A 114,989-nucleotide genomic window follows, 5' to 3' on the forward strand; every position below is an offset into this window, starting at 1 on the left:
GGCCGAACTCGGCCAGCACATCAGCGGCGACGAGGCCAAGCTGTCGCTGTTGCGCGAGTCGGTGGACATCGCCGGACCGCAGCTGGAGCAGTTGCAGGAAGACAACGAATACAAGCAGGAAGCCCTGCGCGACGCCGAGGCCAAACTGGCCGACTGGCAGCAGCGTTGGGAAACCCACCAGCGCTACACCGCCGAGGCCTCGCGCGCCGGCGAAGTCGAGCGCACCCGCGTCGATTACCTGGACCGGCAATCGCTGGAAGCCGAGCGCCGCCGCGAAGCGCTGGCCGCCGAGCGCGCCGGGCTGGACCTGGACGCGCTGGCCGCCGCCTTCGAGCAGGTGGAACTGCAGCACGAGACGCAGCGCGCCGCGCTGGACGGGCTCAACGAGCAGGTCGAAACCCGCAAGCAGGCGCTGACCGCGCTGCAGGAACAGCAGCGCGGCGCGCAGGCCGAGCTGGCCGAGGTGCGCAAGCAGGCGCAGGCCGCGCGCGGCCGGCTGTCGTCGCTGGAAACCCTGCAGCAGGCCGCGCTCGGCCAGGAGCAGGGCGCCGCGGTGGCCTGGCTGAAGGCGCGCGGGCTGGATTCGGCGGCGCGCGTGGGCGAGCGCATCAGCGTCGAGAGCGGCTGGGAAAACGCGGTCGAAGGCGCGCTCGGGCAATTGATCGAAGGCGTGCTGGTCGATGCGCCAGAGACCCTGGTCGATGCGCTGGGCGAACTCGGCGAAGGCCGCATTGCGCTGGTCAGCAGCGACGAAGAGGCCGGCAACTTCGCGCCGACCTCGCTTGCCGCCAAGGTGCAGGGCCCGATCGCGATCCGCCGCCTGCTGTCGCGGCTGCACGCGGCCGAGGACCTTGCCGCCGCACGCGCCTTGCTGCCGCAGCTGGGCGAGGGCGACTCGATCATCACCCGCGACGGCGCGCGCCTGGGCGAGGGCTGGCTGCGCGTGTCGCGCTCCGGCGCGGCCAAGCAGGGCGCCTTGCTGCGCGAGCGCGAGATCCAGGCGCTGCGCGGCCAGATCGACGCGCTGCAGGACCGCGAAGCCGAGCTGGACCAGCGCCTGGCGAGCCTGCGCGAGCAGTCGCTGGCCGCCGAGCAGCAGCGCGAGGAAGCGCAGCGCCAGCTGTACCAGGCGCACCGCAGCGTGTCCGAACTGGCCGGGCAACTGCAGAGCCAGCAGGGCAAGGTGGACGCCGCGCGCACCCGCATCGAGCGCATCGAGACGGAGATCGCGCAGCTGCTGGAAACCCTGGACGGCAGCCGCGAGCAGGCGCGCGAGGCGCGTTCCAAGCTGGAAGACGCGGTCACCAGCATGGGCGACCTGGAAAGCACCCGGCACATGCTGGAGAGCGAGCGCCGCCAGCTCACCGAAGCGCGCGACCTGGCCCGCGATGCCGCGCGCCGGGTGCGCGAGGCCGCGCATGCGCTGGCCCTGACCCTGGAATCGCAACGCACCCAGATCGCCTCGCTGAGCCAGGCGCTGGAGCGCATGGGCAACCAGCGCGGGCAACTGGATTCGCGCCTGGGCGAACTCAGCGCGCAGCTCAGCGAAGGCGATTCGCCGGTGCATGCGCTGGAAGCCGAGCACCAGGCCGCGCTCAGCGAACGCGTGCGCACCGACCGCGCGCTGGGCGAGGCGCGCGCGCTGCTGGACGGCATCGACAACGAATTGCGCGGCCTGGAACAGACCCGCCAGCAGCGCGACGAACAGGCATTGGCGCAGCGCGAGCGCATCGCCCAGCGCCGTCTCGACCAGCAGGCGCTGGTACTCAGCGCCGAGCAGCTGTCGGCGGCGGTGGTCAAGGCCGGTTTCGTGCTCGAGGACGTGATCAACGGCCTGCCCGAACAGGCCGATCCGGCCGAATGGGAGCAGGCGGTGCAACAGATCGACGGACGCATGCGTCGCCTGGAGCCGGTCAACCTGGCCGCGATCAGCGAATACGGCGAGGCCGCGCAGCGCTCCGAGTATCTGGAAGCGCAGGACATCGATCTGAACACCGCGCTGGAAACCCTGGAGGACGCGATCCGCAAGATCGACCGCGAAACCCGCGGCCGCTTCAAGGACACCTTCGACCGGGTCAATTCCGGCGTGCAGGCGCTGTATCCGCGCCTGTTCGGCGGCGGCCACGCCTATCTGGAACTGACCGGCGAAGACCTGCTCGACACCGGCGTGGCGATCATGGCGCGCCCGCCCGGCAAGCGCGTGTCCAGTATCTCGCTGCTGTCCGGCGGCGAGAAGGCGATGACCGCGGTGGCGCTGGTGTTCGCGATCTTCCAGCTCAACCCGGCGCCGTTCTGCCTGCTCGACGAGGTCGACGCGCCGCTGGACGAAGCCAACGTCGGCCGCCTGGCGGCGATGGTCAAGGAAATGAGCGAGAAAGTGCAGTTCCTGTTCGTCAGCCACAACAAGGCCACGATGGAAGCGGCGCACCAGCTCAGCGGCGTCACCATGCGCGAGCCGGGCGTCAGCCGCCTGGTCAGCGTGGACCTCGAGGAAGCCGCGCGTTTGGCGGGCGCGGCCTGACGTGACATGCTAAATACCTTGTCTTCCCCCTACGCACCCCTGCCGGAGTAACCCCCGAATGTCCGACATGGCAATGCTGCGCATCGGCATCCTCGCCGCCGGTCTGTTGTTGATCGCGGCGATCTTCCTGTTCGGCCGCCCGAAGAAACCGACCCAGGGCCGGCGCGTCGAACCGGCCGACCCGGCCGCGCCGCGGCGCGAGCCCTCGCTCGGCGATGCCGCGGTTGCCGCCGACGGCGACGCGATCGCCGCGCCCGATCAGGACGGCGCGCTCGGCCAGCCCGAACTGGGCCTGTCCGCCGCCGAGGCGGCCAATGCCGACCTCGGCAAGCGGCCGAGCCAGGACTTCGACAAGATCGTCTCGCTGTACGTCGCTGCGCGCGCTGGTCAGGTGCTGCGCGGCGAGGACATCGTCGTCGCTGCCGAGAAGACCGGGCTGGTGTTCGGCCACATGAGCGTGTTCCACCGCCTGGTCGAAGGCCATCCCGAGCGCGGCCCGATCTTCAGCATGGCCAGCATCATGAAGCCAGGCAGCTTCGACATGGCCCACATCCGCGAGATGGAGACCCCGGCGATCGCGTTCTTCCTGACCCTGCCGGCGCCGCTGACCGCGCTCGACGCCTGGGAAAAGATGCTGCCGACCGTGCAGCGCATGGGCGAACTGCTCGACGGCGTGGTCCTGGACGACAGCCGCAACGCCCTCGGCCGCCAGCGCATCGCCCACATCCGCGACGAACTGCGCGCCTACGACCGCCAGCATCAGGCGCCGCCGTTGACGAAGGCCCCACGCTGGTAAGTGTGGGGCCGGGATTGGGGAGTCGGGATTCGTAAAAGCGATTCGCTAGCGCCCCCTTCTCCCGGCGGGACTCACGGCCCCCTTTTTGGGGGAAGGTGCCCCGAAGGGGCGGATGAGGGTACGGGCGAAGCCTAGCGCGCCATAGCCCGGCTTTTACGAATCCCCAATCCCGACTCCCCAATCCCGAAGCGCGCGCGCTACTTGCGCGCTTTCAACACCGCCTCACGAAACCGCAGCATCTCCGCCTCGGTGCCGACGGTCACCCGCACCAGCTTCGGCCAGATCGGCCAGCTGCGGCCGATCATCACCCCTTGCTTGGCCATCGCCGCGGCGAACGCCTTGCTGTCGCGCTTGACGTCGACCATGAAGCAGTTGGCCTGCGACGGCAGGCACTTGTAGCCCTTGCTCTGCAGCCAGGCGATGGTCTCGTTGCGGATCCGCGCGTTCTCCGCGCGCCGCGCCGGCACCAGTTGCACGTCGCGCAGGCTGGCGACGCCGGCGGCCACCGCCGTGATCGCCACCGGGTTCTCGCCGAACGCGGCCAGCTTGGTCAGCAGCCCCGGCGAGGCCACCGCCAGGCCCAGGCGCAGCCCGGCCATGCCGTACAGCTTGGAGAAGGTGCGCAGCACCAGCAGGTCCTGGCGCTGGCCGATCAGGTCGATCACCGAGGGCTGCTCGCTGTAGTGGATATAGGCCTCGTCGACCAGCAGCACGCTGGAGGCGGGCTTGTTGGCCAGCAGCCATTCGATGTCGGCGCGCGCGGTGATCGAGCCGGTCGGATTGTTCGGGTTGCACAGATAGATCAGCCCGGCGTTCGGATCGGCGCTGGCCATCGCCTTGACGTCGTGCCCGCCGTCGGCGCGCAGCGGCACCCGCCGCACCGGCGCGCCGTGCGCGGCGGCGACATCGGCCACCGCTTCGAAGGTCGGATCGGCCACCACCACGCCGGCGCGGGCCGAGGTGAACGCGCGCGCGGCACGGTTGAGCGGGTCGCTGGAGCCGGGATACACCGCGACGTGGTCGCTGGGCAGCTGATGCTCGCCGGCGAACAGCGCGATCAGGTCGTTCTGCAGGTCGAACAGGTAGCGCCCGGCGCGCGGCAGGATCGCCTGCGCCGCGTCCAGCGCAGCCGGCGCCGGACCCAGCGGACATTCGTTGAAGTTCAGATAGACCGGGCCGGCCGCAGGGGCCACGCCGGGCGTCGCGACCGCCGCCGCCTTGCGCTTTGCCGCCTCCGCAGCGGGCGCCAGGCCCAGTGCACCGACCGCCAGGCCCGAGGTGGCGAGGGAAAGGAAGGAACGGCGCGAAACCGGTAGCGACACGGGCACTCTCCAGCGAAACGTCAGGGCAGGGAGGCAAACCTAATGTTTCCTTAACGTTTCGGCAAGTTTTCTGAATCGGGTTCGAACAGGGGAGTGGGGAAAGGAGAATGGGGAATCGGAAAAGCGCGGCGCCGCGCTCGGCGCGTCCGCTTGAGCCCCTCTCCCCTCGGGAGAGGGGTTGGGGTGAGGGTACGGCGCGCGCCACAGCCTCGATCGCCGTTCGCCATGTTCCATTGCCGCCGCACCTGGCGCGCCAAGGACACCGCCACCGCCGCAAACCTCGCCCGCATTTCCCCTTGCCAGACACCCAGTTACTATCGCCCCCTTTCCGTCACCGGACTCTGGCTGCCGCGCATGACCGCTCCATCCGATCCCCAGCAGCGCGCCGCCGAACTGCGCCAGCGAATCGAAGACGCCAACGACCGCTACTACGTGCACGACGATCCGTCGATCACCGATGCCGAGTACGACGCGTTGATGCGCGAACTGGAGGCGCTGGAAGCCGAGCACCCGCAGCTGGCGCGCGACGACTCGCCGACCCGCACCGTCGGCGCGCGGCCCGACGGCGGCTTCCCGGAAGTGCGGCACGCGATCCCGATGCTGTCGCTGGCCAACGCGTTCGAGACGCCGGGCGTGGCCGAGGATGCCGACGACCGCGAACGCTTCGCCGAAGTCGCCGATTTCGAGCGGCGCATCGAGCGCGCGCTGGACCTGGCCGCGCCGGTGTTCTCGGTCGAGCCGAAGCTGGACGGCCTGGCGATCAGCCTGCGCTACGAGGACGGCGTGTTCGCGCAGGGCGCCACCCGCGGCGACGGCAGCACCGGCGAGGACGTCACCGCCAACCTGCGCCAGGTGCGCTCGGTGCCGCTGAAGCTGCGCGACCTGGGTACGCCGTTTCCGGCCGTGCTCGAAGTACGCGGCGAGATCTACATGCCGCGCGCGGCCTTCGCCGACTGGAACGCCAAGGCGCTGGAACGCAACGAGAAACTGCTCGCCAATCCGCGCAACGGTGCCGCCGGTTCGCTGCGCCAGCTCGATCCGGCGGTCACCCGGCGGCGGCCGCTGGCGTTCTTCGCCTATTCGGTCGGCGAGGTGCGTGGCCTGGAGTTGCCCGAGACCCATTCGCAGACCTTGGCCCTGCTGCGCCGCTACGGCTTCCCGGTGGCGTCGGAAGTTGCGACGGCGACCGGCTTCGACGGCCTGATCGCGTATTTCCGCCGCATCGGCGCCAGGCGCGACGCGCTGCCGTACGACATCGACGGCGTGGTCTACAAGCTCGACGACTACGACCAGCAGGCGGCGATGGGGTTCGTCTCGCGCGCGCCGCGCTGGGCGCTGGCGCACAAGTTCCCGGCGCAGGAGCAGTCCACCGTGCTGCGCGCGATCGAAGTGCAGATCGGCCGCACCGGTGCGGTCACGCCGGTGGCGCGGCTGGAGCCGGTGCAGGTCGCCGGCGTCACCGTCACCAACGCGACCTTGCACAACGCCGACCAGATCGCGCGGCTGGACGCGCGCGAAGGCGACACCGTGATCGTGCGCCGCGCCGGCGATGTGATTCCCGAAGTGGTGCGGGTCATCGAAGAGCGCCGCCCGGCCGGCACGCGGCCGTGGACGATGCCGGCCACGTGCCCGGTGTGCGGTTCGGACATCGTGCGCGAAGAGGACGCGGTGGCCTGGCGCTGCAGCGGTGGTCTGGCCTGCGCGGCGCAGCGCAAGGAGGCCGTGCGCCATTTCGCTTCGCGCCGGGCCATGGACATCGAGGGCCTGGGCGATCGCCAGGCCGATGCCCTGGTCGAATTCGGTTTCGTGCATTCGCTGGCCGATCTGTACGCGCTAAGCGTCGAAGACCTGGTGCGGATGAAGGCGGCGCTGGACGCGGCCACGGCCGCCGACCTAGTGCAGGCCGTCAACGACAGCAAGGGCGCGCTGACGCTCGATGCGCAGGCGCAGCCGCTGCTGGCGCAGGAATCCCCGGACTGGAAGCGCGCCGACTTCCTGCGCGCGCATCTGGCCGTGGATCTGGGCGGCAAGCTGGCGACGAAATGGGCGGAGAACCTGGTCGCCGGCATCGCCGCCAGCCGCAACACCACCTTGCCGCGGTTCCTGTTCGCGCTCGGCATTCCGCACCTGGGCGAAACCACCGCCAAGGCGCTCGCGCACTGGCTGGGAGCGCTGGACTTCGTGCGCAGCACGCCGGCGGTGCTGCTGCAGGCCTTGCCCGATATCGGCGGCGAAGTCGCGCGTTCGATCGCGACCTTCTTCGAACAACCCGGCAACGCCGCGGTGGTCGATGCGCTGATCGAGGCGGGCATCCGTTTCGCAGACGAGGGTAGGCCGCCGGCGGAACTGCGCGAGCGGCTCGACCTGGCGCACCTGCTGACCACGCTGCCGGTGGACAAGCTCGGCGGCAAGAGCGCGCAACGGCTGGCCGCGACCTACGGCACGCTCGATGCGCTGTTGCGCGCCAACGAAAGCGGCTGGACCGGCGCCGGGCTGTCGGCGGCGGGCGCGGCCAATCTCGCCGCCTATCTGGCCGATGACGCGCGGCTGCAGGCCTTGCGCGCCGCCGACGCGGCGATGCGGCGCCTGCTCGATGCGGCGCCGGCGCAGGCCGAGCGCCGCGCCGCGCCGCTGGACGGGCAGACCGTGGTGCTGACCGGCACGTTGCAGCAACTCAGCCGCGATGCGGCCAAGGCGCGCTTGGAAGCGCTGGGCGCGAAGGTCGCCGGCAGCGTGTCGAAGAAGACCAGCTTCGTCGTCGCCGGCGCCGAGGCCGGTTCCAAGCTGGACAAGGCACAGGAGCTAGGCGTTGCGGTGTGGGACGAGGCGCAATTGCTGGCCTTGCTCGGCGAGCACGAGGGGAAGGGGTGAGCCGGCTTCCAGACGCGACGCACCCGATCGGATCGCGGCGATGAGCGAGGCCGTGGACCTCGCGGCGCTGCGCCTGCGCGCCGCACTCAATGCGCGCATCCGTGCCTTCTTCGCCGCGCGCGACGTGCTCGAGGTGGAGACGCCGATGCTGTCGGCGGCTGGCAACACCGAGCCCAACATCGACAGTTTCCAGACCCGCTTCAGCGGCCACGTCGATGCTGGCCCGGCGCTGCGCTGGCTGCGCACCTCGCCCGAGTACCCGCTGAAACGGCTGCTGGCCGCCGGCGTCGGCGATTGCTACGAACTCGGCCGGGTGTTCCGCAACGGCGAGGCCGGCGGCCGCCACAATCCCGAATTCACCATGCTCGAGTGGTACCGGGTCGGCTGGAATCACCTGCGACTGGTCGACGAGACCGTGGCGCTGGTGCGCGAGGCGCTGGCGCTGGTCGCGCGCACGGCGACGCTGCAGGTCGTCACCTATCGGCAACTGTTCCTGGATACGCTGGGCATCGATCCATTGCTGGCGCCGCTGGATACGTTGCAGCAGCCATTGCGCGATATCCGCATCGACGCTGCAGGGCTGACCCGCGACGACTGGCTCGACCTGCTGATGACCCATCGCCTGCAATCCGCATTCCCGGCCGATCGCATCACCGTGGTCCACGACTGGCCGGCTTCGCAGTGCGCGCTGGCGCGCATCCGCGACGTGCAGCCGCCGGTGGCCGAGCGCTTCGAGCTGTACCTGGGCAGCTACGAGCTGGCCAACGGCTACCACGAACTCAACGATGCGGCCGAGCAGCGGCGCCGCTTCCTGCGCGATCACGCGCTGCGCCGCGAGCGCGGCGCGCAACTGCCGCCGCTGGACGAGCGTTTGCTGCAGGCCTTGCCGGCGCTGCCCGATTGCGCAGGCGTGGCGGTCGGCGTGGATCGCTTGCTGATGGCAATGCGCGGCACCGTGTCGATCGGCGATGTGCTCGCCTACGATTTCGCGCGAGCCTGAACCGTGCGCCGTTCATGTAGCATCTTCTTGCTTTGTCGACATCGATGATGGTTTGATCCAGCCCTGCATGCGGTCGATGCGCGATATCGGTGGAGTGGTCTTCGTTGTTCAGGTTCCACGCATAGGGGCAGAGCCAAGCATGAAGTGGTCGTACGGGCTCGGGAGCTGGTGTTGGTTGGGGTTGGCGGTATCCGCGTGTCCGGCGAAAGCGTTTGCGCAGGCGCCGGACGGCTATGACGCCGCGGTGGTGCGTTGCGAATCGCGCGATATGAGCTGGGTGCATTGCCCGATGCCGACCGAACAGGGCGTGGAATTGATCCGCCAATTGTCCGACAACGACTGCATCCGCGGCAGCGAGTGGGGCTCGGACGGCACCGGGGTGTGGGTGACGCTGGGTTGCCGCGCCGAGTTCCGCTCCAATCCGCCGCAGCCCACGCGCAGCGCGATGCGCCGCGTGTTGCGCTGCGAATCCGACGGCCGGGTCGAGAGCTGCCCGGTGATGCTGCGCGGCGCGCCGGTACGGCTGATGCGCCAGCTGTCCTCGGTGCCGTGCCGCGAGGAGCGCAGCTGGGGCGTGCGCCGCAACGAGATCTGGGTGTCGCGCGGTTGCCGCGGCGAGTTCGAGATCGGTGCCAGCGACGGGTCCGGCTTTCCGGTCGGCGCGCGTCCGGTGCTGTGCGAGTCCAAGGGCCGCTCGCGGCGCCGCTGCGGGGTCAGCATCCACAGCAGCGTGCAGCTGCGCCGGCAGCTGTCCGGCACCGCCTGCGTGCAGGACGACAGCTGGGGCTGGGACCGCGACGGCATCTGGGTGGACAAGGGCTGCCGCGCCGAATTCAGCGTCAACTGAGCGGCCCCGTCGCTGCGCACACGCCAGGCCGCGCGCCCATGGCCACCGCCGCGCCGCTTTTGCGAATCCCTAATCCCCACTCCCCAATCCCCGCCGTTAAAATATCCGGATGAACGCCGACCTCGATATCGATTACGCCCGCTACGACCATATCCGTCCGATCCTGTGGACCGGCGAAGCGCTGGAACTGCTCGACCAGCGCAAGCTGCCGTTCGTGGTCGAGCACGTGCAATGCACCGACAGCGACCAGGTCGCCGATGCGATCCACACCCTGGCGGTGCGCGGTGCGCCGGCGATCGGCATCGCCGCCGGCTGGGGCGTGGTGCTGGCTGCGCGCGACGTGCAGGCCGACGACGGCGCCCAGGCGCTGGCCAAGCTGGAACCGGCGCTGCAACGGCTCAATGCGGCGCGGCCGACCGCGGTGAACCTGGCCTGGGCGCTGATGCGCATGCGCACCGCGCTGGCCGCGGCCGGCGCCGACTGGCGCGAGGTGATCGCGCGGCAGGCGCAGGCCATCGCCGAGGAAGACCTGGCCGCCAATCGTCACATGGGCGCGCTCGGCGCGGGCCTGATCGCGCCCGGCAGCGGCGTGCTGACCCACTGCAATACCGGGTCGCTGGCCACTGCCGGCTTCGGTACCGCGCTGGGCGTGATCCGCGCCGGCGTGGCCCAGGGCCGGATCGCCAAGGTGTTCGCCGGCGAGACCCGGCCGTGGCTGCAGGGCGCGCGGCTGACCGTGTGGGAACTGCAGCAGGACGGCATCGACGCGACCCTGATCGCCGATTCGGCGGCGGCGCATCTTATGAAGACCGGCGCGGTGCAATGGGTGATCGTCGGCGCCGACCGCATCTGCGCCAATGGCGACACCGCCAACAAGATCGGCACCTACCAGTTGGCCATTGCCGCACGCCACCACGGCGTCAGGTTCATGGTGGTGGCGCCGTGGTCCACCGTGGACATGGACACCGCCGACGGCGTGCAGATCGAGATCGAGCAGCGCGACCCGGGCGAGCTGTTCGGGGTAGGCGGGGTGCGTACCGTCGCCGAGGGCATCGCTGCTTGGAACCCGGTGTTCGACGTGACCCCGGCCGAGTTGATCGATGCCATCGTCACCGAACGCGGGGTGATCGAACGGCCGGATCCCGAGCGCATGCGCGCCGCGTTCGGCGGCTGAGCCGCGGCAACCGCGCCAGACCCCCTGCACGGCCCCGCAAATCCACGCAAGTGCTTGTTCGGGCCGGCAAAAACCGGGCATTCGCGCGCCTGTCATGATAGAATCCGGCGGTTCGATCGACCGCTGCGCGCCGTAGATTTTCGGTGCCGGCAGGCCCGCTTGCCGCGGGCCGGCGTCCTGGTCGATTAGCCACCAGACTTACGGAACCCGAATGGCAGAATCCGCCAAGGAAATCATCCAGGTCAACCTGGAAGACGAGATGCGCAAGAGCTACCTCGATTACGCGATGAGCGTGATTGTGGGGCGTGCCCTCCCGGACGCGCGCGACGGCCTCAAGCCGGTGCATCGCCGCGTGTTGTTCGCGATGAACGAGCTGGGCGCGCATAGCAACAAGCCCTACTACAAGTCGGCGCGTATCGTCGGCGACGTCATCGGCAAGTACCACCCGCACGGCGACCAGTCGGTGTACGACACGCTGGTGCGCATGGCGCAGCCGTTCTCGCTGCGCTACCTGATGGTGGACGGGCAGGGCAACTTCGGCTCGGTCGACGGCGACTCCGCGGCGGCGATGCGCTACACCGAGGCGCGCATGTCGCGCCTGGCCCATGAAATGATGGCCGACATCGACAAGGAAACCGTCGATTTCCAGCCCAACTACGACGAGAAGGAACTGGAGCCGACGGTCATGCCGACCCGGTTCCCGAGCCTGCTGGTCAACGGGTCGGCCGGCATCGCGGTGGGCATGGCGACCAACATCCCGCCGCACAACCTGACCGAATCGATCAATGCCTGCCTGGCGCTGATCGACAATCCGCAGATCGACGTCGACGGGCTGATGGAATACATCCCCGGCCCGGATTTCCCCACCGCCGGCATCGTCAACGGCACCAGCGGCATCGTCGCCGGCTACCGCACCGGCCGCGGCCGCGTGCGCATGCGCGCCAAGGCCGAGATCGAGATCCAGGACAACGGCCGCGAAGCGATCGTGGTCAACGAGATCCCGTACCAGGTCAACAAGGCGCGGCTGATCGAGAAGATCGCCGAGTTGGTCAAGGAAAAGAAGCTCGAAGGCATCAGCGAACTGCGCGACGAGTCCGACAAGGACGGCATGCGCATCTACATCGAGATCAAGCGCGGCGAAGCCGCCGATGTGGTGCTGAACAACCTGTACCAGCAGACCCAGATGGAGTCGGTGTTCGGCATCAACATGGTGGCGCTGGTCGATGGCCGTCCGCAGCTGATGAACCTCAAGCAGATGCTGGAGGCGTTCATCCGCCACCGCCGCGAAGTGGTCACCCGCCGCACCATCTTCGAACTGCGCAAGGCGCGCGCCCGCGCGCACATCCTCGAAGGCCTGACCGTCGCGCTCGCCAACATCGACGAGATGATCGAGCTGATCAAGACCTCGGCCAACCCGACCGAGGCGCGCGAGCGCATGCTGGCCAGGCGCTGGGACGCGGGCCTGGTCGGCGCGCTGCTCGGCGCCGCCGGCGCCGATGCCTCGCAGCCGGAAGACCTGCCGGCCGGCGTCGGCCTGCTCGCCGACGGCTACCAGCTGACCGAAGTGCAGGCCTCGCAGATCCTGGAAATGCGCCTGCACCGCCTGACCGGGCTGGAACAGGAGCGCCTGACCGAGGAATACAAGCAACTGCTGGAAGCGATCGCCGGGCTGATCCGGATCCTGGAAAACCCCGACGTGCTGCTGCAGGTGATCCGCGAGGAGCTGATCAGCATCCGCGAGGAATACGGCGATGCGCGCCGCACCGAGATCCGCCACAGCGAGGAAGACCTCGACATCCTCGACCTGATCGCGCCGGAAGACGTGGTGGTGACGCTGTCGCATGCCGGCTATGCCAAGCGCCAGCCGGTCAGCGCCTACCGTGCGCAGCGCCGCGGCGGCCGCGGCCGCAGCGCGGCGGCGACCAAGGAAGAGGATTTCATCGACCAGCTGTGGCTGGTCAACACCCACGACACGCTGCTGACCTTCACCAGCAGCGGCAAGGTGTTCGCGCTGCCGGTGTACCAGTTGCCGGAGGCCGGCCCGAACGCGCGCGGCCGACCGATCATCAACTGGATCCCGCTGGAGAACGGCGAGCGCGTGCAGGCGGTGTTGCCGGTGCGCGACTATGCCGGCGGCCGCTACGTGTTCTTCGCCACCCGCAACGGCATGGTCAAGAAGACCCCGCTCAGCGACTTCGCGTTCCAGCGCAAGGCCGGCAAGATCGCGATCAACCTCGACGAGGGCGACGCCCTGGTCGGCGTGGGCCTGACCGACGGCGAGCGCGATGTGCTGCTGTTCGCCTCCAACGGCAAGACCGTGCGCTTCTCCGAACGGCCCAAGGACGACGAGGCCGAGGACGGCGCCATCGACGAGGGCACGGGCGAGGACAACGGCGACGATGAGGTCGCGCTGGCCGAGGCGGTCGAGGACGGCGACGACGCGCGCAGCCCGCGCCGCAAGAGCCGCGGCGGGGTCAAGCCGACCGGCCGCAGCAGCCGCGGCGTGCGCGGCATCCGCCTGGCCAAGAGCGAGTACGTGGTCAGCCTGATCGTGGCCGAGCCGGCCGAGGGCCAGGACGAGGATGCCGAGGACATCGAGACGGCGCCGGAGACGGATGCCGACGTCGATGCCGAGGCCGTGGTGCGCAACGGCGACGAGCCCGATGCCTACATCCTCACCGCCACCGAGAACGGCTACGGCAAGCGCACCCCGCTGGCCGAATACCCGCGCAAGGGCCGCGGCACGCAGGGCGTGATTGGCATCCAGACCAGCGAGCGCAACGGCAAGCTGGTCGGCGCGGTGCTGCTGAGCACCAAGGACGAGGTGCTGTTGATCTCCGATGGCGGCACCCTGGTGCGCACCCGCGCCTCGGAAATCTCCCGCGTCGGCCGCAACACCCAGGGCGTGACCCTGATCCGCCTGTCCAAGGGCGAGAAGCTGCAGGCGGTGGAGCGCCTGGACGGTTCGCTGGTCGAGGAAGAGCCGGTGGAGCCGATCGTGGGCGAGGACGGCAGCGCCGAGATCGCCAGCGAGCTGCCGCCGGAAAGCTGATCGCGCGAGCGAGCGGCATACGACGACGCCGGCGCAATGCCGGCGTCGTCGTTTCTGCAGGTGGCGCTGCCGCCGGGCGCTGCCGCAGCATCGTGCAGGAGCATCATGCAGGAGCATCGTGCAGAAGCAGCCGCATCGCGGCCTGACGCGTGTGTGCCGGCATATCCCTGATGGAACGCAGCATGTCGCCTTCTGTGCCGCGATAGAACGCGCAGCGTTCACTTCCCGCTTGGGATAACGGTCCGCGGCGCGATCGCGCCCCATGCCGCGGCGGATGTTCCGCGCGGTGCTTTCCTGCGAGGAATTTTTCCATGAACGATCTTGATCAAACGCAGCGCCGCGGCGGTTGGCCGCTGCTGCTGCTGGGCGGCGCATGCGCGCTGATCGGCCTGGTGCTGGCGGCCGGCGGCGCGTGGCTGCTGGCGCTGGGCGGCTCCTGGTACTACCTGTTCGGCGGCTTGGGCCTGCTGTTGTCGGGCGTGCTGCTGGCGCGCGGACGGCGCAGCGGTGCGCTGTGGTTTGCGGCGACCTTCGCGCTGTCGCTGCTATGGGCGGCGTGGGAGTCCGGCGCCGATTACTGGCGCTGGGTGCCGCGCATGGGCCTGATGGTGTTCCTGGGCCTGCTGCTGGCGCTGGCGTTGCCGCGCCTGGACCGTCCGTTCTCGCGCGGCGTGTCGCGCGGCCTGGCCGGCGCACTGGCGCTGGTGTTCGTGGGCGCCTTCGCGCTGGCCTTCGTGCCGTACGGCGTGACCGAGGCCGACGGCATGCTCGCACACGCCGCCGGTATGGCGGCGGCGATGACCGTGCCGCGTGCCGGTGCGCAGCCGGCCGAGGCGCCGGCCGACGCCGACTGGGCCGCTTACGGCCGCGATAACGCCGGCAGCCGCTACAGTCCGCTGCGCCAGATCACCCCCGGCAACGTGGCGCAGTTGCGGACCGCATGGACCTTCCGCACCGGCGACCTGCCGGCCAAGCGCTGGGGCGCGGAGACCACGCCGCTGAAGATCGGCGACAGCCTGTACCTGTGCACCGCGCGCAACCAGCTGATCGCACTGGACGCCGCCACCGGCAAGCAGCGCTGGCGCTACGATCCCAAGGTCGCGGACAAGGCGATCCCGTACACCGCCGCCTGTCGCGGGGTCAGCTACTACGAGGTCCCAGTGGCGACGAATGCGCCGCCGACGCCTGCGCCGGGCGGCGGCGTGGCGCCGGTCGCGCTGGCAGACCAGCCGCGCGCCTGCCGCAGCCGCATCATCGAGGGCACCCTGGACGGCCGCCTGATCGCGGTCGACGCCGCCAGCGGCAAGCCCTGCGAGGACTTCGGCACGCATGGCCAGGTCGACATCACCGTCGGCATGGGCGATACGCCGCCGGGCTATGTGTCGATCAATTCGCCGCCGACCATCGTGCGCGGCGTGCTCGTCACCGGCCACCAGGTGCTGGACGGGCAGCAGCGCTACGAGCCGTCGGGCGTGATCCAGGGCTTCGATGCGGTGACCGGTGAGCTGCGCTGGGCCTGGGACATGACCCACCCGGAATGGAACGGCGCACCGCCGCCGGGCCAGAGCTGGACCCGCGGCACGCCGAACATGTGGACGTCCGCGGCCGGCGACGAGCAACTCGGCTATGTCTACCTGCCGATGGGCAACTCCGCCGCCGACTACTGGAGCAGCTCGCGCACCGCGCCCGAGGACCAGTACGCGACCTCGCTGGTGGCGCTGGACGTGACCACCGGCAAGCCGGTGTGGAACTTCCAGACCACGCATATCGACGTCTGGGACTACGACCTGGGGTCGCAGCCGACGCTGGTGGATTTTCCGCACGACGGCGGCAAGGTGCCGGCGGTGATCCTGCCGAGCAAGCAGGGCGAAATCTACGTGCTGGATCGGCGCAGCGGCAAGCCGTTGGTCGGCGTCGAGCAACGCACGGTGCCCGGCGGCGGGGTGGAGCCGCAGCGCCGCGCCAAGACTCAGCCGTTCTCGCTGTACCACACGCTGCGCAAGCCGGACCTGACCGAACGCGACATGTGGGGCATCACCCCGATCGACCAACTGGTGTGCCGCATCCAGTTCCGCAGCGCCAGCTACAAGGGCATCTACACGCCGCCCGAGGCCGACCGCCATTCGATCGAATATCCGGGCTACAACGGCGGCTCGGACTGGGGCAGCGTGGCGGTGGATCCGCAGCGCGGGGTGATCGTCGCCAACTACAACGACATGCCCAATTACAACCGACTGGTGCCGCGGGCCAAGGCCGACAAGCTGGGCTGGGCGCCGCGCGACCAGGTGCGCGGCGACGCCGGCGGCGCCGAAGGCGCGGGCGATCCGCAGGCGGGCACGCCGTACGCGATCAACGTCAACGCCGGCTGGCGCCTGCCGTTCACTGGCCTGCTGTGCAAGCAACCGCCGTACGGCGGCATCCGCGCGATCGACCTGGCCAGCGGCAAGACCCTGTGGGACCGCCCGCTGGGCAGCGCCCGCGGCAACGGCCCGTTCGGCATCCACTCCGGCCTGCCGATCGAGATCGGCACGCCCAACAACGGCGGCGCGGTGGTCAGCGCCAGCGGCCTGATCTTCATCGCCGCGACCACAGACGACATGATCCGTGCGATCGACCTGGCCACCGGCAAGCGCGTCTGGGAGGCCAAGCTGCCGGCCGGCGGTCAGGCCACGCCGATGCTCTACGCGGTCGGCGGCCGCGAGTACCTGGTGATCGTGGCCGGCGGCCATCACTTCATGGAGACCAAGAAGGGCGACTACGTGATCGCCTATGCGCTGCCGGCGTCATAGCCTGCGCCAAGGCGGCGTTGTGCGGCGTGCGGGATCCGTCCCGCCGTCGCCAAGCTGCTGCGGCGATGTGCGGTGCGCCATGTGCGGCAGAGACGTTGCCGCGCATGGTGCGCGTCGCATGCGGGCGCGGCAAAACGAAGGGACGGCAAAACCGTGTCGATGCCGCAGGGGGAGCGCGAGTCAGCGTGCGCCGTGGCAGCGTCTCGATCGGAGAGTCACGGTAAGCGACAGCGTTGTGGGAGCGACTTCAGTCGCGACGGGCTCTACCGGTAGCGCCTGTCGCGACTGAAGTCGCTCCCATAGGTCTGCCTGCACGCGAACTGCGGCGATCCCTCTCTGGCGGCCAGCTACTCCAACTGCTCGCGCGCGAACGCCGCGTCCAGCGCTTCCATCGCGTCGCGCGGCTTGAGCTTGGCCGCTTTTTCGAACGCGCCGGCGGCCGCGTCCTCGCGCTTGTCGCCGTGCAGCAGCAACAGCACGTTGGCGTATTCGACATGTGCGATCGGCGCATCCGGGGTCAGCTTCAGCGCTTGCTGGATATGCTGCTCGGCGGTCGCGGCCTTGGCGCCGTAGGTGAGTCCGCCGATCATCGCGCCGACCTTGCCGATGATCTCGGCGTGGTACAGCGCCAGCGCCATGTGCGCCTCGGCGTGCTTGGGCTCCAGTTCCAGCGCGGCCTCCAGCGATTGCCGCACCTTGCCGGCGATGCCTTGCTTGAGCGCCTTGACGATGCTCAGCCCCTGGCTGTAACGGCCCAGCGCGAACGCGTGGCGATAGTGGCTGTTGGCCTCGTCCGGCAGCGCGGCGATCGCCGCTTCGGCCAGCGTCGCGGCCTGCTGCAGGCGCTGCAGTTTTTCCTTGTCGTCGTCGACCAGGTAGCCGGCGTGGATGCCCAGCGCCTTGACCGCGACCGAAGCGCCGAACACGCCCAAGGCCTGTCCGGCGCTGTAGGCCTGCTGGAACTGGCCCTGGTGGAAGGCGCGCCAGGCCTCGATCAGCGCCGCCGACAGCGTCTGCGCATCGTGGCCCTTGCCGGCCTTGCCGGCGGCGGCGAGCAGCGCCTGCGCGCGCGCCAGGTCCGGGTACGGCTCGCGGTCGCCGGCGTGCAGCTTGGGCCAGGCTTTCTTCAGCGCCTCGCCCGCGTAGGCGTAGGCGGTGGCGTCGTACGGAAACGGCGCCCATGCGGTCGGTTTTGCTGCCATGCCTGGCCTCCCTGGAGTTCGCGCCGAGCATGGCGCCGCGGTGGCTGGCTGGCAAGCTGCACTGCGGATAGTGTGTTTGCTCAAGCCGCTGCCGCCAGCATGCGTCGCATCGGTGCCGCTGTCGGCACCCAAGGAGAGCTGCGATGGCGACCAAGAAGCGTTCCACCTCCGCGCCCCGGCCCGAGACCCTGGCGCCGCGGCACCTGTGGCTGGCCGGCCTGGGCCTGGTGTCGTTGACCCGCAAGCGTGCGCTGGCCGCGGCCGCCGATGCCGCCAGCGGCGCGAACACGTTGAAGGCGCTGGTGGCGCAACTGGCCGACGACGCCGAAAGCAGCGTGCGCGAAGGCGCCGCGGCGCTGCGCGGCCAGGTGCAACCGTTGAGCGCCGAGGTCGAGGCGCGGCTGCAGCCGGTGTTGGTCAAGCTCGGCCTGCAGCCCAAGCCGCGCGCCACGCCACGCAAGCGGCCGGCGGCGACCAAGACCGCCAAGCGGACGACGAAGAAGACCGCTGCGCCGCGCCGCGCGGCGAAGCGCAGCGCACGCTCGCAGTAACAGCGAACGGCGTCGTCGCCGGATGTGGAGCGCTTCGGGTGCGGGCACGGCGATCCGCGTGCCGCGTTCTGGATTCTGTCGCGGCTGAAGCCGCTCCTACAGGGGCTTGCGGCAAGCCTGCCGGTGCGCTGTGGGAGGGGCCTCAGTTCCGACTGTGACCGGAAAGGTGTTCGTCATCAAAGGTGTTCGTCATCGCGACGGAAACTCCGCAGGCGCTGGCAGACAGGCAGCTGTTCCCTTCTCCCATCGGGAGAAGGTGGCCCGCAGGGCCGGATGAGGGTACGGGCGCAGCCTCGTGCATTCAATTGAACATCGCGCCGCTGCGCTGGCCGCGGCTAACGTCGCGTTTGAAAAGACGGTTGCCTGCAGGGTAGAAGACGATATCTACAGATGAGTTGCCGCGAGCTTGCCGGACGCGTTGCGGAGGGATATGACTACTCGGTCGATCCGCCAACGCGCCGATGAAGGCTCGCTACAACGTCGACGAGCTAGCGCGGCGTCCTGACCATGCGTTCGAGCAGATGCTCGACCACGCGCTCGGGCTGGGTGGTGCGACCGACGTGCGCCGAGGACATCTGGATGATGGAGCTGCGCCGCGCGGTCAGCCAGTGGAAGCGCGCGCGCGGCGGCAGCAGCGCGATCGGGCCGGCATCGGCGTCGCCGCGGCAGATCGCCGGGATCGCGTCCAGGTAGGGACGCAGGCGTTCGATGTCCAGGGTCGGGTCCAGCGCGTGCAGCCGTGCCGGCTGCAGTTCGATCGCCGCATGCAGCAGCTTGGAGGTCGGGCACGACACGATCACCCCGACGTTGACGAACTCCTCGCGCTCCACCCGCGGCACCACGCGGATGACCGCGTAGTCATACGTGTGCAGCGTGGGCACGGAGCGCCTCCTCGACGAATGCGGCGCGCAGCGCCAGCCGCCGTTTCAGGTAGTCGGCATAGGCCTGGCGGTGCGCATCCACGTGCTCGAAGCTGGCCTCGGCCTGCAGCCACGCGTCCGGAATCTGCGCCACGATGGCGTCGATGACCGCATCGGTCAGCCGCGGCGCCAGCGCCGCGTCGGCCTCGGCGATGGCGCTGGCGTAGGGCAGCAGCACGTGGTCGCGGATGCGCGCGAACGGCGAGGCGCAGGCGCTGCCGGCGTGCTCCCAGTCGTGATGGAAATACAGCGCCGCGCCGTGGTCGATCAGCATCAGTTTGCCGTGCCAGACCATCAGGTTGGTGTTGCGTGCGGTGCGATCGACATTGGTGACGAAGGCGTCGAACCAGACGATCGCCGAGGCCAGCGCCGGGTCCGGACGCAACGCGGCCGGGTCGTAGTTGATCGCGCCGGGCAGGTAGTCCAGCGCCAGGTTCAGGCCCTCGCTGGCGCGGATCAGATCCTGGATTTCCGGATCCGGCTCGGTGCGCGCGAACTCGCGGTCGAGCAGCACGAACACCAGTTCCGGCATCGGCAGGCCCAGCGCGCGCGCCAGTTCGCCGCCCAGCAGTTCGGCGATCAACGCCTTCGGGCCTTGTCCGGCGCCGCGGAACTTCAGCACGTACATGCCGTCGTCGTCGGCCTCGACCACCGCGGGCAGCGAGCCGCCTTCGCGCAGCGGGGTCACGTAGCGGGTGGCGACGACGGTTCTCACGCGGATTCCGGGCGGCGAGGGCAGGGCGGCAAGCCTAGCCGATGCCGGCGGCGCTTGGCGAATCGATACGTACGGCGCACTAGGCATCCAGCGTCGTTGCCTACCGGGGACGCGTCCCCGCGCTCAGTCCAGATAGGCCTGCATCAGCGTGGCCAGGTGCGTGCGCTCGGCCTCGCGCAGGAACGGGCTGATCAGCAGCATCACCTGCACGATGCCGTGGCGGATCGCCAGTTGTTCGTCCTTCTCGCCGCGCGCGGCGGCGTAGTTGAGCCAGAACGTGGCCACCACCAGCACGTTGGTGGCGATGCCGCCCAGCTCCTGTGCGGTGGCGCGCATCGCTCCGGCCTGCGCCAGCCCCTGGAACACCGCCTGGGTGCTGTCGTCGGCGCGGCGCAGGATGCGCGCGAAACGCAGGCGCAGGCGCCGGCTGCGGCTGAGGATCTCGATCAGGTCGCGGTACAGGAAGCGGTAGTCCCAGATGCACTCGAACACCAGGTGCAGCTGCAGCCAGATGTCCTCCAGCCCGGGCAGGCGCGCGCTCGGCAACTCCAGCGCCGCGTCCATGCGCTCCTCGTAGCGCGCGAACAGGTGCTCGATGATGTCGTCCTTGTTGCGGAAGTGGTAGTACAGATTGCCCGGGCTGATCTCCAGCTCGTCGGCGATATGGTTGGTGGTGACGTGCGGCTCGCCCTGCGCGTTGAACATCGCCAGGGCCGTGTCGAGAATGCGCCGGCGGGTGTCGCGCGCCATCAGGCCAGCAGCTTCTTCACCAGGTCCACGTACTTCTTCTGCGCCTCGGCCTGCGGCATGCCCTTGAGCTTGGCCCAGGCCTCGTACTTGGCGGTGCCGACGAAGTCGAAGAACCCCGGCTTGGCGCCGGCGACGTCGCCTTCCGCGCCCTGTTTGTACAGCGCGTACAGGCGCAGCAAGGTGTCGTTGTCGGGACGCTCCTCGCGCTGCTTGATGTCCTTGGCCGCTTTTTCGAAGGCCGCCTTGATGTCTGCCATGTCGCTGCTCCCGCCCTGATCGGGACGCATCACAGCACGCGCGACCGGTCCGGTCAACGCGGGCGCCGGGCTCGCCAGCCCGCCCGAGCGTGGTGTTTCAGGCGACCGGCGCCGCCTGCAGCTGCGCGCTGGCCTGCGTCTGCGTCTGCGCCTGTCGCGCCAGCGAGGCCTTGGCGGCGATCGAGCGGATGGCGTCGGTCACATCGGCGAGCGGGACGTGGCTGCTCAGCCGCTGGAACGTGTCGCGGCTGTTGTAGCCGGATCCGTCCTTCAGATATTGCTCGTACATCGACAGCAGCTCGGTGCAGGCGGCGGTCAGGGTGTCCACGTTGCCCCTGGCCAGGGCGTGGCCGATCTGATCCAGGCTGTGCAGGCAGTCGGAGAGCCAATGCAGGTCGTAGCGCGCGCTGCTCAGCTCCGGCGCGTTGTGGCCGCGGCTGTAGGCGCTGTAGCGGCGGATGCTCCTGGCCACCCGCGCCACGTGCGCGAGCAGCGTGCCGATCTCCGCGGAAATGTCCAGGCGTTCCATCACCAGGATCGGCACCGGTGGCCGCTCCACCGCCTGCTCGGCCGGCAAGGCTTCCTGCGTCTGCAGGTCCAGCGTCTGCCGCAGGCTGGCGTAGGCCTGTTGCAGCGCCTCCAACTCCCGCGCGCTGACGACTGCACGCGCCTTCATCTGCGACAGCGCGGCCTGGTGGCGGGCGAGGCTGTCCTGCACGCTCGCCTGTTGCCCTTGCTCGCGGCGCATGCGGCCGAAGAAGATCCAGGCGAGAACGGTGGCGGTGATCGCCCAGAGCACGACGGCGGGAGTCAGGTAGATCAGGATGCCCATGAAGGCTCCTCGAAACGTTGCATCTCTTGTCGGCGTCGGTTCGACGATCTTGAGCCCGAGTGTCGCGATGCGTGACGTCGGTCCGGCTACGCGCCAGTCGGCGCGCGTTTCATTGCGTTTGTGCTCGCTCGAACGCGTGGACCTGCATGCAACGCATTCGGCGCGGATCTGGTTCGTGGCGGGCGGCTGTCGAGCAAGCTCGACGCTACGGAACAGGCTTCGACAGCGCCTTCGACTTCGCGTACAGCGCCTTGGCGATCTCGGCATCGCCAAGCGCAGCGTGGCATTCGGCCAGGCTGTCCCAGGCGTTGGCCGAGTCCGGATACAGTTCGGCGTTGAGGGTGAACACTTTCAGCGCCCTGCCTGCACCGAGACTCTCGCGGATGGCGTAGCCGCTGGCATTGATCGCGCGTTCCCGTTCATTGGCGGGGACGCCGTCGCCGTCGCGCAGCCATGCACGCATCGCGTCCGCAGCTCCGGCGCTTGCGTCCATCGCATAGGCGATCAGGCGTTCGGCGAGAACCGCATGCGGGAACGCCTTCGGTGCGACCTGCGCCATCGTGCTTTCCACCAGCGTGCTGGACCAGACATTGCGGGCGCTGCCGTTGGTGAAGTACACGAATACCCAGTAGCCGCTGGCCAGGCTGCCCTTGTAGGCCAGTCTCGCCCGCACGCGGGTGCCGCCATCGTGGCCGACCTGGGTATAGCCATCGCTGCGGGTGGTATCCCAACCGGTGGAGAAGAAGTTGCTGCCGCCGCCGGTCAGCGTCTGCGCTTGCCACAGTCTTTCCAGGGTTGCCGTACGCACCAGCTTGCCGTTGGCCAGCGCCTGCAGGAAGCGGTTGATGTCGCCGACGGTGGTCTGCAGATCGGCGTGGCCCCAGCCGTAGTTCGGCCAGGGATCTTCATTGGCCGGCTGCAGCGTGCCGTCCTTGCCAATGTACGGCACGGCCGCGCGATCCGGCGGGACGCTGGCCAGACCCCACGACGTGCTGCGCATCTTCAGTGGCTGCAGGATGCGTTCGCGTGCGATGGCGGGGTAGGGCTTGCGATAATGCGCTTCCAGCAGTGCGGTCAGCACCAGGTAGTTGGCCTGCGTGTACTGCGCACGGCTGCCGGGAGCGAACTGCATCGGTGCCGCGCCGGCAACCTTCAGCGCAGCGGCAAGGTCGGGCGCCACGCCGGGGTAGCCCTTGCTCACCCAACGCTCGTCCACACGGGCGTAGTACTCGGCAATGCCGGAACTGTGATTGAGGAAATCGCGCACGTGGATCGCCTGCCACGCGGCCGGCAGGTCCGGCACGTAGCGGCTGGCTGGGGCATCCAGATCCACCTTGCCCTGATCCACCAGTTGCATCACCAGCGTGCTGGTCAACAGCTTGGCCATCGACTGCGCGGCGAAGATGGAATCGACGGTGGCTGGCGCGTGGGTGGCCGGATCGCGTTCGCCGCTGGCGCCCTGGTAGAGCACCTGGCCGTTGTGTGCGACCAGCACCGCCTGACCGGCGATGCCATAGCGTTCGCGGTTGGCCTGCAGTTGGGCGTCCAACTGCGAGGCGAGGTTGAGCGGCGTATCCCGGGCCGACGCAGGCAGGCTGCCAAGCAGGGTGCAGAGCAGTGTGGCAGCAAGGACGCGATACATCGCGGTGATCCGTCAGTGGCGATGGCGCATCATCTTCACGACAGGGGACAGGGTCAAGCGTGTGTAGCCGAGCCTTTGCTCGGCTGCTCTTGCATCAGATACCGTGCACCTGGACACATAGAGCCGAGCATGCTCGGCTCTACAGAAAGCAGGCGGTTGCCGGCCAGTGACCTGCAACCGCCCGGCGGCACGCGATCAGCCCAGAATCCCCGGCAGATCCAGTCCCTTCTCCTTCGCGCATTCCACCGCGATCTCATACCCCGCATCCGCATGGCGCATCACACCCGTCGCGGGGTCGTTCCACAACACGCGCGCGATGCGCTTGGCCGCCGCCTCGCTGCCGTCGCAGACGATGACCATGCCGGCGTGCTGGGAGAAGCCCATGCCGACGCCGCCGCCGTGGTGCAGCGAGACCCAGGTGGCGCCGCTGGCGGTGTTGAGCAGGGCATTGAGCAGCGGCCAGTCGGAAACCGCGTCTGAGCCGTCGGCCATGGCCTCGGTCTCGCGGTTGGGCGAGGCGACGCTGCCCGAATCCAGATGGTCGCGGCCGATCACCACCGGCGCCTTCAGCTCGCCGCTTGCCACCATTTCATTGAACGCCAGGCCGAGCCGGTCGCGATCGCCCAGGCCGACCCAGCAGATGCGCGCCGGCAGGCCCTGGAACTTGATCTTCTCGGCGGCCATGTCCAGCCAGCGGTGCAGGTGCGGGTTGTCCGGGATCAGCTCCTTGACCTTGGCGTCGGTCTTGGCGATGTCCTCAGGATCGCCGCTCAGCGCGGCCCAGCGGAACGGGCCGATGCCGCGGCAGAACAGCGGACGGATGTAGGCGGGCACGAAGCCGGGGAAGTCGAAGGCATTCTCCACCCCTTCTTCCAGCGCCATCTGCCGCAGGTTGTTGCCGTAGTCCACGGTCGGCACGCCGAGCGCGTGGAAGGCGAGCATGGCGCGGATGTGGTTGGCCATCGAGTCGCGCGCGGCCGCTTCCACTTCCTTCGGTGCGCTCGCGCGCTTTGCGTCCCACTGCTCGACGCTCCAGCCCTGCGGCAGGTAGCCGTTGACCGGGTCGTGCGCGGAGGTCTGGTCGGTCAGCAGATCCGGCTTGACCCCGCGGACCAGCAGTTCGTCCAGCACGTCGGCGACATTGCCGAGCAGGCCGACCGACAGCGGCTTCTTCGCCGTGCACGATTCCTCGATCAGGCGCAGCGCTTCGTCCAGGTCGTCGGTCCAGGTGTCGAGATAGCCGGTGCGCAGGCGCATGTCGATGCTGCTCTTGCGGCATTCCACCGCCAGGCACGAGGCGCCGGCCATCACCGCGGCCAGCGGCTGCGCACCGCCCATGCCGCCGAGGCCGCCGGTGAACAGCCACTTGCCGGCCAGGCTGCCGGCGTAGTGCTGGCGGCCCATCTCGACGAAGGTCTCGTAGGTACCCTGGACGATGCCTTGCGCGCCGATGTAGATCCAGCTGCCGGCGGTCATCTGGCCGTACATGGCTAGACCCTTTTTATCCAACTCGTTGAAGTGGTCCCAGGTGGCCCAGCGCGGCACCAGGTTGGAATTGGCGATCAGTACGCGCGGCGCATCGGCGTGGGTGCGGAACACGCCGACCGGCTTGCCGGACTGCACCAGCAGGGTCTGGTCGTCGTCCAGGCGCTTGAGCGCGGCCACGATCGCGTCGAAGGATTCCCAGTCGCGCGCGGCGCGGCCGATGCCGCCGTACACCACCAGTTCCTGTGGGCGTTCGGCCACGTCCGGGTGCAGGTTGTTCATCAGCATGCGCAGCGGCGCTTCGGTCAGCCAGCTCTTGCAGGTGAGGGTGCTGCCGGTGGGCGCTTGGATCGTGCGGGTGGGGTCGAGGCGGGTCATGCGGCGCTCCGGGAGTGGGCGAATTCAAGGCAGGATGCGAGTACCTGCTGCAGCGTGCGGCGCAGCGGTGCGGCGTGGTCGGGGTCCAGCGGCGTGGGCCAGTTGTGTTCGTCCACGCACTCGGGTTCGTGCATGTAGCCGCGGCAGGCCAGCTCCATCTGCAGCGTATGCACGCCGCCGGGAATGTCGCTGTAGTGGCGGGTGATGTAGCCGCCCTTGAAGCGTCCATTGCGTACGTGGCGCATGCCGCTCGCCGCGCATACGGTCTCGACCGCGTCGGTGAGCGCGTTGTCGCAACTGGTGTCGGGCGCACCGGATGCACCGGCGCTGCCGATGTTGAACTGCGGCAGCTCGCCCTCGAACAGGTGCGGGATGTGCGAGCGGATCGAGTGTGCGTCGTACACCACCACGGTGCCGTGGATCGCGTGCAGGCGGGCGATCTGCGCGGCCAGTGCGGCGTGGTAGGGCGCGAACCAGGTGTCGCGGCGGCGTGCGATCTCCTCCGCATCCGGACCATGTCCGTCGCGGTACAGCGGCTGGTTATCGAAGGTGGTCAGCGGACACAGGCCGGTGGTGTTCTGGCCCGGGTACAGCGAGGCGCCGCTCGGATCGCGGTTGAGATCGATCACCGAGCGCGACACCGCCGAGCGCAGCGTGGTGGCGCCCATGTCGCGCGCGAACGCGTACAGCTCATGCACCCACCAGTCGGCATCGCGCCGTGCCAGCCACGGAGAGACGAAGCGATCGGCCAGCGCTTCCGGCAACTCGGTGCCGGTGTGCGGAAAGCTGACGATCAGCGGCGCGTCGCCGCGGTGGAGGGTGAGCCAGTCGGGGAGGGTGGTCATGCGGGCCTCGCGTTTTTGTAGGAGCGGCTTCAGCCGCGACCGCGTTACCGGTAAGTCCCGGTCGCGGCTGAAGCCGCTCCTACTGGGGTCATGATCCGGAGGTTGCGTCGGGCAGGGACACATCGACCGCGCCCGCCAGCGCGCCATCGCGCACCAGCGCCGTGGCGGCCAGCATGTCCGGATGGAAATAGCGGTCGTCCTGCAGCGCCGGCACCTGTGCGCGCAGCAGCGCGCGCGCTGCTTCCAGCGCGGCGCTGGAGGTCAGCGGCGCATGGAAGTCGCAGCCCTGCGCGGCGGCGAGCAGTTCGATGCCGACCACGTTGGCCGCGTTCTCGGCCATCGCCAGCAGGCGGCGCGCGCCGTGCGCGGCCATCGACACGTGGTCTTCCTGGTTGGCCGAGGTCGGGATCGAATCGACGCTGGCCGGGTAGGCGCGCTGCTTGTTCTCCGACACCAGCGCCGCGGCGGTGACCTGCGGGATCATGAAGCCGGAGTTCAACCCCGGCTTGGGGGTCAGGAACGCCGGCAGCCCGGACAGCGCCGGATCCACCAGCATGGCGACGCGGCGCTCGCTGATCGAACCGATCTCGCACACCGCCAGCGCCAGCATGTCGGCGGCGAAGGCCACCGGCTCGGCGTGGAAGTTGCCGCCGGACAGTGCCTCGCCGGTATCGCTGAACACCAGCGGATTGTCGGACACGCCGTTGGCCTCGATCGCCAGCGTGGTCGCGGCCTGGCGCATCACGTCGAGCGCCGCGCCCATCACCTGCGGCTGGCAGCGCAGGCAGTAGGGATCCTGCACGCGCACGTCGTTGTCGCGGTGCGAGTCGCGGATCGCCGAACCGTGCATCAGCGCGCGCAGCGCGGCGGCGGTGGCGATCTGCCCATGTTGGCCGCGCAACGCGTGGATGCGCGGATCGAACGGGGTGTCCGAGCCCTTCGCCGCCTCGGTGGACAGCGCGCCGGCGACCAGCGCGGCATGGAACACGCGCTCGATCTCGAACAGCCCGGCCAACGCGTAGGCGGTGGAAAACTGGGTGCCGTTGAGCAGCGCCAGGCCTTCCTTCGCGCCCAGCGCCAGGGGCTGCAGCCCGGCCTGTGCCAGCGCCTGCGCGGCCGGCATGCGCTCGCCGTCGACGAAGGCCTCGCCGACGCCGATCATCACCGTGGCCAGATGCGCCAGCGGCGCCAGGTCGCCTGAGGCGCCGACCGAGCCCTGGCACGGCACCACCGGGATCACGTCGTGCTGCAGCAGCGCTTCCAGCAGCGCCAGCGTGGCTGGCCGTACACCGGAGGCGCCTTGCGCCAGGCTGGCCAGCTTCAGCGCCAGCATCAGCCGCACCACCGGCACCGGCATCGGCTCGCCGACCCCGGCCGCATGCGACAGCACGATATTGCGCTGCAAGGTGTCCAGGTCTTCGCGCTCGATGCGCACGCTGGCCAGCTTGCCGAAGCCGGTGTTGATGCCGTATACCGGCGCGCCCTTGGCGACGATCGCCTCCACCGTCTGCGCGCTGCGCAGCACCGCCTCGGCGCAGCCGGAATCCAGGCGCACGCCGGCGCCGCGGTACACGGCGCGCCACTGCGCCAGGTTCACTGCGCCCGGGCGCAGCACGATCTCGTTGCTCATTGTCCCCTCCAGATGCGCGCATGCAGCGGGTTGAAGCCCATGCGGTAGACCAGTTCGGCCGGTTGTTCGATGTCCCAGATCGCCAGGTCGCACTGCAGCCCGGCGCGCAACCGGCCGACCTGTTCATGGCGTCCGAGCGCGCATGCCGCCTCGCGGGTGAAGCCGGCGATGCATTCGGCCACGCTCATGCGGAACAGCGTCGCCGCCAGGTTCATCGCCAGCAGCGGGCTGGTCAGCGGCGAGGTGCCGGGATTGCAGTCGGTGGCCAGCGCGCGCGGCACACCGGCGGCGCGCAGCGCGGCGATCGGCGGCAATTGCGTGTCGCGGGTGAAGTAGAACGCGCCCGGAAGCAGCACCGCCACGGTGCCGGCGGCGGCCATCGCGGCGACGCCGGCATCGTCGAGGTATTCCACGTGGTCGGCCGAGCGCGCGCCGTAGCGCGCCGCCAGCGCTGCGCCGCCCTGGTTGGACAGCTGCTCGGCATGGATCTTCAGCGCCAGGCCATGCCGTTGCGCGGCCTGGAACACCTGCTCGGTCTGCGCCGGGGTGAAGGCCAGGTGCTCGCAGAACACGTCCACCGCCTCGGCCAGGCCTTGTGCGGCGACGGCGGGAATCATTTGCTCGCAGACTTCGTCGATGTAGGCCTGCGCCTCGGCGCCGGGTGGCACCGCGTGCGCGCCGAGGAAGGTGGGCGATACCGCGACCGGGCGCAGTTCGCCCAGCCGCCGCGCCACGCGTAGCATGCGCAGTTCGTCGTCCAGGGTCAGCCCGTAGCCCGACTTGATCTCCACCGTGGTCACGCCTTCGGCGAGCAGCGCGTCCAGCCGCGGCAGGCTGGCGGCGAGCAGCGCGGCTTCGTCGGCGGCGCGGGTCGCGCGCACGGTGGCGACGATGCCGCCGCCGGCACGGGCAATGTCGGCGTAGCTGGCGCCGAGCAGGCGCTGCTCGAATTCGCTGGCGCGGTTGCCGGCGTAGACCAGGTGGGTGTGGCAGTCGATCAGGCCTGGGCCGATCCAGCGCCCGCCGCAATCGACGCTATGCAGCGCGGCCAGTGGTGCCGGCAGCGCCGCGGCGGCGCCGGCATAGACGATGCGCCCGTCGCGGCAGGCGACCACGCCGTCGCGGACCAAGCCCAGCCCGCCGTCGTCGGCGTCCAGGGTCATCAGGTGAGCGTTGTGCCAGAGCGTGTCGCAGGGCATGGTCACGGGCGGGCTCGTCGGTTATTTTGTATATACAATATTGTGGTCGACGGAGGGTGTCCAGTGCAGACCCTGGCGCAGCAGCAGGTGGGCGGGAACGAGGCAACCAGCGCTTTCTGGTGCGCGCATGCGCTGCTGCCGGAGGGCTGGGCGCGCGACGTGCGGATCGAGGTCCGCAGCGGGCGCATCGCCGCGGTGCAGTCCGGCGTGGCCGCGGCGTTCGCCGATCGGACGCTGGCGATCGCGGTGCCCGGGCTGGGCAACCTGCACAGCCACGCCTTCCAGCGCGGCATGGCCGGGCTGACCGAGGTCGGCGGCCGCAGCGGCGACAGTTTCTGGAGCTGGCGCGAGCTGATGTACCGCTTCGTGCAGCGGCTGGACCCGGACAGCATGCAGGCCATCGCCGAACAGGCCTACGTGGAAATGCTCGAGGCCGGCTTCACCCGGGTCGGCGAATTCCATTACCTGCACCACGCCGCCGATGGCCGGCCGTATGCCGACCGCGCGGAGATGGCGCAGCGCCTGGCTGCTGCCGCCGATACCAGCGGCATCGGCCTGACCCTGCTGCCGGTGTTCTATGCGCACGCCGACTTCGGCGGCGCCGCGCCGAATCCGGCGCAGCAGCGGCTGATCCACGACCTGGACGGCTACGCCGAACTGCTGGACGGCAGCCGCCGCGCATTGCGCGGCCTCGACGATGCGGTGCTGGGCATCGCCCCGCACAGCCTGCGCGCGGTGACCCCGGACGAACTGGCCGCGCTGCTGCCGCTGTGCGACGGGCCGGTGCACATCCACATCGCCGAGCAGACCCGCGAGGTCGAGGCCTGTCTGGCCTGGAGCGGACAGCGGCCGGTGCAGTGGTTGCTGGCGCATGCGCCGGTGGATGCGCGTTGGTGCCTGGTCCATGCCACCCATGTCGATGCCGGCGAAGTGCAGGCGATCGCCGCCAGCGGCGCGGTGGTCGGTCTGTGCCCGATCACCGAGGCCAATCTGGGCGACGGGCTGTTCCCGATGCGCGCATTCGTCGAGGCCGGCGGGCGTTTCGGCGTCGGCTCCGATTCCAATGTGCTGATCGACGCGGCCGAGGAGTTGCGCCTGCTCGAATACGGCCAGCGCCTGCAATTGCGCGGGCGCAACGTGCTTGCCGGCGACGCCGCGCAATCCAGCGGCCGCTTCCTGTTCCAGTCCGCGGCGCAAGGCGCGGCGCAGGCGCTGGGCGTGACGCAGGGCCTTCAGGTGGGCGCGCCGGCCGATCTGGTCGAACTGGATCCCGCACATCCGGCGCTGTGCGCGCGCAACGGCGACGCCTTGCTCGACAGCTGGATCTTCGCCGCGCGGCGCGGCGCGGTGCGTTCGGTCTGGCGCAACGGCCGCGAGCTGGTACGCGACGGCCGCCATCACCGCCGCGAGGCGATCGCCGCGGCCTATGCGCGAGCGCTGACCGCGCTGTTGCACGCATGATCCGGCATCGTCTACGGAACGCTGCCGCGCAGGAGCGCCGATGAGCCAGTCCCCGCGCGCGGCGACGCTCAACCACCGCATCCGCAGCGACATCGAAGGCCGCATCCGCAGCGGCGAATGGCCGCCGGGCCACCGCATTCCGTTCGAGCACGAACTGATGGCCCAGTACGCCTGCTCGCGGATGACGGTCAATAAGGTGCTGGCGATGCTGGCCGACGCCGGCATGATCGAGCGCCGCCGCCGCGCCGGTTCGTTCGTGGCGCGGCCGCATCCGCACATGGAGCAGGTGGCGCTGGAGATCCCCGACATTCCGGTCGAGGTCGCCGCGCGCGGCCACGCCTATCGCTTCGAACTGCTGGAACGGCGCCAGCGCGCGCCGCGCGCCGAACTGCCGCAGGAGGCCGAGGTCGCCGCCGCCGGCACGCTGCTGTCGCTGCACTGCCTGCATTTCGCCGACGGGCGCCCGTTCGCGTTGGAGGAGCGGGTGATCAATCCGGTGGCGGTACCGGAAGCGCTGCAGATGGATTTCGCGGTTATCGTGCCCGGCAGCTGGCTGCTGCAGCACGTGCCGTGGACCCGCGCCGAGCATCGCATCAGCGCGGTCGGCGCCAACTCCGCGCAGGCGGCGCGGCTGCAGGTGGCGGCCGGCACCGCCTGCCTGCTGATCGACCGGCAGACCTGGCGCGGCGAACAGGCCGTCACCTTCGTGCGCCAGGTGTTTCTCGGCGACACCTACGACCTGGTCGCGCGTTTCTCGCCAGGCGTGCGTTGAGCACTGCGCGGCAGGCGAAAACCGCCGTGTCGCGGGCCGCCGATGCTGCGTTGCCGCACGCTGCGCGCACCCGCCGTACCCCAGCGTGCGTTTGTCCTGCCTGCCGCACTCTGGCAAGTTAGCGGCCAGGGACGGGGCGAGGGGCCGCGGCCGCAGCACGAGGAATGGTTCGGCATGACGTATTTCGTTACGGGCGCCACCGGTTTCATCGGCCGTTATCTGATGGCCAACCTGATGCGGCGCAAAGGCCTCATCCACGTCCTGGTGCGCAAGGAGTCGCAACGCAAGTTCGATGCGCTGGTGCGCGAGCAGGGCTGGGACGCCAAGCGCCTGGTCGTGCTGCACGGCGATGTCGGCGCCGACTGTTGCGGCCTGGACGAGGCGCAACGCAAGGCGCTGCACGGCAAGGTCAAGCACTTCTTCCATCTTGCCGCGCTGTACGACCTCACCGCCAAGGCCGAGGCGCAGCGCGTGGCCAATCTCGATGGCACCCGCAACGCGCTGGAGCTGGCGGCGCAGATCGGCGCCGGCATCTTCCACCACACCAGCTCGATCGCGGTGGCCGGGCTGTACCCGGGTATCTTCCGCGAGGACATGTTCGAAGAGGCCGAAGGCCTGGACGATCCCTACCTGCGCACCAAGCACGATGCCGAGGCGCTGGTGCGCGCGGAAACCCGGATCAAGTGGCGCATCTACCGCCCCGGCATGGTGGTCGGCGATTCGCGCACCGGCGCGATCGACAAGATCGACGGGCCGTACTACTTCTTCCCGCTGATCAAGAAGCTGCGCCAGCTGCTGCCGCCGTGGGCGCCGATGCTGGGCATCGAGGGCGGGCGCATCAACCTGGTGCCGGTGGATTTCGTCGCCGATGCGATGGACCACATCGCGCACAAGCCCAAGCTCGACGGCCACACCTTCCACCTCACCGACCCGGAACCGCTGCGCGTGGGCGAGGTGCTCAACGTGTTCTGCCGCGCCGGCCACGCGCCGGAGATGACCTTGCGGGTAGATGCGCGGATGTTCGCGTTCGTGCCGGCGGGCATCCGCGCCGCGGTCGGCGGGTTGCCGCCGATCCGCCGCTTCACCGGCATGCTGCTGCGCGATTTCCGCATCCCGCGCGAGGTGCTGAAGTTCATCACCTATCCCACGCGCTTCGACAGCCGCGAGACCGAGCGCGCGCTGAAGGGCAGCGGCATCGCCGTGCCGCGGCTGGAGGACTACGCCTGGCGCCTGTGGGACCACTGGGAACGGCACCTTGATCCGGATCTGTTCGTCGACCGCACGCTGAAGGGCAAGGTGCGCGGCAAGGTGGTGCTGATCACCGGGGGCTCCTCGGGCATCGGCCTGGCCACCGCGCAGCGCGTGGCCGAAGCCGGTGCCACCACCATCATCGTCGCCCGCGGCGAGCAGGAGCTGTTCGCCGCGCGCGATGCGATGAACGCCAAGGGCGGCAAGGTGTTCGCCTATACCGCCGACCTGTCCGACCTGGCCGGCTGCGATGCGCTGCTCAAGACCGTGCTCGACGCGCACAGCCACGTCGACGTGCTGATCAACAACGCCGGCCGCTCGATCCGCCGCTCGATCGAACTGAGCTACGACCGCTTCCACGATTTCGAGCGCACCATGCAGCTGAACTACTTCGGCAGCCTGCGCCTGATCATGGGTGTGCTGCCGGGCATGACCGGGCGGCGCAAGGGCCACATCATCAACGTCAGCTCGATCGGCGTGCTGGCCAATTCGCCGCGTTTCTCCGCCTACGTGGCCTCCAAGGCCGCGTTGGACGCTTGGAGCCGTTGCGCGCAGGGCGAGCTGTCCGGCAAGGGCATCAGCTTCACCACGGTCAACATGCCGCTGGTGAAGACGCCGATGATCGCGCCGACCAAGATGTACGACAGCGTGCCGACGCTGAGCGTGGAGGAAGCGGCCGACCTGATGGTCAAGGCGATCATCGAGCGCCCGAGCCGGGTGGCGACGCGGCTGGGCATCTTCGCCGCGCTGGTCAACGCGGTGGCGCCGAAGGCCTACGAGGTGGTGATGAACACCGCTTTCGAACTGTTCCCGGACTCGGCCGCGGCCAAGGGCGACCGCAAGGCGCTACGCGAGGCCAAGCCCAGCCAGGAGCAGATCGCGTTCGCGGCGTTGATGCGCGGAGTCCATTGGTGATGAGCCGGGATTGGGGATTCGGGATTGGGGATTCGTAAAAGCGGATTTGCCGCGCCGGATGCAAACAGCGGGACGATGGACTCGCAGCTGCCAACGCTCTTGCGAATCCCCAATCCCCAATCCCAAATCCCGGCTCAAAACGTCCTACATTGCCGCCAGCGCACCGGCTCGTCGTGGTCGGGGCGCGGGTTGAGCTGGATGCGCACGGTGCGCAGCGAGGGATAGCGTTCCACTTCCTTGCAGATCCGCGGCCACACCTGCGCATCGTCGCCGCTGCGGTCGATTACCAGCGTCAGCTGGGTCTGCCAGATGCCGCGGATCACGCCGGGCGTCTTGGCCAGGGCCTTGGACACCGACTGGCGATAGTCGGCTTCGGTGGCGGCGTCTGGCGCTGCGCTGGCCGGTTCGGCGTCGGCCACCGCCACGGTTGCCGGCGCTGTCGCGGCGGCGGGCGGGTTATTTAGCGCAGGCTGCGCCGCTGTCGGCTTGGGCTGGGCGGGGACGGGGAGCGCCGCGACGGATGTCGCGTCGGCGCTGCGCTGCTGCAGCGCCAGTCCGCCCAGTCCCACCAGCAGGCCCAGGGTCACTGCGGCCAACGCCGCGATCGCAGTATGCCGCTGCGCGCGCCGGCGGCTGGCGCCGATCACCCCATCTTCCAGTTCGCTGGGCAGGTAGCGCTTGAGCATCGGCCAGATGCGGCGGCCGTCGAGGATCTCCACCGACTGCTTGTCGGCCGCGGCGATGCCATCGCGCTGCACCTTGCCCTCGGTGACCAGGATGCCGCCCTGCGCGCCCATCAGTCGCGCCGCCGCGCCCAGTTCGTTGACCGCGGCCGAGCCGATCCGGTAGGCGCGGCCGTGCTTGCACGACAACAGCCAGCGCGCGTCGCCGCGGGTCATCACGAAATCGCTCTGCGGTTCCTGGGAAACGTCCTCGTCGGCCACCACGTCGTGCAGGTCGCGTTGCTCGCGCATCGCGCGCCGCACCATGCGCGAGAAATCGCGCCAATGCAGTCCGGCCAGGGCATGCAGCCCGGCGGTGGTCTCGTTCTCGCGGCGCCGGACCACCCACAGGTAGAGCGTGGCAGCGAGCCATGCTCCAACTGCCAAGACCGTTGCCGCTATCCAGGAAAACATGCTCGCACCCGCGTAACGCTATTCGATGACGCCAGTTTATCGCCAGCGTGTCACAGCGCCGGCAAGGCGACAGCGGGGAACGGCGGACAGGAGAAGACCCGCCAGTCCGAAGCCGAGAGGGGAGGGGAGCAAACGGTCTTCAGATGGACTGGCGGGTCCGTCCCGATTGTCGGAAAAAATCTGCTGCTTTGCAACAAAGCCTCATTCAGCCGATGCCGGCGCCGCTGCGCGCTTGCGGCTGGCGCGTTTCGGCGCGGGCGTGGCGCTGGCCACCACCGGACCGGCACGGCGCCGGGCCGGCGCTGCCTGCTTGGGCGGACGGGATTTGGGCGCGGCGGTCTTTGCCGCCTTCTTGACTGCCGGCGCCTTGGCCGGCGCCTGGCGTGCGCGGCGGCCGCTGCCCAGGTTACGCAGTTCGGCGTTCAAAGCGTCTACGCGATCGACCAGGGTGCCGAGGTCTTCGCGGCTGGGCACTTCCAGCCTGCGCAACGCGCGCTGCACCCGGTCCTCGAACACCTTCTCCAGCCGGTCCCAGGTATCGGCGGCGCGTTCGCGCGCCTGGCCGACCCGGTTCTCCACCACGTCGCGCACCGCATCGACGCCGCCGCCGGCCAGCTTGCGCGTGCTCTGCTCCAGGGTCAGGCCTTCCTTGACCAGGGTTTCGAACAGCTTGCCGCCTTCGGCTTGGGCGCGGCCGAACGCGCCGACCCCGGCCAGCCACACCTGCTGCGCGGATTCGCCCAGGCGCTTGGAAAGCTTTTCCGCCTGCGCCTGCAGGCCCTCGTCGGCGGCGGCAGTCTTCTTCTTGCGTGCGGATTTCTTCAGGGTGGCCATGACGGTGCGGTTCCTTCGGCGGTTGGGTGGCTGGATTCGAGACTCACGGCGTTGGTTAGAGTAATCACACCAGCGCCGGCGTCTCAGTCGGCGGAAAGCGGCGGCGCGCGCCGCGTGCGGCGGGTGGCGCGACGCCGGGCGATGACCTGGTCGACGTCGTCGAGCGCGCGGCGCAGGCGCGCGGTGGCTTCGGTGGTGCGCCCCGGCTGCACGTCCACGCCGTCGATGAAGGTGCGCTTGCGATCATTGAGGATCTGGTGACGCAGGGCGATGCCATGCGCGGCCAGCATCGGCTCCAGCACCTCGGCGTTGCGGCGCAGGTCGGCCAGGGTGTTGCGATAGGCCATCTGGCAGACGCGGTAGCGCGCGGCATAGCTGAACAGATTGGTGAAGAACAGCTCGCTGTTGTCGGCGTTGGGCTCGAACACCAGCTGGTCCACCCGCGGGTATTGCCGCGCGTACTTCTCCAGCCCGACCTGCATGCGCGACTGCAGCAGGGTGCGGAAGGTCTGCGACAGCACCGCCGGCAGGCCGCCGCTGAGCAGCCGCGCACGGTCGATCTGGCCATTGCGGCGTGGCGCGTGGGTGGCGTCGTAGGGCACCAGCGGGTTGATCCCGATCATCAGGTCGATGCCGCGCTCCAGCAGGGTGGAGGCGTGCATCGTGCGCCGCAGCGCGCCGTCGACGTAGTGGCGGCCGTCGATCTCCACCGGCGGATACAGCCCCGGCAGCGCGGCGCTGGCCTGCACCGCTAGCGAGATCGGCACCTGGTCCATGCCAGGTTCGCCGAAACGTACGGTGCGGCCGCTGTCCAGGTCCACCGCGACCACGAACAGATCGGTGTCCAGCGCGCGGAAATCGTTGCTGCGGCCGCGCCGGCTGAACACGTCCTGCATGAAGCGCTCGACCCCGGCGTTGTCGAACAGGCCGCTGGGCACCAGCCCGCCGAAGCGGGTGATCAGGTCCGACCAGCGGGTCTTGCGCGGCTCGGTCAGCAGGTCGTGCCACCAGCCATAGGCGAGCTTGGGCAGGGTCGCGGCGCGGCGCAGGTATTCGTAGACGTTGGGGCGCAGGAAATCCTCGGGCCGGAAGTGCGCATCGTCGCTGTTGCCGGTGACGAAGATCCGGCAGATCTCGGCGCTGCTGATGCGGTTGGCCAGGCCGGCGGTCAGGAACGCGCCGGAACTGACGCCGACGTAGCAATCCAGACGGGTCAGGTCGAGCCCGTCCAGGGCCTCGTCCAGCGCGCGCAGCGCGCCGAGTCCGTACATGCCGCCGATCGGGCCGCCGCCGGCGATGGCCAGGCCGATACGGCCGTGTGAACGGGGGCGTGGCGAGGCGCTGTGGAGGGAAAGCATGCGCGGTCCGCGAAGGGCGTTGGCCGGAGTGTAGCCGAGCGGCATGATGCTTGCGGTCACGCCCGCCGACCAGCATCATCGGCGCCCATGGCGCGCAGCAATCCCGTCCTGGAACGACTCGGCCGCCGACTGGCGTGGCATCAGGCCGTGCACGATCCGGCGCACGAGCCGCGCAATGCGCTGCGCTGGCTGCAGGAACTGCGGCGCTGGCAGACGCAGCGGCTGGAGCGCAGCTTCGAGCACTTCCTGGAGGACCCGCAGCGGCGCCCGGCGGCGATGTTCTTCCTGACCGACGTCTATGGCGACCGCGATTTCAGCCGGCGCGATGCCGACATCGTCAAGGTGCTGCCGATGATGCAGCGGCTGATGCCGGCCACGCTGCTGGACACGGTCGCCGACGGCATCGAACTGGGCGTGCTGACCCACGCGCTGGACCTGCGCATGGCCGAGGCGCTGCAGGCGCTGGCGCCGCGCCGCAAGCGCCTGGACGACGAGCTATACGCCGAGGCTTATCGGCACACCGGCCTGCGCCGCCTGCGCCTGCATCAGATCGACCTGATCGCCAGCGTCGGCCTGGGCCTGGCCGCCGCGGTGCACACCCCGGGCGTACGCATGCTGCTGCGCTTCGCGCGCGGCCCGGCCAAGGCGGCGGGGCTGTCGGAGCTGCAGGGCTTCCTGGAACGCGGCTTCGACGCGTTCTCCAAACTCGGCGACGCCGAAGGCTTCATCGGCGACATCGAGACCACGGAGCGCGAGGTCTCGCGGCGCCTCTTCGCCGGACACCCGCAGCCGTTCGCTTTCGACTGAGCGGGCCGCGGCTGTTCCTTCTCCCGCTGGGAGAAGTTGCCTCGCAGGGGCGGATGAGGGTACGGGCGGAGCCTCGCGCCCCCAAACTCCACGAGACGCTTTCGCGCCGTACCCTCACCCCCAACCCCTCTCCCGGTGGGAGAGGGGCTATTGCTGCTCAGGCCAGCTTTTCCGCCAGTACGCGGCGGATCTCGCTTTCCACCGTGCCCTTCAGTGCCGACAGCAGGAAGCCCAGTTCGGCGGTGACGTGCACCTGCTTGGGCAGCAGTTCGATGCGCCCGTCCACGCCGGAGCGCGAGAACAGCAGCGCATCGCCGTCCCAGCGCGATTCCAGGTCGAAACGTTCGGACAGTTTCTTGGCGGCGTCTTCGATCGCCTTGCGCGCCTGTGCGGGGGTCTTGCCGTGGTCGTGGCGGATGTCGATGCTGGACATGCTGGCTCCTGTGCGGGCGTGCGGCCCGCGGAAAAGATCAGGCATTGTGCGTATGCGCGGAGTGTTGTCCAGCCGCGGCGCGCTTCTTCAAGCGCGGGCAACCTGCTAGGCTCCCCGCCGTGCCCGACCTGCAAGTCCATTTCAGCAACCGCCAGCAACCCGACCGGCCCCTGCGCGCGGGCGTGCACCGCATCGTGCGGCAGGCGTCCGGGCATGTGCGCGTGGTCGAGGATACCCAGGGCGCCTTGCTGCTGGCGCAGTTCTGCCTGGACCGGCGCGGGCTGTGGCTGCAGGTGGCCAACGGCGCCCGCGGCATCCACGTGAACGGGCGTCCGGTGCGGCGCATGGCGCTGCTGCGCGCCGGCGATGCGGTCTATGCCGACGGTGTGGAAATGCTGGTGCTGGGCGTGTGCGAGCCCCTGCAGCGCCTGCCAGATGTGGCGGAAGGCGAGGGCGACGATCCGCGGCTGGTGCTGCGCGGCGTCGGCGGCCAGCACCATGGCCGCAGCTACACCCTGGACCGGGTGCGCAGCATCGGCCGCCTGCGCGACTGCGACATCTGCATCGACGACCCCGCCTTCGCCGAACGCCACGCGCGGCTGGAGCGGCATGGCGAACGCGTGCTGCTGCGCGGGCTCGGCGATGCGCAGACCCAGGTCAACGGCCATGCGGTACGCGATTGCTGGCTGCAGCCGGGCGACCAACTGGTGTTCGACACCCAGCACCGCTTCGTGCTGGAAGTGCCGCAGGCCGCGCCCGGCGAGCCGCTGAAGCACGATCCGGCCAGCGTCCCGCTGGCCGCCGCAGCGGAACCCACCCCGCGCCCGGCCACCGCGCTGCGCTGGCCATGGCTGCTGCTCAGCGCCTTGCTGCTGGCGGCTGCGCTCAGCGGGCTGCTGTGGTTCGGCGCGCGCTGAGCGCCCGCCAGCCGCGCCAGCCCAGCAGCAGCGCCAGGATCGCCGCGTACAGCAGCGGTTCGCGGATGTCCGATTTCACCAGCCACCAGAAGTGCAGCACCGCCAGCACGCCGATCGCGTAGATCGCCTTGTGCAGCTTGCCCCAATTGCGCTTGAGCCGGCGCATCCAGCCCTGGGTGGAGGTGATCGCCAGCGGGATCAGCAGCAGCCAGGCGATGAAGCCGACGGTGATGTACGGGCGCTTGACGATGTCCTCGAAGATCTGCGTCCAGTAGCCGCGCAGATCCAGGCCCAGGTACACGCTCAGGTGCACGCAGGCGTAGAAGAACGCGTACAGCCCGAGCATGCGCCTGAACCGCAGCAGCACCGATTGCCCGCTCAGCTGCCGCAGCGGCGTGATCGCCAGCGTCAGCAACAGCAGGCGCAACGCCCACAGCCCGGTGCGGTGCTCGATCTCGGCCACCGGATCGGCGCCGAGCGCATCGCTGCCGCTCTGCCACACCTGCCAGAACTGCCAACCCAGATAGGCCAACGGCACCAACGCGAGCGCATGCACCAGCGTCTTGGCCGCGATCAACGAAGCGGATGTCTTAGCCATGCGCCATCATCGAGCCGCGTTGCAGCGACAGGTGCGACCCGAAACCGCGGCGCGTCCAGACTTCATGCGCTTTCTGCAGCAAAACGAGGCGCCGCGCTCTTCCCATTCCCGATTCCCGGCTTCCCATTCCCAGCCTCTCCTCAATACCATTTCTTCAGATCCATCCCCGCATACATCCCCGCGACCTGTTCGGCATAGCCGTTGAACGGGCGGGTCGGGATGCGTTCGGCGAACAGCTTGCTGGCCTTGCCGGCGATGCGGCGTTCGGTCTTCTGGCTCCAGCGCGGATGGTCCACCGCCGGATTGACGTTGGAGAAGAAGCCGTACTCGGAGGCCTGCAACTCATGCCATGCGGTTTCCGGCATGCGCTCGACGAAGCGGATCTCGACGATCGACTTGATGCTCTTGAAGCCGTATTTCCACGGCACCACCAGCCGCAGCGGCGCGCCGTTCTGCTGCGGCAGCGGCTTGCCGTACAGGCCGGTGGCAAGCAGGGTCAACGGGTTCATCGCCTCGTCGATGCGCAGGCCTTCCTTGTACGGCCAGTCGATCGAGCGGTAGCGGATGCCGGGCATCTGCTGCGGATCGGCCAGCGTGGTGAAGGCGACGTACTTGGCCTTGGAGGTCGGTGCGAAGCGCTTGAGCACCGCGGCCAGCGGCACCCCCAGCCACGGGATCACCATCGACCAGCCCTCGACGCAGCGCAGCCGGTAGATGCGTTCCTCCGGCGTGTTGCCCTTGAGCAGGTCGTCCAGCGCCAGCGTGCCGGGCTTGTCGCATTCGCCGGACACCTTCACCGACCACGGCGCGGTGCGCAGGGTCTTGGCCGCCTTCGACGGATCGGTCTTGTCGGTGCCGAATTCGTAGAAGTTGTTGTAGCTGGTCACGTCCTCGTAGCGGGTCAGTTCTTCGCTGGTGCGAAAACCGCTGCGCGCCTGTTCCGGCGTCACCACGGTCTTCGGCGGGGCCGGCGGCTCGGCCTCGGCGCAGCCGACCAGGCCCATCGCCGGCGCCAGCGCCAGGGCCTGCAGCAGGCGCCGGCGGTCGCGGTAGACCGCCTCGTCGGTGATCTCGCGGCTGGGAATGTTGAGTGCATCGCGCAATGACATGGCTGACTCCTGGGGGGGCGGGCGACCGCTGGCGGCTTCTTGGCAAAGACTACGCTTGCGCGGGGCCGATGGATGCAAATGCAACCTAAATTGCCCGGGCCGCAAGCTGGTGCGCTGCGGCATACTAGGCGTCTTGTCCGATAGGTGCCCCATGACACGCGCGTTCAATTTCAGTGCCGGCCCCGCTGCATTGCCGGAATCGGTCCTGCGCCAGGCGCAGGCGGAGATGTTGGAGTGGAACGGCGTGGGCGCCTCGATCGTGGAGTTGAGCCACCGCGGCGCCGAGTTCATGGCGGTGGCGGCCGAGGCCGAAGCCGACCTGCGGCGCCTGATTGGCATCTCCGACGATTACGCGGTGCTGTTCCTGTCCGGCGGCGCCACCACCCAGCAGGCGCTGCTGGCGCTGAATTTCGCCGCGCCCGGGCAGACCGTGGACTACGTGGTGACCGGGCACTGGGGCAAGACCGCGATCAAGCAGGTCGCTCCGTACGCCAACGTGCACGTCGCCGCCAGCAGCGAGGCCGGCGGCTTCCATGACATCCCGCCGCGCGCCAGCTGGCAGCTCAGCGCCGATGCCGCCTACGTGCACGTCACCGCCAACGAGACCATCCACGGCGTGGAGTTCCGCGACGCGCCGGACGTGGGCGCGGTGCCGCTGTTCGCCGATTTCAGTTCCAGCATCGCCGCCGAGCCGATCGACGTGTCCAAGTACGCGGTGATCTACGCCGGCGCGCAGAAGAACCTGGGGCCGGTCGGGGTGGCGGTGGTCATCATCCGCAAGGACCTGTTGCAGCGCAGCGGCCAGCCGCGCGCCGACATCTTCGACTACCGCTCGCACGCCGCGCGCGATTCCATGCTCAACACGCCGCCGACCTGGAACTGGTACCTGGCCGGGCTGGTGTTCAAGTGGATGCTGGCCGAGGGCGGGGTGGAGGAGTTCGCGCGCCGCAACCAGGCCAAGTCGGCACTGGTGTACGCGGCGATCGACGGCTCCGGCGGCTTCTACCGCAACGCCGTGGTGGCAGACGCGCGCTCGCGGATGAATATCCCGTTCTTCCTGCCGGACGAGACCCTCACCGCGCGCTTCGTCGCCGAATCCAAGGCCGCCGGATTGCTGGCGCTGAAGGGCCACAAGGCGGTCGGCGGCATCCGCGCCTCGCTGTACAACGCGATGCCGGTGGCCGGCGCGCAGGCGCTGGTCGCCTTCATGCGCGACTTCCAGCAACGCAACGGCTGAGCCATCCCCACTGTAGGAGCGGCTTCAGCCGCGACCGGATGCCTCACAGGCACTCCGGAACATCGAGGAACCACCATCCATGGCCGCAAAGCCGAAGAAATCCCCAGCCACAGACGCGAAGCCGGCCAAGCCGAAGAAATCCCCAGCCACAGACGCGAAGCCGGCCAAGCCGACCTCGACGGCCATCGCCAAGCCCGCAGCCGCGGCGCCGGCGCTGGCCGACGTGCGCGCCAAGATCGATGAGATCGACCGCACCATCCAGGCGCTGATCGCCGAGCGCGCGCAGTTCGCGCACCAGGTCGGCAAGGCCAAGGGCAAGCTCGCCGCGGCGGTGGACTACTACCGCCCCGAGCGCGAGGCGCAGGTGCTGCGCATGGTGGTGGACCGCAACCAGGGTCCGCTCAGCGACGAAGTGCTGGTGCACGTGTTCCGCGAGATCATGTCCGCCTGCCTGGCGCAGCAGGAGCCGCTGAAGATCGGCTATCTCGGCCCGGAAGGCACCTTCAGCCAGCAGGCGGTGCTCAAGCATTTCGGCCGCTCGGCGGTGGGCCTGCCGATGGCGACGATCGAGGAAGTGTTCCAGGAAGTGGAGAGCGGCAACGCCGATTTCGGCGTGGTGCCGGTCGAGAATTCCGGGCAGGGCACGATCCAGGTCACGCTGGACATGTTCCTGACCTCGAACCTGAAGATCTGCGGCGAGACCGAGCTGCGCGTGCACCAGTATCTGCTGTCGCGCACCGGCCGGCTCGATGCGATCGAGCGCATCTATGCGCATCCGCAGTCGTTCGCGCAGACCGCCGGGTGGCTGCGCGCGCATCTGCCGAAGGTGGAGAAGATCCCGGTGTCGAGCAATGCGGAGGGCGCGCGGCGCGCGCGCAATGCGGAGGATGCGGCGGCGATCGGCGGGGAGAGTGCGGCGCATGTGTACGCGCTGAAGAAGGTGATCATGAAGTCGATCGAGGACGACGACGACAACACGACGCGCTTCCTGGTGATCGGCCGGCAGATCTTTCCGCCGTCGGGGCACGATCGCACGTCGGTGTTGGTGTTCATCCACGACAAGCCGGGTGCGCTGTTCGATGTGCTGAGTCCGTTCGCGCGGCATGGGATCAGCATGAACCGGATCGAGTCGCGGCCTTCGCATCAGGCGAAGTGGGAGTATGGGTTCTTCATCGATCTGGCCGGGCATGTGGAGGACGAGTCGATGAAGCAGGCGTTGGCGGAGTTGAAGGCGCATTCGGCGCAGATCAAGGTGTTAGGGTCTTATCCTGTGGCGGTGCCTTGATCGTTCTGATGCAGCTGGCGTAGCTGCAGAACCGAAGCAAGGGCAATAGCAAGAGCTTTCGCGCGTTGCGCGACTTACTTTTCTTTGTACGGCCAAAGAAAAGTAAGCAAAAGAAAGGCCGCCCCAGTCGGGTCGCCCCGCGCTGCGCGCGGGGTCCGCGAGCAACCTGGGATTTTTCGATGGCACATCCATGTGCCAGCGAAAAACGACGCGCATCCTGCGCGCCGCCCCTGCGGGGTTGTTCCCAGGCTGCTCGCCGACCCTCAATGGGGACCCCTGAAGAGCAAACGGCAACAGCTGCAGCAACGGCAACGTCAAAATCAACGGCAGTAGCAAGATCAACAGCGAGGCCCGCTTGCGGGTGACGACGGCAATCTCAGGAACGGTGATGAGCAACGAGCAGTACTGGATCGCGACGAAGGGCTCTGCTTTGCAGGGGACGTTGAATGTGCCGGGCGACAAGTCGGTCTCGCATCGGGCGGTGATGTTCGCGGCGCTGGCCGATGGGGTGTCGCATATCGATGGGTTCCTGGAGGGCGAGGACACGCGGTCGACCGCGGCGATCTTCGCCAGGCTCGGGGTCAGGATCGAGACGCCGTCGCCGTCGCAGCGGATCGTCCACGGGGTCGGCGTCGATGGCTTGCAGGCGCCGCAGGGCGAACTGGATTGCGGCAATGCCGGCACCGGGATGCGGCTGCTCGCCGGCTTACTGGCCGCGCAGCCGTTCGATAGCGTGCTGGTCGGCGACGCGTCGCTTTCGAAGCGGCCGATGCGCCGGGTGACCGAGCCGTTGGCGCTGATGGGCGCGCGCATCGATACCGATGCCAACGGCGTGCCGCCGCTGCGTATCCATGGCGGGCAGCCTTTGCACGGCATCGAGTTCGTCTCTCCCGTAGCCAGCGCCCAGGTCAAGTCGGCGGTGCTGTTGGCCGGGCTGTATGCCGACGGCGTCACCTCGGTGCAGGAACCGCATCCGACCCGCGACTACACCGAGCGAATGCTGTCCGCGTTCGGCGTGGAGATCGCGTTCGAACCAGGCCAGGCGCGCCTGCGCGGCGGCCAGCGGCTGCGCGCCACCGACATCGCGGTGCCGGCCGATTTTTCCTCGGCGGCGTTCTTCATCGTCGCCGCCAGCATCGTTCCCGGTTCGGACATCACCCTGCGCGCGGTCGGCCTCAATCCGCGCCGCACCGGCCTGCTCGCGGCGCTGCGGCTGATGGGCGCGGACATCGTCGAGCACAATCACAGCGAACACGGCGGCGAGCCGGTGGCCGACTTGCGCGTGCGCTACGCGCCGCTGCGCGGGGCACAGATTCCCGAAGCGGTGGTGCCGGACATGATCGATGAGTTCCCGGCGCTGTTCGTCGCCGCGGCCGCCGCGCAGGGCCAGACCGTGGTCACCGGCGCGGCCGAGCTGCGGGTCAAGGAGTCCGACCGCCTGGCCGCGATGGCCACCGGCCTGCGTAGCCTGGGCATCGTAGTCGACGAGACGCCCGACGGCGCCACGATCCATGGCGGCCCGCTGGGGGGCGGGGTGATCGAAAGCCATGGCGACCATCGCATCGCGATGGCGTTCGCCATTGCCGGCCAGCTGGCCGATGGCGAGGTGCGGATCAACGATGTGGCCAACGTGGCGACCTCGTTCCCTGGTTTCGACACACTGGCGCGCAATGCGGGATTCGGGTTAGTCGCTGCCGAATGAAGAGTGGCCGCGGCCTGCAGAGCGCAGGCCGCGGCGCGTAAATCTCGCGGAATCGATTGTCAGGCGGCCGGCGATCTGGCGAGTGCGCGGCTACGGAGCGCGCGGTGGATCGTTGGCAGGCGTTGCCGGGGCCGGGGTATTGGCGGGGACCTGGTCTGCGCGATCGCGGCTCAGCCACCAGCCGCCGGCCGTCAGTACCAGCGCGACCACAATGATCCATGCCCAAGGTGAGCCGCGATGGGCATGCGAACGTGAGCCGGCATCGGTTTCCCGCGAGCGCGAGTACAACTCCTGGGTATCGTGCGGTCTCGACATAGTCGTGCTCCTTCGTCTTGAGGACGCGACTAGTCTTGCCTCGATCCTGTTCAGGGTGTGTCAGCCACCTGTGAACGCGCGGCGCGTGCCGCAAGCTTGGTTCAGCTTACTGAGCCGGCTTGAAATCGAACGGAATCTCGAGGCTGCCGGCGACCGCCTGGCCTTTTTGCTGCGCCGGGCGGAAGCGCCAGCGGCGCACGGCTTCCATCGCCGCGCGATCCAGTTCGCGGGAACCGCTGCGTTTGACCAGGGCCACGCCACCGGGGGTGCCGCTGGCATCCACCTCGACCCGCACCACCACCGTGCCGCTGTCGCCACGGCGCAAGGCCGCCGACGGATAACGCGGCGGCGGTTGCCCTTCCAGCGGCACCGGACGATCGCCCGGCGCCAGCGCGGTGCCGTTCGTCCCCGCAGCAGCGCCTTCGGTGCTGCCCGGCACCGGCGCCATCGCATCGGCGGGACGCGGGGCAGGCGGCGCGGTCTCGACCAGTTTCGGCGCATCTTCCGCTGCCGGCGGCTTGGCCTGCGGCATGTCGCTGGCGCCGCTGCCGGCGGGCAGGGGTTCGGGCAGCGGCTTGATCTCCGCCGTATCCTGCTGCACCTGCGCCGGCTGCGGCTTGTAGAAGTCGTTGTCCTTGCGCCCGACCAGCCATACCGCCAGAAACAGCAGCAGGCCTGCGCAGAAGGCGATGCCGACGATCACGAGGAGGCGGCGCGGCAGGCGCAGCACGATGCCGGTGTTGGAGGACGGAGGCGACGTGGACATGGGACTCACCGTAGGGAACCGCTGGATTCTGGCATAGCCGCGGTTAATCGGGTGCGCAGCGGGGCGCGGCCTCCTTAGTTTCGGCAAAAGCGCGGCCGACAGGCGATAATGCGCGGCTCCGATCCATCCACGTGCCGCGCCCATGCTCGATCCCGTCCTGCTCCGCCAACAGCCCGCCGATCTCGCCGAGCGCCTGCGCACCAGCCGCGGCTATGCGCTGGACGTGGCCGCCCTGGAAGCCCTGGAGGCCGACCGCAAGCGCATCCAGGTGCGGACCCAGGAACTGCAGAGCCTGCGCAACAGCCGTTCCAAGGCGATCGGCCAGGCCAAGGCCAAGGGCGAGGACGTAGCGGCGCTGATGGCCGAAGTCGCCGGATTCGGCGACGAACTGAAGGCCTCCGAGCAGCGCCTGGACGAGATCCGCGCGCAGTTGGAGACGCTGGCGCTGGAGATTCCCAACCTGCCGCAGGCCGACGTGCCGGCGGGCAAGGACGAGGCCGACAACGTCGAGGTACAGCGCTGGGGCACGCCGCGTACCTTCGATTTCGAGGTCAAGGATCATGTGGAACTGGGCGCGCGCCATGCCTGGCTGGACGGCGAGACCGCGGCCAAGCTGTCGGGCGCGCGCTTCACCGTACTGCGCGGGCCGATCGCGCGCCTGCACCGTGCGCTGGCGCAATTCATGCTCGACCTGCACACCGGTCCGCACGAATACCAGGAAACCAACGTGCCGGTGATCGTCAACGCCGACAGCCTGTACGGCACCGGTCAGTTGCCCAAGTTCGAAGAGGACATGTTCGCCACCCAACTCGGCGAGCAGAAGCGCTACCTGATCTCCACCTCGGAAATCTCGCTGACCAACCTGGTCCGCGACGAGATCGTCGAGGCCGAGCGCCTGCCGCTGCGCATGACCGCGCACTCGCTATGCTTCCGCTCCGAGGCCGGCAGCGGCGGCCGCGACACCCGCGGCATGATCCGCCAGCACCAGTTCGAGAAGGTGGAACTGGTCAGCATCTGCCGTCCCGAGGACAGCGCCGCCGAGCACGAACGGATGACCCGCTGCGCCGAAGTGGTGCTCGAAACGCTGGGGCTGCCGTACCGCAAGGTGCTGCTGTGCACCGGCGACATGGGCTTCGCCGCGACCAAGACCTACGACCTGGAAGTCTGGCTGCCGTCGCAACAGACCTACCGCGAGATCTCCTCATGCTCCAACTGCGGCGATTTCCAGGCGCGGCGCATGCAGGCGCGCTGGCGCAATCCCGCCACCGGCAAGCCGGAACTGCTGCACACGCTCAACGGCTCCGGCACCGCGGTCGGCCGCGCGATGATCGCGGTGATGGAGAACTACCAGAACGCCGACGGCTCGATCGACGTGCCCGACGCGCTGCGTCCGTACATGGGCGGTATCGACCGCATCGGTTGAGCCGCAGGCTCTGCGCACGCTGCGCAGCGGCCGGTCTTGCGGCAGTATCCGGCGGCATCTGTGGGAGCGACTTCAGTCGCGACGGGCATTACCGAGAAAGCTTGTCGCGACCGAAGTCGCTCCCACAGTCGTTGCCAGTTGACGAAAACCGCTCCGGCTCGGCGTGCTGCGCCTGGCCGCTGTGCGGACGCGGTGGCTGCGCATTCGCCCACCCCTAGGCAGGATTGCCATCCGACCTGGCATCACCGGCACTTCGCTCGTCTGCGTTCGGGGGCCAGGCGCGTTCGATCGTATCGGCGCACCGGCAACCAAGACGCCGTTGCCGCTCCATGCTTGAATCGCTGCGAACGGACCTAGCAGCCACTGGCTGATGCAAAGCACAGGGCCGGGTAGGGCATTCACCTGATCGCGCTGTCGCAAAGCGGGAGACCGCTGTGGTCGTTGCTGCCGGAACGGGCCGCCGCGGCTACGCTCGCAATGCGCCATGCCAGGCGGGGCCGATTGCACAGCCTTGATCGTTGTGGGAGTAGAATGAACCCAACGCGATTTCATCCATCGTTCTAAATATCGAAAGAACATGCACGATCTCAACGACCTGTACTACTTCGCGATGGTGGTCGATCACGGCGGTTTTGCCGCCGCCGAGCGCGCCCTGGGCATTCCCAAGTCGCGCCTGAGCCGCCGCATCAGCCAGCTGGAAACCGATCTGGGCGTGCGCCTGCTGCAGCGCTCCACGCGCCGCTTCGCGGTCACCGACCTGGGCATGAACGTGCATCGCCATGCGCAGACGATGTTGGCCGAGGCGCAAGCCGCGCGCGAGGTGGTGGACCGGCTCAGCGCCGAGCCACGCGGCCTGGTGCGGGTCAGCGTGCCGGTGTCGCTGGCGCAGATGCAGCTGCCCAAGCTGCTGCCGATGTTCCTCGACCAATACCCGAAAGTGCGCCTGCAGCTGAACATCAGCAACCGCCGCGTGGACATCATCAACGAAGGCTACGACGTCGCGTTGCGCGTGCGCTCGCGCCTGGACGACGACGGCAGCCTGGTGATGCGCAGCTTCGGCCAGGTGCAGGAACTGCTGGTCGCCAGTCCCAAGTACCTTGACCGCGCCGGCCGTCCGAAGGATCCGGAAGAACTGGCTTCGCACGTGACCTTGAGCATCAGCGAGGACGAGGCAAGGCAGCGCTGGGAACTGCACGGACCGGCCGGCGAAGTGCGCCGCGTCGACCTGCAGCCACGCGTGGCCGGCTTCGACTTCCCGCTGTTGCAGTCGATGGTCAAGGACGGCTTCGGCATCACCCTGCTGCCGGAAACGGTCTGCGCCGACGCCGTGCGCAACGGCGAACTGGAAGTGGTGCTGCCGGAATGGTCGCTGCCGCAGGGCATCTGCCACGCCGTGTTCGCCTCGCGCCGCGGCCTGCTGCCGGCGGTACGCGTGTTCATCGACTTCCTCGCCGAGCACCTGCCGCGCCAGATCGAGGCCTCGCGCCTGGACTGCAGCGGCTGCCCGGAACGGATCAAGGTCAAGCATTCGACCCTGGGCGCGATGGCGGTCGAGGCCGGCTGAGCAAAACCGGCGCGGCCGTGCGAAAATGCGCGGCCGCACGCTGGCGCAGCATCGCGATGTCTTTGGCGATGCGGCCGCCAACGTTGCACGATGATGTTGCGGCTGAAAGAGCAGGGCACGGGCACTATCCTGCATGCGTTCGTCCAGCGTGACGCAGTCTGGTTGCAATCGGAGAGATGGCCGAGCGGTTTAAGGCACCGGTCTTGAAAACCGGCGAAGGGTCAAACCTTCCGTGGGTTCGAATCCCACTCTCTCCGCCACTTTGGGAAGCCAGAAGTAAATCGGGAAACGAGCCGATGCATCTTCGCTTGCCTTCCCGGCTGTGCGTCTTCCAGTTGAAAACCGCCGAAGTCCCTCAGCGCTCCGGATCCACGGAGAAGTAGTCGCTCGGCGAACGTCCAAGCGAGCGCCGGAACGCTGCGGAAAATGCGCTCGGGCTGTCGTAACCGCATTCGAGCGCGATGCCGAGGATGCCGCGTCCGTCGGCCAGTAGGGTCAGGGCATGCAGCATGCGCGCCTGTTGTCGCCAGCGGCCGAAGCTCATGCCGGTCTCGCGCTGGAACGCGCGGATGAAGGTGGCCCGGCTCATGTTGAGCGTGGCCGCAGCCTCCACGATGCTCATCTCGCCCGACGGATCGCCGCGCACGCCTTCGCACAGTCGCGTCAGTCCCGGGTGCCTCGGCGCAGGCAGGTTGAGTGCCTGCGCCGGCAGGAACGACAGTTCCATGAGCAGCAAGCGGATCACGGCCACCGCCATGTCGTTGCTAGCGTGCTTGCCGGCGAGCTCGGCGAGCTTCAGGATCAATTCGCGCAATAGCGGCGTGACCTCGACAACCATGCATTCGTCGGGAAGCCCTGCGATATCCTTGCCGCCGATCAGCAGCGAGCGGAAGCGGATCCCCGAATGCGTGGCAGTCGTGTGCTCCATGTGCGGCGGCAGCCACACGGCGCGGCTGGGCGGCACCACCCAGGTTCCGCGCTCCGTCGTTACCGAGATGACGCCGCTGATCGCATAGAGCAGTTGCGCCTGGGCGTGGCGATGCTTCCCGCTCGTGTAGCGGGGGCCGTCATGGGCGATGACCGCGATTGCGTCGGTGACGTTGACGCCGTCTTTCACGCTGTGATCCTTTTGCGATGATCGTTGATCTTAGCGCGAAGGAATATCAGGCGCGCAGCCAATAGAGTGGTTTCTCCTCGAAAGCACGAGGTCTCGCTGGTGGTCGTAGCAACGCACTGCTTCGATAAGTTTGGGACGTCGCGTCTTGCGGTACCGCCGGCCGTGCCGTGGTCGCGCGTTCCACTTCCTGCATACGCTGCGACGTTGGCTTCGGTCGTCGGGAAATGACCGTTACTCAACGCGCGCCCGTTCGCAGCGTGCCTGCATTCCGCCATTTGCATTTGCCAAGCGACCGATCACGCCATGTTGAACAATCCTGAAGCCAAGTATCGTCCCTTCGTCTCGACCATCGAGCTGCCCGACCGCACATGGCCGGCGCGGACGTTGACGCAGGCGCCGCGCTGGCTGTCCACGGATCTGCGCGATGGCAACCAGTCGCTGGCCAATCCGATGGATGTCGAGCGCAAGCTGCGTTTCTACACGCTATTGCTCGACGCGGGCTTCAAGGAAATCGAGGTCGCGTTTCCATCTGCTTCGCAGACGGATTTCGATTTCGTACGGACGTTGATCGAACAGGACCGCATTCCCGACGATGTGAGCATCCAGGTGTTGACGCAAGCGCGCGCCGATCTGATCGCGCGCACCTTCGCGTCGCTAGCGGGCGCGAAACGGGCGATCGTCCACCTCTATAACGCGACCGCGCCGCTGTTCCGGCGCGTGGTGTTCGGCATGCAACGGCATCAGATCGTCGATCTCGCCGTAAGCGGCGTCACCGCCATGCTGGAAGAGAGCCTGCGGCGACCGCAAACCGAGTGGACGTTCGAATATTCGCCGGAAACGTTCTGCTTCACCGAGCCGGAGTTCGCGCTGGAGATCTGCGAACGGGTGCTCGACGTATGGCAGCCGACAAGGGAGCGCCCGGCGATCCTCAATCTGCCGGCGACGGTGGAAGTGGCGATGCCGAACGTCTATGCCGACCAGATCGAGTGGTTCTGCCGGCATATTTCCCGGCGCGATGCGGTAATCATCAGCGTGCATCCGCACAACGACCGCGGAACCGCGGTGGCCGCCGCGGAACAGGCGATGCTCGCCGGTGCGCAGCGTGTCGAAGGATGCCTGTTCGGCAATGGCGAACGCACCGGCAACGTCGATCTGGTCACCCTGGCGCTGAACCTTTACACCCAAGGCATCGATCCCAAGTTGCATTTCCCGTCGATCCGGAAGGTGGTGGAGACAGTGGAATATTGCAACGGATTGCCGGTGCATCCGCGTCACCCCTATGTCGGCGAACTGGTCCACACCGCGTTCTCCGGCTCGCATCAGGACGCGATCAGGAAAGGCTTCGCCGCACGCGAAGGCCGCGTCGATGGCGTGTGGGAAATGCCTTATCTGCCGATCGATCCTGCCGACATCGGCGAGAGCTACGAGGCGGTGATCCGCGTCAACAGCCAGTCCGGCAAGGGCGGCGTCGCCTGGGTCATCGAGCAGGACAAGGGCCTGCGGCTTCCGCGCGCAATGCAAATCGATCTGAGCAAGCGCGTGCAATCGCTCGCCGAGCGCATGAATCGGGAATTGTCGGTCGAAGACATCTGGGCCGAGTTCGTGCGCGCTTACCATCTGGACGATGCCGACACGTATCAGCTCGTCGACGAACAAAGTGGGCAGAACGCAGATTCCGGTCCGGAGCGGATGTTCTCCGGTCGCATCCGCCATCGCCATCGCGGTCGCGATATCCGCGTCACCGGATGCGGCAACGGTCTCTTCCCGTCGATGCTCTCCTCGCTCGCAGAAGCGTTCGGCATCGCGCTCGACGTGGTGGATCACCAGGAGCATGCGCTGCGGCGTGGTGGGGATGCACAGACGGTGGCGTATCTGCAGTGCGTGCGCCCCGACGGTGGCCATGTGTTCGGCATCGGGATCGATGCCGATGCCGCAACAGCAAGGGTGAGGGCAGTGCTCAGCGCCGCGAGCGCAGCGGCATGAACCGACTGCGCGTCGGAATTTCCTTGCGCGTAGCGCACAAGTTCGTCCGAATCGAAATAGTCCACGCTTGAACGGCTGTGCCGCCCCAGCGTTCCGCATGCTGGAAACGTTCGCATGTCGAGGGCCGCCACGCTGCCGGCGACCATGCGTGTGGGAGTGTCGGGCGCAACGCGCGGCGCGGAGTCGGAAAATGCCGGTCCAGCGTGCCGCGCGACTGCTGTATCTCCATTCGGATTTGGCGTCGAGCGAGGTCAGGGAAATCTGACCCGACATCAGGCTTTGTCCTGATAACGTTGTCGCCGGCTGATCCGGATACTGTGCCTGCCTGACGCAGGTACCGCCGCGCTTTCCTAGAGGAGCGAACAGGCTGGTCACTCGCCCTGCGTGCCGCGCCTTGAGTAAGCGCGGTGTGGTGTTTTTTTCAGCATGATGACAAGACCGCACGTCTAGCTGAGCAGGCCGTGAAGATTAGATGATTTGTCTACAAATTTTTGTTGCCCTGAACAATTCACGCCGCTAGTCTGACTTTGCGGCGTTCGCTGCGTTGGGGTTATACGAGATGGCCATTAGAGTTTTTTTGGTCGACGATCACGCTCTTGTCCGTACCGGCATGAAGCTGATCCTTTCGAATCAGACCGATATCGAGATCGTCGGTGAGGCCGAGAGCGGCGAGGCCGCGATGCCGCAGATCCGCCAGCTCAAGCCGGACATCGTGCTCTGCGATCTGCACATGCCTGGCGTCAGCGGGCTCGAGGTCACCGAGCGCATCGTCAAGGGCGACCACGGCACCAAGGTCATCATCGTGTCGGTGCTGGAAGACGGCCCGCTGCCCAAGCGCCTGCTCGAGGCCGGCGCGTCAGGTTATGTGGGCAAGGCGGGTGACGCACAGGAGCTGCTGCGCGCGGTGCGCGACGTGGCGATGGGCAAGCGCTATCTCGGCGCCAACATCGCGCAGAATCTGGCGCTGGCCAATCTGGAAGGCGGCGGTTCGCCGTTCGATTCGCTGTCTCCGCGTGAGCTGGAAGTCGCATTGCTGCTGACCCGCGGGCTGCGCCAGGAAGACATCGCCAAGCGTTTGAGCCTCAGCGCCAAGACGGTCAACACGCACAAGGCGCGGCTGTTCGAGAAGGTCGGCATCCACGACAACATCGCGCTGGCGCGGCTGGCGACGCAGTACGGCCTGCTGGATCCGGCGCATCCGCTGTAGCGCCAGGATTTTCATTGTACAAAGCAAAGGAAAGCGACCTGACAGGTCGCTTTTTTTGTGCCCGTCGTGTGCCTGCGGTGCCGTCGGACGTCGCCAGTTTGCAGGGTTTGCTTCGGGTGTCCGCCCGCGCCATCATCCGTGGCATGCAAACCGTTGCCTCCATCCTGTGGCGCAGGCTCGACGCACCGGGCCATGACGCTTGCCGGCTCCAGCGCAACGCCAGCGCATGGCAGCTCGACGGCGCCGCCGTGTTCCGCCTCGAACACGGCCGCATCGGTCAGTTGCAGTACCGCGTGCAATGCGACCTGCACTGGCACACGCAATGGGGCACCGTGCGCGGCTGGCTCGGCGGCGGGACGGTCGACCTCGCGATCGCGCGCGATGCGCGTGGCCACTGGAAGCTCAACGGCCGGCCGGTGGCCGACCTGTCGCACTGCATCGACCTCGACCTCGGCTTCACGCCGGCCACCAACCTGCTGCAACTGCGCCGGCTCCGCCTGGCCGTGGGCGAGGGCGCCGACGCCCCGGCCGCCTGGGTCGACCTCGACGGCGGCGGCACGCTCAGCGAGCTCATGCAGCGCTACGAGCGCACCGCCGACGATGCCTACGCCTACCAGGCGAAGCGCTTCGGTTATGCGGCGACGCTGTGTGCGACCGGCGAGGGCTTCGTGCGCGATTATCCGGGGCTCTGGACCGCAGAGACCTGAGCGGTCGCTCCAACTGCGAGCGTCTCCCCCAGCAGTTCCCGATTCCGTTTTCGGCCCGCGCCGGCGGCGTGCGCCCAGGCTGCCCCCGGCCCGGATGTGGTGCGCGAATCCACGCCCAGACAAAAAAAGCGGCCCGAAGGCCGCTTTTTTTTGCTGCGAAGAACGGCGCCGGATCAGCTGGCGCGGTCCTTGTGCTCCTTGTCGTCGTCGTTTTCGCTTTCGCCGGACTTGCTGGCATGCGGCTGGTGCTGGGCGACGCTGACCGGTGCGTCCGCCGGAGCGGCGGGCGGCGCATCGAACAGGCCGTTGCCAGCGGCAGCGGCAGCTGCAGGTGCCGGTTCGGCATCGCCGACGTGGCGGCTTTCGGCGCTGTCCGACACCGGCGCGGCAGCGACTGGCGTGTGCACCGGCGTCGGTGCGACCGCAGCGGCCGGCTGCTCTTCATGGAAGACGTCCAGCAGCGTGGTCTGCACCGGCACGTAGGCCGGCTTGCTGGGCGCTTCTTCCCCGGCGAGCGATTGCTGCGTCGTCGTGGCGTCCTGCTGCGGCTTGCTGTCCGTCGTGGATGCCGTGACCGGCTCCTCGACCGGCGCGGCCGACGCTGCAACGGTTTCCATTCCGGCGTCGCGCTTGGTCGTGGCGACCGGGACGGGCTGCTCGACGATCGGCGCCGGTGTCGGCTGCAGTGCGTCCTCGATGGTCTCCGGCGGTGCCGCTTCGGAAGCGGCCGACTTGGTGACGATCGACGCAGCAGGCTCCGCGGCAGGCACTGCCTCGGAACGCGCCGCTGGCGCCTCGGCGACGACGGGCGGCAGCGGTGCTGCCACTACCGGCGCCACCGTTTCCGCCTGCGCGGTGGCCACCGGTGCCGCATCGACCACTGCCGTTTCGGCAACGGAAGGCGCGGTTGCGATCGCTGCGGCTGCGGCCACCGGCGCGGCCTGCACTTGCGCAGTGCCGTCCTCGGTCTGCGGCGCTGCGGTTGCGGCTGCCGGTGCGGCCTGCTGCGCCGGCGCGGTCTCGCCCTCGGCCTGCGGCACCACGCTTGCAGCTGCGGCGACCGGCGTCGGGGCGTTAGCGGTCTGCTCGTGCCGCGGCTGGCGCGGCTCGCGCTTCTCCCGCGGCGGACGCGGCGCTTGCTGCGGCTTGGCCTCGGCGACCTCGGCGGACGCTGCGTCGTCGTCGAAGTCGAACTCCGGCTGGCTGCGGCTCGGCGCCGGCGCGGTTTCGCCGTCGCTGTCGCTGTCGCCGGCATCCAGGTCGTTGTCGTCGAACGCTGCACCCTCGCTGCCGCTGCCGGCTTCGCCATTGCCGCGACGACGGCGACGGCCGCCACGACGGCCACGACGGCGGCGGCCACCGGCCTCGCCATTGGCGTCGTCGGCGTCGCCGTTCTCGCCGACCGGCACCGCCTGCGCGGTTTCCGCGGCGCTCTCGCGCTCATCGACGTCTGCCGGTGCCGGGTTCGGCTGCGCCGCAACCGGGGCCGAGGCCGTGGTGTTGGCCTCGCTGGCCGGCGCATCGCCGCTCAGCGCGACGGCACCGCCGGCCACGGCAGCGGCCGCGATCGTGGTGGCGTCCTGCGTCGCAGCGGCAGGTGCGGTGACGGGCTTGGCCGCGACCTCGTCCTGGCGCGGCTGGCGCTGCGGCTTGTCGCCCTGCAGCGCGGCCTGGGCCGGATCCTGCTGCGGCTTGGGCTGGCGCGGCGGGTTCTGCGGTTGCTGCTGCTTCGGCGCCTTCGGCTGCTGCTGCGGGTTCTGCTGCTGCGGCTTGGCCTGCTGCGGCGCCTGCTCGTTGCGCGGCGGCTTGGGCGCGAGGTTCTGCTGGCCGCCCTGCGCGTTGCCGCCGCCGTTACCCGGACGACGCTCGTCGCGGCGCACGTTGCCGCCGTTGCCACGTGCGGCATTGCCGCCCTGGCCGCCGTTGCGGTTGCCGTCGCGACGCGCGTTGCGGTCGCCGCGGTCGTTGCGATTGCGGTTGCCGTCATGGGCGCGTTGACGCTGCGCCGGTTCGTTCGCGGTCGGCGCCGGGGCCGGGCTTTCGCCAGCACCGAAGATCCGCTTCAGCCAGCCGACCACGCCGGTGGCCGGAGCCGCGACCGGGGCGGGGGCCGGGGCCTGGACCTGCACGGGCGCAGCGACCGGTTCGGGCGTCTCGACCACTTCGCGCACCGGGGCCGGCTGCGAGTGCTTCACGTTGGTCACCGCCGGCGCCGGAATGTTCAGCTGCGCCTTGGTCAGCGCATGCACCGGCAGCTTGCGCGGGGTGTTGCGCTGGTAGCTGGGCTTGGCGCTTTCCTCGCCAAGCTCGTTCTCGCGCAGGCGGGTCACTTCGTAGTGCGGGGTGTGCAGTTGCTCGTCGGCGACGATGACGATCGGCGCGTCATGGCGCTTCTCGATCTCGCTGAGCGCGCGGCGCTTCTCATTGAGCAGGTAGTTGGCGATCTCCACCGGGGCCTGCACCAGCACCTGTCCGGTGTTCTCCTTCATCGCATGCTCTTCGGCGACGCGGATGATCGACAGCGACATCGACTCGACGCTGCGCATGCGGCCATGGCCGTCGCAACGCGGGCAGACGATCTGGCTGGACTCGCCCAGCGACGGACGCAGGCGCTGGCGGCTCATCTCGAGCAGGCCGAAGCGCGAGATGCGGCCGATCTGCACCCGCGCACGGTCGTACTTGAGCGCGTTCTGCAGGCGGTTCTCGACTTCGCGCTGGTGCTTGTTGGAGGCCATGTCGATGAAGTCGATGACCACCAGGCCGCCGAGGTCGCGCAGGCGCAGCTGGCGGGCGACCTCTTCGGCCGCCTCCAGGTTGGTCTGGAACGCGGTGTCCTCGATGTCGCTGCCCTTGGTCGCGCGCGAGGAGTTGACGTCCACCGCGGTCAGCGCTTCGGTCTGGTCGACCACGATCGAGCCGCCGGAGGGCAGGCGCACGCTGCGCTCGTAGGCCGCCTCGATCTGCGATTCGATCTGGAAGCGGTTGAACAGCGGGATGTCGTCGGTGTAGTGCTTGAGCTTGCGCAGGCTCTGCGGCATCACCTGCTGCATGAACTCCTGGGCATCGCCGTACATCTCGGGGGTGTCGACCAGAATCTCGCCGATGTCGGCGCGCAGGTAGTCGCGCAGGGCGCGGATGATCAGTCGCGATTCCTGGTAGATCAGGAACGGCGCCGGCTTGGCCAGTGCGGCCTCGGCGATCGACTTCCACACCTGCAGCAGGTAGTCCAGGTCCCACTGCAGCTCTTCGGCATCGCGACCGACGCCGGCGGTGCGGATGATCACGCCCATGTCGTCGGGGATGTTCAGCTTGTCCAGCGCTTCCTTCAGCGCAGCGCGGTCCTCGCCCTCGATCCGGCGCGAGACGCCGCCGGCGCTGGGCGAGTTCGGCATCAGCACCATGTAGCGGCCGGCCAACGAGATGAACGTGGTCAGCGCGGCGCCCTTGTTGCCGCGTTCTTCCTTGTCCACCTGGACAACGACCTCCTGGCCCTCGCGCAGCAGTTCGCGGATCGTCGCCTTGTTGTGGTCGACGCCGGCCTGGAAGTAGTCGCGGGAGATTTCCTTCAGCGGCAGGAAGCCGTGGCGCTCGCCGCCGTATTCGACGAAGGCGGCTTCGAGCGAGGGTTCGAGCCGCGTGATCCGGCCCTTGTAGATGTTGGACTTCTTCTGTTCCTTGGACGGCTGTTCGATGTCGATGTCGTACAGGGTCTGGCCGTCCACGATGGCCACACGCAGTTCTTCCGCCTGCGTGGCGTTGATCAGCATTCGCTTCATTGTTGCGTTCCTCGCGCTGCTACCGCGCGGAACGCCATGGGGTTTCGCTTCTGGTCACGCTTCGCCGCCCATCGCGCAGGCGCGGGGAGGGCGGCTTGGGTTTCCAGCGCTACGACACCACGGCGAGCCGCGGGAGCGCTTCTTTCTTTTAGGTGGTTCAGGACCGGCGGCGACTCCAGCCAGGCTGGGCGCCGCACGGGGCATGTTCAGCGCGGACGCTTGTGGCATCCGGCGATGGCCGGGTAGGCCGGTGAGCCGCTAACATGGCCGCCCCGGGGGCGGTGGTCGCGCACTGTGCCGGAATCGTCGCAAGCCGGGCTTCTGGCCCTGAGCTAACTTCCAACGAAATCAAACCCTTATCTCGCCCCCCGAGTGTAACAGAATAAACTGCCTGATGACTTCCTCCCCGATCCCTCCCAAGCCGCGCGACGTCGCGACCAGCGCGGTGCGCATTCTCAAGGTCCCGGAAGACAGGGCTGGACAACGCGTAGACAATTTCCTGCTCGGCCAGCTCAAGGGCGCCCCGCGCAGCCTGATCTACAAGCTGATGCGCAGCGGCCAGGTCCGGGTCAACGGCGGCCGCACCAAGGCCGAGCGCAAGCTGGAGGCGGGCGACGAGGTGCGCATCCCGCCGGTGAAGCTGCACGAGGAGGGCGAGAAGACCACGCCGCCGGACGCGTTCATGGCCCGGCTGGAGGCGGCGATCGTCTACGAGGACGCGCGCTTGCTGGCGCTGAACAAGCCGTCCGGGGTCGCCAGCCATGGCGGCAGCGGGATCAGCTTCGGCGCGATCGAGACCTTGCGTGCCCTGCGCCCGAACCAGACCCTGGAACTGGTGCACCGGCTCGACCGCGACACCTCCGGGCTGCTGATCGTGGCCAAGAAGCGCTCGGCGCTGACCGAGATGCAGGCGCTGATGCGCGAGGACGACCGGGTCGAGGGCCGCGGCATCAGCAAGCGCTACCTGACCCTGCTGGTCGGGCGCATGCCCGACGGGGTGATGAGCGTGGATGCGCCGCTGCACATCGGCCTGCGCCAGGGCGGCGAGCGCCATGTGCAGGTGAATGCGGGCGGTAAAGAGTCGCTGAGCCATTTCCGGGTGCTGGAGCGGCGCAGCGGGCATTCCTATTGCGAGGTGCGGATCGAGACCGGCCGTACCCACCAGATCCGCGTGCATGCCCAGCACCTGGGGCATGCGGTCGCCGGCGACGACAAGTACGGCGATCCGGCAGTCAACAAGCGCCTGCGCGAGCAGATCGGGCTCAAGCGCCTGTTCCTGCACGCCGCGTCGCTGGAATTCACCCTCGATGGCGGCAAGACCCCATATCTGCTGAATGCGCCGCTGGCCGACGAGCTGGCCGAGGCGCTGAGCCGCCTGGGCGGCTGAACCACGCGCGGCGGGGCGGCGCGGTGTCGTCCGCCGCCGCCCCGCCGGTGCCGTCTATCCGTTGTGCTTGTCGTGGTCGTGCGCGTGGTGCGGCTCGGAATGCGCTTGCTGTGGACGCGGAGCGGGGCGCGGCTCGGCCGCGTGCATCGGCTGCGGCCGCTCGATCCGCGCCATGCGCTGTTCCTGCATCTGCGGCCGCTGCTGTTCCTGTCGCGGCATGGCCTGAACGCGCTCAGGGAACTCCCGCATCGGCGCCTCCCGGTGCGCGGGGGGCGGCTGTTGGGCAGTGAAGGCGGCGACCTGGTGCGGCGCCGGCCGCGACGGCTCGGGCTGGGCGAATCGGGCCTGCTGCGCACGCGGATCCTCGCGGGGCGGTGCCGGCATGGACATCGCCCGCGGCTGTGCTGCATGCGCCATCTGCACGTTCCCCATCGGCATCGGCGCGTTGGCGCGCGGCGCCTGCGGCATCTCGTGCCGCTGCATTGCGGCAGCGTTGGCCACCGGCATGGCGTGGCGGGGATCGGCCGCGGACATCGGCATCGGCGCGTGCGGCGATTGCGCGAATGGCGGCTGCGCACGCGGATCGCGTGCAGCACCCGTTGCGTTCGGGCCGTTCAGCCCGGGCAGCGGCGGCCGCTGCGCCGCGTTCGCCACGACCGGACGGCCCGGCTGCAGCATCCGTTCGTTGAAATGCGGCGTGGACAGCTGTGCATAGTCGACTGGGTGGCGCGGCGCCGCCGCCGGGGCGAACTGCGGCGCGGGGCCGTGCGGGTTCTGGGCCAGACGCGGCGCCAGCGCGGCAGCGGCCGCCGCCGCAGGCATCGCCGCCAGCGCCGCCCGCTGCGCAAAGCCGCGGTTGTCGTTGTGCACGAAGCTGCGCGCGTCGATCCGGTTGTTGCTGATGTTGTTGGTGATGTTGTTGTTGATGATGGTGGTGCGCGGCGCGTAGACGCGGTTCTGGTAGACCACGTAGTGCGGTGCCGAGGGTGGGGCGTTCCAGTTCATGCCCCAGCTGTTCCAACCCCAGCGGTGCCAGGCCGGTTCCGGCTGCAGCCAGCCCAGCGGGCCGTGGTGGTGGTGTTCCAGCGCGTCGCCGACCAGCACGCCGACGCCGAAGGAGATGATGCCGGCGGTCACCAGGTCGCCTTCGCTGTAGTAGCGCGGGTGGTAGCGGTACTCGCGGTACACGTCGACCGGTGCGCCGTAGACCACGTCCGGATCGTAGCGCGGCACATAGACGACATCCGGCTGCGCCGGTTCGATGACGATGGTCTGGCGCGGCGCCGGGATCCGCTCGTCTGCGTAGGCCGGTTCCACCACCGTGCGTTGCACCACCTGCACCCGTTGCTGCGGCGTGCTGCGCAGATGGCCCTGCGCCTGTGCGCGCCCGCGCATGACCTGGATCGCGTCGAGCACCTCGTTGGGGTCGTGCGCATAGGCATCGCCGAGCGCGCGGGTCCAGTCGCCGTTGCTGGCCAACTGCTCGACCACGTCGGGAAAGGCGATCAGCGCCTTGACGCTGGGATCCCATGGCTGCGCTGCCGCCGCCTGCAGACGGTCCGCCGCGGCCAGGCCGCTGTTGCTGTGCAGCCAGCCCTGGGCATCGCCGACCTGGTCCGGATACACCGAGGCGGCCAGGGTCTGGGCGAGCAGCTTGTCGGGAAACAGCGCGATCGGCGCGACCAGCTTGTACAGCTGATCGGCGCTGGGCGGCACGTAGGGCGCGGGCGCGGGTGCGGCGGCGGTCGCCGTGGCCGGTGCCGGCGCCGGTTGCTGTTGGCACGCACTCAGCGTCAGCACGCTCACGGCGGTGACCAGCGCCAGCGTCAACTTCGTTGATGGCAGGGAGCGGATATCCATGCTGCACCTTTTCCACGTGGCGTTCGGAAGTTGCGCGCAGGATGCTCTGTGTTGCATGTCTGCAAGCTTTCTGCGAAGCGCTGCAACACGCTCGCGCCAGCGTCCGTTCAGCCGGGGCGCCGCATCAGCTCAGGGTGTGGTGGACAGGCGGAACAGCACCAGGCTCAGCGCCAGCGTGGCCATGCCGGCGACCAGCCCGTATACGGTTTCGTGGCCCTTGGCGTAGCGCTTGGCGGCCGGCAGCAATTCGTCCAGGGCCAGGAACACCATCACCCCGGCGATGACCCCGAACACCGAGCCGAAGATCGCCTCGGACAGGAATCGCGACAGCGCCACATAGCCGATGATCGCGCCGATCGGCTCGGCTAGGCCCGACAGCAGGCTGGCGGCGAAGGCATAGGATTTGCGCCCGGTGGCGTAGTGCACCGGCACCGCGATGGCGATGCCTTCGGGGATGTTGTGCACGGCGATCGCGAACGCCAGCGGCATGCCCACGGTGGGGCTTTCCAGGGTGGCGAAGAAGGTCGCCAGGCCTTCCGGAAAGTTGTGCGCGGTGATCGCCACCGCGGTCAGCAGGCCGACGCGCTTGACGTAGGCGCGGTTGTCGGCGCGGAACAGCGGGTCCTGGGCATTGAGGCTTTCGTGCGGATTGGGCACCAGCCGGTCGATCACCACGATCAACGCCATGCCGGCCAGGAACGCCAAAGTGGCATAGGCGTAGCCCAGGCGCGGATCGAACGCCTGGCTGAAGGAGGCGACCGACTTGCCGAGGATCTCGGTCAGCGATACGTACACCATTGCGCCGCCGGCGAAGGCCAGGCCGAAGGCGAGCAGGCGTGGATTGGGGCCTTTGGTGAACAGCACCAGCACGCTGCCCAGGCCGGTGGCCAGACCGGCGGCCAGGGTCACCGCCAAGGCGACCCATACGTTGTGCGACGGAATATCCAGCATGCGCCAGGCGGCTCCTGTGTCGAGACGGCAGATGAAAGCGGGCGCGAGGCTGGCGGAGTGTGAAGGCGGCGCCGCGCCATTGTCGGCGCTGCGCGCGCAAGCGGCCCGTGGGCCGCGCTCAGCTGGAGTGGTGCGCCTGCGCGTCGAGCGCGAAGCAGCGGTCCGGCCGCGGTTGCGGCGGATTGAAGTTGACCGGCACCTGGATCGTGCGCGGCACCGCCTTGCCGTCGCGCGTGGCGGGATTGAAGATCCACTCGCGCACGCGCTGCTGTGCCGACGCGTCAAGCTTGGGCTGGCCGCTGCTGCTGACCAGCTGCACGTCGGTGGGCTTGCCCTGCACGCCGACCACTACGCTCAGCACGGCCTTGCCGCCGAGTCCGGCGCAGGCCAGTTCGATCGGGTAGTCCGGCGGCGGGGTCTGCACCGCGGCAACTTCGGTCGGCGCGGCGGCCACGCGCTGGGTCTGCGATTGTCCGGACTTGCCGCAGCCGCCGAGCAACAGGACGGCGGCGAGCGGCAGGCAGGCGGCGAGGAGGGAACGGCGGGATGCGGCAGGCATGGGAGTCATTCCGGTAGGGCCGAGGCTTTGGCGGCGCAGATGAAGTCGTTTTCGCTGAGGCCACCGACGTCGTGGGTGGAATAGCGCACCACCACCCGGTCGTAGTGCACGCCCAGGTCGGGGTGGTGGTCTTCGCGGTGCGCGATCCAGGCCAGCGCGTTCACGAACGCCATGGTGCGGTAGTAGTCGGGGAAGCGGAACGTGCGGCTGATCGCCATGCCGTTCTCGACCAGCTCCCAGCCGGGCACCTGCGGCAACAATTCGGCCAGGCGCGCCTGGGTGAGCTTGTATTCGCTGCCCTTGCAGGGCGAGCAATGGGCCTGTGCTAGCGGGATCAGGTCGTTCATTCTTGGAGCCTCCGCGGCAGGCTGGCTGAACGCGCCGCCGATGGGAAAAGTTCGCGATGAGCCGGTCGCGTGGAAGCGCTAGAATAACCGCATGATCCAGATCTCCGACAACGCGCAGACCCATTTCCGCAAACTGCTCGAACGCGAGGCCGTGCCCGGCATGGGCGTGCGCCTGAGCGCGGTCGACCCCGGTACCGCACGCGCCGATGCGCGGCTGGAGTTCGCCGAACCGGCGGACCTGGCCGGCGACGAATGGGCGATCGACTGCGCCGGCTTCACCCTGTACGTGGCCGCCGACAGCGTCGGCTGGCTGGACGGCGCCGAGATCGACTACGTCACCCAGGGCACCGGCCAGCAGTTGACGATCAAGGCGCCGAAGATCAAGGGCGAGGCGCCGGGCGAGGCCGCCTCCTTGGTCGAGCGGGTGCGCTGGGTGGTCGAGAACGAGGTCAATCCGCAGCTGGCCCAGCACGGCGGCCGCGTGGCGGTGCAGGAAGTGTCGGCCGAGGGTGTGGTGCTGCTGCGCTTCGGCGGCGGTTGCCACGGCTGCGGCATGGCCGACGTGACCCTGAAGCAGGGCATCGAGAAGACGCTGATGGGGCGCGTGCCGGGCATCACCGCCGTGCGCGACGCCACCGACCACGACAGCGGCAGCGCCCCGTACATCCCGCGCGATTCCGCGGCCTGATTCCTCCGCTACGCCGGTGACGCGCGCCGCCGACATCCTCGCCGCGCTGTTGGCGCGCTCGCCGCGCAAGCTGCTGCGCGATCGCCGCACCGGCCTGCCGTACGGCTGGGCGCACTGGATCTCCTCGCAGCCGGCCAAGCCGCGCCCGTTCGTCTCCTCCGAATTGATCGCGGCGCTGCCGCAGCCGCTGCCGGCGCCGACCTCGCGCCTGCCCGCACTGAGCCCGTGGCAGGCGTTCCGCCGCCTGTGGTGGCAGGACTGGGACCCGGCGCCGTACGACCAGCGCTGGTGGCGGCGGATCGCGGCGCTGGTCAGCCTGGCCTTGCATCTGCTGTTCGCGCTGTTTCTGCTGTGGGTCGCCTTCGTGCGCCTGCTGCCGCCGCGTCCGGATGCGAGCGAGGCCGGGCGCGTGCAGGTGGAATTCGTCGGCCGCGGCACCCCGGCCGAGACCGGTGGCGGCGCGGCCGCGCAAGATCCGGCCGCCGCCGCTGCCGCCGCTGCCGCCGCGCAGCAAACCGCAGCGGCAAGTGCGCAGCGGGCTGCGGCGGCGACTGCCGCGACGCAGCCTAAGACCGCAGCCGCAGCGCCGGCCGCCTCCGCCACGCCGGCGGCGAGCACCGCGCAGACGGTGACCAGTCCACCGCCGCCGCCGCCGGATCAGCCGTTGCAGGTCACCGAGACCACGCAGCCGAGCAGCGATTTCGTACTGCCGCCGCCCAGCGTGCGCGAACCGGCGCTGACCCTGCGCGAGATCGCGCCGCCGAGCGTGCAGGTGCCGGAGCGGGAAGTCGAAGTGGTCACCGAGATTCCGAAGGTGGCGCAGATCCGTCCGCGCGAAGTGCCGGTGCCGCGCCCGTCCGAGCCACAGTTGCAGGTGCGCGAGCGCGAAGTGCCCGAGCCGCTGCCGCAGGTCCAGGTGCAGATGCCGCAGATCCGCGCGCGCGATCCTGCACCGACGCTGCGCACGCCGGAGGCGCCGCAGGTGCGGCAGATCGAACTGCCGACGCCCGCCACGGCGGCGGCGCCGACGCCGGCAGCCGCCGCGCAGCCCGAGGCGCCGGCAAGCGCGCCGGCGGCTGGCGCGGCCTCGGCGCAGGCGACGGCTGAGACCAGCGCCACGGCGCAAGGCAAGGCCGAGACCCGAACGCCGGCGGGCAGCGGCACCGCGCCGCCCGGCAGCCAGGCGGCCGCGCCGGGCAGCGGTCCGGCGGCGGTCGCACACGACGGCGGCTGGGCGACGCCGCAGCGCGGCGACGACTGGGGCGCATCGGCGCGCAACCGCGCCGGCGACGCCGGTGCCGGCGCCAGCCAGCGCAATGGCATGTTCAACGGCGATGGCAGCGTGCGTGTGCCTGGCGGCGCAGGGCAGGGCAAGGCGCCGCCGCGCGGCGCGCCCGGCAGCGAGACCGACACTTGGTCGCGCGATCAGATCGCCAATGCCGGGCAGTGGCTCAAGCGTCCGCCGTACGACTACAAGCCGACCTCGTTCGACAAGTATTGGTTGCCGAACGCGACGCTGCTGGAAGAATGGGTGCGGCGCGGCATCAAGACCGTCAACATCCCGATTCCCGGCACCAGCAGCAGCATTTCCTGCGTGGTCTCGATCCTGCAGCTGGGCGGCGGCTGCGGCATCACCGATCCGAACCTCAACGACCAGCCCGCTAGCGCGCGGCCGCCGCCGGCGGTGCCGTTCAAGCCGGGCCTGCAGGAAGACAACGGCAGCGTGAAGTAGGCGCCGGCAGTTCGCGCATCTGCGCCGTGGCGTCCAGCCAGCGGTGATTGCGGCATGCATGCGGCAGCGATCCGCCAACGTGCAGACGCCCGCATTGTAGGAGCGGCTTCAGCCGCGACAGGTGTTACCGGTAGATTCTGTCGCGGCTGAAGCCGCTCCTACAGGATTCGCGGCCGACGCGTTGATTGCACTGTAGGAGCGGCTTCAGCCGCGACCGATCGCCGAAACCGGCGCAATGCCGAATTGCGTTCGTTGCGCCCAACGGACTGGCTGTGGGAACCGGCGCCGGCTAGATGCCGGCGCGCCTGTCAATTCGGGTTGTGCAGGTCATGCAGCTGGGTGGCGCGCGATCCGAAATACGCCGCCAGGTCGGCGATGTCCTGGTCGCTGAGCGGTGCCGCCTGCGGGGTCATCAGCGGATGCTGGCGATCGCCGGCGCGGTATGCCTGCAAGGCATGCGCGACATAGTCGCCGTACTGGCCGCCGAGCTTGGGATAGCTCGGGTCGATCGGTGCGTTGCCGTCGGCACCGTGGCAGTCGATGCAGCTCTGCCCGGTGGCCTTGCCCTTGGCGTGGGCCAGTTTCTCGCCGGCGGCGGCACGCCCGCTCGGCAGGCCGGCGGACGAGCCGGACCCATGTTCGCCGCTGGCGTGGCCGGCGTCGCCGGCGGACTGGCTGGTGGATTCCACCTGCGATTGCGAACACGCCCCCAGGCACAGGGCAGCAAGCAGGACGATGGCGGGACGCAATGCGTGCGCGGCTTTCGGCATGGGATGGCTACTTGAGGGTGGTCAGGTAAGCGGCGATGTCGGCGATGTCCTGGTCGGAGAAGCTCTCCGCCTGGGCCTGCATGGTCGGATGCTTGCGCTTGCCGAGCCGGTATTCGGTCAGCGCCTGGGTCAGGTACTGCGCCGACTGGCCGCCGATCTTGGGAACGCGGTAGCTCGGATAGGCGTTCTTGTAGCCGGTGATGCCGTGGCAGCCCTGGCAGGTATAGGTCAGCGTTCTGCCGTTGTCGGCATGGCCGACGGCGGCAGCGGGCGCTTCCGGGGTGGCGGCCGGGGCGGGAGCGGTGGGCGCCGGCGCGGTCTGCGCCACTGCCGGGGCGACCCCGAGAGGAACAAGTACGGCCAAAGCAAAACAAGCGGCTAGCGGCTGCGTGCGCATGGTTTCGTGGTCCGGAGGACGGGACTGGGCGTTCCGGCGTGGGGGAACACGGAACGACCCGAGTATAGCCTGGCCTTTCGCGGCTCCGAAACAGGCCTTGGCAATCCCCGCGCTGCGCCACGCGGCGGACCATGACCTTTGGCTCATTCACCTGAGCGTCATCAGGTGATCTACTTACCTACAACACCATTCACGCCATCCACCAGGGACACGACGATGACGCGATATTCCACGCGCCGACGCACCGCCAGCTGCGCTGCCGCGCTGTTGATCACCTCCACACTGCTGCTCGGTGGCTGCAAGCCGGCGGCCGGCGATGCGCAGGCCAAGGCCAAGGAGGCCGAGAAGGCGCCCGACGCGGTGCCGGTCGAGGTGGCCAAGGCCAGCCGGCGCGCCGTGGCGGCCAGCTACAGCGGCACCGCGGCGCTGGAGGCGCGCGCCGAATCGCAGGTGGTGGCCAAGACCTCCGGGGTGGCGCTGGCGGTGCTGGCCGAGGAGGGCCAGCAGGTCCGCGCCGGGCAGCCGCTGGTGCGGCTGGACCCGGACCGCGCGCGGCTGGCGGTGGCGCAGAGCGAGGCGCAGCTGCGCAAGCTGGAGAACAATTACCGGCGCTCGGAACAACTGGTCGGCCAGCAACTGGTCAGCGCCGCCGATGTCGACCAGATCAAGTACGACCTGGCCAACGTGCGCGCGCAGCACCAGCTGGCGTCGCTGGAACTGTCCTACGCCACGGTGGTCGCGCCGATCTCCGGGGTGATCGCGTCGCGCTCGATCAAGACCGGTAACTTCGTGCAGATCAATACGCCGATCTTCCGCATCGTCGACGACTCGCGCCTGGAAGCCACGCTCAATGTGCCCGAGCGCGAGCTGGCCACGCTCAAGGCCGGGCAGCCGGTGACGCTGCTGGCCGATGCATTGCCGGGCAAGCAATACCTGGGCAAGGTCGATCGCATCGCGCCGGTGGTGGATTCAGGCAGCGGCACGTTCCGCGTGGTGTGCGCGTTCGAGGAAGGCGCCGAAGCCTTGCAACCGGGCATGTTCGGGCGCATCCGCATCGACTACGACCAGCGCGCCGATGCGCTGGTGGTGCCGCGCCTGGCGCTGCTCGACGATGGCGAGCCGGCGGTGTTCCGGGTCAGCGCCGGCAAGGTGACGCGGGTGCCGGTCAAGCTGGGCTATTCCGAAGGTCCGTGGGTGGAGATCCGCGACGGCCTGCAGCCCGGCGACCAGGTGGTCACCGCCGGCAAGGTCGCCCTGCGCGACGGCAGCCGGGTGCAGGTGATCGCGCCGCAACGCGAGGTCGCCGAGATCGGCGGCGGCGCCGCGGTCGGAGCGCACTGATGACCAGCGCCGGTTCCGATCACGGCAGCGATCCGCACGAACACGTGCCGCCCGGCGTACGCGGCGGCGGGCTGGTCGAATTCGCCACGCGCCGCCGCGTCACCATTTTCATGGCCATGGTGACGCTGATGCTGTTCGGCGCTATCGCCTTGAACAACCTCAAGGTCAACCTGTTGCCCGACCTGAGCTATCCGACCCTGACCGTGCGCACCGAGTACACCGGCGCGGCGCCGTCGGAGATCGAGACGCTGGTGACCGAGCCGGTCGAGGAAGCGGTCGGCGTGGTCAAGAACCTGCGCAAGCTCAAGTCGGTGTCTCGCACCGGGCAGAGCGACGTGGTGCTGGAGTTCGCCTGGGGCACCAACATGGACCAGGCCAGCCTGGAGGTGCGCGACAAGATGGAGGCGCTGGAGCTGCCGCTGGAAGCCAAGGCGCCGGTGCTGCTGCGCTTCAATCCGTCCACCGAACCGATCATGCGCCTGGTGCTGGCGAGCAAGGCGACGCCGGCCAGCGATGCCGATGCGGTGCGCGCACTGACCCAGTTGCGCCGCTATGCCGACGAGGACCTGAAGAAGAAGCTGGAACCGGTGGCCGGCGTGGCCGCGGTCAAGGTCGGCGGCGGGCTGGAAGACGAGATCCAGGTCGATATCGACCAGCAGCGGCTGGCGCAGCTGAGCCTGCCGATCGACAACGTCATCACCCGGCTCAAGGAAGAGAACATCAACATCTCCGGCGGGCGCCTGGAACAGGGCTCGCAGCGCTACCTGGTGCGCACGGTCAACCAGTTCGCCGATCTGGACGAGATCCGCAATCTGCTGCTGACCACCCAGGGCGCCGGCAGCAGCGCCGCCGACTCGGCGATGCAGCAGATGTACGCGATCGCCGCCTCGACCGGTTCGGAAGCGGCGCTGGCCGCGGCCTCGGCGGCGCAGAGCGCCTCGTCCAGTTCCACCACCACCATCGCCAACGGCATGCCGGTGCGGCTCAAGGACGTGGCCGAGGTGCGGCAGGGCTACAAGGAGCGCGAGGCGATCATCCGCCTGGGCGGCAAGGAAGCGGTGGAACTGGCGATCTACAAGGAAGGCGACGCCAACACCGTGTCCACCGCGGCGGCGCTGCGCAAGCGCCTGGAACAGCTGAAGACGCAGATCCCGCCGGACGTGGAATTGACCACGCTGGAAGACCAGTCGCGCTTCATCGAGCACGCCATCGGCGACGTCAAAAAGGATGCGGTGATCGGCGGCCTGCTGGCGATCCTGATCATCTTCCTGTTCCTGCGCGACGGCTGGAGCACGTTCGTGATCAGCCTGTCGCTGCCGGTGTCGATCGTGGCCACGTTCTTCTTCATGGGCCAGCTGGGCTTGAGCTTGAACGTGATGTCGCTGGGCGGCCTGGCGCTGGCCACCGGCTTGGTGGTGGACGATTCGATCGTGGTGCTGGAGAGCATCGCCAAGGCGCGCGAGCGCGGTCTGAGCATTCTCGATGCGGCGATCGCCGGCACCCGCGAGGTGAGCATGGCGGTGGTCGCCTCGACCCTGACCACGATCGCGGTGTTCCTGCCGTTGGTGTTCGTCGAGGGCGTGGCCGGGCAGCTGTTCCGCGACCAGGCCTTGACCGTGGCGATCGCCATCGCGATCTCGCTGGTGGTGTCGATGACCCTGATCCCGATGCTCAGTTCGCTGAAGGGACGCCCGCCGATGGCGTTCCCGCCCGAGCCCGAGCAGCCGCACTGGCAGCCGCAGCGCGGCTGGCTGAAGCCGGTGGCGTGGGGCCGGCGCGGTGCCGCCGCGGCGGTGCGCGGCGGTTTCTTCGGCGCGGCATGGCTGGTGGTGCGGCTGTGGCGCGGCGGCGTGGCGGTGGTCGCTCCGGTGATGCGCAAGGCCAGCGACCTGGCGATGGCGCCGTATGCGCGTGCCGAACGCGGCTATCTGCGGTTGCTGCCGGGCGCGTTGGCGCGGCCGTGGCAGGTGCTGGGCCTGGCCGCGCTGTCGTTCGCGGCGACGCTGGCGGTGGTGCCGATGCTCGGCGCCGACCTGATCCCGCAGTTGGCCCAGGACCGCTTCGAGATGACGGTGAAGCTACCGGCCGGCACGCCGTTGCGGCAGACCGATGCGCTGGTGCGCGAACTGCAGGAAACCCACGGCAAGGACGCCGGCGTGCAGGCGCTGTATGGCGTCAGCGGCAGCGGCACCCGGCTCGATGCCAGTCCCACCGAAAGCGGCGAGAACATCGGCAAGCTGACCATCGCCATGGCCGGCGGCGGCAGCGCGCAGTTCGAGGCGCAGCAGAGCGACCGCATGCGCGCGACGATGCGCAGGCATCCGGGCGTGCAGGTCGGTTTCAGCCGCCCGGAACTCTTCAGCTTCTCCACGCCGCTGGAAATCGAGCTGCGCGGCCAGGACCTGGAGACCATCCAGCACGCCGGACAGAAGCTGACCGCGATGTTGCGCGGTAACGGCCACTACGCCGACGTGAAATCGACGGTGGAAGAGGGCTTCCCGGAAATCCAGATCCGCTTCGACCAGGAGCGTGCCGGTGCGCTGGGCCTGACCACGCGGCAGATCGCCGACGTGGTGGTGAAGAAGGTACGCGGCGACGTCGCCACCCGCTACAGCTTCCGCGACCGCAAGATCGACGTGCTGGTGCGCGCGCAGCAGAGCGACCGCGCCAGCGTCGACAGCATCCGCCGGCTGATCGTCAATCCCGGCAGCAGCAAGCCGGTGACGCTGGATGCGGTCGCCGACGTGGTCGCCACCACCGGGCCCAGCGAGATCCACCGCGCCGACCAGATCCGCGTGGCGATCGTGTCGGCCAACCTGCGCGACATCGATCTGGGCGGCGCGGTGCGCGAGGTGCAGGACATGGTCGCGCGCGAGCCGCTCGGTGCCGGCGTCGGCATGCACATCGGCGGACAGGGCGAGGAACTGGCGCAGTCGGCCAAGTCGCTGTTGTTCGCCTTCGGCCTGGCGATCTTCCTGGTGTACCTGGTGATGGCCTCGCAGTTCGAATCGCTGCTGCACCCGTTCGTGATCCTGTTCACCATCCCGCTGGCGATGGTCGGCGCGGTGCTGGCGCTGCTGCTGAGCGGCAAGCCGGTCTCGGTGGTGGTGTTCATCGGCCTGATCCTGCTGGTCGGGCTGGTGACCAAGAACGCGATCATCCTGATCGACAAGGTCAACCAGCTGCGCGAGGAAGGCGTGGCCAAGCGCGAGGCGCTGATCGAAGGCGCACGCTCGCGGCTGCGCCCGATCATCATGACCACGCTGTGCACGCTGTTCGGCTTCCTGCCGCTGGCGGTGGCGTCGGGCGAGGGCGCCGAAGTGCGCGCGCCGATGGCGATCACCGTGATCGGCGGCCTGCTGGTGTCCACGCTGCTCACCCTGGTGGTGATCCCGGTGGTCTACGACCGCCTGGATCGCCGCGCCGACGGCTATTACGCCGAGCGCGGGCAGCGCGCGCGGCGGCGTCTTGAAGGGCTCGGCCACGGCACTGGCACGGGTGAGCCGGCATGAGCGTCGCCGAGTTCAGCATCCGCCGTCCGATCACCACCATCATGTGCTTCGTGTCGCTGGTGGTGGTCGGCTTGATCGCGGCGTTCCGGTTGCCGCTGGAGGCGCTGCCGGACATCTCCGCGCCGTTCCTGTTCGTGCAGTTGCCGTACAGCGGCTCGACCCCGGACGAGGTCGAGCGCAACCTGGTGCGGCCGACCGAGGAAGCGCTGGCGACGATGACCGGGATCAAGCGCATGCGCTCGACCGCGACCGCCGACGGCGCCAACATCTTCATCGAGTTCTCCGATTGGGACCGCGACATCGCCATCGCCGCCTCCGACGCGCGCGAGCGCATCGACGCGATCCGCGCCGACCTGCCCGACGACCTGCAGCGCTACCACGTGTTCAAGTGGTCCAGCAGCGACGAGCCGGTGCTGAAGGTGCGCCTGGCCGGCGCGGCCGACCTGACCGGCGCTTACGACATGCTAGACCGCGAGTTCAAGCGGCGCCTGGAGCGCATCCCCGGCGTGGCCAAGGTGGAGGTGTCCGGCGCGCCGCCGAACGAGGTCGAGATCGCGATCGCGCCGGACCGGCTCAGCGCGCACAACCTCAGCCTCAACGATCTCAGCGAGCGCCTGGGCAAGCTCAATTTCTCGCTGTCGGCCGGGCAGATCGACGACCACGGCCAGCGCCTGCGGGTGCAGCCGGTCGGCGAGCTGCGCGACCTGCAGGAACTGCGCGATCTGGTCATCGACCCCAAGGGCCTGCGCCTGGGCGATATCGCCGAGATCCGGCTGAAGCCGACCCGGATGAACTACGGCCGGCGCCTGGACGGGCGTCCGGCGGTGGGCCTGGACGTGTACAAGGAACGCAGCGCCAACCTGGTCGAGGTGTCGCGCGCGGTATTGGCCGACGTGGAGCAGATCCGCAAGCAACCGGCGCTCAGCGACGTGCAGGTCAAGGTCATCGACAACCAGGGCAAGGCGGTGACCTCGTCGCTGACCGAACTGGCCGAAGCCGGCGGGGTCGGCCTGCTGCTGTCGGTGACGGTGCTGTTCTTCTTCCTGCGCCACTGGCCGTCGACGTTGATGGTGACCCTGGCGATCCCGATCTGCTTCACCATCACTCTGGGTTTCATGTATTTCGCCGGGGTCACCCTCAACATCCTGACCATGATGGGCCTGCTGCTGGCGGTGGGCATGCTGGTGGACAACGCGGTAGTGGTGGTGGAGAGCATCTACCAGGAACGCGAACGCATGCCGGACCAGCCGCAGCTGGCCTCGATCATCGGCACCCGCAACGTGGCCATCGCGCTGTCGGCCGGCACCCTGTGCCACTGCATCGTGTTCGTGCCGAACCTGTTCGGCGAAACCAACAACATCAGCATCTTCATGGCGCAGATCGCGATCACCATCTCGGTGTCGCTGCTGGCCTCGTGGCTGGTGGCGGTGAGCCTGATTCCGATGCTGTCCGCGCGCATGCGCACGCCGGCGCTGGTGCGCTCCGAGCGCGGCCTGATCCCGCGCCTGCAGCGCCGCTACGCGCGCGTGCTGCGCTGGTCGCTGGCCCATCGCGGCTGGAGCGTCGCCGCGATCGCGCTGATCACCGCGCTCAGCGTGGTGCCGATGCTGCAGACCAAGAAGGACATGTTCGGCGGCGACGGCGGCGAACAGATCTTCATCGGCTACCAGTGGAAGGGCTCGTATACGCGCGAGCAGCTGTCCACCGAAGTCGCCAAGCTCGAACGCTTCATCGACGCGCGTCGCCAGCGCTACCACGTCACCCAGGTGTATTCGTGGTTCAGCGAAGTGGAAGGCAGCAGCACCACGCTGACCGTGGACCTCAAGCAGGTGCGCGACATGCAGGCGCTGATCGAACAGATCCGCAAGGAGCTGCCGCGTTCGGCGCTGGCCGACTACAGCGTCGGCAGCAACGGCAACGGCAACGGGCAGGGCAGCGGTGCGCAGAGCGTGCAGGTGCAACTGGTCGGCGATTCCACCCAGACCCTGCGCGCGATCGCCGACGACGTGGTGCCGCTGCTGGCGCGGCGCAAGGAATTGCGCGACGTGCGCGTGGACACCGGCGACCGTACCACCGAGCTGGCGGTGCGGGTGGATCGCGAGCGCGCATCGGCGTTCGGCTTCAATGCCGAGCAGGTCGCCAGCTTCGTCGGCCTGGCGCTGCGCGGCGCCTCGCTGCGCGAGTTCCGCCGCGGCGACAACGAGGTGCCGGTGTGGGTCCGCTTCGCCGGCGCCGAGGAAACCACGCCCGAAGACCTGGACAGCTTCAACGTGCGCACCAAGGACGGGCGCAGCGTGCCGCTGCTGAGCCTGGTGGACGTGCAGACGCGGCCGGCGGCGACCCAGATCGGGCGCACCAACCGCCAGACCACGCTGACCATCACCGCCAACCTCGGGGTCAAGGTCACCCCGGCCGAGGCCAAGCAGGCGATGGAGGACACGCTGAAGGGCGTCAGCTTCCCGGCCGGCTACCACTACAGTTTCGACGGCGCCGATGGCCAGGACGACGACAAGGCCGGCCAGCAGATGCTGTTCAACCTGCTGATCGCGCTGCTGATGATCTACGTGGTGATGGCCGCGGTATTCGAATCGCTGCTGTTCCCGGCGGCGATCATGAGCGGCGTGCTGTTCTCGATCTTCGGCGTGTTCTGGCTGTTCTGGATCACCGGCACCAACTTCGGGATCATGGCCTTCATCGGCATCCTGGTGCTGATGGGCGTGGTGGTGAACAACGGCATCGTGATGATCGAGCACATCAACAACCTGCGCCGGCGCGGCCTGGCCCGGACCGAGGCGCTGGTGGAAGGGTCGCGCGAGCGCTTGCGGCCGATCATGATGACCATGGGTACCGCGATCCTGGCGATGGTGCCGATCTCGCTGACCACCACGCAGATGTTCGGCGACGGCCCGGCCTACTACCCGATGGCGCGCGCGATCGCCGGCGGCCTGGCGTTCTCCACCGTGGTCAGCCTGCTGTTCCTGCCGACCATCTACGCGATCCTCGACGATCTCAGCGGCGGCGTGGCGCAGCTGGTGCGCCGCGCTCGCGGCGGCCGCGGTGTGCCGGCGCCGCAGGTGTCCTGACCAGGGGCGCGGTGTCGCGCGCCGAATGGCTGGCGCGCGCTTGTCTCGCTTGCTGCATCGCGTGGAAAAAGTTGTGGGAGGGGCTTCAGTCCCGACGCCTTTACCGACAAGGCGTCGGGGCTGAAGCCCCTCCCACACTGTTTTACGACACGGTGATCATGCGATGGGGCAGGGCGCATGGCCCTGCCGCCGCGTTGCGCTCAACCGGCCAGCTTGCCGAAGATGCGGAATCCCGCCAGCCACACGCCGATCATGCTGCCGAGGTTGGTCAGCAGGAAGGTCAGCACCACCCGCGAGACGCGGTTGCGGTACCAGCCGCGCAGGTTCTGCGCGTCGTCGCGCAGCGCCAGGAAGTCGCCGTAGGCCGGCTTGCGCATGTGCACCTCAACCAGTGCGCTGAACGCACCGGCCGGCACGCCGGGCCGGAACGGCTTCAGCGGCGCGGCGAGGGCGCCGGCGATGATGCTCAGCGGATGGCCGCCGGCCAGCAGGCAGCCCAACCCGGCCAGGCCGCCGGTGAACAGCACCCACTGCAGCAGCAGGTCGGTGCCCAGCGCGAAGCCGCCGCGCCAGTAGCCCCAGGCCACGCCGCCCAGCACCAGCGCGGTCAGGGTCAGGGTGATCCACGGCACCTTTTTCTTGGTCGGCACGTCTTCCAGCGACTTGCGCAGCGTGGCCGGATCGTCCTGATCGTCCTGCAGGTGCCTGGCCAGGCCGGCCAGATGGCCGGCGCCGACCACGGCCAGCACGTCGCGGATGCCCTCGGCGCGTGCGGCATCCACATAGTCCGGGGTCGCAATCGGGGTCTGGCTGGGCGCGGTCCGCTGCGCATGTTCCTCGCGCAGGCGGGTGGCCATGTAGCGGTCGCGCTCGGCGATGATGGTGTCGTACAGCGCCGGGCTTTCGCTGGCGAAGTCGCCGAAGCTGGCCTCGAGCATGTCGCCCTGCTTGAGCTTCTCGATCTCCGCCTCGCCGACCTCGTCGGAGGCGAACAGACCGCCGAGCAGGCCGCTGCCGAGCTTGAGCTTGCCGAAGAAACCGAGCCGGCCGGAGGCGCGCTTGAAGGTCAGCCCGACCTCGCGGTCGATCAGGTACACCGGCAGCTGCCGCTCGCGCGCCAGCAGCACCGCGCGCTTGAGTTCGGCGCCGGGTTCGATGCCCAACTGCTCGGCCAGGCGCCGCTGGTAGGCGGCCAGCGCCAGGTTCGCTGCGAACAACGCCACCCGGCCCTTGCGGATCACCTGCACCAGGTCCAGCTTGGTCAGCGCGTCCGGGTCGGTCAGCGCCTGCAGCCGTTGCGGGTCCAGCTCCACCGCGACCGCATCGAAGCGGCCGCTGTCGATCGCCCGTTCCACGGCGGCGACACTGGCCAGCGACACATGCGCTGTGCCGAGCAGGGTGTAGCGCACGCCATCGCGCTCGACGATGCGGTACGGCTGGCCGGCGAACAGGGCGTCGTCGCCGGCCTGGGAAAGTTCGTTCATTCCATCACTCATCGAAGGGCGCCTGGTCGGCGCCGGGGTGCGGCAGGTCTTGGGCTTGCAGCTGCCGCAGGTGCGGCGCGTCAGTCGATATAGCGCTTCAGCAGATCGCCATAGGCGTCGATGCGGCGGTCGCGCAGGAACGGCCAGATCCGCCGCACGTGCTCGCTGCGCTGCAGGTCCACGTCGCAGACCAGCACGGTCGGTTCGGCGCCGGCTTCGGCGACGAACTCGCCCTGCGGGCCGAGCACGTGGCTGTTGCCCCAGAACTGGATGCCGGCCGCGCCCACCACGCCATCGGCGGCCAGCGGCGAGGCTTCGTGGCCGACCCGGTTGCAGCTGAGCACCGGCACGCCGTTGGCCACGGCATGGCCGCGATGGCTGAGGATCCAGGCGTCACGCTGGCGCTCCTGCTCGGCCTGCTCGTCGCTGGGATCCCAGCCGATTGCGGTCGGATACAGCAGCAGTTCGGCGCCGGCCAGCGCCATCAGCCGCGCCGCTTCCGGATACCACTGGTCCCAGCACACCAGCACGCCGAGGCGGCCGACCGAGGTCTGGATCGGGGTGAAGCCGAGATCGCCCGGGGTGAAGTAGAACTTCTCGTAGAAGCCCGGATCGTCCGGAATATGCATCTTGCGGTACTTGCCGAGCAGGCTGCCGTCCTTCTCGAACACCACCGCGGTGTTGTGGTACAGGCCTGCGGCGCGGCGCTCGAACAGCGACGCGACCAGCACCACGCCATGGCGCTTGGCCAGCGCGCCGAGGCGCTCGGTGCTGGGGCCGGGAATCGGCTCGGCCAGGTCGAATTCGTCCACCGACTCGTGCTGGCAGAAATAGGCGCCGTTGTGCAGTTCCTGCAGCAGCACCAGCTGCGCGCCCTGCGCCGCGGCCTCGGCCACGCGCGATTCGATGACCGCCAGATTCGCCGCGGCATCGCCATGGTTGCGCTCCTGGATCAGCGCGACGGAAAGAGTGTTTCGGCTCATTGCGGAAGGATGGTCGGCGAAAGCGCGCATGGTAACGCGGATGGCGCCGCGGCAGGTTCCCGGCAGATGAATGCCGCCCGGCGCGGCGTGGAGATGTTCCCGTGGCTCGGCGTTGAGGCGCTCAGCGCCGTTTGGCGCCGAATTCGGTGCGCTGCCGGAGTTCCACAGAAGAACCGCAATTCGGCGTTCTGTTGCCATCGCCGCCTCGGAAGCGGAGTCCTGCGGCGGCACGTATGGCGATTCCTGCGGAGTAGTGCGACCCGGCGAAAGCCTGCGGTCGCTCCTAGGCGTCTTCGATCAGCGAACGCGGATCAGGCGGCCAGTACGCCCTCGGGCAACTGCATGGTGATGCAGTGCAGGCTGCCGTTCTGCCAGATCAGCGCGCGGCACGGAATCGGCACGATGTCGTGCTGCGGGAACGCCTGCGCCATCACCGCCTGCGCCTGCGCATCGGCCGCATCGCCATAGGCCGGCATCAGCACCGCACCGTTGACGATCAGGAAGTTGGCGTAGGACGCGGCCAGGCGCCGGCCGTGGTCGAGCACCGGCTGCGCCCACGGCAGCGGGAAAAGCTGGTACGGGCGACCGTCGGCGGTGCGCAACGCGGCCAGTTCTGCGCCCATCGCCTGCAGCTCGGCGTAGTGCGAATCGCCGGCGTCGTCGCAGGCCTGATAGACGATCGCGTCTTCGCTGGCGAAGCGGGCGAGGGTATCGATATGCGCGTCGGTATCGTCGCCTTCCAGATAGCCGTGGTCCAGCCACAGCACGCGCTGTTGCGCCAGCCAGTCGGCCAGGTCGTGGCTCAGCGATTCGCGCGAGCGCTGCGGATGGCGTTCGTGCAGGCACTGCCAGGTGGTCAGCAGGGTGCCGGCGCCATCGCTGTCGATCGCGCCACCTTCCAGCGCGAAATCGATGCTGCGCACGTCGCTGCCGGCGAACAGCTGCTGCGCCGCAAGCGCGCTCACCAACTGGTCGTCGCGGCTCGCCTGGAACTTGCCGCCCCAGCCGGTGAAGCGGAAGTCCAGCAACTGGAAACCGCCGCCGTCCCGGGCCAGGGTGATCGGACCGGAGTCGCGCAGCCAGGTGTCGTCGTACTCGGCCTCGACGAACCGCACGCGCTGCATGTCGACCCGCGCCGAGCGCAGCCGCGCCTCGGCGTAGATCTGCAGGTCGGCATCGGCGACGCAGATCAGCACGCGCTGGTAGCGCGCGATCGCCGCGACCAGCGCGATATAGGTCTCCTCGACCTCGGCCAGGCGCTCGGCCCAGTCGGTACCGGCATGCGGCCAGGCGATCAGGATGGCGGACTGGGGCTCCCATTCCGCGGGAAGGCGAAGGCGATCAGTCATTGCGACCACTACTCACGTCGTGCCCAAGCCGAAGCTCAGGCTTTTCATTTGATCCCCGCACATGGATGTGCGGGCTCTTGCGAAGGGACTCGCATAAAAACTCTTGCGAGGGACTCGCATACCAACTCGCATCACCGAATCGCAGGCTTGGGTCCAACCTCGTTGGCATCGGCCTTGTTGGCGACCACGTCCACCACCTTGTGCTTCTCGAAGTACACAGTGAAGGCCGGATACACCCAGCGGTTGATCGTCGGCCACTGCCGCTTCTGTCCGCCGCGCGGTTCCAGCTTCGACTGCGGGGCGCCGTAGCGCGCCTCGACCTCGCCCATGCTCAGCCCGCGCGCCGGCATCGCCGCCACGGGTTCCTGCTTGACCCGCTCGACCAGCAGGGTCTCGGCGTGGGCGCCCCCGGCCAGGCCCAGGACGACCAGCAGCGGCAGTACGGACAGACGGTGCTTCATCACGGTGTGCTCCCCAGAGGACGAACGGCGATTACAGCAAATTTCGGCAACAAAAAACCGCCCGAAGGCGGCTTTCGTCGATGACCCGCAACCGTGCGCGCGGTGCCGCAGGGCGGGCCGTCGTCGGATCAGCGCTGGCGAGCCTTGAAACGCGGGTTCGACTTGCAGATCACGAAAACCTTGCCGCGGCGGCGGACCACCTTGCAGTCGCGGTGACGGGTCTTCGCCGACTTCAGGGAGGACAGGACTTTCATGGCACACCTCGGCGTAAACTTGTGGATTAGAGAAGGGTACGGCGTGGCGAAACCACGTCGCTGGATCAGTAAGCCGGCGAGTATAGCCTGGTTTTCTTCATGGTTTCAACTGCTTGCGCCAGCCCGGCCGGCGCCGGGGCTACAATGCGCCGCCCCCCGTCCGAGGAACCGCATGAACGACCCCGCTCCCGTCCTGACCATCGATGGCCCTTCCGGGGCCGGCAAAGGCACCGTCAGCCGCATCGTCGCCGGCAAGCTGGGCTGGCATTACCTGGATTCGGGCGCACTGTACCGGGCGGTCGGCGTGGCCGCTAGCTGGGCCAACCTGGACATTTCCGACGCTGCGGCGCTGGTGCGCTGCACCTTCGATACCCATGTCACCTTCGAGGACGTGGCCGGCGGCGGCCTGCGGGTCAGGATCAACGAGGTCGACGCCACCGACGAGCTGCGGCTGGAGACCACCGGCGCGGTGGCCTCGGCGATCGCCGCGATTCCGGAGGTGCGCGCGGCGCTGAAGCAGCGCCAGCGCGCGTTCCGGCGCCTGCCGGGGCTGGTCGCCGACGGCCGCGACATGGGTACGGTGATTTTCCCGGATGCCCCGTACAAGGTGTTCCTGACCGCCAGTGCCGAGGAGCGCGCCATGCGCCGGCATAACCAGTTGAAGGAAAAAGGAGTTTCCGTTATATTCGACGACCTGCTGCGCGAGATCATGGCCCGCGACGCACGCGATGCCCAACGTTCGGTGGCGCCCCTGAAGCCGGCAGACGATGCCGTCCTCCTGGATACCACCGGCATGGACATCGAACAGGTGGTCGGCCGCGTCCTGGAATTGCTGCCCACCTGAGGGCCGCGCCGGGAGTAGGGCAGCAGCATGGCGCCGCTTCGGTGGCATCCAGGCGATGTATCCGCAATCCGCTTCACACGTAACGCCGCACTACCGTTGTTCCACGCTCCGCCGCGCAATGTCGCGCTGCGGTTTTTCCCATTTCACACCCGGCCGCGGTTTTGGGCCGACTAACCAGGTGGGCAGTTCGCCGTTTCCAGAAGAAACGCACTGTCCGTGTGTCCACGAGAGTAATTTCAATGACCGAATCATTTGCCGAACTGTTCGAAGCCAGTCAAACCAATCTGGCCAAGCTGAAGCCGGGCTCCATCGTCACCGGTATCGTCGTGGAAGTCCGCGGCGACGTGGTGGTGATCAACGCCGGCCTGAAGTCCGAAGGCATCGTGCCGATCGAACAGTTCCGTAACGACGCTGGCGAGATCGACGTCGCCGAAGGCGACCTGGTCAAGGTCGCCCTCGACTCGCTCGAGAACGGCTTCGGCGAAACCGTGTTGTCGCGCGAGAAGGCCAAGCGCGCGATGGTGTGGGACGAGCTGGAAGAAGCGTTGGAAAAGAACGAGACCATCACCGGCCGCATCAGCGGCAAGGTCAAGGGTGGTTTCACCGTGGACATCAAGGATGTCCGCGCGTTCCTGCCGGGTTCGCTGGTCGATGTGCGCCCCGTGCGCGACCCGGCCTACCTGGAAGGCAAGGAGCTGGAGTTCAAGCTCATCAAGCTGGACCGCAAGCGCAACAACGTGGTGGTCTCGCGTCGTGCCGTGGTCGAGAGCGAGCACTCGGAAGAGCGCGAGCAGCTGATGGACAAGCTGCAGGAAGGCGCGATCCTGAAGGGCGTGGTCAAGAACCTGACCGATTACGGCGCGTTCGTGGACCTGGGCGGCATCGACGGCCTGCTGCACATCACCGACATGGCCTGGAAGCGCGTGCGCCATCCGTCCGAAGTCGTGAACGTCGGCGACGAGCTGGACGTGCGCGTGCTGAAGTTCGACCGCGAGCGCAACCGCGTTTCGCTGGGTCTGAAGCAGCTGGGCGAGGATCCGTGGGACAACATCGCGCGTCGTTACCCGGCCAACAGCCGCGTCTACGGCAAGGTATCCAACGTCACCGATTACGGCGCGTTCGTCGAGATCGAGCCGGGCGTGGAAGGCCTGGTGCACGTGTCGGAAATGGATTGGACCAACAAGAACGTCAACCCGTCCAAGGTCGTGCAGGTCGGCGACGAGGTCGAGGTCATGGTCCTGGACGTGGACGAGGAGCGTCGCCGCATCTCGCTGGGCATGAAGCAGGTCGCCGCCAATCCGTGGGAAACCTTCGCGGCCACCCACAAGAAGAACGACAAGGTGTCCGGCCAGATCAAGTCGATCACCGACTTCGGCATCTTCATCGGCCTGGACGGCGGCATCGACGGCCTGGTGCACCTGTCGGACATCAGCTGGAACACCACCGGCGAAGACATCGTGCGCAACTTCAAGAAGGGCGACACGCTGGAAGCCGTGGTGCTGGCGGTGGATCCGGAGCGCGAGCGCATCAGCCTGGGCGTCAAGCAGCTGGAGCAGGATCCGTTCGGCCAGTACATGGCGGCCAATCCGAAGGGTTCGAAGGTCGAGGGCGTGGTGCGTGAAGTGGACGCCAAGGGCGCCACCATCGACCTGGCCGACGGCATCGAGGGCTACGTTGCCGCGCGCGACATCGCCAACGAGCGCGTCGACGATGCGACCCAGCACCTGAAGGTCGGCGACAAGATCGAAGCCAAGTTCGTGGGCATGGACCGCAAGGGCCGCACCCTGCAGCTGTCGATCAAGGCCAAGGACGATGCCGAAATGCGCGAAGTGCTGGAGGAATACCAGTCCGCGTCGGGCGGCACCACCCAGCTGGGCGCGCTGCTGCGTGCGCAGTTGAACGGCAACAAGTCCGAGTAATCCGCCACACGCAGCGTTTCTGGCACGGCCCGGTTAATCCGGGCCGTGCCGGGTTGCGACCCCACCGCACGAATCCGAATGACCAAGTCCGAACTGATCGAAATCCTGGCGCGCAAGCAGGCGCATCTGAAGGCGGACGACGTCGATCTGGCGGTGAAATCGCTGTTGGAAATGATGGGCAGCGCGCTGTCCGGCGGAGACCGCATCGAGATCCGCGGTTTCGGCAGTTTTTCCCTGCATTACCGGCCGCCGCGCCTGGGACGCAATCCCAAGACCGGCGAGTCCGTCGCGCTTCCCGGCAAGCACGTGCCGCATTTCAAGCCCGGCAAGGAATTGCGCGAACGCGTCAGCGGCGTCGTTCCGGTCGAGTCCGACACGCCCTGATACGCCCCGAGCCTGCGCCTTCGCGTCCCGGACTTTCCCGGAACCTGCGCCTGTTCGGCTAATCTAGTGTCTCCCGACGCTGGAGAGCTTCATGAAAATTGCCCGTCTGCTGATATTGCTGGTGTTCCTGCTGGCCGGTCTGGTCATCGGATCGCTGAATTCGCAGCAGATCGTCATCAATTTCGGTGTCGCCGGCATCAACACCACCTCCGGCATCGCCATCATCGTTTCGCTGTTCGCCGGCGTGGTGATCGGCGCGGCACTGGTGCTGGCCACGTTGGTGATCCCGCTGTACGCCAAGCTGCGTCGCGCCAACAAGGCCGCGATCGCCGCTGCCGCGCCGGTCGTCGCACCGGTACCGACCTATACCCCGCCTGTGGACGGACGCTGATCTTCGATGGACTTCCTGACCGAGTGGTTCTGGTTCTTCCTGTTCCTGCCGCTGGCGGCGCTGAGCGGATGGGTGATCGGCCGCCGCGGTGGCCAGCGCCACGGCGACACGCAGGTCAGCCGGCTTTCCAGCACGTATTTCCGCGGCCTGAACTACCTGCTCAACGAAGAGCCGGACAAGGCGATCGAGCTGTTCCTGCACATCGCCGAGCTGGACAAGGAAACCTTCGAGACCCAGGTCGCGCTCGGTCACCTGTTCCGTCGCCGCGGTGAAGTCGACCGCGCGATCCGCCTGCACCAGGGTCTGGTGCAACGTGCCGATCTCAGCGATCCGCAGCGCGTGCAGGCCTTGCTGGCGCTGGGCGAGGACTACATGAAATCCGGCCTGCTGGACCGGGCCGAGACCGTGTTCACCGAGCTGGCGCAGATCGACCAGCGCGCGCCGCAGGCGCTCAAGCACCTGATCGGCATCTACCAGGCCGAGCGCGACTGGGAAAAGGCGATCGACAACGCCACCCGCTACGAAGACGTGACCGGCGAGCCGATGGGCAAGCTGATCGCGCAGTTCGAATGCGAACTGGCCGACCGCTACCGCGCATCCGGCAAGCCGGAGCTGGCGCGCTCGGCGATCGCGCGCGCCTACCAGGCCGACGCCACCTCGGTGCGCGCCGGCATCCTGGAAGGGCGCATCGATGTGGACGACGGCAACGACGAGGCCGCGATCCGCGCCTTCGAACGTGCCGCGCGGCACGATCCGGACTACCTGCCGGAGATCATGCCGGCGCTGATGGATTGCTATCGCCGCCGCGGCAACGATCTCAGCGGCGCACGCGCCTTCCTGTCGGAAATGACCGAGCACTATCGCGGCATCGCCCCGGTGCTGGCGCTGACCCGGCTGATGGAGTCGCAGGAAGGCGTGTCCGCGGCGCGCGCCTATCTCGGGCGGCAGCTGAAGGATCGGCCGTCGGTGCGCGGCGAGTCGGCGTTGATCGACCTGACCCTGGCCGAGGGCGCCGATTCCACCGCCACCCTGCAGGACCTGAAGCACATCACCGACCAGTTGCTGGTGCGCAATCCCAGCTACCGCTGCACGCGCTGCGGCTTCGGCGCGCGCACCCATCACTGGCAATGCCCGAGCTGCAAGGAGTGGGGCACGGTCAAGCCCTTGCTCAACTACGCGGTGGTGTAGATGCAGGTGGCAGGGTGGGTGCTGCTCGCCGCGCTGGCGGCGTTCAGCGCGGTCGGGACCTGGTTGTCGCGCCGCTATGCCCTCAAGCGCAAGCTGATGGACGCGCCCGGCGAGCGGCGCAGCCATACGGTGGCGACGCCGCGCGGCGGCGGTGTGGCGATCGTCGCCGCGGTGCTGGCGGCCTGCGCGTATTCGGCGACGCTGTGGCCGCAGCAGGGCATGGCCATCGCGGCGTTCGCTGGCGGACTGGTGCTGGTCGCCGGCATCGGCTGGTGGGACGATCACCGCCCGCTGTCGGCCGCGCTGCGGCTGCTGGTGCATGCGCTGGCCGCCACGCTGCTGGCCGGACTTGTCTACCGATTGCACCAGAATCCCTGGCTGGCCGCGTTGACCTGGCTGGCGACGATCTCGCTGATCAACATCTGGAACTTCATGGACGGCATCAACGGCTTGGCGACCAGCCAGGCGATGCTGGTGGCGCTGGGTTTCGCCATGTTGCTGCCCGCGCCGCTGCGCTGGCCGTGCTGGGTGCTGATCGTGGCCTGTGCCGGCTTCCTGCCGTTCAACTATCCGCGGGCGCGTATCTTCCTTGGCGACGTCGGCAGTGGCGCGTTGGGGTATCTGGTCGCCGCGCTGTTCGCGCTGGGCAATGTTGCGACCGAGCTCACGCCATGGTTGCTGTTGATACCAATATCCGCGTTCGCCATCGACGCAGGCTTCACGCTGCTGTCGCGCATGCTCGCCGGCGAACGCTGGTGGCAACCGCATGCGCAACATTTTTACCAGCGTTGGGTACATACAGGCAGGAGCCACACGGTTGTGACCTTCGCCTATGCCCTGTTCAGCATTGTCGCGATTACAATCGCCTGGTTCGGTGGAACGTTGCGCACCGGGGGGCAGGTTGGGTTGGCGTTGGCCTGGTACCTATCGGCGAGCGCACTTTGGCTGACTTCACGCAAGGGATTGCGCTGAACTCTCATGGATAACTGATGCTTTCGATTCGCGACCGCTTTACCGAGCTGTTCCCCAAGGCCTCCGTGGTCGTGCACGATCTGGCGATCGTCTGGATCTGCTGGCAGCTGCTGCATGCGGCGCGCTACACGATGCTGCCCGGCGAGCACCCCTTGCCGTTGTGGAACCTCAACACCGCCATCGTGCTGGGGGCGCAGGGCCTGGTGTTCTGGAAGGTTGGGCTGTATCGCGGACTATGGCGCTTCGCCAGCGTTCCGGATCTGCTGAACATCTTCAAGGCCAGCTTCTACGGGCTGGTCGCGATCGTGCTGGGGCTGGCATACAGCCGCTTCGATTCCATTCCGCTGTCGGTGCTGATGGTGTATCCGTTCGCGCTGTCGGCGCTGCTCGGCGCGCCGCGACTGCTGTACCGCGCGTGGAAGGACTACCAGATCGCGCATTCTGACGAGACCGCGCGGCGCGTGTTGATCGTCGGTGCCGGCCGTGCGGCCGAGGCGCTGGTGCGCGACCTGCGCCGCTCCGGCGCCTACCATCCGGTCGGCTTCGTCGACGACGCCGGCCATCTGCATGGGGCCAAACTGCAGGGCCTGCCGATTCTGGGCCGGATCGACGAAGCCGGCGCGATCGCCAAGGAAACCGCGGCCAAGCTGCTGGTCATCGCGATCCCGTCGCTGGACGCGGCCGGCATGCAGCGGGTGGTGGCGATCTGCGAAGGCACCGGGCTGCCGTTCCGCACCGTGCCGCGCCTGCTCGATGTGCTGGAAGGCCACTTTCTGCCGGGCGAACTGAAGGAGGTCGCGATCGAGGACCTGCTCGGGCGCAAGCCGGTGACCCCGGACTGGAAGCTGATCAAGGGCTGGTTGTCCGGGCGTACGGTGATGGTGACCGGCGCCGGCGGGTCGATCGGTTCGGAGCTGTGTCGGCAGTGCGCGCGCCATGGCGCGCGCAAGGTGGTGCTGCTGGAGATCGACGAACTGGCGCTGATCACCATCCATGCCGATCTGCATCGCACCTTCCCCGATCTGGAGATCGAGTGCGTGCTCGGCGACTGCGGCGATCCGGCCGTGACCCGCCATGCGATGCGCATCGCCGAGCCGGATGCGGTGTTCCATGCCGCGGCCTACAAGCAGGTGCCGCTGCTGGAACGGCAGTTCCGCGAGGCGGTGCGCAACAACGTGCTGGCCACCGAGAACGTGGCCCGCGCCTGCGTCGCCGCCAAGGTCTCGACCTTCGTGTTCATCTCCACCGACAAGGCGGTGAATCCGGTCAATGTGCTCGGCGCCTCCAAGCGCTATGCGGAGATGGTGTGCCAATCGCTGGACGACCAGACGGTGGGCACGCGCTTCGTCACCGTGCGCTTCGGCAATGTGCTGGATTCGGCCGGCAGCGTGGTGCCGTTGTTCCGCGAGCAGATCCGCCAGGGCGGCCCGGTCACTGTGACCGATCCGCAGGTGACCCGCTATTTCATGACCATCCCCGAGGCCTGCCAGCTGATCGTGCAGGCTGCGGCGTCGGCCTCGCACGGCGCGATCTACACGCTGGACATGGGCGAGCCGGTGCCGATCCGCCTGCTCGCCGAGCAGATGATCCGCCTGGCCGGCAAGCAGCCAGGGCGCGACATCGCGATCGTCTACACCGGGCTGCGCCCGGGCGAGAAGCTGCACGAGACCTTGTTCTATTCCGACGAGAACTATCGCCCCACCTCGCATCCGAAGATCCTGGAAGCCGGTGCGCGCAGTTTCTCGCGCGAGAACGTGTTGCAGGGTCTGCAGCAGCTGCGCGCGGCGGTGGCCGAATACGACAGCGACGCGATCGAGAAAGTGCTGCGCACCACCATGCCCGAATTCGCGCCGCTGCGACAACAAGCCGGTCAGGATAGCTCCGCTACAATCGTCCCATTCCCCGCACGCGAGGCCAGAAGGCTCTGATGAGCAAGAGAATCCGCAAAGCAGTTTTTCCGGTTGCAGGTCTGGGTACCCGCTTCCTTCCCGCCACCAAGACGGTGCCCAAGGAAATGCTGCCGATCATCGATCGGCCGTTGATCCAGTACGCCGTGGACGAGGCGATCGAGGCCGGTTGCGACACCCTGATCTTCGTCACCAACCGCTACAAGCACGCGGTTGCGGATTACTTCGACAAGGCCTACGAACTGGAGCAGAAGCTCGAGCGCGCCGGCAAGCTGGAGCAACTGGAACTGGTGCGCCATGTGCTGCCCAACGGCGTGCGCGCGATCTTCGTGACTCAGGCCGAAGCGCTCGGCCTCGGCCATGCGGTGCTGTGCGCTAAGCCGATCATCGGTGACGAGCCGTTCGCGGTGCTGCTGCCCGACGATCTGATCTGGAACCGCGGTCCGGGCGCGCTGGCGCAGATGGCCGACGTGGCCGAGCGTTCCGGCGCCAGCGTGATCGCCGTGCAGGATGTGCCGCACGAGAGCACCGGCAGCTACGGCATCGTCGCCACTGAGGCGTTCGACGGCAGCGAAGGCAAGATCACCGCGATCGTCGAGAAGCCCAAGCCGGCCGATGCGCCGAGCGACCTGGCCGTGGTCGGCCGCTATGTGCTCAGTTCCAAGATCTTCGATCTGCTGGAAAAGACCGTGCCGGGCGCCGGCGGCGAGATCCAGCTGACCGATGCGATCGCCGCGCTGATCGAGAGCGATCCGGTGCATGCATACCGTTTCGAGGGGACCCGCTTCGACTGCGGTACCCATATCGGCCTGATCGAGGCGACCATCCGCTATGCGCTGGACCACGAGAAGCTGAGCAAGCCGGCCCAGGACATGATGCGTCGCGCCTTGGCCGACGTGGACGCCGGCAGCAAGTAAAAACGCGGCAACGCTGCCGGAGCGCGCGGGTCCGCCGCGTCGCGTACGGGGTTCGGCAGCGCAAACCGCCGCGCACGAAAAAGGGCAGCCTAGGCTGCCCTTTTTCGTGGTCGAGGCGAGGCGTTCAGAGCGCTTCGATGATGCCCGCCGCACCCATGCCGGTGCCGATGCACATGGTGACCATGCCGTACTTCTGCTGGCGGCGGCGCAGGCCGTGCACCAGCGTGGCGGTGCGGATCGCGCCGGTGGCGCCGAGCGGATGGCCGAGCGCGATCGCGCCGCCGAGCGGATTGACCTTGGACGGATCCAGGCCGCTGTCGCGGATCACCGCCAGCGACTGCGCGGCGAAGGCTTCGTTGAGTTCGATCCAGTCGATCTGGTCCTTGCTCAGCCCGGCCTGCTTGAGTGCCTTGGGGATCGCCGCGATCGGGCCGATGCCCATCACTTCCGGGCGCACGCCGGCGACCGAGAAGCTGACGAAGCGGGCGAGGGGAGTCAACCCGTAGTCCTTGATCGCCTGCTCGGAGGCCAGCAGCACCGCGCCGGCGCCGTCGCTCATCTGCGAGGAGTTGCCGGCGGTGACACTGCCGCCGAACTGGCCGTTGCGGAACACCGGGCGCAGCTTGGCCAGGCCTTCGATCGAGCTGTCCGGGCGCGGGCCTTCGTCGGTGTCGACCAGGCGCTTGCGCAGCGCGATGACGTTGCCGGCCAGGTCGGGCTGGTGCGACAGGATCTCGTACGGGGTGATCTCGTCGCGGAATTCGCCGGCGGCGATCGCGGCGATGGCCTTCTGGTGCGAGGCGAGCGCGAACGCGTCCTGGTCCTCGCGCGACACCTTCCACTCTTCGGCCACTTTCTCGGCGGTGATGCCCATGCCGTAGGCGATGGCGACGTGGTCGTCGGCGAACACGCTCGGCGACAGCGCGACCTTGTTGCCCATCATCGGCACCATCGACATCGACTCGGTGCCGCCGGCCAGCATCAGGTCGGCGTTGCCCAGGCGGATCTGGTCCGCGGCCAGCGCCACCGCCTGGATGCCGGAGGAGCAGAAGCGGTTGATGGTCTGCCCGGCGACCGAATTCGGCAGCCCGGCCAGCAGCACGCCGATGCGCGCCACGTTCATGCCTTGCTCGCCCTCGGGCATCGCGCAGCCGATGATCGCGTCGTCGATACGCGAGAGATCGATGCCCGGCGCCTGCGCGACCACCGCACGCAGCACGTGCGCCAGCATGTCGTCCGGACGGGTATTGCGGAACACGCCCTTGGGCGCCTTGCCGACCGGGGTACGGGTGGCGGCGACGATGTAGGCTTCCTGGATCTGTTTGCTCATGGCTTTCTCCGAAAGCCGGGATTGGGGATTCGGGATTGGGGATTCGTCAAAGCGAATCTCGGTGGTGCCCGAATGTCTTGTGCCCGGCGGATGAATTGTTGGAGGGAATCGTTGCAGGATGGAGAGCCGCGGTTGCGAATCCCCAATCCCCAATCCCCAATCCCGAATCTCAGTTCCTCAACGGCTTACCCGTCTTGAGCATGTGCCCAATCCGCGCCTGGGTCTTTTCCTGCTGGGCCAGTTCGACGAAGTGCTTGCGCTCGAGCTTGAGCAGCCATTCCTCGTCCACCAGCGCGCCGCGGTCGACTTCGCCGCCGCACAGCACGGTGGCGATGCGGGTGGCGATCTCGTAGTCGTACTCGCTGATGAAGCGGCCTTCCAGCATGTTGACCAGCAGCATCTTGAAGGTGGCGATGCCGACGTCGCCGGCGACCTGGATGCGGCGTGCCGGCAGCGGCGGGCGGTAGCCGCTGTCGGCCAGCGCGCGCGCTTCGGCCTTGGCGATGTACAGCGCCTCGTAGCTGTTGAACACGACCTTGTCGGTGCCGCGCAGCAGGCCCAGTTCCTTGGCGTTGACCGCCGAGGTGGAGACCTTGGCCATCGCCACGGTCTCGAAGGTCTTCTTCAGTTCGGCGAACACGTCGCCGCCGGGGCCGGCCGCCTGCGAGGCGCGTACCGCGATCTCCTTCAGGCCGCCGCCGGCCGGCAGCAGGCCGACGCCGGCCTCGACCAGGCCGATGTAGCTCTCCAGCGCCGCCACGGTCTTGGCGCTGTGCATCTGGAATTCGCAGCCGCCGCCCAGGGCCAGGCCGCGCACTGCCGCGACCACCGGCACCAGCGAGTACTTGATGCGCTGGCTGGTGGCCTGGAAGTTGGCGACCATCGCTTCGAACGCATCGACCTTGCCGGCCTGCAGCAGGCCCAGCGCGCCGGCCAGGTCGGCACCGGCGGAGAAGGGTTCCTTGTGCTGCCAGAGCACCAGGCCCTTGAAGTCCTTCTCGGCGCGGCCGACCGCTTCCTGCAGGCCGTCCAGCACCTGGTCGGACACGGTGTTCATCTTGGTCTTGAAGCTGACCACGGCGATGTCGTCGCCGTCGTGCCACAGGCGCAGGCCGTCGTTCTCGAACACGGTCTCGCCCGGTGCGAACTTCTCGCCCAACAGCGGATCGGGGAAGCGCTGGCGCTGGTACACCGGCAGCGCCGAGCGCGGCAGCTTGGCGTTGCGCGCCGGGCTGTAGCTGCCTTCGGCGGCATGCACGCCGTCGCGGCCGTCGAACACCCAGTCCGGCAGCGGCGCGCTGGACATGGCCTTGCCGGCCACGATGTCGTCGGCGATCCACTGCGCCACCTGCTTCCAGCCGGCGGCCTGCCAGGTCTCGAACGGGCCCAGCGACCAGCCGTAGCCCCAGCGGATCGCCAGGTCCACGTCGCGCGCGGTCTCGGCGATATCGGCCAGGTGATAGGCGCTGTAGTGGAACAGGTCGCGGAACGTGGCCCACAGGAACTGCGCCTGCGGGTGCTGGCTCTCGCGCAGCTTGGCGAACTTCTCCGCCGGGTTCTTGATCTTCAGGATCTCCACCACTTCCGGCGCCGCGCTGCGGTCGGCCGGGCGGTAATCCTGCTTCTGCAGGTCCAGCACCACGATGTCCTTGCCGACCTTGCGGAAGATGCCGGCGCCGACCTTCTGGCCGAGCGCGCCCTTGGCGATCAGCGCGTCCAGCCACTTCGGCGAGGCGAAGTACTGGTGCCACGGATCGTCGGGCAGGGTGTCGGCCATGGTCTTGATGACGTGGGCCATGGTGTCCAGGCCGACCACGTCGGAGGTGCGGTAGGTCGCCGACTTCGGCCGCCCGACCAGCGGGCCGGTCAGCGCGTCCACTTCGTCGAAGCCCAGGCCAGACTGCGCGGTGTGGTGGATGGTGGACAGGATCGAGAACACGCCGATGCGGTTGCCGATGAAGTTCGGGGTGTCCTTGGCGTAGACCACGCCCTTGCCCAGGGTGGTGACCAGGAACGCTTCCAGGCCTTCCAGCACCGCCGCATCGGTGCCCTTGGCCGGGATCAGCTCGGCCAGATGCATGTAGCGCGGCGGGTTGAAGAAATGCACGCCGCAGAAGCGGTGGCGCAGCTGCTCGGGCAGCACGTCGGACAGCGCATTGATGCCCAGGCCGGAGGTGTTGGATGCCAGCACCGCGTGATCGGCCACGAACGGGGCGATCTTCTTGTACAGGTCCTGTTTCCAGTCCATGCGCTCGGCGATGGCTTCGATGATCAGGTCGCAGCCGCGCAGCTGCTCCAGGCCCGATTCGTAGTTGGCCGGGGTGATCGCCTCGGCCAGCGTGGCGCTGGCGAGCGGGGCGGGGCTCAGCTTGGTCAGGTTGGCGATGGCCTTGAGCACGATGCCGTCGGGATGGCCGTCCTTGGCGGGAAGGTCGAACAGGACGGTGTCGACGCCGGCGTTGGTCAGGTGCGCAGCGATCTGCGCGCCCATCACGCCCGCGCCCAGGACGGCGGCACGGCGGACTAGCAGGGGGTTGGACATAGCGATCAGCCTCTGTGGGTCAACGATTGCGGGATATGGATAGAACGGTTCTTGCGCAATTACGGCGCGGAGCGGGCCAGGAAGCCGGCCTCGGCGAAACGGATGAGCTCGCGCGCGGCGTGGGCGCGATGCGCGCCTTCGCTGACGCCGGCGGGGCGCTTGATCAGGCCGAAGTCGGCCATGGCATAGGTCAGGGCGCCGGCCAGGAAGTCCAGGCGCCAATACAGTTCTTCCTTGCTCAGTTCGGGCACGCAAACGGCAATGGCCTTGCCGAACTCGCGCAGCACATGGCCGTAGTGGTCGGACAGGAACTGGCGCAGGCTGTCGTTCTTCTCGGCGTAGGCGCGGGCGATCACGCGCACGAAGGCGCCGCCGCTCTGACGGTCCTGGGCCATCGCCAGCGCCGGCTCCACGAACGCCGCCAGCACCGGGCCGAGCTGGCCGGGATGCTGGCGTTGGGCGGCTTCCAGTTGCGACAGGCGCGCGGCGGTCATCTCGTCCATGCGCCGCCGGAACACCTCGTTGACCAGGTTTTCCTTGGAGCCGAAGTGGTAGTTCACCGCGGCGATGTTGACGTCGGCCTGGCTGGTGACCTGGCGCAGCGACGTGCCGGAAAAGCCGTGCTGGGCGAACAGTTCCTCGGCCGCACTGAGGATGCGGTCCTTGGTCGAGAAGTGCGCTTGCTTTGCCATGCGGCCGCCAGAATCAATCAAACGATTGTTTGAGTCTAGGCCTGGCGCCCGGCCGCGTCATGTTGCGATGCAGCATGATTCAGCCGGCGGCCGTGCAAAGCCCGCTGCGATTGGATAGAATTGTCCATCGCAATTCTGGCTAAGCCCGCGTTTTGACGCGGGTTTTTTTCATGCTAACCTCGGGCCATCTAGTCTAGTGGCCCGCCCAACGGAGAAATTCCCATGGCGCTGGAGCGCACCCTGTCCATCATCAAGCCCGATGCCGTCGCCAAGAACGTCATCGGCGAGATCTATTCGCGTTTCGAGAAGGCCGGCCTGAAGGTCGTGGCCGCCAAGTACAAGCAGCTGTCGCGCCGCGAGGCCGAGGGCTTCTACGCCGTGCACCGCGAGCGTCCGTTCTTCAACGCTCTGGTCGAGTTCATGATCTCCGGCCCGGTGATGATCCAGGCGCTGGAAGGCGAGAACGCCGTGGCCGCGCACCGCGACCTGCTCGGCGCCACCAACCCGAAGGACGCCGCGCCGGGCACCATCCGCGCCGATTTCGCCGACTCGATCGACGCCAACGCCGCGCACGGTTCCGACTCGGTCGAGAACGCCGCCAACGAAGTGGCGTATTTCTTCGCCGCCACCGAAGTGGTTTCGCGCTAAGAGGTCATCGTGAACGAGGTCGTCCACACTCCGTTGGCGCTCGCCGATCCGATCCGGACCGGCGGCGCGACCAAGCAGAATCTGCTCGACCTCGATCGCGAGGGCCTGGAGCGTTTCTTCGCCGACACGCTCGGCGAAGCGCGCTACCGCGCCCACCAGGTGATGAAGTGGATTCACCATCGCTACGTCACCGACTTCGACCTGATGACCGACCTCGGCAAGGCGCTGCGCGCCAAGCTGCAGCAGCATGCCGAGGTCGTCGTCCCCAACATCGTGTTCGACAAGCCTTCCACCGACGGCACCCACAAGTGGCTGCTGGCCATGGGCAGCGACGGCAAGAACGCGATCGAGACCGTGTACATCCCCGACAAGGGCCGCGGCACGCTGTGCGTGTCCTCGCAGGTCGGCTGCGCGCTCAATTGCACGTTCTGTTCCACTGCCACCCAGGGCTTCAACCGCAACCTGTCCACCGCCGAGATCATCGGCCAGGTGTGGGTGGCGGCGCGGCACCTGGGCAACGTGCCGCACCAGCAGCGCCGTCTCACCAACGTGGTGATGATGGGCATGGGCGAGCCGCTGATGAATTTCGACAACGTCGTGCGCGCGATGAGCGTGATGCGCGACGATCTGGGCTACGGCCTGGCCAACAAGCGGGTCACGCTGTCGACCTCCGGCCTGGTGCCGATGATCGATCGCCTGTCCACCGAGAGCGACGTGTCGCTGGCGGTCTCGCTGCATGCGGCCGACGACGCGCTGCGCGAGACGCTGGTGCCGCTGAACAAGAAATACCCGGTCGCCGAGCTGATGGCCGCGTGCGCGCGCTACCTGCGCGCCAACAAGCGCCGCGAATCGGTGACCTTTGAATACACGCTGATGAAGGGCATCAACGACCAGCCCGAGCATGCGCGGCAGTTGGCGCGGCTGATGCGCCAGTTCGACAACGCGGTGCAGGCCTCGAACGCGGGCAAGGTCAACCTGATTCCGTTCAATCCGTTCCCGGGCACGCGTTACGAGCGTTCCGGCGAGACGGAGATCCGAGCGTTCCAGAAGATCCTGCTCGATGCGCAAGTGCTGACCATGGTGCGGCGCACGCGCGGCGACGACATCGACGCGGCCTGCGGCCAGCTCAAGGGGCAGGTGCTGGATCGCACCCGGCGCCAGGCCGACTTCCAGCGCCAGTTGCAGACCCAGGCGGACCGGGATGCCGCGGCCTAAGCATTTTCTGGCCATCGTTGCGTTGGCCGCGGCGCTGCTGGCGTTGTCGGCGTGCGCCGGGCACGGCACCACGCCGGGCAAGCTGCGCAATGTCGAGCAGGTGGCACCGGAATACGACTTTCGCGACAGCGGCGAGGTCAAGGCGCGCTACGCGCTGCAGGAACAACTCGGCCTGGCCGGCAACCGGCTCAGCGGCGGCGATCTGGCCGGCGCCGAGGAACATGCGCGCAAGGCGCTGGCGCTTGCTCCGGATTCGGTGCAGGCGCACACGCTGCTGGCGGTGGCCGCTGGCCGCCGTGGCGATACGGCCACGGCCGGCGAGCATTACCGCAAGGCCGCCGAACTGGCGCCGAACCGCGGCGAGTCCTTGAACAACTACGGCGCCTGGCTGTGCGCGAACGGTGCCGCTGCCGACGCGCTGCAGTGGTTCGATCGCGCGCTGCAAGCGCCCGGCTACGCCACGCCGGCGTCGGCCCTGGCCAATGCCGGCGGTTGCGCGTTGCAGATCGGCCAGCGCGAGCGCGGCGTACGCGACCTGCGTAAGGCGCTGGCGCTGGAGCCGGGCAATGCCTACGCGCTGGAAGCGATGGCGCGCGACGAAGCGGCGCAGGCGCGCTTTTTCGAGGCGCGGGCCTTCTCGGAACGGCGTCTGGCGGCTGCGCCGGCCACTGTATCCGTGTTACAACTTGCTATTCAGATTGAACAAGGGCTGGGCGACATGGCTGCTGCCGGCCGTTACCAACAGCGGTTGCGCAAGGAGTTTCCCGATGCCGCGACCACGACTCCCGGGGCTAGTGCATTGTGATCAGTGATTCCAATCCGAACGCTTTCGACGGCGCCAAAGGTTGCGGGCAACAGCTCCGCGAAGCGCGCGAAGCGGCGGGCCTGAGCATCGACGAGGTCGGTGGCCGCTTGCGCATGCCGGTGCGCGTGATCAGCGCGCTGGAAGCGGAACAGTGGCATAGCCTCGGCGCGCCGGTGTTCGTGCGCGGCCAGCTGCGCAGCTACGCGCGCCTGCTCGGGGTGGACCTGGGGCCGCTGCTGGAGAGCGCGCAGATCGCGCCGGTGCAGCCGGTGGAGCTGATCAGCCATACGCATACCCCGCCGCTGCGGCGCATGCTCGAGAGCGCGACCCGGCGCATGGTGTACGTGGTGATCACTGCCGGACTGGCAGTGCCGGTCTGGTACGCGACCCGCACCCATTTCGCCGACGACGGCCCGAGCACCGCGTCGCTGGACGTGGTGCCGGCGACTCCGGGCGACGCCGCGCAGCCCGCGACGGCCGGCGCCGGCGGCAACCCGGCCCCGGCCGCCGCGTCGGGCAATCGCCCCGCGCCGCCTGCGGCGCCGTACATCGCCTCGCTGACGCCGCTGCCGCGCGCCTCCAGCGAGGCGGAAAAGCCTGGCCTGAGCCTGTCGTTCCAGGGCGACAGCTGGGTGCAGATCATCGCCCCGGACGGCACGCCGCTGGAAAAGGCGCTGCTGAAAGCCGGCGAAAAGCGCGACTACGCGCCGGGTCAAGTGGGCCGCATCGTGCTTGGCAATGCGTCGGCGGTCCAGGTTCAGCAATCCGGTAGTACCGTGGATCTGACTCCGTACAAGCGCGCGAACGTGGCCCGCTTTGCGGTATCCTCTGACGGTTCCGTGGTGCCAGCGTCCGAGTGACGGCGGCGCGGTTCCTCAATCTCAACATTCCATGTCCCGTCGTTGCGGCGGGGCGAGAGTACGCATGGCGATCGACGACCTGCTCGACGAGCACGAACAAAGCGAACGCGTCCGCACTTGGCTCAGGAAAAACGGCGCCGGCCTGATCGGCGGCATTGCCCTGGGCATCGGCGCGATCATTGGCTGGCAGTGGTGGACCAAGCAGCATTCCAACGATCTGGCGCTGGCCAATTCCCACTACGACGCCGTGCTCAAGAGCATCCAGGCCAAGCAACTGGACAAGGCCAGCAAGGACATGGCGGCGCTGCAGCAGGGTCCGGCCAACATCTATGCCGAACTGGCCGCGCTGCGCCTGGCCAAGGCGCAAGCCGATGACGACAAGTACGACCAGGCCCTGGCGACGCTGCGCGGCCTCAAGGCCGAGGGCGAGCTGAAACTGCTGATCGACCAGCGCGTGGCGCGGTTGCTGATCCAGACCGGCAAGAGCGACGAAGCGCTGAAGCTGCTGGCCTCGGCCGACGACAACCAGAGCCTGGAGATCCGTGGCGATGCGCTGATCGCGCAGGGCAAGCGCGATGCGGCACGCGAAGCGTATGCCAAGTCGTTGACCACCCTGGACGTGGCGGCGCCGCAACGGCGACTGCTGGAAACGAAGTTGATGGATGCGGGCGGCACCGTGCCGAATCCTGCGGAGCCGATCTGATGAAGGTAGTCATGTTCAAGCGCATCGCGACCATCGCGCTGCTGGGTCTGGCGCTGTCCGGTTGCAGCACGGTCAAGGGCTGGTTCGCGGGCAAGGACGCGGCCGCCAAGAAGGCCGCCGAGCCGGCCGAGCTGGTCGATTTCAAGCCGTCGGTGAAGATCGTCAAGCTGTGGTCCACCGATGCCGGCAAGGGCGAGAAGCGGATCGGCGTGCGCCAGCATCCGGCCGTGGCCGACGGCAAGGTGTACCTGGCCGCGGCCTCCGGTTCGGTCTATGCGCTGGACCTGCAGACCGGCAAGACGCTGTGGGAATACGACGCCAAGAAGGCGCGCAAGGAGCGCCTGTCGCAGGTGCAGGAGCAGCCGGAGAGCCAGGTCGAGGGCGAGTCCAGCAAAGGCCTGTCCAAGGACGAGCGCGCCGCCTACAAGCAGCGCCTGCGCAACGAGAAGCAGCAGGCGAAGGAGCGCAAGCGGCTGGAGAAGAACCGTCCGTTGCCGCGCTTCGCCGGTGGTCCTGGCGTAGGCGAAGGCTTGGTCGTCGTCGGTGGCCTGAATGGCGAAGTGATCGCGCTCGATGCCGTCAGCGGCACCGAGAAGTGGCGTGCCAAGGTGCCCAACGAAGTGATCGCCGCGCCGGTGGTCTCGCAGAACATGGTGTTCGTGCGCAGCAACGACGGCCACGTCACCGCATTCGATGCGAGCACCGGGCAGCAGCGTTGGTTCCATGTGCAGGAACTGCCGACGCTGACCGTGCGCGGCAACGCGCCGGTGGTGGCCGGCCCGGGCGTGCTGTTCATCGGCAACGACGACGGCACCCTGGCGGCGCTGGCGATGCAGGACGGGCGCGTGCTGTGGGAGCAGACCATCGGCGTGCCGGAAGGCCGCACCGAACTGGAGCGCATGTCCGACGTGGACGGCGCACCGGTGCTCGACGGCACCACCGTGTACGCGACCAGCTTCAAGAATCAGACTGTGGCGCTGGAAGGCCCGAGTGGGCGTCCGCTGTGGACCCGCGATCATGGCGGTGCAGGCGGTGTTGCCGTCAACTCCAGCAGCGTGGTGGTGGCCGACAATGCCGGCTCGGTGTGGGCGCTGGACAAGGCTTCCGGCTCGGCGACCTGGTCGCAGCCGGCGCTGGCGCGGCGTTCGCTGACCGGCGTGGCGATCCAGGGCGACTACGCCGTGGTCGGCGACTACAAGGGTTATCTGCATTGGTTGAAGCTCGACAACGGCGAGATCGCCGCACGCGAGCGAGTGGGACGCAAGGCGCTGGTAGCGCAGCCGGTGGTAGCCGATGGCATCCTGCTGGTCCAGAACACGAAAGGCGACCTGACCGCGTTCCGGTTGGGTCAATAAAGGAAGGGAATTCGCGATGCTGCCGCTGGTCGCCCTGGTTGGACGGCCGAATGTCGGCAAGTCCACGCTATTCAACGCGCTCACGCGCAGCCGCGACGCGCTGGTCCATGACCAGCCTGGCGTCACCCGCGATCGCAACTACGGAGTCTGCCGGCTGGAGCCGGACACCCCGTTCGTGATCGTCGACACCGGCGGCATTTCCGGCGAGGAAGAAGGCCTGGCCGGCGCGACCGCCGACCAGGCGCGCTCCGCTGCCGGCGAAGCCGACCTGGTGCTGTTCGTGGTCGATGGCCGCGAGGGGTCCTCGTCGCTCGACGACGAGATCCTGGCCTGGCTGCGCAAGCTGGCGCGGCCGACGCTGCTGCTGATCAACAAGATCGACGGTACCGACGAAGACCAGGTGCGCGCCGAGTTCGCGCGCTATGGCCTTGGCGAGGCCATCGCGGTGTCCGCGGCGCATCGCCACGGCATCGACGACCTGCTCGAGGAAGTGCTGTCGCGCTTGCCGGAAGAGGGCGCCGGCGAGACGCTGGACACCGATCCCAAGCGCATGCGCATCGCCTTCGTCGGCCGGCCCAACGTCGGCAAGTCGACGCTGGTCAACCGCTTGCTCGGCGAGGAGCGGATGATCGCCTCGGAAGTGCCGGGCACCACCCGCGATTCGATCGCGGTCGATCTGCAGCGCGAAGACCGCCTGTACCGGCTGATCGACACTGCCGGCCTACGCCGTCGCGGCCGGGTCGAGGAGGCGGTGGAGAAGTTCAGCGTGTTCAAGACGCTGCAGGCGATCGAGCAATGCGAGGTCGCGGTGCTGCTGCTCGACGCCACCGAAGGCGTCACCGACCAGGACGCCAGCGTGCTTGGCGCGATCCTGGACGCCGGCCGCGCGCTGGTGGTGGCGGTCAACAAGTGGGACGGGCTGACCGACTACCAGCGTGAACAGGCCGAGGCGTTGTTGTCGCGCAAGCTCGGCTTCGTGCCCTGGGCCGAAGCGGTGCGGATCTCGGCCAAGCACGGCTCCGGCCTGCGCGAGCTGTTCCGCTCGATCCACAGCGCACATGCCTCGGCGATCCGCGAATTCAGCACCAGCGAAGTCAACCAGGCGCTGGAAGTGGCCTACGAGACCAATCCGCCGCCGAGCATCCGCGGCCATGTCTCCAAACTGCGCTACGTGCATCCGGGCGGCAGCAATCCGCCGACCTTCATCGTCCACGGCACGCGCCTGAAGGTGCTGCCGGAGTCGTACAAGCGCTATCTGGAGAACTTCTTCCGCAAGCGCTTCAAGCTGGTCGGCACCCCGGTACGCTTCATGTTCCGCGAAGGCGCCAATCCGTACGAAGGCAAGAAGAACGTGCTGACCGAGCGCCAGATCGCCAAGAAGCGGCGCTTGATGAAGCACGTCCGCGGCAAATAGCCAATGGATGCGCAGCGCGAGGTCACGCTTGGCATCCTCGCCGGCGGCCGCGCGCAACGCCTGGGCGGTTGCGACAAGGCCTGGCTGCAACGCGACGGGCAAGCGCTGGTGCAGCGCCTGGCGCAGGCCTTGGCGCCCGCGGTCGCCGCAGTGCTGGTCAGCGCCAACCGCGACCTGCCGCGCTACGCCGCCGCCGGGCTGCACGCGCTGCCCGACCGGATCGCCGCGCCGCCTGGCGCCGAACGCTCGCTGGGGCCGATCGCCGGCCTGGACGCGCTGGCCGCGGCCTGCGCCACGCCGTGGCTGCTGACCTTGCCGGTGGACCTGTGCCGGCTTCCGCCTGCGCTGCTGGACAGGTTGATCGACGCCAGTGGCGATGGCGATGGCGCCTATGCCGAGGACGACGATGGCCTGCAGCCGCTGGTAGCGCTGTACCGCGTCGCCAGCCTGCGTCCTGCACTGGCCGCCGCACTGGATGCAGGGCACTACGCGCCGCGCGCCCTTCAGCAGCAGTTGGCGCTGGCCCGCGTGTCACTACCAGGGCTGACGTTGGGTAACCTCAACACGCCGCAGGACCTGTGCGCAGCAGGTATCCTGCCGGCGCCATGAACGACTATCCCTCCCGTATTGCCTATTCCGAGGCGCTGGCCATCGTCGCCGCCGTCGCCCTGTCGCGCCCGTTGCCGGCCGAACGCCTGGCGTTGCCGCGCGCCGACGGCCGCATCCTGCTCGAACCGCTGGACGCGCCGATCGACCTGCCGCCGTTCGCCAACAGCGCGATGGACGGCTTCGCACTGCGCCATGCCGATCTGCATCCGGATGCGCCGACCGAGCTGCGCCTGGCCGGCGAGCAGTTCGCCGGCGAGGACCTGCAGCAGGCGATCGGCGCCGGCGAATGCCTGCGTATCACCACCGGTGCGCCGCTGCCGGCGGGTGCCGATACGGTGGTGATCAAGGAAAACGTCATCGAGCGCGACGGCCAGGTACAGGTGCCGGCCGCGCCGGTCGCCGGTGCGCACGTGCGTGCGCGCGGCGAGGACGTGCGCGCCGGCGAGCGGGTGCTCGAAGCGGGCGTGGCGTTGACGCCGTCGCGGATCGGCCTGGCTGCTGCGCTCGGCGTGGCGCAGGTGGCGGTGGCATCGCGACCGACCGTGGCGGTGTTTGCCACCGGCGACGAACTGGTCGAGCCGGGCATGCCGCTCAAGCCCGGGCAGATCTACAACAGCAACCGCGACATGCTGATGGCGCAACTGCGCCTGCTCGGCCTGGAGCCCACCGCGTGGCCGACGCTGCCGGACGATCCGCTGCGGATCGACAGCATGCTGAGCGATGCGGCCTCGGCGTTCGACGTGGTGCTGACCTGCGGCGGCGTCTCCGCCGGCGAGAAGGACTACCTGCCGCGGCTGCTGGCCGAGCGCGGCCGCATCCATTTCTGGAAGGTACGCATGCGTCCGGGGATGCCGCTGCTGTTCGGTGAGCTGGACCGCGCCCTGTTCCTGGGCCTGCCGGGCAATCCCGTGTCGGTGCTGGCCACGTTCATGGCGATCGGACGGCCGCTGCTGGACGCGCTGCAGCAGCGCGCCGAGCCACGCCCGCAATGGCGCGCGCGGCTGGCCTCGGGTTGGGACAAGCGCCACGACCGCCTGGAGTTCCTGCGCGGGCGCATGCGCTGCGACGCGCACGGACAGCTGTGGGTGGAGCCGAACCCGGCCGACGGTTCGCACCGCCTGCGCGGCGCCGCCGACAGCGACGTGCTGCTGCGCCTGGACGAGGGCGCGCGCCGTTTCGATGCCGGCGAGGTGGTCGAGGTGTTTCCGTACTGAGCCGCGCGTGTGCGTTTCTTGGCGAAGGACGCACCACGGGTTTGCGCCGATAATGCACGCATGAGCATTCGAGAACTGACTCCGCAGCAGGCCCGCGCGCGCATCGCTCAGGGCGCGCGGTTGATCGATGTGCGCGAGGAGCACGAGCGCACCGCCGGCATGGCCGAGGGCGCGCTCGGTGTGGCCCGCGCGCAGCTGCAGGACGATCCGGCCACGCATCTTGGCGCGGCCGATGCCGAGACGATCCTGATCTGCCAGAGCGGCAAGCGCTCGCACGAGACGGCGCTGTTCCTACAGCAGGCAGGCTATTCCGCGGTCGCCTCGGTACTGGGCGGCACCACGCGCTGGCAGCGCGACGGACTGCCGCTGCAGCAGCCGGCGCTGGCGCCGGAGCAGCAGGACTTCTTCGAGCGCTATTCGCGCCACCTGCGCCTGCCCGAGGTCGGCATCGACGGCCAGCGGCGGCTGCAGGCGTCGCGCGTGCTGCTGGTCGGTGCCGGCGGACTGGGTTCGCCGGCGGGCTTCTACCTGGCCGCGGCCGGGGTCGGCCAGTTGCGCATCGCCGACGACGATGTGGTCGATCGCAGCAACCTGCAGCGGCAGATCCTGCATACCGAAGCGCGGGTCGGGCAGCCCAAGGTGGCGTCGGCGGCCGCGGCGCTGGCCGCGCTGAATCCGGGCGTGCAGGTCGAGGCCATACGCGAACGGGTGAGCTCGGCCAATGTCGAACGCCTGCTGCAGGACGTGGACGTGGTGCTCGACGGTTCGGACAATTTCCCTGCGCGCTATCTGCTCAACGACGCCTGCGTGAAGCTGGGCAAGCCGCTGGTGTACGGCGCGGTGCAGCGCTTCGAGGGCCAGGTCAGCGTGTTCGACGCCGGCCGCCGCCGCGGGCAGGCGCCGTGCTACCGCTGCCTGTTCCCGGAGCCGCCACCGCCGGAGTTCGCGCCCAGTTGCGCCGAGGCCGGCGTGCTCGGCGTGCTGCCCGGCATCGTCGGCCTGCTGCAGGCCAACGAGGTGCTGAAGCTGCTGCTGGAGATCGGCGAGCCGCTGCGCGGCCGCCTGCTGTATTTCGACGCGCTGGCGATGCGCTTCCGCGAAACTCGCCTGTCCGCCGACCCGCAGTGTCCGGTATGCGCGCCCGGGCTCGCGTTTCCCGGCTATATCGACTACGCAAAGTTTTGCGGCGCAGAGCCATAAGCCCCTCTCCCGTCGGGAGAGGGGTTGGGGTGAGGGTCCGGAGCGAAGCCCTCTCTGTTCGATCGCGAGGCTTCGCCCGTACCCTCATCCGCCCCTGCGGGGCACCTTCTCCCGCAGGGAGAAAGGAGAGTTGTCGGCTTGCTGCGGGCCAATGAAGTGCTGAAACTGCTGCTGCACATCGGTGAGCCGCTGCGCGGCCGCCTGCTGTATTTCGACTCACTGGCATCGACTACGCGAATGTTCTGCGGCGCAGAGCCATAAGCCCCTCTCCCCTCGGGAGAGGGGTTGGGGTGAGGGTCCGGAGCGAAGCCCTCGTGCTGTTCGATCGCAAGGCTTCGCCCGTACCCTCATCCGCCCCTGCGGGGCACCTTCCCCCAAAAAGTGGGCCATGGTCCCGGTGGGAGAAGGGGGCCGGCTTGCTGCAGGCCAATGAAGTGCTGAAACTGCTGCTGGACATCGGTGAGCCGTTGCGCGGCCGCCTGCCGTATTTCGACTCACTGGCATCGACTACGCGAATGTTCTGCGGCGCAGAGCCATAAGCCCCTCTCCCCTCGGGAGAGGGTTGGGGTGAGGGTACAGAGCGAAGCCCTCGTGCCGTTCGATCGCAAGGCTTCGCCCGTACCCTCATCCGCCCCTGCGGGGCACCTTCCCCCGAAAAGGGGGCCATGGTCCCGGTGGGAGAAGGGAAGGGCGGTCGCTGCCGTCGTTGGCGTCGCAGCGCCCTCCATGGCCGTGACGCGTCACGCACTACCGCACGGCATGCAAGCGCCGCAGTACTCCGCCCCCCGCCATGCCGCATGCCAATGCATGGGGTCGCCGCGGCCTTGTGCGTAGAATCTGCGCATGACCAGTGCAGCCGACAGCAGTGAATTGATCAAGGTGGTGGCGTTGCTCGGCGCCGCGGTGGTGGCGGTGCCGGTGTTCCGCCGCCTGGGCCTGGGCTCGGTGCTCGGCTACCTGGCCGCGGGCCTGGCGATCGGGCCGTTCGGATTCGGCTGGTTCGCCGATCCGCAGGCGATCCTGCACGTGGCCGAGCTGGGCGTGGTGATGTTCCTGTTCGTGATCGGGCTGGAGATGCGGCCCTCGCACCTGTGGAGCCTGCGCAAGCAGATCTTCGGCCTGGGCACGGCGCAGATCGTGGTGTGCGCGACGGTGCTGACCGGGGTCGGGCTGGCGCTGGGGCTGTCGTTGCCGGTGGCGTTCATCGCCGCGTCCGGCTTCGTGCTCACCTCCACCGCGGTGGTGATGCAATTGCTCGGCGAGCGCGGCGACATCGCCTTGCCGGCGGGGCAGAAGATCGTCGCGATCCTGTTGTTCGAGGACCTGCTGATCGTGCCGTTGCTGGCCGTGGTGGCGTGGATGGCGCCGGTGCCGGTCGCCGCCGATGCGCCTTCGCGCTGGATCGGCATCGGCGTCGGCGCGGCGGCGATCGTCGGCCTGCTGGTGGCCGGGCGATGGCTGCTGAACCCGCTGTTCCGGTTGCTGGCCGCGGCCAAGGCACGCGAAGTGATGACCGCCGCTGCGCTGCTGGTCGTGCTGGGCGCGGCATTGCTGATGCAGCTCGGCGGGCTGTCGATGGCGATGGGCGCGTTCCTGGCCGGGGTGCTGCTGTCCGAATCCACCTTCCGCCATCAGATCGAAGCCGACATCGAGCCGTTCCGCGGCATCCTGCTGGGGCTGTTCTTCCTCGGCGTGGGCATGGCCCTGAACCTGGCGGTGGTGGCGGCGAACTGGACGCTGATCCTCAGCGGCGTGCTCGCGTTCATGGCGGCCAAGGCCGCGTGCATCTACCTGGTCGCGCGGCTCACCGGCAGCGGCCACGCGCAGGCGCTGGACCGCGGCGTGCTGATGGCGCAGGGCGGCGAGTTCGCGTTCGTGCTGTTCGCCGCCGCGGGCGCGGCCGGGGTCATCGATGCGCAGGTCAATGCCAACCTGACCGCGATCGTGGTGCTGTCGATGGCGCTGACCCCGCTGTTCGTGCTGCTGTACCGGCGCTGGGCACCGGTGGAGGCGCCGTCGCTGGACGGCGTGGAGGCGGCCGACGGGCTCACCGGCAGCGTGCTGATCATCGGCTTCGGCCGCTTCGGCCAGGTCGCCAGCCAGTCGCTGCTGGCGCGCGACGTGGACGTGACCATCATCGACAACGACATCGAGATGATCCAGAGCGCGGCCGAGTTCGGCTTCAAGATCTACTACGGCGACGGCACCCGCCTGGACGTGCTGCACGCCTCCGGCGCGCACAGCGTGCGCGCCATCGCGGTGTGCATCGACAACCGCGAGGCGGCCAACCGCATCGTCGAACTGGCCACGCAGGAATTCCCGCACGCCAAGCTGCTGGTGCGCTCCTACGACCGCGAGCATTCGCTGAAGCTGATCGCCGCCGGCGTGGACTACCAGATCCGCGAGACCTTCGAATCGGCAGTGGAATTCGGTCAGGCCGCGCTGATCGAGCTGGGCATGGCCGAGGACGAGGCCGCGAGCATCGCCCGCGAGATCCGCCGTCGCGACGCCGAGCGCCTGGAACTGGAGATTGCCGCGGGCGACGTGCGCGCCGGCAGCGGCCTGATGTACGGCAACATCGCCCCGGCGGTACCCAAGCCGACCCCGTTCACGCCGCCGCGGCGCGAGAGCCGCACGCTCAATCCGGAAGCGGTGCCGGCGGCGGAGGTGGTGGACGAGCGCCGTAGCGATTGAGGCGGCGCTGATCTGTAGGAGTCAACTGTCATGCAGCAGCAATGGCAGGAGGTGCGTACGGTGCTCGATCGCGCGCGATGGCATTGAGCCAGCGCAGGTATTTGTGCATGCAGGCCACGATGGCGACCTTGGCGGGTTTGCCTGCGGCGGTCAGGCGGGCGTAGGTGTGTGCCAGCGGGGAGCCGGTGCGGATCGAGGCCCAGGTGGCCATGTACAGCACCCGCCGCACGTCGGCGCGTCCGCCCTGGATGCGGCGTTGGCCGCGCCAGCGGCCGCTATCGCGATTGAACGGCGCCAGCCCGACTAGGGCGACGATCTTGCGCGCAGGCACGGTGCCCAGTTCGGGAAGCCGCGCGGCCAGGGTGGCGCGCAGGATCGGACCGAGCCCGGGCAGTTTGGGCAGATCAGAGCAGGCCGCCCCCGCCCGTGCGATCTGTCGGGACACCTCACGGATACGCTGCTGCAGCAGCGCGATCACCTGGAGCCACTGGTCGCGCACCGCCTCGCAGGTCACGTGCTCCAGGCACCGGCGCTGCGCATCGCGCTGGGCAACCAGGGTGCTGCGCAGGTGAAGCAGTTCGCGCAGCGCCTGCAGCGGTGCAGGGAGCACCGCGGTGGGCTGGGCGTGGATGCACTGGGCCGCCATCGCCAGCAAGCGCGCATCCAGGGCATCGGTCTTGGCCTTGAGGCCCAACGCGTGCGCCAGCGCCCGGGGGCGATGGGCAGGCAGCCGGACCGCGGGCAGGCCGGCCTGCGTCAGCGCCTGCAGCACGGTCTGTTCGTAGCCGCCGCTGGCTTCCAGCACGATCCGCTCGCATCCCATCGCGGCCAGGCGTTCGGCCAGGCAGGCGCGCCCCTCGGGTGTATTGGCCTGGGTCCAGGCCCACCCGTCCGGCAAGACATGCATGGCCAGTTCGGCCTTGGAAACATCGATCCCGACAAAACGCTGCATGGACATAGACGTTCTCCGCAGTAGACTCAGGGACGAGAGATCTCCTGCCGATGCCCATGCTTGTAGGTTCGAGCTCGCAGCTCAGGCAACTGTTCGGGCTTTGGGGGCAGGAGAATCGGAGTGCGGCGGCCCTGACTCCTACTCGTGCTCATGAGGCACTGCGACTTAGCGGCCTGCCGCACTCCGCTCTCACCTCAACGATATACCCGCGTTAGACACAAGCGGCTTCAGCCGCGACCTGATCTCTCCGGAAACGCTCCTGTCGCGGCTGAAGCCGCTCCTACAGTGTCCGTGGACTGCAAATGTCCGGCTTGAAGCGCTTCAGCGCAAAAACGCCCGCAACGCCTGCGCATAGCGTGGGTCGGCGCTGATGTCGTCGTGGCCGGCGCGCGGCATTGCGACCACGGTGGGCGTCTGTGCCAGGGAATCGAGCAGCCGCTGCGTGCTCGCCGCCGGCACCACCTGGTCGCGGCCGGCGCGCAGTACCAGCAACGGTCCGCGATAAGCGCGCAGCGCGTTGGCCGAGTCGTAGCGGTCGCGCAGCAGCCAGCGCACCGGCGCCCACGGGTAATGCGCCTGCGCGGCCGAGGCCAGGCTGTCGAACGGAGTCACCAGCACCAGTCGCGCCAGCGGCCGCCGCGCCGCCAGCTGACTGGCGACGCCGCTGCCCAGGCTGCGCCCGAGCACGGCGATCTCGGCCTGCGGCTGCGTGGTACGGACATAGTCGTATAGCGCCAGCGCGTCGCCGATCAGCGCCGCCTCGTTCGGCGTGCCGTCGCTGGCGCCGTAGCCGCGGTAGGCCAGCAGGTACACGCTGTAGTCGGGCAGCAGCGGCGCCAGCTGCGCGCGCGCCTGGCGCAGGTCCTCGGCGTTGCCGCCGAAGTACAGCAACACTTTGTCGCGGCCCGGATTGACCTGCCAGCCGCGCAGGCGCAGCACCGGACTACGCTGCAGGACGAAATCGGTCTGCGCCGCCGCCACCCGGGTCGCCTGCGGGAAATACAGCAACTCGCGCTGGCCCAGGTAGAGCAGGGCGCAGACCACCAGATAGGCGACGACCGCGATCGCCGCGACGATGCCCAGGTGACGCAGCATCTATCCGTGCCGGCGTTGCGCGTCGGCGAAGGCCGCCAGTTGTTCCGGCGTGGCGTCGGCCTGGAACTGCGCCTTCCAGTCGGCGAACGGCATGCCGTAGACGCGTTCGCGCGCCTGTTCCTTGCTCAGCGTTTCGCCTTCGGCGGCCGCCGCCTCGCGGTACCAGTCGGCCAGGCAGTTGCGGCAGAAGCCGGCCAGGATCATCAGATCAATGTTCTGCACGTCGCTGCGGTCTTGGTTGAGGTGCTGCAGCAGCCGCCGGAACGCGGCGGCCTCGATGCGGGTGGTGTCGGTCATGGCGGAATCGGGGACAATAGGGGTCCCCAGACTCTACACCCGCTCGCCTCGATGACCGATTCCGCGCCCGTCTCCCCCGTTCCGGCCCGCATCCTCGACGGGCGGCGCATCGCCGACGAACTGCTCGACCAACTCAAGCTGCGCGTCGATGCGCGGCTGGCGGCCGGGCAGCCGCGGCCGGGCCTGGCGGTGGTGCTGGTCGGCGGCGATCCGGCGTCCACGGTGTACGTGCGCAACAAGCGCCGCGCGGCGGAAAAGGTCGGCATCGAGGCGTTCGACTACGACCTCCCCGCGGGTACCGGCGAAGCCGAGCTGCTGGCGCTGATCGACCGCCTCAATGCCGATCCCAAGGTCCACGGCATCCTGGTGCAACTGCCGCTGCCGGGCATTCCCGACGCCAGCCGGCTGATCCACCGCATCGACCCGCGCAAGGACGTGGACGGTTTCCATCCGGAGAACGTCGGCCACCTGGCGCTGCGCGAATTCGGCCTGCGCCCGTGCACCCCGCGCGGCATCGTCACCCTGCTCGGGCATACCGACCAGCCGGTGCGCGGGCGCAACGCCACCATCGTCGGGGTCAGCAACCACGTCGGCCGGCCGATGGCGCTGGAACTGCTGATTGCCGGCTGCACGGTCAGTTGCTGCCACAAGTTCACCCCGCCGGAGGTGCTGCAGGCGCGGGTGCGCGATGCCGACATCCTGGTGGTGGCGGTGGGCCGTCCCGGCCTGATTCCCGGCGAGTGGGTCAAGCCCGGCGCGGTGGTGATCGACGTGGGCATCAACCGCCTCGACGACGGCCGCCTGGTCGGCGACGTCGGCTTCGACGCGGCCGCGCAACGCGCCAGCTGGATCACCCCGGTCCCGGGTGGAGTAGGGCCGATGACCGTGGCCACACTGATGCAGAACACGATCGAGGCCGCTGATGCGGCCGGCATTCGGGATTCGGGATTCGGGATTCGTTAAAGGCAACGGCAAAGCGCGTGCGTCGGTCGATCGCGGTTGCCTCCGAGGTCGGCCGGCCGTTGGCGTCCAGGCAACCATGCAAACGGCCGGCTGCGGAAGGCTTCGCCGTTGCGAATCCCGAATCCCAAATCTCCAATCCCGGCCCCAAATGCGTTAAAATGCCGCGCTTCCCCACATTCGGGTCCGCCGATGCTGCGCATCCAGGCTGAAGCTTTAACCTACGACGACGTTTCGCTCGTCCCCGCCCATTCGATCGTCCTGCCGAAGGACGTCAGCCTGGAAACCCGGCTGACCCGCGACCTGCGCCTGAAATTGCCGCTCCTGTCGGCGGCGATGGACACGGTGACCGAACACCGCCTCGCGGTGGCCATGGCCCAGCTCGGCGGCATCGGCATCATCCACAAGAACCTGACCCCGGCGCAGCAAGCCGCGGAAGTGGCCAAGGTCAAGAAGTTCGAAGCCGGTGTGATCACCGAGCCGTTCACCGTCGGTCCCGAAACGACTATCGGCGAAGTGCTGAAACTGACGCGCGCGCGCAACATCTCCGGCGTGCCGGTGGTCGACGGCAGCGAGCTGGTCGGCATCGTCACCAGCCGCGACATGCGCTTCGAGAAGAAGCTCGACGATCCGGTCCGCCACATCATGACCAAGAAGGATCGCCTGATCACCGTGCGCGAAGGCGCCAGCGACGAGGAAGTGCTGCAGCTGCTGCATCGCAACCGCATCGAGAAGATCCTGGTGGTCAACGACAGCTTCGAGCTGCGCGGCCTGATCACGGTCAAGGACATCCAGAAGAAGACCGACAACCCCAACGCCGCCAAGGACGCGGCCACGCGCCTGCTGGTCGGCGCGGCGGTCGGCGTCGGCGGCGATACCGAACAGCGCATCGAACTGCTGGCCGCGGCCGGCGTGGACGTGGTCATCGTCGATACCGCGCACGGCCACTCGCAGGGCGTGATCGACCGCGTGGCCTGGGTCAAGAAGACCTATCCGCAGCTGCAGGTGATCGGCGGCAACATCGTCACCGGCGATGCCGCGCTGGCGCTGATGGACGCCGGCGCCGACGCGGTCAAGGTCGGCGTGGGCCCGGGCTCGATCTGCACCACGCGCGTGGTCGCCGGTGTCGGCGTGCCGCAGATCACCGCGGTGGATATGGTCGCCGAGGCGCTGCAGGACCGCATCCCGCTGATCGCCGACGGCGGCATCCGCTATTCCGGCGACATCGGCAAGGCGCTGGTCGCCGGCGCCTCCACGGTGATGGTCGGCGGCCTGTTCGCCGGCACCGAGGAAGCCCCGGGCGAGGTCGAGCTGTTCCAGGGCCGCAGCTACAAGAGCTACCGCGGCATGGGCAGCCTGGGCGCGATGGAGAAGGGCAGCAAGGACCGTTACTTCCAGGACGCCTCCGACGCCGACAAGCTGGTGCCGGAAGGCATCGAAGGCCGCGTGCCGTACCGCGGCCCGCTCAGCGGCATCATCCACCAGCTAATCGGCGGCCTGCGCGCCACGATGGGCTACGTGGGCTGCGCGACCATCGAGGACATGCGCACCAAACCGAAGTTCGTCACCATCACCGGTGCCGGCCAGCGCGAGAGCCACGTGCACGACGTGCAGATCACCAAGGAACCGCCGAACTACCGCATGGGCTGATGCCCATGCGCGGGAGTGGGGATTCGGGATTGGGGATTCGTAGTAGCCCGCCGCGTCTCCACCGGCAGTGCACATCGCCGCCATCCCGCTGTTGCGAATCCCCAATCCCGCATCCCCAATCCCGGCCCCAATGACCAACATCCACAGCGACAAGATCCTCATCCTCGATTTCGGCGCGCAGTACACGCAGCTGATCGCGCGGCGCATCCGCGAGCTGGGGGTCTACTGCGAGATCTGGGCCTGGGACCACGATCCGGCGCAGATCGCCGGCTTCGGCGCCAAGGGCATCATCCTGTCCGGCGGTCCCGAGTCGACCACGCTGCCGGGCGCGCCGGTCGCGCCGCAGGAAGTGTTCGACAGCGGCCTGCCGGTGTTCGGCATCTGCTACGGCATGCAGACCATGGCCGCGCAGCTGGGCGGCGCCACCGAGGCCGCCGACCAGCGCGAGTTCGGCCATGCCGAAGTGGATGTGGTGGCGGCCGATGCCTTGTTCTCCGGGCTGACCGACCACGCCGGCGCCGCGCGTCTGAACGTGTGGATGAGCCATGGCGACCATGTCTCGCAGGTGCCGCCGGGCTTCACCATCAGCGCCGTCACCGAGCGCATCCCTGTCGCGGCGATGGCCAACGAGGCCAAGCGCTGGTACGGCGTGCAGTTCCATCCGGAAGTCACCCACACGCTGCAGGGCCAGACCCTGTTGCGCCGCTTCGTGGTCGACGTGTGCGGCTGCGAGACCCTGTGGACCGCGGCCAACATCATCGACGACCAGATCGCGCGCGTGCGCGCCCAGGTCGGCGAGGACGAGGTGATCCTGGGCCTGTCCGGCGGTGTCGATTCGTCGGTGGTCGCCGCGCTGCTGCACAAGGCGATCGGCGACAAGCTGACCTGCGTGTTCGTCGATACCGGCCTGCTGCGCTGGCAGGAAGGCGACCAGGTGATGGCGATGTTCGCCGAGCACATGGGCGTCAAGGTGATCCGGGTCAATGCCGCCGACCGCTACTTCGACGCATTGGCCGGGGTCAGCGATCCGGAAGCCAAGCGCAAGATCATCGGCAACCTGTTCGTGGAGATCTTCGACGAGGAGTCGAACAAGCTGGCCAATGCCAAGTGGCTGGCGCAGGGCACGATCTATCCGGACGTGATCGAGTCGGCCGGCAGCAAGACTGGCAAGGCGCACGTGATCAAGAGCCACCACAACGTCGGCGGCCTGCCCGAGCACATGAAGCTGGGCCTGGTCGAGCCGCTGCGCGAGCTGTTCAAGGACGAAGTGCGGCGCCTGGGCGTGGAGCTCGGCCTGCCGCGCACGATGGTCTACCGCCATCCGTTCCCCGGTCCCGGGCTGGGCGTGCGCATCCTCGGCGAAGTGAAGCGCGAGTACGCCGAGCTGCTGGCCAAGGCCGATGCGATCTTCATCGAAGAGCTGCGCAAGGCCGACCTGTACGACACCACCAGCCAGGCGTTCGCGGTGTTCCTGCCGGTGAAGTCGGTGGGCGTGGTCGGCGACGCGCGCGCCTACGAATGGGTGATCGCGCTGCGCGCGGTGGAGACCATCGACTTCATGACCGCGCACTGGGCGCACCTGCCGTACGACTTCCTGGGCACGGTGAGCAACCGCATCATCAACGAACTGCGCGGCGTCTCGCGCGTGGTCTACGACATCTCCGGCAAGCCGCCGGCGACGATCGAGTGGGAGTGACCTCGGGTTTTTTGCGGGGAAGGCCGGATCATTTTCGACGCGGCGCCAGCAGCGTCCGCAGTCGATCCGGCCGCCCGGCGATCCGCTCCAGACGCGGGTAGCGCAGCGTTCCGCGGTAATCGAGGATGCGCGTGACGGTGCGGCCGTCCTGCTCGAACGTCATGCCGATCGGCGTTTCTTCTGCATGGCGCACCGCTTCGATCAGCGCCTCGCGCGTAAACGGCACGCCGCCGACCGATACGATCTTCGTCCTTGGGCCGATTCCCGCACGGTAGGCCGGGCCATTCCATGCGATCGCACGGACCAGCCCGCTGTCGGCCACCGTCAACCCGATCGAGTAGGAAAGATCGGTCGCTTCGAGTTCCTTCTCATTCTGGCGGTACGTCGCAGTCGCGGTGTCGGTGTAGACCAGCCGCCATCCCTGTTGCGCGAGACCCTCGGACACGTCGAGTTCCTCGTGGCCATCCATCCAACGTCGCAGGAAACCGGCCCAGTCATACGGCGCGACCGCATTCAGCGCCTTGGCCACATCGTCGAAGACGTAGGTCCGCGTCGGCGCATCGGGCGCGGCGCCCGCGAAAAACACCTTCGCAAAATCATCGATCCCGCGCCGTCCGCCGCTCTGCTTGCGCAATAGGGCATCGACGTCGAGCCACAGCAGGACGCCTTCCAGATAATAGTCCCGGCGGCGTTGCCAGTCGCGCCACGGCACCGGCTTGCGCAGCATGAACGCGGGATAGTTGACGTCGTCCGACAGCGATCGCCAGGCACGGCCCGGCCGGTTGACGATTTCGGCCGCATCGAGCGCCAGCTTGTCGAGGGTCTCCTCGCGCGTGCGCAGCCCCGATCGAGCGGCAAGCACGCGGCCCCAGAACTCCGTCTGGCCTTCGTACACCCAGAGCAGGCTGCCGCCCTGCGGCGCGTTCGGCGTCGGCGCCCACAGATCGGCGGGCGTCCGATACAGGCCGTTCCAGACATGAACGAATTCGTGCGCGAGGATATCGCGGTTGTTGAGCTGCCCCTCCCAGTCGGAAAAGTAGTTCGAGGGCAGGGAAATTTCGCTCGACCTGCGGTGCTCGGTTCCTCCCGCGGACCCGTCGTCCTCCATCCGGGCGAGGAAGGTGTAGCGCTCGAACGGCGCAGCACCGAACACCGCGCCTGCCTGCTCCACCATGCGGCTCAGGGCCTCGATGCGCTCCGGCGCCACGACCAGATCGTCGGGCCGGCGCGCGATCAGGTCGACCGAAACCTGCGCCGGCCCAAGCGCGGACAACGGCAGCTGCCGAGTGTGGCGCGCAGCGTAGACCGGCGCGTCGAGCAGGGTTTCGAGCGAGACCGGCGCGAACCGCGATCTGCCGTCGCCGGTGTCGAGCACCGCGAGCGAGGTGATCGGGTGCAGTCCCGCCGGGAAGGTCACCGTCGGGGCAATGCTCAAGTTGCGCGCGTACCAGCCGGCCGGGTAGAGGATCAGCCGCTGCCAGGGCACGACCACCAGATCCGGCGAGAGCGCATCGTCGGCACCCACGATCTGAAACCGCACCTCGATCGTCCGCGCTCCAACGGGCAGCTCCAGGTCGAAGGCGTGCGGATCGAGCGGGTTGCGGCGCCATGCCAGCGGCCGGCCATCGGCCTCCGCCTTCAGCCCGGCGAGATCGACCACCGACAGGCTCGGTCCATGGCTCGCCGCCTCCCAGCGTGGATAGAGCAGGGTCATGGTGCCCGCCTGCTGTACCGGGATGCGCTCACGAACGACGAACAGCTTGTGCGCGACATCGGCCTGTTCGACCTCGAGTTCGATCGTGCCGGCAAAGAGGTGGTCGACCGGGCGCGCGATCGGCGGACTCTCCAGCGTCTGCACCGGGAGCGTCGCCGTTTGCCCGGCGGCCGCGGAAACGCCGGCAAAACACGTCGTTGCCGCGACGATCAGCCCCCAAGCGCGTCGCCAAGCGAACGCTGCTGCACTCATGTCATAACTCCTTCGATGATGTACGTCGGCTTCTCGGGCAGGGAAGCCAAGCGCAGTTTCGAATCCCCCGATCTCGCGCTCGCAGCGCCCGACCTTCCAGGAGCGCGTCCGAGATCAGCGGCTCCAGCCGCAGCGAATTTGCGGCGAACGTCACGGGCAATGCCTTCGGTTTGGGTCGCTGCGGATCGGGACATGCAAATCCCACGGAAGGCGTCGAATACCGTGCGGTAGCGCGTGCGGGTTTTCGGATCTTCGTCGATCACGGACGAAGATCGCGCGGACCATCCGCAAGCCGACCGGACCCTCGCCGGATCCGAGCGCCGATCCGATCAGCGCGCTGGCGTGTCGGCACCGTCGCTCGACCGAGTCATCAGGATGGTGCCGGCGATCATGTCAAACAGATGGTCGGCCCGTGGCGCGAATCCGGGTTGGCCGACCAGCCAGGCGAGCGCCGACATGAGCGCGAACAGGTCGGTCCCGTCCATGTCGGCACGCGCCGTTCCCTCGGCCTGAGCGCGCAGCAACAGGCGCGCGCCTGCCGCGTGCACCGCCGCGCATGTCGCGTAGAGCGCGGACTCCGGGTCTGCGTGGGCGCTCGCCATCAAGGCGACGACGCCGCTGTAGCTATGGGTGAACGCCACCCCTTCGCGAAACCAGGACACGAGCGCCTCGTCGGGTGGGCTCGACGCTTCGAGTTCGCCTGCCTTCTGCGTCAGCGCCTCCAGATTCATGCGCAGCAACGCTTCGAACAAGGCTTCCCGCGTCGGGAAATGACGCAGCAGCGTGGCCAATCCCACCTCGGCGCGACGGGCGATATCGCGCATGGACGCGTCGGCACCATGCTCGGTCACGACGTCCCGCGCGACGGCAAGGAGATGGCTGTAGTTTTTTCTGGCGTCGGCGCGCATGGGTTGCCTTGACAAATGGATCAGTGGTCCGGAGGATGCGGTCACATGTGGATCAGTGATCCATAAGATACCGCGCGCTTGTACAAATTGAAACAAAAGACCCGATGTCGTCTCCCTGCGTTTGACAAATGGATCAGTGATCCATATAGTTGGATCGCTGATCCGGATCGAGCGAGCCAGAAGTCCTGGCTCAGCGCACCGCACAGACACAGCGCACTTCTGCCAACCGGGCAGACACGCTGTCCGACACGACAGGAGAAGGTCATGGGAAAGCTTGAAGGTAAGGTTGCAGTCATCACCGGCGGCGCCACGGGCATCGGCCGCGCCGCAGCGAAGCGCTTCGTCGAGGAGGGCGCCTTGGTCTTCCTCTTCGGCCGCCGGCAGGAAGCGCTCGACGCCGCTGTGGCCGAGCTCGGGCCCAATGCCCGCGCGGTGCAGGGCTCGGTCGCGGACGAGGCCGACCTCGATCGGCTCTACGCAGCGGTGAAGGCCGAGCGCGGGACGCTCGACATCGTCTTCGCCAATGCAGGGGCGGGAAGCCAGCTTCGGCTCGGCGAGATCACCGCCGCGCACCTCGACGAAACCTTCGACACCAACGTGAAGGGGACGATCTTCACGGTGCAGAAGGCGCTGCCGCTGATGGGCGAGGGCGGTTCGATCATCCTGACCGGATCGAGCGCCGGCACCACGGGCGCCCCGGGAATGAGCGCCTACAGCGCGAGCAAGGCGGCGGTGCGCAACCTCGCGCGGACCTGGGCGGAGGACCTGAAGGGCACCGGGATCCGGGTCAACGTGCTGTCGCCCGGGGCGACGGCGACCGAGCTGGCGAAGGCGGCGCTGGGCGAGGAGGGCCAGAAGGTCTTCGCCGCGATGACGCCGCTGCAGCGCATGGCCGATCCGGCCGAGATCGGCGCCGTGGCCGCCTTTCTCGCGTCGTCGGACAGCAGCTTCATGACCGCCAGCGAGGTCGCCGTCGACGGCGGCCTGGCGCAACTCTGACGCGCTGCGTCCGGCGGTCGCTCCATTCGACAGTCGGAGCCCGCAGGTCGCGGTGAA

At 68.5% G+C, this 114,989-nt stretch carries 92 protein-coding genes, 1 tRNA gene and 2 pseudogenes (1 of these 95 running past the window's edge); 54 read left to right on the forward strand and 41 right to left on the reverse strand.

Translation table 11 applies throughout. The annotated features are described in order from the left end of the window. Positions 1-2,521, forward strand: partial view of a chromosome segregation protein SMC gene (gene smc, locus HEP74_RS09625; protein ID WP_185816239.1) — the 3' portion only. Its footprint begins 983 nt before the window's first position; only the last 2,521 of its 3,504 coding nucleotides appear in the window; its start codon lies off the left edge, out of view; its stop codon occupies positions 2,519-2,521. Positions 2,522-2,579: 58 nt separating this feature from the next. Then, on the forward strand, positions 2,580-3,317 hold the full coding sequence (gene zipA, locus HEP74_RS09630) for a cell division protein ZipA (protein WP_185816240.1): 738 nt from the start codon (positions 2,580-2,582) through the stop codon (positions 3,315-3,317). Positions 3,318-3,514: 197 nt separating this feature from the next. On the opposite strand, the gene HEP74_RS09635 is transcribed toward zipA, so the two are convergent. Continuing rightward, positions 3,515-4,639 (reverse strand): pyridoxal phosphate-dependent aminotransferase, encoded by a 1,125-nt coding sequence (locus tag HEP74_RS09635; protein ID WP_185816241.1) that lies wholly within the window; start codon positions 4,637-4,639, stop codon positions 3,515-3,517. Positions 4,640-4,993: 354 nt separating this feature from the next. On the opposite strand from HEP74_RS09635, the gene ligA reads away from it, so the two are divergent. The 6 genes and pseudogenes from ligA to HEP74_RS22115 form a co-directional block, all read left to right on the forward strand. Then, positions 4,994-7,510, forward strand: a complete 2,517-nt coding sequence (gene ligA, locus HEP74_RS09640; RefSeq protein WP_185816242.1) for an NAD-dependent DNA ligase LigA — start codon at positions 4,994-4,996, stop codon at positions 7,508-7,510. A 40-nt stretch (positions 7,511-7,550) separates the two neighbouring features. After that, positions 7,551-8,510, forward strand: a complete 960-nt coding sequence (gene epmA / locus HEP74_RS09645; RefSeq protein ID WP_185816243.1) for an EF-P lysine aminoacylase EpmA — start codon at positions 7,551-7,553, stop codon at positions 8,508-8,510. 139 nt (positions 8,511-8,649) lie between these two features. Further along, a complete protein-coding gene (locus HEP74_RS09650; RefSeq protein WP_185816244.1) occupies positions 8,650-9,357 on the forward strand; it encodes a DUF3011 domain-containing protein in 708 nt (235 codons plus the stop codon). A gap of 109 nt (positions 9,358-9,466) precedes the next feature. Further along, positions 9,467-10,531: an S-methyl-5-thioribose-1-phosphate isomerase gene (gene mtnA / locus HEP74_RS09655; protein WP_185816245.1), complete on the forward strand. Its 1,065-nt coding sequence runs from the start codon at positions 9,467-9,469 to the stop codon at positions 10,529-10,531. Positions 10,532-10,742: 211 nt separating this feature from the next. Next, positions 10,743-12,863, forward strand: a pseudogene (gyrA, locus tag HEP74_RS09660) (DNA gyrase subunit A); the annotation flags it as partial. A 135-nt stretch (positions 12,864-12,998) separates the two neighbouring features. After that, positions 12,999-13,583 (forward strand): annotated as a pseudogene (locus HEP74_RS22115) (DNA gyrase C-terminal beta-propeller domain-containing protein); the annotation flags it as partial. 103 nt (positions 13,584-13,686) lie between these two features. On the opposite strand, the gene HEP74_RS09665 reads toward HEP74_RS22115, so the two are convergent. Continuing rightward, entirely contained in the window at positions 13,687-13,896 is a 210-nt protein-coding gene (locus HEP74_RS09665) for a hypothetical protein (RefSeq protein WP_185816247.1), read from the reverse strand. Between HEP74_RS09665 and HEP74_RS09670 the strand changes: the two genes are divergently transcribed. Beyond that, complete coding sequence (locus tag HEP74_RS09670) at positions 13,895-16,372, forward strand: membrane-bound PQQ-dependent dehydrogenase, glucose/quinate/shikimate family (RefSeq protein WP_185816248.1); 2,478 nt, start codon at positions 13,895-13,897, stop codon at positions 16,370-16,372. The genes HEP74_RS09665 and HEP74_RS09670 overlap by 2 nt on opposite strands. Positions 16,373-16,719: 347 nt before the next feature. On the opposite strand, the gene HEP74_RS09675 is transcribed toward HEP74_RS09670, so the two are convergent. Further along, positions 16,720-17,574 carry a tetratricopeptide repeat protein gene (locus HEP74_RS09675; RefSeq protein WP_185816249.1) on the reverse strand — a complete coding sequence of 285 codons (855 nt, stop codon included), beginning with the start codon at positions 17,572-17,574 and terminating at the stop codon, positions 16,720-16,722. A 143-nt stretch (positions 17,575-17,717) separates the two neighbouring features. Between HEP74_RS09675 and HEP74_RS09680 the strand changes: the two genes are divergently transcribed. Further along, positions 17,718-18,125, forward strand: coding sequence for a hypothetical protein (locus HEP74_RS09680; protein ID WP_185816250.1), 408 nt, complete (start codon positions 17,718-17,720; stop codon positions 18,123-18,125). A gap of 488 nt (positions 18,126-18,613) precedes the next feature. On the opposite strand, the gene HEP74_RS09685 is transcribed toward HEP74_RS09680, so the two are convergent. The 10 genes from HEP74_RS09685 to hutI form a co-directional block, all read right to left on the reverse strand. Beyond that, positions 18,614-19,006, reverse strand: a complete 393-nt coding sequence (locus HEP74_RS09685) for a DUF3037 domain-containing protein (RefSeq protein ID WP_185816251.1) — start codon at positions 19,004-19,006, stop codon at positions 18,614-18,616. After that, a complete protein-coding gene (locus tag HEP74_RS09690; protein ID WP_185816252.1) occupies positions 18,984-19,760 on the reverse strand; it encodes a HipA family kinase in 777 nt (258 codons plus the stop codon). The genes HEP74_RS09685 and HEP74_RS09690 overlap by 23 nt, the downstream gene beginning before the upstream one ends. Positions 19,761-19,883: 123 nt before the next feature. Further along, on the reverse strand, positions 19,884-20,510 hold the full coding sequence (locus HEP74_RS09695) for a TetR/AcrR family transcriptional regulator (RefSeq protein WP_185816253.1): 627 nt from the start codon (positions 20,508-20,510) through the stop codon (positions 19,884-19,886). Beyond that, a complete protein-coding gene (locus tag HEP74_RS09700) occupies positions 20,510-20,767 on the reverse strand; it encodes an acyl-CoA-binding protein (RefSeq protein WP_184410100.1) in 258 nt (85 codons plus the stop codon). The genes HEP74_RS09695 and HEP74_RS09700 overlap by 1 nt, the downstream gene beginning before the upstream one ends. Positions 20,768-20,864: 97 nt before the next feature. Continuing rightward, the gene (locus HEP74_RS09705; protein ID WP_185816254.1) at positions 20,865-21,599 is read right to left on the reverse strand and encodes a hypothetical protein; all 735 of its coding nucleotides are present in this window, start codon (positions 21,597-21,599) and stop codon (positions 20,865-20,867) included. Between the two features lie 205 nt (positions 21,600-21,804). Continuing rightward, on the reverse strand, positions 21,805-23,241 hold the full coding sequence (locus HEP74_RS09710; protein ID WP_185816255.1) for a serine hydrolase domain-containing protein: 1,437 nt from the start codon (positions 23,239-23,241) through the stop codon (positions 21,805-21,807). A gap of 195 nt (positions 23,242-23,436) precedes the next feature. After that, complete coding sequence (gene hutU, locus HEP74_RS09715) at positions 23,437-25,104, reverse strand: urocanate hydratase (RefSeq protein ID WP_185816256.1); 1,668 nt, start codon at positions 25,102-25,104, stop codon at positions 23,437-23,439. Then, positions 25,101-25,949 (reverse strand): N-formylglutamate deformylase, encoded by an 849-nt coding sequence (gene hutG / locus HEP74_RS09720; protein ID WP_185816257.1) that lies wholly within the window; start codon positions 25,947-25,949, stop codon positions 25,101-25,103. Before hutG ends, hutU begins: the two co-directional genes overlap by 4 nt. A gap of 88 nt (positions 25,950-26,037) precedes the next feature. After that, positions 26,038-27,579, reverse strand: a complete 1,542-nt coding sequence (hutH, locus tag HEP74_RS09725; protein ID WP_185816258.1) for a histidine ammonia-lyase — start codon at positions 27,577-27,579, stop codon at positions 26,038-26,040. After that, positions 27,576-28,778, reverse strand: coding sequence for an imidazolonepropionase (hutI, locus tag HEP74_RS09730; RefSeq protein ID WP_185816569.1), 1,203 nt, complete (start codon positions 28,776-28,778; stop codon positions 27,576-27,578). Before hutI ends, hutH begins: the two co-directional genes overlap by 4 nt. Before the next feature lie 63 nt (positions 28,779-28,841). Between hutI and HEP74_RS09735 the strand changes: the two genes are divergently transcribed. The 3 genes from HEP74_RS09735 (at position 28,842) to HEP74_RS09745 (ending at position 33,174) form a co-directional block, all read left to right on the forward strand. After that, positions 28,842-30,239, forward strand: a complete 1,398-nt coding sequence (locus HEP74_RS09735) for a formimidoylglutamate deiminase (protein WP_185816259.1) — start codon at positions 28,842-28,844, stop codon at positions 30,237-30,239. A 40-nt stretch (positions 30,240-30,279) separates the two neighbouring features. Then, positions 30,280-31,011 (forward strand): histidine utilization transcriptional repressor HutC, encoded by a 732-nt coding sequence (gene hutC / locus HEP74_RS09740; RefSeq protein ID WP_185816260.1) that lies wholly within the window; start codon positions 30,280-30,282, stop codon positions 31,009-31,011. A gap of 174 nt (positions 31,012-31,185) precedes the next feature. Then, positions 31,186-33,174 carry an SDR family oxidoreductase gene (locus tag HEP74_RS09745; RefSeq protein WP_185816261.1) on the forward strand — a complete coding sequence of 663 codons (1,989 nt, stop codon included), beginning with the start codon at positions 31,186-31,188 and terminating at the stop codon, positions 33,172-33,174. A gap of 134 nt (positions 33,175-33,308) precedes the next feature. Here HEP74_RS09745 and HEP74_RS09750 read toward each other — a convergent pair whose 3' ends face one another. The 3 genes from HEP74_RS09750 to HEP74_RS09760 form a co-directional block, all read right to left on the reverse strand. Continuing rightward, a complete protein-coding gene (locus tag HEP74_RS09750) occupies positions 33,309-34,310 on the reverse strand; it encodes a restriction endonuclease (protein WP_185816262.1) in 1,002 nt (333 codons plus the stop codon). 201 nt (positions 34,311-34,511) lie between these two features. Next, entirely contained in the window at positions 34,512-35,144 is a 633-nt protein-coding gene (locus HEP74_RS09755; protein WP_185816263.1) for a phasin family protein, read from the reverse strand. 83 nt (positions 35,145-35,227) lie between these two features. After that, positions 35,228-36,502 carry a patatin-like phospholipase family protein gene (locus tag HEP74_RS09760; protein ID WP_185816264.1) on the reverse strand — a complete coding sequence of 425 codons (1,275 nt, stop codon included), beginning with the start codon at positions 36,500-36,502 and terminating at the stop codon, positions 35,228-35,230. An 87-nt stretch (positions 36,503-36,589) separates the two neighbouring features. On the opposite strand from HEP74_RS09760, the gene HEP74_RS09765 reads away from it, so the two are divergent. Next, complete coding sequence (locus HEP74_RS09765; protein ID WP_185816265.1) at positions 36,590-37,309, forward strand: DUF8198 family protein; 720 nt, start codon at positions 36,590-36,592, stop codon at positions 37,307-37,309. A 157-nt stretch (positions 37,310-37,466) separates the two neighbouring features. On the opposite strand, the gene HEP74_RS09770 is transcribed toward HEP74_RS09765, so the two are convergent. Further along, positions 37,467-37,742: a polyhydroxyalkanoic acid system family protein gene (locus HEP74_RS09770; RefSeq protein ID WP_185816266.1), complete on the reverse strand. Its 276-nt coding sequence runs from the start codon at positions 37,740-37,742 to the stop codon at positions 37,467-37,469. A gap of 119 nt (positions 37,743-37,861) precedes the next feature. Here HEP74_RS09770 and HEP74_RS09775 point away from each other — a divergent pair, with 119 nt between their 5' ends. Beyond that, a complete protein-coding gene (locus HEP74_RS09775; RefSeq protein ID WP_185816267.1) occupies positions 37,862-38,659 on the forward strand; it encodes an FHA domain-containing protein in 798 nt (265 codons plus the stop codon). On the opposite strand, the gene msrQ is transcribed toward HEP74_RS09775, so the two are convergent. Both msrQ and msrP read right to left on the reverse strand, forming a co-directional pair. Then, entirely contained in the window at positions 38,628-39,257 is a 630-nt protein-coding gene (gene msrQ / locus HEP74_RS09780) for a protein-methionine-sulfoxide reductase heme-binding subunit MsrQ (RefSeq protein WP_185816268.1), read from the reverse strand. The genes HEP74_RS09775 and msrQ overlap by 32 nt on opposite strands. A 140-nt stretch (positions 39,258-39,397) precedes the next feature. Next, on the reverse strand, positions 39,398-40,366 hold the full coding sequence (gene msrP, locus HEP74_RS09785; RefSeq protein ID WP_185816269.1) for a protein-methionine-sulfoxide reductase catalytic subunit MsrP: 969 nt from the start codon (positions 40,364-40,366) through the stop codon (positions 39,398-39,400). 151 nt (positions 40,367-40,517) lie between these two features. On the opposite strand from msrP, the gene serC reads away from it, so the two are divergent. The 3 genes from serC to aroA all read left to right on the forward strand — a co-directional run bounded on the left by serC (position 40,518) and on the right by aroA (position 44,590). Further along, a complete protein-coding gene (serC, locus tag HEP74_RS09790) occupies positions 40,518-41,603 on the forward strand; it encodes a 3-phosphoserine/phosphohydroxythreonine transaminase (RefSeq protein ID WP_185816270.1) in 1,086 nt (361 codons plus the stop codon). Positions 41,604-41,682: 79 nt separating this feature from the next. Further along, positions 41,683-42,888, forward strand: a complete 1,206-nt coding sequence (gene pheA / locus HEP74_RS09795) for a prephenate dehydratase (RefSeq protein ID WP_185816271.1) — start codon at positions 41,683-41,685, stop codon at positions 42,886-42,888. 388 nt (positions 42,889-43,276) lie between these two features. After that, positions 43,277-44,590, forward strand: coding sequence for a 3-phosphoshikimate 1-carboxyvinyltransferase (aroA, locus tag HEP74_RS09800; RefSeq protein WP_185816272.1), 1,314 nt, complete (start codon positions 43,277-43,279; stop codon positions 44,588-44,590). 421 nt (positions 44,591-45,011) lie between these two features. Here the strand turns inward: aroA and HEP74_RS09805 are convergent, their stop codons facing one another. Further along, positions 45,012-45,671, reverse strand: coding sequence for an energy transducer TonB (locus HEP74_RS09805; protein WP_185816273.1), 660 nt, complete (start codon positions 45,669-45,671; stop codon positions 45,012-45,014). A 142-nt stretch (positions 45,672-45,813) separates the two neighbouring features. On the opposite strand from HEP74_RS09805, the gene serS reads away from it, so the two are divergent. From serS to HEP74_RS09820, 3 genes are all read left to right on the forward strand, one after another. Further along, positions 45,814-47,094, forward strand: coding sequence for a serine--tRNA ligase (gene serS / locus HEP74_RS09810; RefSeq protein ID WP_185816274.1), 1,281 nt, complete (start codon positions 45,814-45,816; stop codon positions 47,092-47,094). 577 nt (positions 47,095-47,671) lie between these two features. Beyond that, complete coding sequence (locus HEP74_RS09815; RefSeq protein WP_185816275.1) at positions 47,672-48,658, forward strand: LysR family transcriptional regulator; 987 nt, start codon at positions 47,672-47,674, stop codon at positions 48,656-48,658. 170 nt (positions 48,659-48,828) lie between these two features. Next, positions 48,829-48,918 (forward strand) — tRNA-Ser (locus HEP74_RS09820). Positions 48,919-49,013: 95 nt separating this feature from the next. On the opposite strand, the gene HEP74_RS09825 is transcribed toward HEP74_RS09820, so the two are convergent. Further along, a complete protein-coding gene (locus HEP74_RS09825; protein WP_185816276.1) occupies positions 49,014-49,775 on the reverse strand; it encodes an AraC family transcriptional regulator in 762 nt (253 codons plus the stop codon). 303 nt (positions 49,776-50,078) lie between these two features. Between HEP74_RS09825 and leuA the strand changes: the two genes are divergently transcribed. The 3 genes from leuA (at position 50,079) to HEP74_RS09840 (ending at position 53,672) form a co-directional block, all read left to right on the forward strand. After that, on the forward strand, positions 50,079-51,758 hold the full coding sequence (leuA, locus tag HEP74_RS09830; protein ID WP_185816277.1) for a 2-isopropylmalate synthase: 1,680 nt from the start codon (positions 50,079-50,081) through the stop codon (positions 51,756-51,758). 559 nt (positions 51,759-52,317) lie between these two features. Then, the gene (locus HEP74_RS09835) at positions 52,318-52,965 is read left to right on the forward strand and encodes a response regulator (RefSeq protein ID WP_185816278.1); all 648 of its coding nucleotides are present in this window, start codon (positions 52,318-52,320) and stop codon (positions 52,963-52,965) included. Positions 52,966-52,979: 14 nt separating this feature from the next. Further along, positions 52,980-53,672, forward strand: a complete 693-nt coding sequence (locus HEP74_RS09840; RefSeq protein WP_255427924.1) for a putative glycolipid-binding domain-containing protein — start codon at positions 52,980-52,982, stop codon at positions 53,670-53,672. Between the two features lie 173 nt (positions 53,673-53,845). Here HEP74_RS09840 and HEP74_RS09845 read toward each other — a convergent pair whose 3' ends face one another. Further along, positions 53,846-57,448: an Rne/Rng family ribonuclease gene (locus HEP74_RS09845; RefSeq protein ID WP_185816279.1), complete on the reverse strand. Its 3,603-nt coding sequence runs from the start codon at positions 57,446-57,448 to the stop codon at positions 53,846-53,848. Positions 57,449-57,842: 394 nt separating this feature from the next. On the opposite strand from HEP74_RS09845, the gene HEP74_RS09850 reads away from it, so the two are divergent. After that, positions 57,843-58,835, forward strand: a complete 993-nt coding sequence (locus HEP74_RS09850) for an RluA family pseudouridine synthase (RefSeq protein ID WP_185816280.1) — start codon at positions 57,843-57,845, stop codon at positions 58,833-58,835. A gap of 54 nt (positions 58,836-58,889) precedes the next feature. Here HEP74_RS09850 and HEP74_RS09855 read toward each other — a convergent pair whose 3' ends face one another. The 4 genes from HEP74_RS09855 to HEP74_RS09870 form a co-directional block, all read right to left on the reverse strand. Continuing rightward, the gene (locus HEP74_RS09855) at positions 58,890-60,695 is read right to left on the reverse strand and encodes a DUF3300 domain-containing protein (RefSeq protein WP_185816281.1); all 1,806 of its coding nucleotides are present in this window, start codon (positions 60,693-60,695) and stop codon (positions 58,890-58,892) included. Between the two features lie 129 nt (positions 60,696-60,824). After that, positions 60,825-61,646 (reverse strand): zinc transporter ZupT, encoded by an 822-nt coding sequence (gene zupT / locus HEP74_RS09860; protein ID WP_185816282.1) that lies wholly within the window; start codon positions 61,644-61,646, stop codon positions 60,825-60,827. A gap of 118 nt (positions 61,647-61,764) precedes the next feature. Further along, a complete protein-coding gene (locus tag HEP74_RS09865; RefSeq protein ID WP_185816283.1) occupies positions 61,765-62,205 on the reverse strand; it encodes an energy transducer TonB in 441 nt (146 codons plus the stop codon). 5 nt (positions 62,206-62,210) lie between these two features. Next, positions 62,211-62,552: a 4a-hydroxytetrahydrobiopterin dehydratase gene (locus HEP74_RS09870; protein WP_185816284.1), complete on the reverse strand. Its 342-nt coding sequence runs from the start codon at positions 62,550-62,552 to the stop codon at positions 62,211-62,213. Positions 62,553-62,643: 91 nt separating this feature from the next. On the opposite strand from HEP74_RS09870, the gene HEP74_RS09875 reads away from it, so the two are divergent. Then, positions 62,644-63,240, forward strand: a complete 597-nt coding sequence (locus tag HEP74_RS09875; RefSeq protein ID WP_003468698.1) for an NfuA family Fe-S biogenesis protein — start codon at positions 62,644-62,646, stop codon at positions 63,238-63,240. 16 nt (positions 63,241-63,256) lie between these two features. Beyond that, complete coding sequence (locus HEP74_RS09880) at positions 63,257-64,972, forward strand: hypothetical protein (RefSeq protein ID WP_185816285.1); 1,716 nt, start codon at positions 63,257-63,259, stop codon at positions 64,970-64,972. A gap of 308 nt (positions 64,973-65,280) precedes the next feature. Here the strand turns inward: HEP74_RS09880 and HEP74_RS09885 are convergent, their stop codons facing one another. After that, entirely contained in the window at positions 65,281-65,742 is a 462-nt protein-coding gene (locus HEP74_RS09885) for a c-type cytochrome (protein ID WP_185816286.1), read from the reverse strand. A gap of 7 nt (positions 65,743-65,749) precedes the next feature. Further along, positions 65,750-66,139 carry a c-type cytochrome gene (locus tag HEP74_RS09890; RefSeq protein WP_185816287.1) on the reverse strand — a complete coding sequence of 130 codons (390 nt, stop codon included), beginning with the start codon at positions 66,137-66,139 and terminating at the stop codon, positions 65,750-65,752. 216 nt (positions 66,140-66,355) lie between these two features. Here HEP74_RS09890 and HEP74_RS09895 point away from each other — a divergent pair, with 216 nt between their 5' ends. Genes HEP74_RS09895 through HEP74_RS09905 form a run of 3 tightly spaced genes read left to right on the forward strand, consistent with a single transcriptional unit; the run spans position 66,356 to position 74,075 of the window. Further along, positions 66,356-67,480, forward strand: coding sequence for an efflux RND transporter periplasmic adaptor subunit (locus HEP74_RS09895; RefSeq protein ID WP_185816288.1), 1,125 nt, complete (start codon positions 66,356-66,358; stop codon positions 67,478-67,480). Beyond that, positions 67,480-70,992 (forward strand): efflux RND transporter permease subunit, encoded by a 3,513-nt coding sequence (locus tag HEP74_RS09900; protein ID WP_185816289.1) that lies wholly within the window; start codon positions 67,480-67,482, stop codon positions 70,990-70,992. The genes HEP74_RS09895 and HEP74_RS09900 overlap by 1 nt, the downstream gene beginning before the upstream one ends. Further along, a complete protein-coding gene (locus HEP74_RS09905) occupies positions 70,989-74,075 on the forward strand; it encodes an efflux RND transporter permease subunit (RefSeq protein WP_185816290.1) in 3,087 nt (1,028 codons plus the stop codon). The genes HEP74_RS09900 and HEP74_RS09905 overlap by 4 nt, the downstream gene beginning before the upstream one ends. A gap of 200 nt (positions 74,076-74,275) precedes the next feature. On the opposite strand, the gene HEP74_RS09910 is transcribed toward HEP74_RS09905, so the two are convergent. The 5 genes from HEP74_RS09910 to ykgO form a co-directional block, all read right to left on the reverse strand. Beyond that, entirely contained in the window at positions 74,276-75,571 is a 1,296-nt protein-coding gene (locus HEP74_RS09910) for a TraB/GumN family protein (protein ID WP_524540779.1), read from the reverse strand. Between the two features lie 68 nt (positions 75,572-75,639). Then, entirely contained in the window at positions 75,640-76,542 is a 903-nt protein-coding gene (locus HEP74_RS09915) for a carbon-nitrogen hydrolase (protein WP_185816292.1), read from the reverse strand. A gap of 311 nt (positions 76,543-76,853) precedes the next feature. Then, positions 76,854-77,891: an agmatine deiminase family protein gene (locus HEP74_RS09920; protein ID WP_185816293.1), complete on the reverse strand. Its 1,038-nt coding sequence runs from the start codon at positions 77,889-77,891 to the stop codon at positions 76,854-76,856. Positions 77,892-78,022: 131 nt separating this feature from the next. Then, positions 78,023-78,352, reverse strand: coding sequence for a hypothetical protein (locus HEP74_RS09925; protein ID WP_185816294.1), 330 nt, complete (start codon positions 78,350-78,352; stop codon positions 78,023-78,025). A gap of 128 nt (positions 78,353-78,480) precedes the next feature. Then, a complete protein-coding gene (ykgO, locus tag HEP74_RS09930; protein WP_005913193.1) occupies positions 78,481-78,606 on the reverse strand; it encodes a type B 50S ribosomal protein L36 in 126 nt (41 codons plus the stop codon). A 172-nt stretch (positions 78,607-78,778) separates the two neighbouring features. Here ykgO and cmk point away from each other — a divergent pair, with 172 nt between their 5' ends. The 8 genes from cmk (at position 78,779) to galU (ending at position 87,128) form a co-directional block, all read left to right on the forward strand. Further along, on the forward strand, positions 78,779-79,450 hold the full coding sequence (cmk, locus tag HEP74_RS09935) for a (d)CMP kinase (protein WP_185816295.1): 672 nt from the start codon (positions 78,779-78,781) through the stop codon (positions 79,448-79,450). Positions 79,451-79,689: 239 nt separating this feature from the next. Then, positions 79,690-81,369, forward strand: a complete 1,680-nt coding sequence (gene rpsA, locus HEP74_RS09940) for a 30S ribosomal protein S1 (RefSeq protein ID WP_185816296.1) — start codon at positions 79,690-79,692, stop codon at positions 81,367-81,369. A gap of 78 nt (positions 81,370-81,447) precedes the next feature. After that, positions 81,448-81,753, forward strand: a complete 306-nt coding sequence (locus HEP74_RS09945; RefSeq protein WP_179564946.1) for an integration host factor subunit beta — start codon at positions 81,448-81,450, stop codon at positions 81,751-81,753. A gap of 91 nt (positions 81,754-81,844) precedes the next feature. After that, entirely contained in the window at positions 81,845-82,144 is a 300-nt protein-coding gene (locus tag HEP74_RS09950) for a LapA family protein (RefSeq protein WP_185816297.1), read from the forward strand. A 6-nt stretch (positions 82,145-82,150) separates the two neighbouring features. Next, entirely contained in the window at positions 82,151-83,332 is a 1,182-nt protein-coding gene (lapB, locus tag HEP74_RS09955; protein ID WP_179564944.1) for a lipopolysaccharide assembly protein LapB, read from the forward strand. Further along, complete coding sequence (locus HEP74_RS09960) at positions 83,333-84,304, forward strand: MraY family glycosyltransferase (protein WP_185816298.1); 972 nt, start codon at positions 83,333-83,335, stop codon at positions 84,302-84,304. Positions 84,305-84,321: 17 nt separating this feature from the next. Then, positions 84,322-86,232 carry a polysaccharide biosynthesis protein gene (locus HEP74_RS09965; protein WP_185816299.1) on the forward strand — a complete coding sequence of 637 codons (1,911 nt, stop codon included), beginning with the start codon at positions 84,322-84,324 and terminating at the stop codon, positions 86,230-86,232. After that, on the forward strand, positions 86,232-87,128 hold the full coding sequence (gene galU, locus HEP74_RS09970) for a UTP--glucose-1-phosphate uridylyltransferase GalU (RefSeq protein ID WP_185816300.1): 897 nt from the start codon (positions 86,232-86,234) through the stop codon (positions 87,126-87,128). The genes HEP74_RS09965 and galU overlap by 1 nt, the downstream gene beginning before the upstream one ends. A gap of 124 nt (positions 87,129-87,252) precedes the next feature. Here the strand turns inward: galU and HEP74_RS09975 are convergent, their stop codons facing one another. The 3 genes from HEP74_RS09975 to HEP74_RS09985 all read right to left on the reverse strand — a co-directional run bounded on the left by HEP74_RS09975 (position 87,253) and on the right by HEP74_RS09985 (position 91,692). After that, a complete protein-coding gene (locus HEP74_RS09975; protein ID WP_185816301.1) occupies positions 87,253-88,458 on the reverse strand; it encodes an acetyl-CoA C-acyltransferase in 1,206 nt (401 codons plus the stop codon). Between the two features lie 169 nt (positions 88,459-88,627). Then, complete coding sequence (locus HEP74_RS09980) at positions 88,628-91,000, reverse strand: 3-hydroxyacyl-CoA dehydrogenase/enoyl-CoA hydratase family protein (protein ID WP_185816302.1); 2,373 nt, start codon at positions 90,998-91,000, stop codon at positions 88,628-88,630. Positions 91,001-91,059: 59 nt separating this feature from the next. Then, complete coding sequence (locus HEP74_RS09985) at positions 91,060-91,692, reverse strand: TetR/AcrR family transcriptional regulator (RefSeq protein WP_185816303.1); 633 nt, start codon at positions 91,690-91,692, stop codon at positions 91,060-91,062. A 222-nt stretch (positions 91,693-91,914) separates the two neighbouring features. Between HEP74_RS09985 and ndk the strand changes: the two genes are divergently transcribed. The 12 genes from ndk (at position 91,915) to HEP74_RS10040 (ending at position 104,409) form a co-directional block, all read left to right on the forward strand. After that, on the forward strand, positions 91,915-92,340 hold the full coding sequence (gene ndk / locus HEP74_RS09990) for a nucleoside-diphosphate kinase (protein WP_002812972.1): 426 nt from the start codon (positions 91,915-91,917) through the stop codon (positions 92,338-92,340). Between the two features lie 9 nt (positions 92,341-92,349). Next, a complete protein-coding gene (rlmN, locus tag HEP74_RS09995; protein WP_458309665.1) occupies positions 92,350-93,555 on the forward strand; it encodes a dual-specificity RNA methyltransferase RlmN in 1,206 nt (401 codons plus the stop codon). 22 nt (positions 93,556-93,577) lie between these two features. Beyond that, positions 93,578-94,360, forward strand: a complete 783-nt coding sequence (locus HEP74_RS10000) for a tetratricopeptide repeat protein (protein WP_185816572.1) — start codon at positions 93,578-93,580, stop codon at positions 94,358-94,360. Continuing rightward, positions 94,357-95,220, forward strand: a complete 864-nt coding sequence (locus HEP74_RS10005; RefSeq protein WP_185816304.1) for a helix-turn-helix domain-containing protein — start codon at positions 94,357-94,359, stop codon at positions 95,218-95,220. Before HEP74_RS10000 ends, HEP74_RS10005 begins: the two co-directional genes overlap by 4 nt. Before the next feature lie 64 nt (positions 95,221-95,284). Next, positions 95,285-95,923: a YfgM family protein gene (locus tag HEP74_RS10010; RefSeq protein ID WP_185816305.1), complete on the forward strand. Its 639-nt coding sequence runs from the start codon at positions 95,285-95,287 to the stop codon at positions 95,921-95,923. Continuing rightward, complete coding sequence (bamB, locus tag HEP74_RS10015) at positions 95,923-97,278, forward strand: outer membrane protein assembly factor BamB (protein WP_524540780.1); 1,356 nt, start codon at positions 95,923-95,925, stop codon at positions 97,276-97,278. Before HEP74_RS10010 ends, bamB begins: the two co-directional genes overlap by 1 nt. 16 nt (positions 97,279-97,294) lie before the next feature. Next, positions 97,295-98,692 carry a ribosome biogenesis GTPase Der gene (gene der, locus HEP74_RS10020; RefSeq protein WP_185816306.1) on the forward strand — a complete coding sequence of 466 codons (1,398 nt, stop codon included), beginning with the start codon at positions 97,295-97,297 and terminating at the stop codon, positions 98,690-98,692. Positions 98,693-98,695: 3 nt separating this feature from the next. Then, positions 98,696-99,301 (forward strand): molybdenum cofactor guanylyltransferase, encoded by a 606-nt coding sequence (mobA, locus tag HEP74_RS10025; RefSeq protein ID WP_185816307.1) that lies wholly within the window; start codon positions 98,696-98,698, stop codon positions 99,299-99,301. After that, on the forward strand, positions 99,298-100,515 hold the full coding sequence (locus tag HEP74_RS10030; protein WP_185816308.1) for a molybdopterin molybdotransferase MoeA: 1,218 nt from the start codon (positions 99,298-99,300) through the stop codon (positions 100,513-100,515). Before mobA ends, HEP74_RS10030 begins: the two co-directional genes overlap by 4 nt. A 60-nt stretch (positions 100,516-100,575) precedes the next feature. Beyond that, a complete protein-coding gene (moeB, locus tag HEP74_RS10035) occupies positions 100,576-101,715 on the forward strand; it encodes a molybdopterin-synthase adenylyltransferase MoeB (protein WP_185816309.1) in 1,140 nt (379 codons plus the stop codon). A gap of 138 nt (positions 101,716-101,853) precedes the next feature. Next, positions 101,854-101,976, forward strand: coding sequence for a hypothetical protein (locus tag HEP74_RS21915; protein ID WP_255427926.1), 123 nt, complete (start codon positions 101,854-101,856; stop codon positions 101,974-101,976). A gap of 582 nt (positions 101,977-102,558) precedes the next feature. After that, positions 102,559-104,409, forward strand: a complete 1,851-nt coding sequence (locus HEP74_RS10040; RefSeq protein ID WP_185816310.1) for a monovalent cation:proton antiporter-2 (CPA2) family protein — start codon at positions 102,559-102,561, stop codon at positions 104,407-104,409. Positions 104,410-104,437: 28 nt separating this feature from the next. Here the strand turns inward: HEP74_RS10040 and HEP74_RS10045 are convergent, their stop codons facing one another. From HEP74_RS10045 to HEP74_RS10055, 3 genes are all read right to left on the reverse strand, one after another. Beyond that, positions 104,438-105,367: an IS110 family transposase gene (locus tag HEP74_RS10045; RefSeq protein ID WP_221893159.1), complete on the reverse strand. Its 930-nt coding sequence runs from the start codon at positions 105,365-105,367 to the stop codon at positions 104,438-104,440. A 315-nt stretch (positions 105,368-105,682) separates the two neighbouring features. Then, positions 105,683-106,456 (reverse strand): alpha/beta hydrolase, encoded by a 774-nt coding sequence (locus HEP74_RS10050; protein WP_185816311.1) that lies wholly within the window; start codon positions 106,454-106,456, stop codon positions 105,683-105,685. Continuing rightward, the gene (locus tag HEP74_RS10055) at positions 106,457-106,753 is read right to left on the reverse strand and encodes a DUF1244 domain-containing protein (protein ID WP_185816312.1); all 297 of its coding nucleotides are present in this window, start codon (positions 106,751-106,753) and stop codon (positions 106,457-106,459) included. Positions 106,754-106,804: 51 nt separating this feature from the next. On the opposite strand from HEP74_RS10055, the gene folD reads away from it, so the two are divergent. The 3 genes from folD (at position 106,805) to guaA (ending at position 111,059) form a co-directional block, all read left to right on the forward strand. Further along, positions 106,805-107,716: a bifunctional methylenetetrahydrofolate dehydrogenase/methenyltetrahydrofolate cyclohydrolase FolD gene (gene folD, locus HEP74_RS10060; protein WP_185816313.1), complete on the forward strand. Its 912-nt coding sequence runs from the start codon at positions 106,805-106,807 to the stop codon at positions 107,714-107,716. Positions 107,717-107,905: 189 nt separating this feature from the next. Beyond that, positions 107,906-109,363: an IMP dehydrogenase gene (gene guaB / locus HEP74_RS10065; RefSeq protein ID WP_185816314.1), complete on the forward strand. Its 1,458-nt coding sequence runs from the start codon at positions 107,906-107,908 to the stop codon at positions 109,361-109,363. A gap of 130 nt (positions 109,364-109,493) precedes the next feature. Continuing rightward, positions 109,494-111,059 carry a glutamine-hydrolyzing GMP synthase gene (gene guaA, locus HEP74_RS10070; RefSeq protein WP_185816315.1) on the forward strand — a complete coding sequence of 522 codons (1,566 nt, stop codon included), beginning with the start codon at positions 109,494-109,496 and terminating at the stop codon, positions 111,057-111,059. Positions 111,060-111,087: 28 nt separating this feature from the next. Here the strand turns inward: guaA and HEP74_RS10075 are convergent, their stop codons facing one another. Both HEP74_RS10075 and HEP74_RS10080 read right to left on the reverse strand, forming a co-directional pair. Beyond that, positions 111,088-113,025 (reverse strand): M61 family metallopeptidase, encoded by a 1,938-nt coding sequence (locus tag HEP74_RS10075; protein WP_185816316.1) that lies wholly within the window; start codon positions 113,023-113,025, stop codon positions 111,088-111,090. Between the two features lie 329 nt (positions 113,026-113,354). Then, entirely contained in the window at positions 113,355-113,933 is a 579-nt protein-coding gene (locus HEP74_RS10080; RefSeq protein WP_185816317.1) for a TetR/AcrR family transcriptional regulator, read from the reverse strand. A 264-nt stretch (positions 113,934-114,197) separates the two neighbouring features. Between HEP74_RS10080 and HEP74_RS10085 the strand changes: the two genes are divergently transcribed. Further along, positions 114,198-114,932: an SDR family NAD(P)-dependent oxidoreductase gene (locus HEP74_RS10085; protein WP_185816318.1), complete on the forward strand. Its 735-nt coding sequence runs from the start codon at positions 114,198-114,200 to the stop codon at positions 114,930-114,932. Positions 114,933-114,989 lie beyond the last annotated feature (57 nt).

This window comes from Xanthomonas sp. SS (genome assembly GCF_014236835.1).
GTDB lineage: Bacteria > Pseudomonadota > Gammaproteobacteria > Xanthomonadales > Xanthomonadaceae > Xanthomonas_A.

What these genes read in the sequence shown, in the direction of transcription:
- zipA (WP_185816240.1), top strand. Translation starts at nt 2,580, where the DNA reads ATGTCCGACATGGCAATGCTGCGCATCGGCATCCTCGCCGCCGGTCTG.
- ligA (WP_185816242.1), top strand. Translation starts at nt 4,994, where the DNA reads ATGACCGCTCCATCCGATCCCCAGCAGCGCGCCGCCGAACTGCGCCAG.
- epmA (WP_185816243.1), top strand. Translation starts at nt 7,551, where the DNA reads ATGAGCGAGGCCGTGGACCTCGCGGCGCTGCGCCTGCGCGCCGCACTC.
- HEP74_RS09650 (WP_185816244.1), top strand. Translation starts at nt 8,650, where the DNA reads ATGAAGTGGTCGTACGGGCTCGGGAGCTGGTGTTGGTTGGGGTTGGCG.
- mtnA (WP_185816245.1), top strand. Translation starts at nt 9,467, where the DNA reads ATGAACGCCGACCTCGATATCGATTACGCCCGCTACGACCATATCCGT.
- HEP74_RS09670 (WP_185816248.1), top strand. Translation starts at nt 13,895, where the DNA reads ATGAACGATCTTGATCAAACGCAGCGCCGCGGCGGTTGGCCGCTGCTG.
- HEP74_RS09665 (WP_185816247.1), bottom strand. Translation starts at nt 13,896, where the DNA reads ATGGAAAAATTCCTCGCAGGAAAGCACCGCGCGGAACATCCGCCGCGG.
- HEP74_RS09675 (WP_185816249.1), bottom strand. Translation starts at nt 17,574, where the DNA reads ATGGCAGCAAAACCGACCGCATGGGCGCCGTTTCCGTACGACGCCACC.
- HEP74_RS09680 (WP_185816250.1), top strand. Translation starts at nt 17,718, where the DNA reads ATGGCGACCAAGAAGCGTTCCACCTCCGCGCCCCGGCCCGAGACCCTG.
- HEP74_RS09695 (WP_185816253.1), bottom strand. Translation starts at nt 20,510, where the DNA reads ATGGCGCGCGACACCCGCCGGCGCATTCTCGACACGGCCCTGGCGATG.
- HEP74_RS09700 (WP_184410100.1), bottom strand. Translation starts at nt 20,767, where the DNA reads ATGGCAGACATCAAGGCGGCCTTCGAAAAAGCGGCCAAGGACATCAAG.
- HEP74_RS09705 (WP_185816254.1), bottom strand. Translation starts at nt 21,599, where the DNA reads ATGGGCATCCTGATCTACCTGACTCCCGCCGTCGTGCTCTGGGCGATC.
- HEP74_RS09710 (WP_185816255.1), bottom strand. Translation starts at nt 23,241, where the DNA reads ATGTATCGCGTCCTTGCTGCCACACTGCTCTGCACCCTGCTTGGCAGC.
- hutU (WP_185816256.1), bottom strand. Translation starts at nt 25,104, where the DNA reads ATGACCCGCCTCGACCCCACCCGCACGATCCAAGCGCCCACCGGCAGC.
- hutG (WP_185816257.1), bottom strand. Translation starts at nt 25,949, where the DNA reads ATGACCACCCTCCCCGACTGGCTCACCCTCCACCGCGGCGACGCGCCG.
- hutH (WP_185816258.1), bottom strand. Translation starts at nt 27,579, where the DNA reads ATGAGCAACGAGATCGTGCTGCGCCCGGGCGCAGTGAACCTGGCGCAG.
- hutI (WP_185816569.1), bottom strand. Translation starts at nt 28,778, where the DNA reads ATGCCCTGCGACACGCTCTGGCACAACGCTCACCTGATGACCCTGGAC.
- hutC (WP_185816260.1), top strand. Translation starts at nt 30,280, where the DNA reads ATGAGCCAGTCCCCGCGCGCGGCGACGCTCAACCACCGCATCCGCAGC.
- HEP74_RS09745 (WP_185816261.1), top strand. Translation starts at nt 31,186, where the DNA reads ATGACGTATTTCGTTACGGGCGCCACCGGTTTCATCGGCCGTTATCTG.
- HEP74_RS09750 (WP_185816262.1), bottom strand. Translation starts at nt 34,310, where the DNA reads ATGTTTTCCTGGATAGCGGCAACGGTCTTGGCAGTTGGAGCATGGCTC.
- HEP74_RS09755 (WP_185816263.1), bottom strand. Translation starts at nt 35,144, where the DNA reads ATGGCCACCCTGAAGAAATCCGCACGCAAGAAGAAGACTGCCGCCGCC.
- HEP74_RS09760 (WP_185816264.1), bottom strand. Translation starts at nt 36,502, where the DNA reads ATGCTTTCCCTCCACAGCGCCTCGCCACGCCCCCGTTCACACGGCCGT.
- HEP74_RS09765 (WP_185816265.1), top strand. Translation starts at nt 36,590, where the DNA reads ATGGCGCGCAGCAATCCCGTCCTGGAACGACTCGGCCGCCGACTGGCG.
- HEP74_RS09770 (WP_185816266.1), bottom strand. Translation starts at nt 37,742, where the DNA reads ATGTCCAGCATCGACATCCGCCACGACCACGGCAAGACCCCCGCACAG.
- msrQ (WP_185816268.1), bottom strand. Translation starts at nt 39,257, where the DNA reads ATGGCTAAGACATCCGCTTCGTTGATCGCGGCCAAGACGCTGGTGCAT.
- msrP (WP_185816269.1), bottom strand. Translation starts at nt 40,366, where the DNA reads ATGTCATTGCGCGATGCACTCAACATTCCCAGCCGCGAGATCACCGAC.
- serC (WP_185816270.1), top strand. Translation starts at nt 40,518, where the DNA reads ATGACACGCGCGTTCAATTTCAGTGCCGGCCCCGCTGCATTGCCGGAA.
- pheA (WP_185816271.1), top strand. Translation starts at nt 41,683, where the DNA reads ATGGCCGCAAAGCCGAAGAAATCCCCAGCCACAGACGCGAAGCCGGCC.
- aroA (WP_185816272.1), top strand. Translation starts at nt 43,277, where the DNA reads ATGAGCAACGAGCAGTACTGGATCGCGACGAAGGGCTCTGCTTTGCAG.
- HEP74_RS09805 (WP_185816273.1), bottom strand. Translation starts at nt 45,671, where the DNA reads ATGTCCACGTCGCCTCCGTCCTCCAACACCGGCATCGTGCTGCGCCTG.
- serS (WP_185816274.1), top strand. Translation starts at nt 45,814, where the DNA reads ATGCTCGATCCCGTCCTGCTCCGCCAACAGCCCGCCGATCTCGCCGAG.
- HEP74_RS09815 (WP_185816275.1), top strand. Translation starts at nt 47,672, where the DNA reads ATGCACGATCTCAACGACCTGTACTACTTCGCGATGGTGGTCGATCAC.
- leuA (WP_185816277.1), top strand. Translation starts at nt 50,079, where the DNA reads ATGTTGAACAATCCTGAAGCCAAGTATCGTCCCTTCGTCTCGACCATC.
- HEP74_RS09835 (WP_185816278.1), top strand. Translation starts at nt 52,318, where the DNA reads ATGGCCATTAGAGTTTTTTTGGTCGACGATCACGCTCTTGTCCGTACC.
- HEP74_RS09845 (WP_185816279.1), bottom strand. Translation starts at nt 57,448, where the DNA reads ATGAAGCGAATGCTGATCAACGCCACGCAGGCGGAAGAACTGCGTGTG.
- HEP74_RS09850 (WP_185816280.1), top strand. Translation starts at nt 57,843, where the DNA reads ATGACTTCCTCCCCGATCCCTCCCAAGCCGCGCGACGTCGCGACCAGC.
- HEP74_RS09855 (WP_185816281.1), bottom strand. Translation starts at nt 60,695, where the DNA reads ATGGATATCCGCTCCCTGCCATCAACGAAGTTGACGCTGGCGCTGGTC.
- zupT (WP_185816282.1), bottom strand. Translation starts at nt 61,646, where the DNA reads ATGCTGGATATTCCGTCGCACAACGTATGGGTCGCCTTGGCGGTGACC.
- HEP74_RS09865 (WP_185816283.1), bottom strand. Translation starts at nt 62,205, where the DNA reads ATGCCTGCCGCATCCCGCCGTTCCCTCCTCGCCGCCTGCCTGCCGCTC.
- HEP74_RS09870 (WP_185816284.1), bottom strand. Translation starts at nt 62,552, where the DNA reads ATGAACGACCTGATCCCGCTAGCACAGGCCCATTGCTCGCCCTGCAAG.
- HEP74_RS09875 (WP_003468698.1), top strand. Translation starts at nt 62,644, where the DNA reads ATGATCCAGATCTCCGACAACGCGCAGACCCATTTCCGCAAACTGCTC.
- HEP74_RS09885 (WP_185816286.1), bottom strand. Translation starts at nt 65,742, where the DNA reads ATGCCGAAAGCCGCGCACGCATTGCGTCCCGCCATCGTCCTGCTTGCT.
- HEP74_RS09890 (WP_185816287.1), bottom strand. Translation starts at nt 66,139, where the DNA reads ATGCGCACGCAGCCGCTAGCCGCTTGTTTTGCTTTGGCCGTACTTGTT.
- HEP74_RS09895 (WP_185816288.1), top strand. Translation starts at nt 66,356, where the DNA reads ATGACGCGATATTCCACGCGCCGACGCACCGCCAGCTGCGCTGCCGCG.
- HEP74_RS09900 (WP_185816289.1), top strand. Translation starts at nt 67,480, where the DNA reads ATGACCAGCGCCGGTTCCGATCACGGCAGCGATCCGCACGAACACGTG.
- HEP74_RS09905 (WP_185816290.1), top strand. Translation starts at nt 70,989, where the DNA reads ATGAGCGTCGCCGAGTTCAGCATCCGCCGTCCGATCACCACCATCATG.
- HEP74_RS09910 (WP_524540779.1), bottom strand. Translation starts at nt 75,571, where the DNA reads ATGAGTGATGGAATGAACGAACTTTCCCAGGCCGGCGACGACGCCCTG.
- HEP74_RS09915 (WP_185816292.1), bottom strand. Translation starts at nt 76,542, where the DNA reads ATGAGCCGAAACACTCTTTCCGTCGCGCTGATCCAGGAGCGCAACCAT.
- HEP74_RS09920 (WP_185816293.1), bottom strand. Translation starts at nt 77,891, where the DNA reads ATGACTGATCGCCTTCGCCTTCCCGCGGAATGGGAGCCCCAGTCCGCC.
- HEP74_RS09925 (WP_185816294.1), bottom strand. Translation starts at nt 78,352, where the DNA reads ATGAAGCACCGTCTGTCCGTACTGCCGCTGCTGGTCGTCCTGGGCCTG.
- ykgO (WP_005913193.1), bottom strand. Translation starts at nt 78,606, where the DNA reads ATGAAAGTCCTGTCCTCCCTGAAGTCGGCGAAGACCCGTCACCGCGAC.
- cmk (WP_185816295.1), top strand. Translation starts at nt 78,779, where the DNA reads ATGAACGACCCCGCTCCCGTCCTGACCATCGATGGCCCTTCCGGGGCC.
- rpsA (WP_185816296.1), top strand. Translation starts at nt 79,690, where the DNA reads ATGACCGAATCATTTGCCGAACTGTTCGAAGCCAGTCAAACCAATCTG.
- HEP74_RS09945 (WP_179564946.1), top strand. Translation starts at nt 81,448, where the DNA reads ATGACCAAGTCCGAACTGATCGAAATCCTGGCGCGCAAGCAGGCGCAT.
- HEP74_RS09950 (WP_185816297.1), top strand. Translation starts at nt 81,845, where the DNA reads ATGAAAATTGCCCGTCTGCTGATATTGCTGGTGTTCCTGCTGGCCGGT.
- lapB (WP_179564944.1), top strand. Translation starts at nt 82,151, where the DNA reads ATGGACTTCCTGACCGAGTGGTTCTGGTTCTTCCTGTTCCTGCCGCTG.
- HEP74_RS09960 (WP_185816298.1), top strand. Translation starts at nt 83,333, where the DNA reads ATGCAGGTGGCAGGGTGGGTGCTGCTCGCCGCGCTGGCGGCGTTCAGC.
- HEP74_RS09965 (WP_185816299.1), top strand. Translation starts at nt 84,322, where the DNA reads ATGCTTTCGATTCGCGACCGCTTTACCGAGCTGTTCCCCAAGGCCTCC.
- galU (WP_185816300.1), top strand. Translation starts at nt 86,232, where the DNA reads ATGAGCAAGAGAATCCGCAAAGCAGTTTTTCCGGTTGCAGGTCTGGGT.
- HEP74_RS09975 (WP_185816301.1), bottom strand. Translation starts at nt 88,458, where the DNA reads ATGAGCAAACAGATCCAGGAAGCCTACATCGTCGCCGCCACCCGTACC.
- HEP74_RS09980 (WP_185816302.1), bottom strand. Translation starts at nt 91,000, where the DNA reads ATGTCCAACCCCCTGCTAGTCCGCCGTGCCGCCGTCCTGGGCGCGGGC.
- HEP74_RS09985 (WP_185816303.1), bottom strand. Translation starts at nt 91,692, where the DNA reads ATGGCAAAGCAAGCGCACTTCTCGACCAAGGACCGCATCCTCAGTGCG.
- ndk (WP_002812972.1), top strand. Translation starts at nt 91,915, where the DNA reads ATGGCGCTGGAGCGCACCCTGTCCATCATCAAGCCCGATGCCGTCGCC.
- HEP74_RS10010 (WP_185816305.1), top strand. Translation starts at nt 95,285, where the DNA reads ATGGCGATCGACGACCTGCTCGACGAGCACGAACAAAGCGAACGCGTC.
- bamB (WP_524540780.1), top strand. Translation starts at nt 95,923, where the DNA reads ATGAAGGTAGTCATGTTCAAGCGCATCGCGACCATCGCGCTGCTGGGT.
- der (WP_185816306.1), top strand. Translation starts at nt 97,295, where the DNA reads ATGCTGCCGCTGGTCGCCCTGGTTGGACGGCCGAATGTCGGCAAGTCC.
- mobA (WP_185816307.1), top strand. Translation starts at nt 98,696, where the DNA reads ATGGATGCGCAGCGCGAGGTCACGCTTGGCATCCTCGCCGGCGGCCGC.
- HEP74_RS10030 (WP_185816308.1), top strand. Translation starts at nt 99,298, where the DNA reads ATGAACGACTATCCCTCCCGTATTGCCTATTCCGAGGCGCTGGCCATC.
- moeB (WP_185816309.1), top strand. Translation starts at nt 100,576, where the DNA reads ATGAGCATTCGAGAACTGACTCCGCAGCAGGCCCGCGCGCGCATCGCT.
- HEP74_RS10040 (WP_185816310.1), top strand. Translation starts at nt 102,559, where the DNA reads ATGACCAGTGCAGCCGACAGCAGTGAATTGATCAAGGTGGTGGCGTTG.
- HEP74_RS10045 (WP_221893159.1), bottom strand. Translation starts at nt 105,367, where the DNA reads ATGTCCATGCAGCGTTTTGTCGGGATCGATGTTTCCAAGGCCGAACTG.
- HEP74_RS10050 (WP_185816311.1), bottom strand. Translation starts at nt 106,456, where the DNA reads ATGCTGCGTCACCTGGGCATCGTCGCGGCGATCGCGGTCGTCGCCTAT.
- HEP74_RS10055 (WP_185816312.1), bottom strand. Translation starts at nt 106,753, where the DNA reads ATGACCGACACCACCCGCATCGAGGCCGCCGCGTTCCGGCGGCTGCTG.
- folD (WP_185816313.1), top strand. Translation starts at nt 106,805, where the DNA reads ATGACCGATTCCGCGCCCGTCTCCCCCGTTCCGGCCCGCATCCTCGAC.
- guaB (WP_185816314.1), top strand. Translation starts at nt 107,906, where the DNA reads ATGCTGCGCATCCAGGCTGAAGCTTTAACCTACGACGACGTTTCGCTC.
- guaA (WP_185816315.1), top strand. Translation starts at nt 109,494, where the DNA reads ATGACCAACATCCACAGCGACAAGATCCTCATCCTCGATTTCGGCGCG.
- HEP74_RS10075 (WP_185816316.1), bottom strand. Translation starts at nt 113,025, where the DNA reads ATGAGTGCAGCAGCGTTCGCTTGGCGACGCGCTTGGGGGCTGATCGTC.
- HEP74_RS10080 (WP_185816317.1), bottom strand. Translation starts at nt 113,933, where the DNA reads ATGCGCGCCGACGCCAGAAAAAACTACAGCCATCTCCTTGCCGTCGCG.
- HEP74_RS10085 (WP_185816318.1), top strand. Translation starts at nt 114,198, where the DNA reads ATGGGAAAGCTTGAAGGTAAGGTTGCAGTCATCACCGGCGGCGCCACG.